Origin of the sequence: Streptomyces asoensis (assembly GCF_016860545.1) — a bacterium.
In the GTDB taxonomy this organism is placed as follows: Bacteria; Actinomycetota; Actinomycetes; order Streptomycetales; family Streptomycetaceae; genus Streptomyces; species Streptomyces asoensis.
This window is the reverse complement of record NZ_BNEB01000005.1, coordinates 2,247,497-2,362,839: the sequence shown is the minus strand read 5'-3', so window position 1 is coordinate 2,362,839 and position 115,343 is coordinate 2,247,497. Positions and strand designations below refer to the sequence as shown.

At 71.6% G+C, this 115,343-nt stretch carries 87 protein-coding genes, 1 tRNA gene, 3 rRNA genes and 1 pseudogene (2 of these 92 running past the window's edge); 65 read left to right on the top strand and 27 right to left on the bottom strand.

The features are described 5' to 3' along the window. Positions 1–745, top strand: the 3' portion of a protein-coding gene (locus Saso_RS33030) for an aldehyde dehydrogenase family protein (protein WP_372442525.1). The gene continues 719 nt to the left of window position 1, outside the view; 745 of the gene's 1,464 nt are visible here — the last part of the coding sequence; the start codon falls outside the window, past its left edge; the stop codon is at positions 743–745. A gap of 120 nt (positions 746–865) precedes the next feature. Here the strand turns inward: Saso_RS33030 and Saso_RS33025 are convergent, their stop codons facing one another. Continuing rightward, positions 866–3,739, bottom strand: coding sequence for a glycoside hydrolase family 3 C-terminal domain-containing protein (locus Saso_RS33025; protein WP_189926500.1), 2,874 nt, complete (start codon positions 3,737–3,739; stop codon positions 866–868). 328 nt (positions 3,740–4,067) lie between these two features. Here Saso_RS33025 and Saso_RS33020 point away from each other — a divergent pair, with 328 nt between their 5' ends. The 5 genes from Saso_RS33020 to Saso_RS33000 all read left to right on the top strand — a co-directional run bounded on the left by Saso_RS33020 (position 4,068) and on the right by Saso_RS33000 (position 10,893). Further along, the gene (locus tag Saso_RS33020; RefSeq protein ID WP_189926499.1) at positions 4,068–5,771 is read left to right on the top strand and encodes a type 2 periplasmic-binding domain-containing protein; all 1,704 of its coding nucleotides are present in this window, start codon (positions 4,068–4,070) and stop codon (positions 5,769–5,771) included. 26 nt (positions 5,772–5,797) lie between these two features. Further along, the gene (locus tag Saso_RS33015; RefSeq protein ID WP_189926498.1) at positions 5,798–6,832 is read left to right on the top strand and encodes an ABC transporter permease; all 1,035 of its coding nucleotides are present in this window, start codon (positions 5,798–5,800) and stop codon (positions 6,830–6,832) included. Further along, the gene (locus Saso_RS33010) at positions 6,829–7,764 is read left to right on the top strand and encodes a carbohydrate ABC transporter permease (RefSeq protein WP_189926497.1); all 936 of its coding nucleotides are present in this window, start codon (positions 6,829–6,831) and stop codon (positions 7,762–7,764) included. Before Saso_RS33015 ends, Saso_RS33010 begins: the two co-directional genes overlap by 4 nt. 228 nt (positions 7,765–7,992) lie before the next feature. Beyond that, entirely contained in the window at positions 7,993–9,975 is a 1,983-nt protein-coding gene (locus Saso_RS33005) for a beta-galactosidase (RefSeq protein ID WP_189926496.1), read from the top strand. 204 nt (positions 9,976–10,179) lie between these two features. Then, positions 10,180–10,893, top strand: coding sequence for a glycoside hydrolase family 12 protein (locus Saso_RS33000; RefSeq protein WP_189926494.1), 714 nt, complete (start codon positions 10,180–10,182; stop codon positions 10,891–10,893). 71 nt (positions 10,894–10,964) lie between these two features. Here Saso_RS33000 and Saso_RS32995 read toward each other — a convergent pair whose 3' ends face one another. Both Saso_RS32995 and Saso_RS32990 read right to left on the bottom strand, forming a co-directional pair. Further along, positions 10,965–13,007 carry a glycoside hydrolase family 31 protein gene (locus Saso_RS32995; RefSeq protein WP_189926492.1) on the bottom strand — a complete coding sequence of 681 codons (2,043 nt, stop codon included), beginning with the start codon at positions 13,005–13,007 and terminating at the stop codon, positions 10,965–10,967. A 196-nt stretch (positions 13,008–13,203) separates the two neighbouring features. Beyond that, positions 13,204–14,217, bottom strand: coding sequence for a LacI family DNA-binding transcriptional regulator (locus Saso_RS32990; RefSeq protein ID WP_189926490.1), 1,014 nt, complete (start codon positions 14,215–14,217; stop codon positions 13,204–13,206). Positions 14,218–14,631: 414 nt separating this feature from the next. Here Saso_RS32990 and Saso_RS32985 point away from each other — a divergent pair, with 414 nt between their 5' ends. From Saso_RS32985 to Saso_RS32930, 12 genes are all read left to right on the top strand, one after another. Next, complete coding sequence (locus tag Saso_RS32985) at positions 14,632–16,566, top strand: acyl-CoA dehydrogenase family protein (protein WP_189926488.1); 1,935 nt, start codon at positions 14,632–14,634, stop codon at positions 16,564–16,566. Positions 16,567–16,675: 109 nt separating this feature from the next. Further along, positions 16,676–17,929, top strand: a complete 1,254-nt coding sequence (gene dxr, locus Saso_RS32980; RefSeq protein WP_189926486.1) for a 1-deoxy-D-xylulose-5-phosphate reductoisomerase — start codon at positions 16,676–16,678, stop codon at positions 17,927–17,929. Beyond that, entirely contained in the window at positions 17,926–19,230 is a 1,305-nt protein-coding gene (locus Saso_RS32975) for a M50 family metallopeptidase (RefSeq protein WP_189926484.1), read from the top strand. Before dxr ends, Saso_RS32975 begins: the two co-directional genes overlap by 4 nt. Before the next feature lie 243 nt (positions 19,231–19,473). After that, positions 19,474–20,631 (top strand): flavodoxin-dependent (E)-4-hydroxy-3-methylbut-2-enyl-diphosphate synthase, encoded by a 1,158-nt coding sequence (gene ispG / locus Saso_RS32970; RefSeq protein ID WP_203833573.1) that lies wholly within the window; start codon positions 19,474–19,476, stop codon positions 20,629–20,631. A gap of 235 nt (positions 20,632–20,866) precedes the next feature. Further along, a complete protein-coding gene (locus Saso_RS32965) occupies positions 20,867–21,715 on the top strand; it encodes a GNAT family N-acetyltransferase (RefSeq protein WP_189928651.1) in 849 nt (282 codons plus the stop codon). A gap of 21 nt (positions 21,716–21,736) precedes the next feature. Further along, the gene (locus tag Saso_RS38990) at positions 21,737–22,267 is read left to right on the top strand and encodes a GNAT family N-acetyltransferase (RefSeq protein WP_189928650.1); all 531 of its coding nucleotides are present in this window, start codon (positions 21,737–21,739) and stop codon (positions 22,265–22,267) included. A 106-nt stretch (positions 22,268–22,373) separates the two neighbouring features. Continuing rightward, a complete protein-coding gene (locus Saso_RS32955; protein WP_189928649.1) occupies positions 22,374–24,074 on the top strand; it encodes a proline--tRNA ligase in 1,701 nt (566 codons plus the stop codon). Between the two features lie 155 nt (positions 24,075–24,229). Next, positions 24,230–24,604 carry a hypothetical protein gene (locus Saso_RS32950; RefSeq protein WP_189928648.1) on the top strand — a complete coding sequence of 125 codons (375 nt, stop codon included), beginning with the start codon at positions 24,230–24,232 and terminating at the stop codon, positions 24,602–24,604. After that, positions 24,604–25,578 carry an FAD:protein FMN transferase gene (locus Saso_RS32945; protein ID WP_189928647.1) on the top strand — a complete coding sequence of 325 codons (975 nt, stop codon included), beginning with the start codon at positions 24,604–24,606 and terminating at the stop codon, positions 25,576–25,578. Before Saso_RS32950 ends, Saso_RS32945 begins: the two co-directional genes overlap by 1 nt. Continuing rightward, entirely contained in the window at positions 25,575–26,156 is a 582-nt protein-coding gene (locus Saso_RS32940; protein WP_189928646.1) for a ferric reductase-like transmembrane domain-containing protein, read from the top strand. Before Saso_RS32945 ends, Saso_RS32940 begins: the two co-directional genes overlap by 4 nt. Next, the gene (locus Saso_RS32935; protein ID WP_189928645.1) at positions 26,153–27,373 is read left to right on the top strand and encodes an NADH-ubiquinone oxidoreductase-F iron-sulfur binding region domain-containing protein; all 1,221 of its coding nucleotides are present in this window, start codon (positions 26,153–26,155) and stop codon (positions 27,371–27,373) included. Before Saso_RS32940 ends, Saso_RS32935 begins: the two co-directional genes overlap by 4 nt. Before the next feature lies 1 nt (position 27,374). Continuing rightward, positions 27,375–27,608, top strand: a complete 234-nt coding sequence (locus Saso_RS32930; RefSeq protein ID WP_189928644.1) for a ferredoxin — start codon at positions 27,375–27,377, stop codon at positions 27,606–27,608. Here the strand turns inward: Saso_RS32930 and Saso_RS38550 are convergent, their stop codons facing one another. Then, positions 27,609–27,755 carry a hypothetical protein gene (locus Saso_RS38550; protein WP_229901624.1) on the bottom strand — a complete coding sequence of 49 codons (147 nt, stop codon included), beginning with the start codon at positions 27,753–27,755 and terminating at the stop codon, positions 27,609–27,611. It abuts the gene before it with no gap. A 291-nt stretch (positions 27,756–28,046) separates the two neighbouring features. Then, the gene (locus Saso_RS32920) at positions 28,047–28,469 is read right to left on the bottom strand and encodes a helix-turn-helix domain-containing protein (protein WP_189928642.1); all 423 of its coding nucleotides are present in this window, start codon (positions 28,467–28,469) and stop codon (positions 28,047–28,049) included. 377 nt (positions 28,470–28,846) lie between these two features. Here Saso_RS32920 and Saso_RS32915 point away from each other — a divergent pair, with 377 nt between their 5' ends. The 4 genes from Saso_RS32915 to Saso_RS32900 are packed head-to-tail and all read left to right on the top strand — an operon-like array spanning position 28,847 to position 32,146. Next, on the top strand, positions 28,847–29,437 hold the full coding sequence (locus tag Saso_RS32915; protein ID WP_189928641.1) for an RNA polymerase sigma factor: 591 nt from the start codon (positions 28,847–28,849) through the stop codon (positions 29,435–29,437). Continuing rightward, positions 29,434–30,804, top strand: coding sequence for a BN159_2729 family protein (locus Saso_RS32910; RefSeq protein WP_229901623.1), 1,371 nt, complete (start codon positions 29,434–29,436; stop codon positions 30,802–30,804). Before Saso_RS32915 ends, Saso_RS32910 begins: the two co-directional genes overlap by 4 nt. Next, on the top strand, positions 30,801–31,532 hold the full coding sequence (locus Saso_RS32905; protein WP_189928640.1) for a WhiB family transcriptional regulator: 732 nt from the start codon (positions 30,801–30,803) through the stop codon (positions 31,530–31,532). Before Saso_RS32910 ends, Saso_RS32905 begins: the two co-directional genes overlap by 4 nt. A gap of 29 nt (positions 31,533–31,561) precedes the next feature. Continuing rightward, a complete protein-coding gene (locus Saso_RS32900) occupies positions 31,562–32,146 on the top strand; it encodes a hypothetical protein (protein WP_229901622.1) in 585 nt (194 codons plus the stop codon). A 132-nt stretch (positions 32,147–32,278) separates the two neighbouring features. Here Saso_RS32900 and Saso_RS32895 read toward each other — a convergent pair whose 3' ends face one another. The 3 genes from Saso_RS32895 to Saso_RS32885 are packed head-to-tail and all read right to left on the bottom strand — an operon-like array spanning position 32,279 to position 34,351. After that, complete coding sequence (locus Saso_RS32895) at positions 32,279–33,178, bottom strand: aminoglycoside phosphotransferase family protein (protein ID WP_189928639.1); 900 nt, start codon at positions 33,176–33,178, stop codon at positions 32,279–32,281. A 28-nt stretch (positions 33,179–33,206) separates the two neighbouring features. Next, positions 33,207–33,740, bottom strand: coding sequence for a ferritin-like domain-containing protein (locus tag Saso_RS32890; RefSeq protein ID WP_189928638.1), 534 nt, complete (start codon positions 33,738–33,740; stop codon positions 33,207–33,209). Next, positions 33,740–34,351 (bottom strand): hypothetical protein, encoded by a 612-nt coding sequence (locus Saso_RS32885; protein WP_189928637.1) that lies wholly within the window; start codon positions 34,349–34,351, stop codon positions 33,740–33,742. The genes Saso_RS32890 and Saso_RS32885 overlap by 1 nt, the downstream gene beginning before the upstream one ends. Before the next feature lie 234 nt (positions 34,352–34,585). Between Saso_RS32885 and rimP the strand changes: the two genes are divergently transcribed. The 9 genes from rimP to Saso_RS32840 all read left to right on the top strand — a co-directional run bounded on the left by rimP (position 34,586) and on the right by Saso_RS32840 (position 46,909). Further along, entirely contained in the window at positions 34,586–35,113 is a 528-nt protein-coding gene (gene rimP, locus Saso_RS32880) for a ribosome maturation factor RimP (protein WP_189928636.1), read from the top strand. A gap of 2 nt (positions 35,114–35,115) precedes the next feature. Further along, entirely contained in the window at positions 35,116–36,123 is a 1,008-nt protein-coding gene (gene nusA, locus Saso_RS32875; RefSeq protein ID WP_189928635.1) for a transcription termination factor NusA, read from the top strand. 101 nt (positions 36,124–36,224) lie between these two features. Then, entirely contained in the window at positions 36,225–36,521 is a 297-nt protein-coding gene (locus Saso_RS32870; protein WP_189928634.1) for a YlxR family protein, read from the top strand. Positions 36,522–36,668: 147 nt separating this feature from the next. Next, complete coding sequence (gene infB, locus Saso_RS32865) at positions 36,669–39,779, top strand: translation initiation factor IF-2 (RefSeq protein WP_189928633.1); 3,111 nt, start codon at positions 36,669–36,671, stop codon at positions 39,777–39,779. 251 nt (positions 39,780–40,030) lie between these two features. After that, complete coding sequence (locus tag Saso_RS32860) at positions 40,031–40,324, top strand: DUF503 domain-containing protein (RefSeq protein WP_189928632.1); 294 nt, start codon at positions 40,031–40,033, stop codon at positions 40,322–40,324. Between the two features lie 50 nt (positions 40,325–40,374). Then, positions 40,375–40,824, top strand: a complete 450-nt coding sequence (gene rbfA / locus Saso_RS32855; RefSeq protein WP_054239652.1) for a 30S ribosome-binding factor RbfA — start codon at positions 40,375–40,377, stop codon at positions 40,822–40,824. Next, on the top strand, positions 40,824–41,732 hold the full coding sequence (gene truB, locus Saso_RS32850; protein ID WP_189928631.1) for a tRNA pseudouridine(55) synthase TruB: 909 nt from the start codon (positions 40,824–40,826) through the stop codon (positions 41,730–41,732). Before rbfA ends, truB begins: the two co-directional genes overlap by 1 nt. 321 nt (positions 41,733–42,053) lie before the next feature. After that, positions 42,054–45,806 (top strand): serine protease, encoded by a 3,753-nt coding sequence (locus Saso_RS32845; RefSeq protein WP_229901621.1) that lies wholly within the window; start codon positions 42,054–42,056, stop codon positions 45,804–45,806. A gap of 155 nt (positions 45,807–45,961) precedes the next feature. After that, positions 45,962–46,909 carry a bifunctional riboflavin kinase/FAD synthetase gene (locus Saso_RS32840; RefSeq protein WP_189928630.1) on the top strand — a complete coding sequence of 316 codons (948 nt, stop codon included), beginning with the start codon at positions 45,962–45,964 and terminating at the stop codon, positions 46,907–46,909. Between the two features lie 76 nt (positions 46,910–46,985). Here Saso_RS32840 and Saso_RS32835 read toward each other — a convergent pair whose 3' ends face one another. Then, positions 46,986–50,381, bottom strand: coding sequence for an SCO5717 family growth-regulating ATPase (locus Saso_RS32835; protein ID WP_203833572.1), 3,396 nt, complete (start codon positions 50,379–50,381; stop codon positions 46,986–46,988). 901 nt (positions 50,382–51,282) lie between these two features. Further along, positions 51,283–51,576, bottom strand: a complete 294-nt coding sequence (locus Saso_RS32830) for a DUF397 domain-containing protein (RefSeq protein ID WP_189928628.1) — start codon at positions 51,574–51,576, stop codon at positions 51,283–51,285. A gap of 335 nt (positions 51,577–51,911) precedes the next feature. On the opposite strand from Saso_RS32830, the gene rpsO reads away from it, so the two are divergent. The 5 genes from rpsO (at position 51,912) to Saso_RS32805 (ending at position 57,520) form a co-directional block, all read left to right on the top strand. After that, positions 51,912–52,199: a 30S ribosomal protein S15 gene (rpsO, locus tag Saso_RS32825; RefSeq protein WP_020128575.1), complete on the top strand. Its 288-nt coding sequence runs from the start codon at positions 51,912–51,914 to the stop codon at positions 52,197–52,199. Between the two features lie 458 nt (positions 52,200–52,657). Next, a complete protein-coding gene (locus tag Saso_RS32820) occupies positions 52,658–54,877 on the top strand; it encodes a polyribonucleotide nucleotidyltransferase (RefSeq protein WP_189928627.1) in 2,220 nt (739 codons plus the stop codon). Next, a complete protein-coding gene (locus Saso_RS32815) occupies positions 54,874–56,253 on the top strand; it encodes a M16 family metallopeptidase (RefSeq protein ID WP_189928626.1) in 1,380 nt (459 codons plus the stop codon). The genes Saso_RS32820 and Saso_RS32815 overlap by 4 nt, the downstream gene beginning before the upstream one ends. A gap of 45 nt (positions 56,254–56,298) precedes the next feature. Continuing rightward, on the top strand, positions 56,299–57,057 hold the full coding sequence (dapB, locus tag Saso_RS32810; protein ID WP_189928625.1) for a 4-hydroxy-tetrahydrodipicolinate reductase: 759 nt from the start codon (positions 56,299–56,301) through the stop codon (positions 57,055–57,057). A gap of 7 nt (positions 57,058–57,064) precedes the next feature. Beyond that, complete coding sequence (locus Saso_RS32805; protein WP_189928624.1) at positions 57,065–57,520, top strand: tetratricopeptide repeat protein; 456 nt, start codon at positions 57,065–57,067, stop codon at positions 57,518–57,520. 85 nt (positions 57,521–57,605) lie between these two features. Here Saso_RS32805 and Saso_RS32800 read toward each other — a convergent pair whose 3' ends face one another. After that, a complete protein-coding gene (locus Saso_RS32800) occupies positions 57,606–58,157 on the bottom strand; it encodes a hypothetical protein (protein WP_189928623.1) in 552 nt (183 codons plus the stop codon). A gap of 90 nt (positions 58,158–58,247) precedes the next feature. After that, the gene (locus tag Saso_RS32795) at positions 58,248–58,484 is read right to left on the bottom strand and encodes a hypothetical protein (RefSeq protein WP_189928622.1); all 237 of its coding nucleotides are present in this window, start codon (positions 58,482–58,484) and stop codon (positions 58,248–58,250) included. Between the two features lie 202 nt (positions 58,485–58,686). Here Saso_RS32795 and thyX point away from each other — a divergent pair, with 202 nt between their 5' ends. The 8 genes from thyX to Saso_RS32755 all read left to right on the top strand — a co-directional run bounded on the left by thyX (position 58,687) and on the right by Saso_RS32755 (position 68,980). Continuing rightward, on the top strand, positions 58,687–59,427 hold the full coding sequence (gene thyX / locus Saso_RS32790; protein WP_189928621.1) for an FAD-dependent thymidylate synthase: 741 nt from the start codon (positions 58,687–58,689) through the stop codon (positions 59,425–59,427). Positions 59,428–59,655: 228 nt separating this feature from the next. Next, positions 59,656–60,555, top strand: coding sequence for a 4-hydroxy-tetrahydrodipicolinate synthase (gene dapA, locus Saso_RS32785; protein ID WP_189928620.1), 900 nt, complete (start codon positions 59,656–59,658; stop codon positions 60,553–60,555). A gap of 127 nt (positions 60,556–60,682) precedes the next feature. Beyond that, positions 60,683–62,368 carry a ribonuclease J gene (locus Saso_RS32780; protein WP_189928619.1) on the top strand — a complete coding sequence of 562 codons (1,686 nt, stop codon included), beginning with the start codon at positions 60,683–60,685 and terminating at the stop codon, positions 62,366–62,368. 518 nt (positions 62,369–62,886) lie between these two features. Continuing rightward, positions 62,887–64,412, top strand: a 16S ribosomal RNA gene (locus tag Saso_RS32775). A 314-nt stretch (positions 64,413–64,726) separates the two neighbouring features. Then, positions 64,727–67,850, top strand: a 23S ribosomal RNA gene (locus tag Saso_RS32770). An 85-nt stretch (positions 67,851–67,935) separates the two neighbouring features. After that, positions 67,936–68,052, top strand: a 5S ribosomal RNA gene (rrf, locus tag Saso_RS32765). Together the 16S, 23S and 5S rRNA genes form the textbook arrangement of a ribosomal RNA operon. Positions 68,053–68,166: 114 nt before the next feature. After that, positions 68,167–68,829, top strand: a complete 663-nt coding sequence (locus Saso_RS32760) for a DegT/DnrJ/EryC1/StrS family aminotransferase (protein ID WP_189927787.1) — start codon at positions 68,167–68,169, stop codon at positions 68,827–68,829. 75 nt (positions 68,830–68,904) lie between these two features. Next, positions 68,905–68,980: transfer RNA gene (locus tag Saso_RS32755), tRNA-Thr, on the top strand. 61 nt (positions 68,981–69,041) lie between these two features. Here Saso_RS32755 and Saso_RS32750 read toward each other — a convergent pair. After that, entirely contained in the window at positions 69,042–71,783 is a 2,742-nt protein-coding gene (locus tag Saso_RS32750) for a SpoIIE family protein phosphatase (protein WP_189927776.1), read from the bottom strand. Between the two features lie 376 nt (positions 71,784–72,159). Here Saso_RS32750 and Saso_RS32745 point away from each other — a divergent pair, with 376 nt between their 5' ends. The 10 genes from Saso_RS32745 to Saso_RS32700 all read left to right on the top strand — a co-directional run bounded on the left by Saso_RS32745 (position 72,160) and on the right by Saso_RS32700 (position 87,044). After that, positions 72,160–77,625 (top strand): HAMP domain-containing protein, encoded by a 5,466-nt coding sequence (locus Saso_RS32745; protein WP_189927775.1) that lies wholly within the window; start codon positions 72,160–72,162, stop codon positions 77,623–77,625. Positions 77,626–77,886: 261 nt separating this feature from the next. Beyond that, positions 77,887–78,576 (top strand): response regulator, encoded by a 690-nt coding sequence (locus Saso_RS32740; RefSeq protein ID WP_189927774.1) that lies wholly within the window; start codon positions 77,887–77,889, stop codon positions 78,574–78,576. Between the two features lie 164 nt (positions 78,577–78,740). After that, positions 78,741–81,461, top strand: coding sequence for a DNA translocase FtsK (locus Saso_RS32735; protein ID WP_189927773.1), 2,721 nt, complete (start codon positions 78,741–78,743; stop codon positions 81,459–81,461). Positions 81,462–81,715: 254 nt separating this feature from the next. Then, a complete protein-coding gene (locus Saso_RS32730) occupies positions 81,716–82,561 on the top strand; it encodes a helix-turn-helix domain-containing protein (protein ID WP_189927772.1) in 846 nt (281 codons plus the stop codon). A gap of 91 nt (positions 82,562–82,652) precedes the next feature. Then, positions 82,653–84,122, top strand: coding sequence for a 30S ribosomal protein S12 methylthiotransferase RimO (gene rimO, locus Saso_RS32725; RefSeq protein ID WP_189927771.1), 1,470 nt, complete (start codon positions 82,653–82,655; stop codon positions 84,120–84,122). Further along, positions 84,119–84,949, top strand: coding sequence for a CDP-diacylglycerol--glycerol-3-phosphate 3-phosphatidyltransferase (pgsA, locus tag Saso_RS32720; protein ID WP_189927770.1), 831 nt, complete (start codon positions 84,119–84,121; stop codon positions 84,947–84,949). Before rimO ends, pgsA begins: the two co-directional genes overlap by 4 nt. Further along, a complete protein-coding gene (locus Saso_RS32715) occupies positions 84,946–85,491 on the top strand; it encodes a CinA family protein (RefSeq protein ID WP_189927769.1) in 546 nt (181 codons plus the stop codon). The genes pgsA and Saso_RS32715 overlap by 4 nt, the downstream gene beginning before the upstream one ends. 109 nt (positions 85,492–85,600) lie before the next feature. After that, a complete protein-coding gene (locus tag Saso_RS32710; protein WP_062650917.1) occupies positions 85,601–85,981 on the top strand; it encodes a helix-turn-helix domain-containing protein in 381 nt (126 codons plus the stop codon). Positions 85,982–86,200: 219 nt separating this feature from the next. After that, positions 86,201–86,671: a Dps family protein gene (locus Saso_RS32705; RefSeq protein WP_189927768.1), complete on the top strand. Its 471-nt coding sequence runs from the start codon at positions 86,201–86,203 to the stop codon at positions 86,669–86,671. A gap of 82 nt (positions 86,672–86,753) precedes the next feature. After that, positions 86,754–87,044, top strand: a complete 291-nt coding sequence (locus tag Saso_RS32700) for a hypothetical protein (RefSeq protein ID WP_229901562.1) — start codon at positions 86,754–86,756, stop codon at positions 87,042–87,044. A gap of 200 nt (positions 87,045–87,244) precedes the next feature. Here Saso_RS32700 and Saso_RS32695 read toward each other — a convergent pair whose 3' ends face one another. From Saso_RS32695 to Saso_RS32685, 3 genes are all read right to left on the bottom strand, one after another. After that, entirely contained in the window at positions 87,245–88,009 is a 765-nt protein-coding gene (locus tag Saso_RS32695) for an SDR family NAD(P)-dependent oxidoreductase (RefSeq protein WP_189927767.1), read from the bottom strand. A gap of 183 nt (positions 88,010–88,192) precedes the next feature. After that, a complete protein-coding gene (locus Saso_RS32690; protein WP_189927766.1) occupies positions 88,193–89,035 on the bottom strand; it encodes an Fpg/Nei family DNA glycosylase in 843 nt (280 codons plus the stop codon). 50 nt (positions 89,036–89,085) lie between these two features. Next, a complete protein-coding gene (locus Saso_RS32685; RefSeq protein WP_189927765.1) occupies positions 89,086–94,044 on the bottom strand; it encodes an ATP-dependent helicase in 4,959 nt (1,652 codons plus the stop codon). Between the two features lie 126 nt (positions 94,045–94,170). Between Saso_RS32685 and Saso_RS32680 the strand changes: the two are divergent. The 3 genes and pseudogenes from Saso_RS32680 to Saso_RS32670 all read left to right on the top strand — a co-directional run. Beyond that, positions 94,171–94,974, top strand: a pseudogene (locus tag Saso_RS32680) (AraC family transcriptional regulator); the annotation flags it as partial. Positions 94,975–95,039: 65 nt separating this feature from the next. Further along, positions 95,040–95,915: an AzlC family ABC transporter permease gene (locus Saso_RS32675; RefSeq protein WP_229901561.1), complete on the top strand. Its 876-nt coding sequence runs from the start codon at positions 95,040–95,042 to the stop codon at positions 95,913–95,915. Further along, entirely contained in the window at positions 95,912–96,220 is a 309-nt protein-coding gene (locus Saso_RS32670) for an AzlD domain-containing protein (protein WP_189927764.1), read from the top strand. Before Saso_RS32675 ends, Saso_RS32670 begins: the two co-directional genes overlap by 4 nt. Positions 96,221–96,269: 49 nt before the next feature. Here the strand turns inward: Saso_RS32670 and Saso_RS32665 are convergent, their stop codons facing one another. Then, positions 96,270–97,214, bottom strand: coding sequence for a hypothetical protein (locus tag Saso_RS32665; RefSeq protein ID WP_189927763.1), 945 nt, complete (start codon positions 97,212–97,214; stop codon positions 96,270–96,272). 79 nt (positions 97,215–97,293) lie between these two features. Here Saso_RS32665 and Saso_RS32660 point away from each other — a divergent pair, with 79 nt between their 5' ends. Both Saso_RS32660 and Saso_RS32655 read left to right on the top strand, forming a co-directional pair. Next, entirely contained in the window at positions 97,294–97,488 is a 195-nt protein-coding gene (locus tag Saso_RS32660) for a DUF3046 domain-containing protein (RefSeq protein ID WP_189927762.1), read from the top strand. A gap of 60 nt (positions 97,489–97,548) precedes the next feature. After that, a complete protein-coding gene (locus Saso_RS32655; protein WP_189927761.1) occupies positions 97,549–98,823 on the top strand; it encodes an AI-2E family transporter in 1,275 nt (424 codons plus the stop codon). A gap of 175 nt (positions 98,824–98,998) precedes the next feature. Here Saso_RS32655 and Saso_RS32650 read toward each other — a convergent pair whose 3' ends face one another. Further along, positions 98,999–99,853, bottom strand: coding sequence for a hypothetical protein (locus Saso_RS32650; RefSeq protein ID WP_229901560.1), 855 nt, complete (start codon positions 99,851–99,853; stop codon positions 98,999–99,001). 367 nt (positions 99,854–100,220) lie between these two features. Between Saso_RS32650 and recA the strand changes: the two genes are divergently transcribed. The 4 genes from recA (at position 100,221) to Saso_RS32630 (ending at position 105,584) form a co-directional block, all read left to right on the top strand. After that, positions 100,221–101,351 (top strand): recombinase RecA, encoded by a 1,131-nt coding sequence (gene recA, locus Saso_RS32645; RefSeq protein WP_189927760.1) that lies wholly within the window; start codon positions 100,221–100,223, stop codon positions 101,349–101,351. Between the two features lie 2 nt (positions 101,352–101,353). After that, entirely contained in the window at positions 101,354–102,148 is a 795-nt protein-coding gene (recX, locus tag Saso_RS32640; RefSeq protein ID WP_189927759.1) for a recombination regulator RecX, read from the top strand. A gap of 110 nt (positions 102,149–102,258) precedes the next feature. Next, positions 102,259–103,050: an ArsR/SmtB family transcription factor gene (locus Saso_RS32635; RefSeq protein ID WP_189927758.1), complete on the top strand. Its 792-nt coding sequence runs from the start codon at positions 102,259–102,261 to the stop codon at positions 103,048–103,050. Continuing rightward, positions 103,047–105,584: an ABC transporter permease gene (locus Saso_RS32630; RefSeq protein ID WP_189927757.1), complete on the top strand. Its 2,538-nt coding sequence runs from the start codon at positions 103,047–103,049 to the stop codon at positions 105,582–105,584. The genes Saso_RS32635 and Saso_RS32630 overlap by 4 nt, the downstream gene beginning before the upstream one ends. 260 nt (positions 105,585–105,844) lie before the next feature. On the opposite strand, the gene Saso_RS32625 is transcribed toward Saso_RS32630, so the two are convergent. The 8 genes from Saso_RS32625 to Saso_RS32595 form a co-directional block, all read right to left on the bottom strand. After that, the gene (locus Saso_RS32625; RefSeq protein WP_189927756.1) at positions 105,845–106,273 is read right to left on the bottom strand and encodes a rhodanese-like domain-containing protein; all 429 of its coding nucleotides are present in this window, start codon (positions 106,271–106,273) and stop codon (positions 105,845–105,847) included. Beyond that, complete coding sequence (locus tag Saso_RS32620; protein WP_189927755.1) at positions 106,270–106,797, bottom strand: cupin domain-containing protein; 528 nt, start codon at positions 106,795–106,797, stop codon at positions 106,270–106,272. The genes Saso_RS32625 and Saso_RS32620 overlap by 4 nt, the downstream gene beginning before the upstream one ends. A 107-nt stretch (positions 106,798–106,904) precedes the next feature. Then, positions 106,905–106,976, bottom strand: coding sequence for a putative leader peptide (locus tag Saso_RS39195; protein WP_309544753.1), 72 nt, complete (start codon positions 106,974–106,976; stop codon positions 106,905–106,907). A gap of 680 nt (positions 106,977–107,656) precedes the next feature. Continuing rightward, positions 107,657–109,279 (bottom strand): FAD-dependent monooxygenase, encoded by a 1,623-nt coding sequence (locus tag Saso_RS32615; RefSeq protein ID WP_189927784.1) that lies wholly within the window; start codon positions 109,277–109,279, stop codon positions 107,657–107,659. 177 nt (positions 109,280–109,456) lie between these two features. Continuing rightward, a complete protein-coding gene (locus Saso_RS32610; protein WP_189927754.1) occupies positions 109,457–110,368 on the bottom strand; it encodes an amino acid ABC transporter permease in 912 nt (303 codons plus the stop codon). Then, complete coding sequence (locus Saso_RS32605) at positions 110,365–111,030, bottom strand: amino acid ABC transporter permease (protein ID WP_189927753.1); 666 nt, start codon at positions 111,028–111,030, stop codon at positions 110,365–110,367. Before Saso_RS32605 ends, Saso_RS32610 begins: the two co-directional genes overlap by 4 nt. Positions 111,031–111,140: 110 nt before the next feature. After that, a complete protein-coding gene (locus Saso_RS32600) occupies positions 111,141–112,001 on the bottom strand; it encodes a glutamate ABC transporter substrate-binding protein (protein WP_189927752.1) in 861 nt (286 codons plus the stop codon). An 89-nt stretch (positions 112,002–112,090) separates the two neighbouring features. Next, positions 112,091–112,867, bottom strand: a complete 777-nt coding sequence (locus Saso_RS32595) for an amino acid ABC transporter ATP-binding protein (protein ID WP_189927751.1) — start codon at positions 112,865–112,867, stop codon at positions 112,091–112,093. 326 nt (positions 112,868–113,193) lie between these two features. Between Saso_RS32595 and Saso_RS32590 the strand changes: the two genes are divergently transcribed. Together Saso_RS32590 and Saso_RS32585 are read left to right on the top strand one after the other, a co-directional pair. Beyond that, entirely contained in the window at positions 113,194–113,880 is a 687-nt protein-coding gene (locus Saso_RS32590; RefSeq protein WP_189927750.1) for a response regulator transcription factor, read from the top strand. Positions 113,881–113,893: 13 nt separating this feature from the next. Beyond that, positions 113,894–115,339, top strand: a complete 1,446-nt coding sequence (locus Saso_RS32585; RefSeq protein ID WP_189927749.1) for a sensor histidine kinase — start codon at positions 113,894–113,896, stop codon at positions 115,337–115,339. Here Saso_RS32585 and Saso_RS32580 read toward each other — a convergent pair. Further along, positions 115,329–115,343, bottom strand: partial view of a TAXI family TRAP transporter solute-binding subunit gene (locus Saso_RS32580; RefSeq protein WP_189927748.1) — the 3' end only. Its footprint extends 984 nt past the window's final position; the window shows 15 of its 999 coding nt (coding positions 985–999); its start codon lies off the right edge, out of view; it ends in the stop codon at positions 115,329–115,331. The two genes, Saso_RS32585 and Saso_RS32580, sit on opposite strands and share 11 nt — an antisense overlap.

The window sequence follows — 115,343 nt, the reverse complement described above, 5'->3', positions numbered from 1 at the left end:
TTACGCGATCATGGACTCGGTGCCGCGCAAGCACTGCACCCTGGAGCTGGGCGGCAACGGCGCGGCCGTCGTCCTCGGCGACTTCGCGAGCGACGCCGACCTCGACTGGGCGGCCACCCGCATCGCGACCTTCTCCAACTACCAGGGCGGCCAGTCCTGCATCTCGGTGCAGCGGGTCGTCGTGGACGCCTCCGTCCACGACCGGCTCCTCCCGCGGATCGTCGCCGCCGTCGAGGCCCAGGTCACCGGCGACCCCGCCGACGACCGCACCGACGTCGGCCCGCTGGTCAGCGAGGACGCGGCCAAGCGCGTCGAGACCTGGGTGGACGAGGCCGTCGCGGCGGGCGCCTCCCTCCTCGCCGGCGGCAAGCGCGACGGCGCCTCCTACGCGCCCACCGTCCTCACCGATGTGCCGGCCGACACCACCCTGGCCCGCGAGGAGGTCTTCGGACCGGTCCTCACGGTGACGAAGGTGGACGGCGAGGCCGAGGCCTTCGCCGCCGTCAACTCCTCCAAGTACGGCCTCCAGGCGGGTGTCTTCACGCATGACCTCCAGGTCGCCTTCCGCGCCCACCGCGCGCTGGAGGTCGGCGGAGTCATCATCGGCGACGTGCCCTCCTACCGGGCCGACCAGATGCCGTACGGCGGCGCCAAGCAGTCCGGCGTGGGCCGCGAGGGTGTGCGGTTCGCGATGGAGGACTACACCTACGAGCGGGTGCTGGTCCTGACGGGGCTCGCCCTCTAGTAAACGGTAACCGTTTTCATATAGCCTGGGATCCGGCGTTCGAACGCCGTCCCCGAAGGGGTCCGGCACCGATGCCTTCCGGTGCCGGACCCCTTCTTCGTGCCGGTCTCCTCCGGACCCTCAACCGGAGAAGCCGACGTGCGCGAGCCGCAGCGGGCCGCGCAGTCCGACGCGCAGGTCGCGGACGCCCTCGGCGGTCAGGGCGGCCCCGACGGTGACGTGGTCGTACGGCCCCGCGGTGGCGGCCACCGTCAGTTCGGCCAGGACCGGACCGCCGTCCAGGGACAGCCGTACCGTGCCCGCTCCGGACGCCGTCACCGTGACGCCCGTCGTGCCGCCGTCCGTCCCGAAGTCGCAGGCCCGGTAGAGCAGTTCGCCCGCCCCGCCGCCGACGGGCGTCACCGCGTCGCCCGCCCGCTTCGTACGGTCGACGATCTCGACGCCGCTCTGCTCGTCGAAGTCGGCGGCGTCCAGGCCCCGTTCGCGGACCGGGCGCGGGGCGGCCGCCTCGCCCTCCAGCGCGACCGTCGTCCGCAGCCTGACGTCCTCGCTGGACGCGCCGACCAGGACGTCGTACGGGCCGGACTCCAGGCGCCACCGGCCCTGCGACACGTCCCAGAACGCGAACGCGGACAGCGGGACGTCGAAGGAGAGTGCCGCGCTCGCGCCCGGGGCCAGCGCCACCCGGCGGTGGCCGAGCAGCTCGCGCCGCGGTCGGGTGACCGAGGGGGCCACGGCACGGGTGTAGAGCTGGACGACCTCGTCGGCCGTCATGTCCCCGGTGTTGGTCACCGTGCAGGAGACCCGCACCCCGCCTTCCCCGGTCCGCACGGCCAGGTCCGCGTAGGAGAACGACGCGTACGACAGGCCGTGCCCGAACGGGAACAGCGGAGTGCCCTCGTAGTAGAGGTACGTCTGCCGGGAGCCGATGACGTCGTAGTCGAGGAGGTCGGGCAGATCGGCGTCGTCGGCGTACCAGGTCTGCGGGAGGCGCCCGCCCGGGCAGACGTCGCCGGCCAGCACCCGCGCGAGGGCGGTGCCGGCGGCCTGGCCGCCGTGCGCCGTCCAGAGCACCGCGGCCGGGCCGTCCGCCTCGATCGCGTACGGGTACGCCGACACCAGGGCCAGCACCGTGCGCGGGTTGGCCGCCCGGGCGGCCGCGAGCAGCCGCTCCTGGTGGGCCGGCAGCCGCAGCGTGGTGCGGTCCTCGGTCTCCCTGCCGTGGATGTGCGGGTCGTTGCCCGCCACGACCACGACGACCTCCGCGCCCGCCGCCGCCCGGGCCACCGCGTCCTCGCCGGACTCGAGAAGGACCAGCGCGACCGTCTCGGCGTCCTCCTCGTCCGGCCCGGCAACCCGGACGCCGTCGGCGGCGACACAGACGGGGCGACCCGTGCCCAGATGCCGCAGGAGGTGACCGCTGCCGTGGGTGTTCCCGTCGGCGTCCGCGCGCGGTTCCAGGCGGAACGTCTCCTGGACGACCCAGCCGCCGGGCTGGTCGGCGGAGGCGCGCAGATACCCGTCCTCGGCGACGGACAGGTAGCGGCCGTCGGGCGCCCGCAGCGTCAGCACCCCCTCGCCCCAGTCGACGAGCGCGAACTCCGTGCCGGTCGCGTCCGTCGTCAGGGGCGGCAGGTCGGTGCGGCCCGCGAGCAGCGCCGGATCGAGCGCGCCCCCGGCGCCGCGCACCTCGTCCGTCGCCGCGGGGGCGTGGGGGACCTTGAGGAACGTGCCCGCGGACGTCCGGACCAGGACCCGGTCCACGCCCTCCGCGAACTCCACGCGCTCCGCGCCGAACCGTTCGTACAGGCCCTCCAGGGGAGTCGAACGGTGCAGCAGTGTGCCGCTGTACCAGTCGAGCTTGCACTCGTCGGCGAGCAGGCCGACCACCGCGATCCGGGTGCCGTCGGCCAGTGGCAGCACACCGTCGTTGCGCAGCAGGACGATCGCCCGCTCGGCCGCCTCCCGGGCCAGCGAGCGGTGGGCCGGCGTGTCGAACTCACCGGTGGCCGCGTGCGGGTCGTCCTGCGGGTCGAACTCGCCCAGCCGGAAGCGGACCGAGAGCTGACGGCGGACCGCCGCGTCGATGTCGGCCTCGGTCAGCAGCCCCTGCCGGAGGGCCCCCTCGACCCGGGCGACGATCGGCGAAGCGTCCGTGCCGTGGTCGGTGAAGCTGTCCACGCCGGCGACGAGCGCGGCCGCCGTCGCCTCCTCGTGGGTGTCGAAGTAGTGCTCGGAGTCCACCAGGTTGGACGGCGCCCCGGCGTCCGAGCAGACCAGCAGCTCCTCCTCGGTCCAGGCGCGCAGCTGCTCGCGCAGATACGGCGAGACATGGTTGGGGCGGCCGTTGACCAGGTTGTACGCCGGCATCACCCCGGCCACGGCGCCCGCTTCGACGGCCGCGCGGAAGGCCCGCAGGTCGTACTCGTGCAGCACCCGGGGACGGACCGAGGACGAGGTGACGTCCCGGCCGGTCTCGTTGTTGTGGGCCAGCCAGTGCTTGAGGACGGGGGCGGTGCGCCAGTACGTCGGATGGTCGCCGCGCAGCCCGTGCGTGTAGGCGGTGGCGATGGCCGAGGTGAGCCGCGGGTCCTCGGAGTAGCCCTCCTCGTTGCGCCCCCACAGGGGGTGGCGCAGCAGGTTGACGGTGGGGGACCAGACGTTCAGGCCGACCCGGTCGTCGAGCGCACGCATCGCCCGGACCTCCCGCGACACCGCCTCACCGACGCGCCGCACGAGATCGGTGTCCCAGGTCGCGCCCAGGCCGACGGCCTGCGGGAACACCGTCGCCGGGCCCATCCACGCGACACCGTGCAGCGCCTCCTGCCCGGTGCGGAACGCGCCGATGCCGAGCCGCTCCACGGCGGGCACGAACTGGTGCAGGAAGGAGACCTTCTCCTCGGCGGTCAGCCGGGACAGCAGGTCGTCGATGCGCTTCGCGAACGGCAGTCGAGGATCGCGGAAAGGCGGCGTGGGCGGCGTGTGTGCGGTCACGTGGGGATCCCTTTGCGATGGAGCGGAGAGCTCTTTCGAAGCGCTTCGATGCTGGTTCGACCGGGGGCGGGGTGTCAAGAGGACCCGGCCGCAATTTCAAGCAGCGCTTACGCACAGGTCGCCCCCGCCGCCGCGGAGGAATGTTGGGAACGACCCTTGTGCACCCCAGGGTGTTCACTTAACCTCGCAGCAACATCGAAGCGCTTCGACTGCGAGCACCGCACCGCACCTGCGTCGAAGGATCGCTTCAGCTCAGCCAGTTCCACTCGAGACACCGCAGCCGACGGCCACCGCCGGGTGTCCTGGTGTGCCATGAAGGGTTGACGCAATGACGCCGAACGCCGCTTCCCCCTCTTCCGGTCCTTCCGGAACCAGCCGGAGAAGCTTCCTCGCCTCCACGGCGGTCGCCACCGCAGCGGTGGCGGGAGGGATGCCGCTGCTGGCCGCCTGCGGCGGCGCGGACAAGGGTTCGCGCGAGGGCACCACGTCGGGCAAGGGCGCCAAGAAGATCCTGCCCGCCTACGTCGCCAGCAACGTCGTGAGCCCGGACTTCCCGTCCAAGGACGGCTCGGCGATGGGCTTCACCGCCAAGCTCGACGTCGCGACGCTGAAGACCTCGGTGCCCAAGAAGCTCGGCAGCGGCGGCAAGGTCAGCATCATGTCGCCGTTCTGGGGCTCCCCGCCGAAGGGCGACAACGCCTACTACACGTCGATGAACGCCCTGATCGGCGCCGACGTCCAGTGGCGCAACCAGGACGGCAACACCTACGACCAGAAGCTCGGCGCGGTCCTCGCCTCCAGCGACGTGCCGGACGTGGTGGTCGTCCCCGGCTGGAACATGATGGGCAAGATACCCAGCGCCATCATCAGCAAGTTCGCCGACCTCGGCCCGTACCTGTCCGGCGACAAGGTCAAGGAGTACCCGAACCTCGCGGCGATCCCCAGCGACGCCTGGCAGCGCTCCATCTTCGGCGGCAAGCTGATGGGCCTGCCGATGCCGGCCTCGTACGTGCAGAACATCGTGCCCCTCTACCGCAAGGACCTCTTCGACAAGCAGGGCTGGGAAGTCCCGCGCTCCGCCGACGAGTTCATGGCCCTGTGCAAGGACATCACCGACCCCCGGGCCAAGCGGTGGGCCTGCGGCGACATGAAGTGGACCGCCTTCAACACCTTCGGCGTGATCAGCGGCGGCGAGAAGGCGCTCGCCTGGACCGTGGTCGACGGCAAGCTGATCCACCGCATGGAGACCCCGGAGTACCTCGAGGCGCTGGAGTGGACGCGCAAGCTGTTCGCCGCCGGCTACGTGCACCCCGACTTCAAGCTGGGCAAGAGCCAGGCCACCGACCCCGCCCCCAAGTTCGCCGCAGGCGAGTTCCTGATCTGGAACAACGACATCTCCAACTGGTACGGGCAGCAGGCCTCCCAGGCCACCCAGAACCCGGACTTCAAGGTCTGGGGCATGGACATCTGGAACCACGACGGGGGCGACCCGACACTGTGGGCCGCGAACCCGGCCGGCATCTTCGCCTTCGTCAACAGGAAGGCCTCCGAGTCCGTGATCCGGGACGCGCTCGCGGTCGCCAACGTCACCGCGGCGCCGTACGGCACCAAGGAGTGGATGATGACCAACTACGGCGTCGAGGGCACGCACTACACCCTCAAGGACGGCGTGCCGGTCAAGAACGACAAGGGCAACAACGAGGTCATCAACGCCTACGTCATGGTCGCGAGCCCGGCCGCGACCATCGCCCACCCCGACCTGCCCGACTACACCAAGGGCATGGTCGAGTGGCAGCAGCGGATGGGCTCCTTCACCAAGAAGTCCTCCTTCTGGGGCCTCCAGATCACCGAGCCGTCCCGCTACACCAACCTCTCCAACGACTTCGAGCAGTTGGAGGACGACATCGCCCGCGGCCACAAGAAGATCGCCGACATGCAGCAGGCCATCTCCGAGTGGAAGAAGAAGGGCGGGGACCAGCTGCGCGACTGGTACCAGAAGATCCTCGACGACAACGGCCCGGCGGCGAGCTGACGAGGCTCTGAGGCGAGGAGAACGCCGTGTCCCACAGCACGGTGCCCCGGAGCACCACCGAGGAAGGCACGCCGGAGCAGCTCCCGGTGACGTCCCACGACACCACCGGGCCCCGGGAGGGGCGACGCGCGGGACGGCTGAGCCCGCGCCTCAGGTTCCGCCGCGACCGCGTCCTGATCCTGATGACCCTGCCGGCCGTCCTGCTGGTCCTGGTCTTCAACTACCTGCCGATCCTGGGCAACATCGTCGCCTTCCAGGACTACGACCCCTACATCAGCGACAACGGCATCGTCTCGATCCTGAACAGCCCCTTCGTGGGCCTGGAGAACTTCCAGCGGATCTTCGAGGCGTCGGCCTTCTGGCAGGCCGTGCAGAACACCCTGGTGCTGTTCTTCATCCAGATCGTGGTGTTCTTCCCGGTCACCATCCTGCTCGCGCTGCTCATCAACAGCGTGGTCAGGCCGCGGGTGCGGGCGGTCGCGCAGGCCGTGCTCTACCTGCCGCACTTCTTCTCCTGGGTGCTGGTCATCGCCGTCTTCCAGCAGATGTTCGGCGGCGCGGGCATGCTCTCCCAGCTGCTGCGTCAGCACGGGCACGACGGGCTCGACATCATGACCGACCCCCACACCTTCGCCTTCCTGATCACCGCCCAGAGCGTCTGGAAGGACGCCGGCTGGGGGATCATCGTCTTCCTCGCCGCGCTCGCCTCGGTCCCGCAGGACCACTACGAGGCCGCCGCGATGGACGGCGCCGGACGCTGGGGCCGGATGTGGCACGTCACGCTCCCCGCCCTGCGGCCGGTGATCGCGCTGCTCCTGGTGCTGCGCGTCGGGGACGCGCTGACCGTCGGTTTCGAACAGATCCTGCTCCAGCGGGACGCCGTCGGACCGGACGCGGGCGAGGTCCTCGACACCTTCGTGTGGTGGAACGGCGTGCGCAACCAGGACTTCGGCTACGCGGCCGCCGCCGGACTGATCAAGGGTGTGGTCAGCATCGGCCTGGTCCTCACCGCGAACAAGGTGGCCCATCTCATGGGCGAGCAGGGGGTGTACAAGAAGTGACCGCCGTCATCGACGAACCCGTGGCGACACCGCACCGGTGGGCGGCGCCCGCGCGCCCGGCGTGGGAGGAGGAGCCGTCCAGGGCGGGGCTCGCGGGCAAGGGGCTCGTCCTGCTCTTCGCCTGCCTCGCGGTCCTCTTCCCGCTGTGGATCATCGTCGTCACCAGTCTGTCCTCGCGGAAGACCATCGACGAGGCGGGCGGCCTGGTGATCGTGCCCAAGGGCGTCACGTTCATCGCTTACCAGGAACTGCTCGGCGGCGGCCAGGTGACCCGCGCCGCGGTCATCAGCGTCCTCGTGACCGTGGCCGGCACCCTGTTCTCGATGGCCGTGTCCGTCCTGTGCGCCTACGGCCTGTCCCGCACCGGGTCCCTCGGCCACCGCGGCATCCTGATGACCCTGCTGGCGACCATGTTCTTCAGCGCCGGCCTCATCCCCACCTACCTGCTGGTGCAGTCCCTCGGCCTCACGGACAGCTACCTGGCGCTGATCCTGCCGAGCGCCGTGAGCGTCTTCAACATCCTGGTGCTGCGCGGTTTCTTCATGGGGATCTCGCCGGAACTCATCGACAGCGCGCGCATCGACGGCGCCGGGGACTTCCGCATCCTCTGGCAGATCGTCATGCCGCTGTCGCGGGCGGTCCTCGCGGTGATCACCCTCTTCTACGCCGTCGGGTACTGGAGCGCGTGGTTCAACGCGTCGCTCTACCTCAACGACCAGGACATGATGCCGCTCCAGAACGTCATGATCCAGCTGGTGCAGAAGCAGGAGGCGCCGGTCGGCCTGGGACAGGCCATCAGGACCGGCCAGCTGTCGGGACTGGCCATCCAGATGGCGGTGATGGTGATGGCGCTGCTGCCGGTCGCGGTCCTCTCACCGTTCGTCCAGAAGCACTTCAAGAAGGGAATGCTGACCGGCGCGGTCAAGGGCTAGCCCGTCCGCCCCCCCAGCCGCGAGACCGGCCCTGGCCCCCGGCCGCAGACCCGTCGTGTGCCGCGCGCGGAGTCCGTGCGCGTGCGTCCGCCGTCGGCCGCCCGTCGCCCGCCCGTCGCCCGTCGCCGGGCGGCGGACGGCACTCCGTGAACGCCCATCCACCGAGGTACCCCGCATGCACCCCACCCGCCGCACACCGCCCGCGCCGCCCGTTCGCAGGGCCGCCCGGTGACCGCCGCGGACCGGCCCGGTCTCGCCGACGCCACCCGCGGCCGGATCCTCTTCGGCGGCGACTACAACCCCGAGCAGTGGCCCGAGGAGACCTGGCACGAGGACGTCAGGCTGATGCGGGAGGCCGGCGTCAACTCGGTCACGCTCGGCGTCTTCTCCTGGTCCAGGCTCGAACCCGAGCCCGGAGCAAGGGAGTTCGGCTGGCTCGACACCGTGATGGACCTGATGCACGCGAACGGCGTCGGCGTCGTCCTCGCCACCCCGACGGCCGCCCCGCCCCCCTGGCTGGGCCGGCTGCACCCGGACACCCTGCCCCGCGACGAGAACGGCGACGTCGAGTGGTGGGGCGGACGCCAGCACTTCTCGCACTCCAGCGCCACCTACCGCCGGCACGCCGCCGCCATCACCGAGGACCTGGCCGCCCGCTACGGCGCCCACCCCGCCCTCACCATGTGGCACATCAACAACGAGTACTGCACGGCCGACCACGGCGACGAGGCGGCGGCCGCGTTCCGCCGCTGGCTGCGCGCGAGGTACGGCACCCTGGACGCCCTCAACAGGGCCTGGGGCACGGCCTTCTGGAGCCAGGGCTACGACAGCTGGGACGCCGTCCTGCCCGCCCGCCGCCCCCACTACCTGAAGAACCCCGCCCAGGTGCTGGACTTCCGGCGCTTCACCTCCGACGCGCTCCTGGAGTGCTACCTCGCGGAGCGCGACATCGTCACCCGGCACACCCCGCACATCCCGGTCACCACCAACTTCATGCCGCTCTTCCTCGGCCAGGACGGCTGGCGCTGGGCCGAGGAGGAGGACGTCGTCTCCGTCGACCTCTACCCGGACCCCCGTGACCCGCTGGCCGCGCAGCACGGCGCGCTGGTCCAGGACCTGACCCGGTCCCAGGCGCGCGGGCCCTGGATGCTGATGGAGCAGGCGGCCGGACCGGTCGACTGGCGCGCGGTCAACCACCCCAAGCCGCGCGGCCTCAACCGGCTCTGGTCCCTCCAGGCGGTGGCCCGCGGCGCGGACGCCGTCTGCTACTTCCAGTGGCGCCAGTCCCGGCAGGGCGCCGAGAAGTTCCACTCCGGGATGATCGGTCACGCGGGGGAGCGGGGCCGCACCTTCCAGGAGATCAAGGTCATCGGGTCCGAACTCGCCCGGATCGGCCCTGAGGTGACGGGCCGTCGCATACAAGCGGACATCGCTGTCCTGCACGACTGGCACGCCTGGTGGGCCGGCGCCCAGGGCGGCCTTCCCTCCCTGCACGTGGACCACCCGACCGTCCTGCACGCCTGGCACCGGGCCCTGTGGGAGTCGCACCTGACCACCGACTTCGCCCACCCCGAGCAGGACCTGTCCGGCTACCGGCTCGTCGTCGTCCCCCAGCTCTACGCGATGACGGACGCGGCGGTCGACAACCTCGTCGCCCACGTCCGCGGCGGCGGCACTCTCGTGGCGGGTTTCCTGACCGGTACGGCCGACGAGGACGACCGCGTCCGGCCCGGCGGGATGGACGCCCGCCTGCGCGAGCTGTTCGGCATCGACGTGCTGCACGAGCGGTGGCCGCTGGAGCCCGGGGAGAGCGCCGCGGCCGGCGCCTTCCGCGGGATCCTGTGGTCGGAGGAGCTGGAGAAGGCCGACGACGCCACGACCGAGGCCGCCTACCGGGGCGGCGAACTCGACGGACTGCCCGCCGTCCTGCGCCGGGACCGCGCCTGGTACCTGTCCACCCTCCCCGAACCCGACGCCCTGCGCGCGCTGCTGGCCCGCGTCGCGGCGGACGCGGGCGTCCGCCCGGTCGTCGAGCGACTCCCGCCGCAGGTGGAGGCCGTACGCCGGGGCGAGCTGCTCTTCCTGCTCCACCACGGCCGCGAGCCGGTGACCGTCGACCTCCCCGGCACCCAGCACGACCTGCTCACCGGGCGGACCCACACCGACCGGATCACCCTGGGCCGCCACGGCGCGGCGGTGCTGCGCCCGTGACGGCCGGCCGGACCCGCCGCCCGCGCCCGGCCGGGGACCCCCAGCGGGCGCACCGCACACACCGCACCGGAGCACCGACTTCCGCCGGCGTCGGGGGCACGACCCCGCTCGGCCCCGCCGCCGGAGAAGACCACGTCCTCACCCCGGGGACGTGGTGATCCCCCTCGACAAGACGCACTTCCCCCCACCCATGGAAGGGACACCATGGCAACACGCACCCTGAGCAGGATCGGCAAGGCCCTGCTGGCCCCCGCGCTCGCGCTCGGCGCCACCGTCGCGCTGGCCTCCGCCCCCGCCTCGGCCGCCGTATGGAGCACCTGCGACCAGTGGGGCAACACCAGCCTCAACGGCTACACGCTCTACAACAACATCTGGGGCTCCGGCGCCGGCAGCCAGTGCGTCTGGGCCAACTCCGGCACCAACTGGGGAGTCTGGGCCAACCACCCCAACACCGGAGGGATCAAGTCCTACCCGAACGCGAAGAAGGTGATCAACAAGTCGATCACCTCGCTGGGCTCCCTCTCCAGCAGCTACAACGTCACGGTCCCGTCGTCCGGCGCGTACAACACGTCGTACGACATCTGGGACACCGACTACGACTACGAGATCATGCTCTGGGTCAACAAGACCGGAGCCGTCGGCCCCCTGGGCACCTCGCAGGGGACCGTGACGCTCGGCGGCCACACCTGGACGGTCTACAAGGGAAGCAACGGCGCGAACGAGGTCTTCTCCTTCGTCCGCACCTCCAACTCGTCCTCCGGCACCGTCAACGTCCTGCCGATCCTCAAATGGATCAAGGACACCAAGGGCTGGTTCGGCAACGAGACCATCGGTGACGTGCAGTTCGGCTACGAGATCACCTCGTCCTCGGGCGGCCTGGACTTCACCACCAACAACCTGACCGTCAGCAGCAGCTGACCGTCACGCCCCTCGGGGACGGCCGCTCCCGCCCGGTGGCGGGAGCGGCCGTCCCCGGTCCGCGTCCGGGGCTACTCCGCCACCGGCAGCCGTGCCCCGTCCCGCAGGAACAGCGGCAGACGGTCCAGCGGGGCGTCCACGGTCACCACCGCGCCCCCCTCGTACGTCTCACCGGTCCAGGCGTCCGTCCAGGCGGCGCCCGCCGGGAGGTAGGCCGTGCGGGACGTGGCGCCCGCCGTCAGCACCGGGGCGACGAGCACGTCGGGGCCGAACAGGTAGGAGTCGTCCACCGACCAGGCCGCCGGGTCGTCGGGGAACTCCAGGAACAGCGGCCGCATCGGCGGCAGCCCCTCCTCGTGCGCCTCCCGCATCACCCTCAGCACGTACGGCTTGAGCCGCTCGCGCAGCCGCAGGTACTTCTCCAGGACGGCGCCCGCCTCCTCGCCGTACGACCACACCTCGTTCGGGCCGCCGGTCATGTCCGGACCGAGCGGCTTCCCCGGGTCCCGGAAGCCGTGCAGCCGCATCAGCGGGGACAGCGCGCCGAACTGGAACCAGCGCACCATCACCTCCCGGTACGCCGGGTCGTCCGGGTCGCCTCCGTGGAACCCGCCGATGTCCGTGTTCCACCACGGGATGCCCGACAGCGCGGTGTTCAGACCGGCCGCGATCTGACGGCGCAGGGTCGCGAAGTCGGTGCCGATGTCCCCCGACCACAGGGCGGCGCCGTAGCGCTGACTGCCCGCCCAGGCCGACCGGTTGAGGGTGATGATCTCCTCCTCGCCGGCCGCGCGCAGACCCTCGTGGAAGGCGCGGGAGTTGTCGGCCGGGTAGATGTTGCCGACCTCCAGACCCGGACCCGCCCAGTAGCGCAGGTTCTCCGGGAAGCCGGGCTTCAGCTCGGGCTCGCAGGCGTCCAGCCAGAACGCCGTGATGCCGTACGGCGTCACGTAGTTGTCGCGGATCCTCGACCACACGAATTCCCGCGCCTCGGGGTTGGTCGCGTCGTAGAACGCCACCTGGACGGTCGACGCCACGCCCTTGTCCGGCCAGTCGGCGTGCGCCATCGGACCGTACTGGGTGCCGATGAGGTAACCGCGCTGCTCCATCACCGGATGGTTCTCGCTCAGCGGCGACACCGACGGCCAGACGCTGACCACCAGCTTGACCCCCAGCTCCTCGAGCTCGCGGACCATGGCGGCGGGGTCGGGCCACTGCGCCGGGTCGAACTTCCACTCGCCCAGGTGCGTCCAGTGGAAGAAGTCGCAGACGATGGCGTCCAGGGGCAGTCCCCGGCGCTTGTACTCCCGTGCCACGCCCAGGAGTTCGTCCTGGGTGCGGTAGCGCAGCTTGCACTGCCAGAAGCCGGCCGCCCACTCCGGCAGCATCGGGGTACGGCCGGTCGCCGCGCTGTAGTTGCGCTGGGCCTCGGCCGGCCGGCCCGCGGTGATCCAGTAGTCGATCTGCCGGGCCGAGTCGGCGACCCAGCGGGTGCCGTTGCCGGCCAGTTCGACCCGGCCGATCGCCGGGTTGTTCCACAGCAGCGTGTAGCCCCGGCTGGAGGTGAGCACCGGGATGCCGACCTCGGCGTTGCGCTGGACCAGGTCCACCACCAGGCCCTTCTGGTCCAGCCGGCCGTGCTGGTGCTGGCCGAGGCCGTACAGCTTCTCGTCGTCGTAGGCCGCGAAGCGCTGTTCCAGACGGTGGTGGCCGTTGCCGACGGCGGTGTAGAGCCGCGGCCCCGGCCACCAGAAGTGGGCGCGCTGTTCGGCCAGGAGCTCCGAGCCGTCGTCGGTCCGCAGGAAGCGGACCATGCCCTCGGCGTCCACCTCGACGGTGAGCGCGCCGACGGTCAGCCGGCCCTCGGTGTCGGAGGTCTTGACGCTGCTGTCGGTGGCCGGCGGTTCGTCGAGCAGGGCGCCCGGAAGCCCTTCGAGGACCGGCCCGCCGAGCCGGGCGCGCACCCGGACGGCGTCGGGTCCCCACGGCTCGATCCGCAGGGTCTCCTGGCGGCCGCTCCACTCCAGGGCGCCGTCGCGCTCACGGAAGGTGCCGACCGTGGGCGACGACTGCGCGAGACTGACCTGAGGCTGGTTCTCGGCGGGCTGGTTCATGCGGAGTGCTCCTTGAAGGAGTGCAGACATGGCGGTGCCCTGGCGTCGGGCACGACAGCGGTGGAGCGGGGTGCGCGGTGCGGCGGGGGACGGAGCGGGGCGGTGCCGCGCTCCGTCCGGGGCGAGCGTCGGGGGACGGAGCGGGGCGGGGGCCGGGCTTCGTCCGGGGTGGGCGGCGGTCGGGGGCGTGTCGGGGTCAGGAGACGGTGGGCGCCGGTCCCGTGCTCGCCCGGACCGTCAACTCGGGCGCGAGCAGCACGACTTCGTCGCCGCCGTGGCCGTCGAGCTTGGCGACGAGGCGCTCCACGGCGTGCCGGCCCATGTCCTGCGCGGGGATGGCGACCGACGTCAGCCGCACCGAGGCCTGGACGGCGACCTGGTCGGGGCAGACGGCCACCACGGACACGTCCTCCGGTACCGCCCTGCCCTGCTGGCGCAGCAGCGCGAGCAGCGGCTCGACCGCCGACTCGTTCTGCACCACGAACCCGGTGGTGCCCGGGCGTTCGTCCAGGATCCGGGCGAGGGTCACGGCCATCGCGTCGTACCCGCCCTCGCACGGGCGGTGCAGCAGCCGCAGTCCCAGTTCCTTCGCCCGGGAACGCAGTCCGTCGAGGGTGCGCTCGGCGAAGCCGGTGTGCCGTTCGTAGACCGCCGGTGCCTCGCCGACGACGGCGATGTCACGGTGCCCCAGGGTCGCCAGGTGCTCCACGCAGAGCGCGCCGGTCGCCGCGAAGTCCAGGTCGACGCAGGTCAGGCCGGAGGTGTCGGCCGGCAGGCCGATCAGCACGGACGGCCGGTCGGTGGAGCGCAGCAGCGGCAGCCGCTCGTCGTCGAGTTCGACGTCCATCAGGATCATCGCGTCGGCGAGTCCGCTGCCCGTGACGCGGCGGACCGCGTCGGGCCCCTCCTCGCCGGTGAGCAGCAGGACGTCGTAGCCGTGGGTGCGGGCGGTGGTCGCCACCGCGATGGCGATCTCCATCATCACCGGCACGTAGATGTCGGTGCGCAGCGGGATCATCAGCGCGATGATGTTGGACCTGCTGCTGGCCAGCGCGCGGGCGCCCGCGTTGGGGTGGTAGCCGAGCTGCCGGATGCTCTGCTCGACCCGCTGCCGGGTGGTCGTGGAGATGGACCGCTTGCCACTGAGGACATAGCTCACCGTGCTCGCCGAGACTCCGGCGTGCTGGGCGACCTCGGCGAGGGTGACCATCCAGCTCTCCAAGTTTTGTGAAGCGCTTCGACAGTGCGCGGAACGGACAGGGGCGGGTGAGGGTGGTTCGACAGTAGCCCTAGCGGGGGTGGGTGTCCATAGGTTGTCGAAGCGCTTCGACAGGGAGTTGCGGGGGAGCCGGTGCAGAACAGTACGGCACCCGGATCCGGCCCCCGCGCCCACCACTCGTTCGGCGCAGACCGCACGGCGACGGCGGACGGCGCCCCGGCCCCGGAGCGGACGCCCGGCCCCGGCGTGAACCGGCCGTCGCGGCCGCGACGGGGCCCGGCCGGCGATGGCCGGACGCCCGCGCGTGGGGTGGCCACCTCGGCCCGGATCGGGTACCAACGATCGGGTAGCACCCATCGGTAACCAATGTGGCCCGGTATCCCGATTCGCGGCGAGGTGAGCCTCATGTCCGCACCACCCCTCAAGAAACCCACCGTCACCGAACGTGAGGCCCGCCAGGTCGCCGAGGCGGCGCGCGAGCAGGACTGGCGCAAGCCGAGCTTCGGCAAGGAACTCTTCCTCGGCCGCTTCCGGCTGGACCTCATCCATCCCCACCCGCTCCCCACCGACGAGGCCGTCCGGCGCGGTGAGCAGTTCCTGACGAAACTCCGCGACTTCTGCGAGACGAAGATCGACGCGGCCCTCATCGAGCGTGAGGCCCGGATTCCCGACGACGTCGTACGCGGGCTCAAGGAGCTCGGCGCCCTCGGCATGAAGATCGACCCCAAGTACGGCGGCCTGGGCCTCACCCAGGTGTACTACAACAAGGCCCTGGCGCTGGTGGGCTCGGCCAGCCCCGCGGTCGGCGTCCTGCTGTCGGCGCACCAGTCGATCGGCGCCCCGCAGCCGCTGAAGCTGTTCGGCACCCCCGAGCAGAAGCAGCGCTTCCTGCCGCGCTGCGCGAGCACGGACATCAGCGCCTTCCTCCTCACCGAACCGGACGTCGGCTCCGACCCGGCGCGCCTGGCCACCAGCGCGGTGCCCGACGGGGACGACTACGTGCTCGACGGGGTGAAGCTGTGGACGACCAACGGCGTCGTCGCCGACCTGCTGGTCGTGATGGCCCGGGTGCCCAAGAGCGAGGGCCACAAGGGCGGCATCACGGCGTTCGTCGTGGAGGCCGGCTCGCCCGGCATCACCGTCGAGAACCGCAACGCCTTCATGGGCCTGCGCGGCATCGAGAACGGCGTCACCCGCTTCCACCAGGTGCGGGTCCCGGCCGCGAACCGGGTCGGCCCCGAGGGCGCCGGTCTGAAGATCGCCCTGACCACCCTGAACACGGGACGCCTCTCGCTGCCCGCGTCCTGCGTGGCGGCCGGCAAGTGGTCCCTGAAGATCGCCCGCGAGTGGTCGGCGGCGCGTGAGCAGTGGGGCCGGCCGATCGCCCACCACGAGGCGGTCGGCGCGAAGATCAGCTTCATCGCGGCCACCACCTTCGCGCTGGAGGCGGTGCTGGACCTCTCCTCGCAGATGGCGGACGAGGACCGCAACGACATCCGCATCGAGGGTGCGCTCGCCAAGCTCATCGCCTCCGAGCTGGGCTGGCGCATGGCCGACGAGCTGGTCCAGATCCGCGGCGGCCGCGGCTTCGAGACGGCGGCCTCGCTGGCCGCCCGCGGGGAGAAGGCGGTCCCCGCCGAGCAGGTCCTGCGCGACCTGCGGATCAACCGCATCTTCGAGGGCTCGACGGAGATCATGCACCTCCTGATCGCCCGCGAGGCCGTGGACGCCCACCTCACGGTCGCCGGCGACCTCATCGACCCCGACAAGTCCCTCCAGGACAAGGCGAGGGCGGGCGCCAACGCGGGCGTCTTCTACGCCAAGTGGCTGCCGAAACTCGTCGCCGGACCGGGCCAGCTGCCCTCGTCGTACACCGAGTTCAAGCGGGGCGTCGACCTCTCCCCGCATCTGCGGTTCGTCGAGCGGCACTCGCGCAAGCTCGCCCGCTCCACGTTCTACGCCATGTCCCGCTGGCAGGGCCGGATGGAGACCAAGCAGGCCTTCCTCGGCCGGATCGTCGACATCGGCGCGGAGCTGTTCGCGATGAGCGCGGCCTGTGTGCGGGCCGAGCTGCTGCGGGCGCGCGGTGAGAACGGCCGGGAGGCCTACCAGCTCGCCGACGCCTTCTGCCGCCAGTCCCGCCTGCGCGTCGACGAGCTCTTCACACGGCTGTGGAGCAACACCGACGACGTGGACCGCAAGGTCGTCAAGGGGGTGATGTCCGGCACCTACGAGTGGCTGGAGCAGGGCATCGTCGACCCGTCGGGCGACGGCCCCTGGATCGCCGACACCACCCCGGGACCGAGCGAGCGCGAGAACGTCCACCGCCCGATCAGGTGAGGCCTCGCACGCCTGTCCACCGGGTGCCCCCCGCCCCGAACCCCTCATGAGGGGGACGAGCGGGGGGCACCCTGTCCTGCCAGGCCCCCGGTACCGCAACAATGGGGGGATGAGCGACAGTCCAGCCCCCCTCGCCGACCCGCACCTCGTCCACGATCCGGTCGCGGGCGACGGCCCGAAGGACGTGGTGATCCTCGGCTCCACCGGTTCGATCGGCACCCAGGCCATCGACCTCGTGCTGCGCAACCCGGACCGTTTCCGGGTGACCGGCCTGTCCGCCAACGGCGGCCGGGTCGCCCTTCTCGCCGAACAGGCCCGCAGGCTGAGGGTGCGGACCGTCGCGGTCGCCCGCGAGGACGTGGTGCCCGCGCTGCGCGAGGCTCTCGCCACCGAGTACGGCACGGGGGAGCCGCTCCCCGAGATCCTCGCGGGACCCGAGGCCGCCACCGAGCTCGCCGCCTCCGACTGCCACACCGTCCTGAACGGCATCACGGGCTCCATCGGCCTCGCGCCGACCCTCGCCGCCCTGGAGGCGGGCCGCGCCCTCGCGCTCGCCAACAAGGAGTCGCTCATCGTCGGCGGTCCGCTCGTGAAGGCGCTCGCCGGGCCCGGACAGATCATCCCGGTCGACTCCGAGCACGCGGCGCTCTTCCAGGCCCTCGCCGCGGGCACGCGCGCGGAGGTCCGCAAGCTGGTCGTCACCGCCTCCGGCGGTCCGTTCCGGGGCCGCACCAAGCAGCAGCTGGCCGACGTGACGGTCGAGGACGCCCTCGCCCACCCGACCTGGTCCATGGGCCCGGTGATCACCATCAACTCCGCGACCCTGGTCAACAAGGGCCTGGAGGTGATCGAGGCGCACCTGCTCTACGACATTCCCTTCGACCGCATTGAGGTGGTCGTGCATCCCCAGTCGTATGTCCACTCGATGGTGGAGTTCACGGACGGATCGACGCTGGCCCAGGCGACGCCCCCCGACATGCGGGGGCCGATCGCCATAGGTCTCGGCTGGCCGCGGCGCGTCCCCGACGCGGCGCCCGCCTTCGACTGGAGCACGGCGTCGACCTGGGAGTTCTTCCCGCTCGACAACGAGGCCTTCCCCTCGGTGAACCTCGCGCGGCACGTGGGCGAGCTCGCGGGCACAGCCCCGGCGGTGTTCAATGCCGCCAACGAGGAGTGCGTGGAGGCGTTCCGCAAGGGCGCGCTGCCGTTCAACGGGATCATGGAGACCGTCACCCGGGTCGTGCGCGAGCACGGCACGCCGGCGACGGGAACTTCACTCACCGTGTCGGACGTCCTCGAAGCGGAGACCTGGGCACGGGCCCGGTCCCGGGAACTGACGGCTACCGCGGAGGCGCGTGCATGACAGCCCTGATGATGATCCTCGGCATAGTCGTCTTCGCGGTCGGCCTGCTCTTCTCGATCGCCTGGCACGAGCTGGGGCACCTCTCCACGGCCAAGATGTTCGGCATCCGCGTCCCGCAGTACATGGTGGGCTTCGGCCCGACCGTGTTCTCCCGCAGGAAGGGCGAGACCGAGTACGGCTTCAAGGCGATCCCCTTCGGCGGCTACATCCGCATGATCGGCATGTTCCCGCCCGGCGACGACGGCCGGATCAGCGCCCGCTCCACCTCCCCCTGGCGCGGCATGATCGAGGACGCCCGCTCGGCCGCCTACGAGGAGCTCCAGCCGGGCGACGAGTCGCGCATGTTCTACACGCGCAAGCCGTGGAAGCGCGTCATCGTGATGTTCGCGGGCCCCTTCATGAACCTGGTGCTCGCGGTGGGTCTGTTCCTCACGGTGCTGATGGGCTTCGGCATCCAGCAGCAGACCACCACCGTCAGCTCCGTCTCCCCGTGCGTCATCGCGCAGAGCCAGAACCGCGACGCGTGCAAGCCGACCGACCCGGCCTCCCCGGCCGCGGCCGCCGGCATGAAGCCGGGCGACGAGATCGTCTCCTTCGCGGGCCGGCGCACCGACGACTGGAACACGCTCTCGGACCTGATCCGGGTCAGCGCGGGCAAGGAGGTCGCCATCGTCGTCGACCGCGGCGGCAAGGAAGTGACCCTGCACGCGAAGATCGCCACCAACCAGGTCGCCAAGAAGGACTCCGACGGGACCTACGTCCAGGGCGAGTACATCAAGGCCGGCTTCCTCGGCTTCAGCGCGGCCACCGGCGTCGTCAAGCAGGACTTCGGCGACTCCGTGTCCTGGATGACCGACCGGGTGGGCGAGGCCGTCGACTCCATCGCCGCCCTGCCCGGCAAGATCCCGGCCCTGTGGAACGCGGCCTTCGACGGCGCCCCCCGCGAGCCCGACTCGCCCATGGGCGTGGTCGGCGCGGCCCGGGTCGGCGGCGAGATCTTCACCCTGGACATCCCGGCCTCGCAGCAGCTCGCCATGGCCGTGATGCTGGTCGCGGGCTTCAACCTCTCGCTGTTCCTCTTCAACATGCTCCCGCTGCTGCCGCTCGACGGCGGACACATCGCGGGCGCCCTGTGGGAGTCGCTGCGCCGCAATCTCGCCAAGGTCCTGCGCCGGCCCGACCCGGGTCCGTTCGACGTGGCGAAGCTGATGCCGGTGGCGTACGTGGTCGCGGGCATCTTCATCTGCTTCACGGTGCTCGTCCTGATCGCCGACGTGGTGAACCCGGTGAAGATCTCCTAGGCGGTCCGGCCGGCCCCCGGTCCGCGCGGTCCCCGACGGCCCGGCACCTCCCTGGTGCCGGGCCGTTCCGCGTCCCGGCACGGCCGCCGTCCGGCGCGCGGGTTTACGGCGGTGGAGGTCCCCCCGCCGAGTGGTTCGAGGCGGGGGAGTGCTCGGGCCGGTGGCGGTGCCGTAATCTCGAAGTCTGGAACCCGCCTCCGACGGGACCTGGGCCTTGATCCACGACTTGGGGTTGCACAGCAGATGACTGCGATTTCTCTCGGCATGCCGTCCGTTCCGACCAAGCTCGCCGAGCGCCGCAAGAGCCGGCAGATCCAGGTGGGGTCCGTCGCGGTCGGTGGGGACGCCCCGGTGTCGGTGCAGTCGATGACGACGACGCGTACGTCGGACATCGGTGCCACGTTGCAGCAGATCGCTGAGCTGACGGCGTCGGGCTGCCAGATCGTGCGGGTGGCGTGTCCGACGCAGGACGACGCGGACGCGTTGGCGACGATCGCCCGTAAGTCGCAGATCCCGGTGATCGCGGACATCCACTTCCAGCCGAAGTACGTGTTCGCGGCGATCGAGGCGGGGTGTGCCGCGGTGCGGGTGAACCCGGGCAACATCAAGCAGTTCGACGACAAGGTCAAGGAGATCGCGCAGGCGGCGAGGGAGCACGGCACGCCGATCCGGATCGGGGTGAACGCCGGTTCGCTGGACCGGCGCCTTCTCCAGAAGTACGGCAGGGCGACTCCGGAGGCTCTGGTGGAGAGCGCGCTGTGGGAGGCGTCGCTGTTCGAGGAGCACGGTTTCCGTGACATCAAGATCTCGGTGAAGCACAACGATCCGGTGATCATGATCGAGGCGTACCGTCAGCTGGCGGCGCAGAGCGATTATCCGCTGCACCTGGGGGTGACGGAGGCGGGGCCTGCGTTCCAGGGGACGATCAAGTCGGCGGTGGCGTTCGGTGCGCTGCTCTCGCAGGGGATCGGTGACACGATCCGGGTCTCACTGTCGGCTCCTCCGGTGGAGGAGGTCAAGGTCGGCAACCAGATCCTGGAGTCGTTGAATCTGAGGCAGCGGGGTCTGGAGATCGTGTCGTGTCCGTCGTGCGGGCGGGCGCAGGTGGATGTGTACAAGCTGGCCGAGGAGGTCACGGCGGGTCTGACGGGGATGGAGGTCCCGTTGCGGGTCGCGGTGATGGGCTGTGTCGTCAACGGGCCGGGTGAGGCGCGTGAGGCGGACCTGGGTGTGGCTTCCGGCAACGGCAAGGGGCAGATCTTCGTGAAGGGCGAGGTCATCAAGACCGTTCCCGAGTCGAAGATCGTCGAGACCCTCATCGAGGAAGCCATGAAACTGGCCGAACAGATGGAAGAGGCGGGCATCGCCTCGGGCGAACCGTCCGTCTCCGTCGCGGGCTGACCCACCCCGGACGCGACGTCCGTAGCGGACGGGCCGGCTGCCCCCGGCCCGTCCGGCGTGCAAGGACGAGGCCGTTCAGGCCGACAGCGGGGGGCCGGGGGGCGGCAGCCCCCGGTGGACGGCACGACAAGCCCACGGTCACCGCCGACGAACGCAGCCTGAACACGGGTCGGCACGCCAAAGCTTCCGCAGGTACAGTGCGGGGACCAGCAGACCTGAGTGTGAGGCCCCGCGCGTGTTGACCCAGACCACCTCCCGGGTCCTCGAACCGAGCGACCTGGACGCCGCGCTCGCCGTCCTCGACCGCGAGCCGGTCGCCAACGCCTTCGTCACGTCCCGCGTCCAGGTCGCCGGCCTGGACCCCTGGCGTCTCGGCGGCGAGATGTGGGGCTGGTACGAGGACGGCATGCTGACGTCCCTGTGCTACGCGGGCGCCAACCTCGTCCCGATCTGCGCCACCCCCCGCGCCGTACGCGCCTTCGCCGACCGCGCCCGCCGCGCGGGGCGCCGCTGCTCCTCGATCGTGGGCCCGGCCGAACCGACGACCCAGCTCTGGCGCCTCCTCGAACCCCACTGGGGCCCGGCCCGCGAGGTCCGCGCCCGCCAGCCCCTGATGGTCACCGACCGCATGCCGGCGGACATCGCCCCGGACCCCTACGTCCGCCGCATCCGCAAGGACGAGATGGACACGATCATGCCGGCGTGCGTGGCGATGTTCACCGAGGAGGTCGGCGTCTCCCCGATGGCCGGCGACGGCGGCCTGCTCTACCAGGCCCGGGTCGCCGAACTCGTCGGCTCCGGCCGCTCGTTCGCCCGCCTCGACGAACACGGCAGGGTCGTCTTCAAGGCGGAGATCGGCGCGGCGACCTCCGACGCCTGCCAGATCCAGGGCGTGTGGGTGGCCCCCGAGTACCGGGGTCAGGGACTGGCGGCCCCCGGCATGGCCGCGGTCCTGCGCTACGCCCTGGCCGACGTGGCCCCGGTGGTCAGCCTCTACGTGAACGACTTCAACACCGCGGCCCGGCGCACCTACGGCAGGGTGGGCTTCCAGGAGGTCGGCGCCTTCACCAGCGTGCTCTTCTGACGCACCTGTAGGCTCCCCGCCATGGACCTCGTGATCGGCCCCTTGGACCTCCCCGCCCATGTGGACGAGGCCCTGGCCGTCCAAGCGACCGCCTTCGGACTGGGCCCCGACGAGGTGGCCGTGCGCAGGCAGATCGTCCTGCGGCACATGACCCACCCGGGGGCGCGGGCCTTCGGCGCGACCGTCGGGGAACGGCTCGTCGGCTTCGTCTACGGGATGCCCAACGACCGCACCCACTGGTGGTCGACCGTCGTCCAGCCCTACCTGCGGGCCCAGGGCAACGAACAGTGGCTGGACGACTCCTTCGTGATCACCGAACTGCACGTCCACCCCGCGTACCAGAACCGCGGCGGCGGCCGGGCCCTGATCACCACGATCACCGACACCGCCACCGAGCCGCGCTCGATCCTCTCCGCGATCGACACCGAGAGCCCCGCCCGCGCCCTCTACCGCTCCCTGGGCTACCAGGACCTGGCCCGCAGAGTGCTGTTCCCCAGCGCGCCCCGCCCGTACGCGGTGATGGGCGCCCCGCTGCCGCTCCTTCGCGCATAACGGATTTCCGGCCCGCCGCGTCCCCGGCTAACCTCCTAGCCATTACCCTCCCCACGCCCGGCTCCGCGCGGGCGGGGGGACCCCCATCGGCAGGAGTACGAGAACCATGGCGAACGCACCGGTCCAGCGCATGTCCCAGTTGATGGCGAAGACGCTGCGCGACGACCCGGCGGACGCGGAGGTCCTCAGCCACAAGCTCCTCGTCCGGGCCGGCTACGTCCGCCGTACCGCCGCCGGCATCTGGTCCTGGCTGCCGCTCGGCAAGAAGGTCCTCGCCAACGTGGAGCGCATCGTCCGCGAGGAGATGGACGCCATCGGCGCCCAGGAGGTCAGCCTCCCCGCCCTGCTGCCCCGCGAGCCCTACGAGGCGACCGGCCGCTGGGAGGAGTACGGCCCGGAGCTGTTCCGCCTCCAGGACCGCAGGGGCGGCGACTACCTGCTCGGCCCGACGCACGAGGAGATCTTCACGCTGATCGTGAAGGACCAGGCGTCCTCCTACAAGGACCTGCCGGTCATCCTCTACCAGATCCAGACGAAGTTCCGCGACGAGGCCCGTCCCCGGGCCGGCATCCTGCGCGGCCGTGAGTTCCTCATGAAGGACTCGTACTCCTTCGACACCGAGGACGAGGGCCTGGCCCGCTCGTACGCCCTGCACCGCCAGGCCTACCAGAAGGTGTTCGAGCGCCTCGGCCTCGACTACCGCATCTGCGCCGCCACCGCGGGCGCGATGGGCGGCTCGAAGTCGGAGGAGTTCCTCGCGCCGGCCGGCGCCGGCGAGGACACCTTCGCCGACTGTCCCCACTGCGACTTCGCGGCCAACACCGAGGCGATCACCTACGAGCTGAAGCCGGTGGACGCCGACGGCGTGCCCGCGCTCGAGGAGATCCCCACCCCGGACACCCCGACCATCGAGACCCTCGCCGCCCACCTCGGCGTCCCGGCCTCGGCCACCCTGAAGAACCTGCTCGTCAAGGTCGACGGCGAGATCGTCGCCGTGGGCGTTCCCGGCGACCGCGAGGTCGACCTGGACAAGGTCGAGGCGCACTTCGCCCCGGCCGCCGTCGAACTGGTCACCGCCGAGGACTTCGTCGGCCGCCCCGACCTGGTGCGCGGCTACGTCGGCCCGCAGGGCCTGGAGAAGGTCACCTACATCGCCGACCCGCGCGTGGCCCCCGGCACCGCCTGGATCACCGGCGCCAACAAGGAGGGCCTGCACGCGAAGAACGTCGTCGCGGGCCGTGACTTCGAGGTCGGCGCGTACGTCGACGTCGTGGTCGTCCAGGAGGGCGACCCCTGCCCGAAGTGCGGCACCGGCCTCCACCTCGACCGCGCCATCGAGATCGGCCACATCTTCCAGCTGGGCCGCAAGTACGCCGACGCCCTCAAGCTCGACGTCCTCGGCCAGAACGGCAAGCCGGTCCGCGTGACCATGGGCTCCTACGGCATCGGCGTCTCCCGCGCCGTCGCCGCCCTCGCCGAGCAGACCGCCGACGAGAAGGGCCTGTGCTGGCCCGCCGAGGTCGCCCCCGCCGACGTGCACGTCGTCGCCGCGGGCAAGGCCCTCCAGACGGAGCTGGCGCTGGACGTCTCCGAGCGGCTGCGCGAGGCCGGTCTGCGCGTCCTGGTCGACGACCGGGCCGGTGTCTCCCCGGGCGTGAAGTTCACCGACTCCGAGCTGATGGGCGTGCCGAAGATCCTGGTGGCGGGCCGCCGTGCCGCGGAGGGCGTCCTGGAGCTGAAGGACCGCAGGACCGGTGAGCGCGAGGAGCTCACCGTCGACGAGGCGATCGCCCGCCTGACCGCGTGACCGCGTGACCGCGTGACCGCGTGACCGCCTGACCGCGTGACGTAAAGCGACGTCTCAGAGAGTTCTACCGCGGCTCACAGCCGTCTCGCAGACCGCTCTCAGACCGTTCCCCGACCGTAGGACGTGACAGCACGTCACTGCGGAGGGGAACGGTCATGGCGATCAGGGAAGAGGAACGGGGGGCCGCGGCAGCGGTCCGCAGAGGTGCGCGCCGGACGGCCGCCCTCGCGGCGGCGGTGACGCTGGCCGCCGCGGCCGGGGTGTTCGCCCTGATCGGCTCCTTTCAGGCCGACGCCGGCACGACGGCGAGCGGCACCGACACCAGCAGCGTCTCCGGCCCGGACACCGGCGCGGGTTCCGCCGCGGCGGACGGCGACAGCACGGACTCCACCACGGCCGGCACCACCGGTGGCGGCACGGACTCCTCGTCGAGCGGCTCGTCCTCCTCGGACGGCGCGGCCTCCTCCTCGGGCGGCGGGCTCACGGCCTCCTCCGGCGGTTCCGCCGACGCCACCTCGGGGGCGTCGTGATGAGCGCCCGCACAGGATCCCGCACCGCGGCCGCCGCGCAGTGGCGGGCGCTCGGCACCACCGTCCGCCTGGTCGTCACCGACCCGGCCCTGCTGGGGTCGTGCGACCTCCTGCTCGCCCGCTATCTCGCCGAGGTCGACGCGGCATGCAGCCGCGTCCGCGACGACTCCGAACTGGCCGCCCTCGACGCCGCCGCCGGCCGTCCCGTCCGGGTCAGCCCGCTGCTCGCCGAGGCCCTCGACGTGGCCCTGCGCGCGGCCCGGACGACCGACGGGGCGGTGGATCCCACCGTCGGCTCCGCCCTCGACGCCCTCGGCTACGACCGGGACTTCACCCTCGTCCGCGAGGACGACCGCCCGGTCCGGCTCACCGTCCGGCGTGCCGCGGGCTGGCGCACCGTGCATCTGGACCGCGCGACCCGCACGGTCACCGTCCCCGAGGGCGTCCGTCTCGATCTGGGCGCCACCGCCAAGGCCTGGGCCGCCGACCGGGCCGCGCGGACCCTGGCCGCGGCCGCGGGCTGCGGAGTCCTGGTGAGCCTGGGAGGCGACACGGCCGTCGCCGGGGAACCCCCGGCGGACGGCTGGCGGATCCGCGTCCAGGACGTCACCGGCTCCGTCGACGGGACACCCCCCGACGGCCCCCACGCCCTGGTCGGCCTGCGCGGCGGCGGCCTCGCCACGTCGGGCACGACCGCCCGGCGCTGGCGGCGGGGCGGCCACGACCTGCACCACATCGTCGACCCGCGCACCGGCCTGCCGGTCAGGTCCCCCTGGCGCACAGTGTCGGTGGCCGCCGCGACCTGCGCCGACGCCAACGCGCAGAGCACGGCCGCCCTGGTGAGGGGCGCGGGCGCGGAACGCCGGCTGGCGCGCAGGGGACTGCCCGCCCGGCTGGTGGCGCAGGACGGCACCGTGGTCACCACCCCGGGCTGGCCCGCCTCGCCCGTCCTGACGCGGGGAGCGGCCGCGTGACCTCCGAGACCCTCTGGTACGCCGGCCGGGCCACCGGCGCCGTCTGCCTCGTCCTGTTCACGGTCGTCGTGCTGCTCGGTGTCGCGGTGCGGCTGAAGGCCCGGCTGCCCGGCCTGCCACGGTTCGGCACGCTGGGCCTGCACCGCGCGCTGTCCCTCTCCGCGACAGGCTTCCTGGCCCTGCACGTCGCCACCGCGGTCGTGGACGGCTACGTCGCCATCGCGGCCGTGGACGTGCTCGTCCCCTTCGCCGGCGCCTACCGGCCCCTGTGGCTCGGCCTCGGCACGGTCGCCCTGGACCTCCTGCTCGCCGTCCTGGTCACCAGCCTCCTCAGACGACGTCTCGGCCGCCGCGCCTGGCGGGCCGTCCACCTGCTCGCCTACGCCTGCTGGCCGGTCGCGCTCGTGCACGGGATCGGCATCGGCACGGACACCGGTGCCGACTGGATGACCTGGCTGACCGCCGGGTGCGTGGCCGCGGCGCTCGCCGCCTTCGCCGCCCGCCTCGCCCACGCCCTCCGAGCCGGCCGCCGCACCCCGGCCGCCCTGCTGCGCACCGCCGAAGGAGCCCGACCGTGACCGAGACCCTCCCGGACCTCTTCATGCCCCCGCGGCTGTTCGCGCCCGGCGCCGCCCCGGCCGGGCTCGCCGCCCACCACCGGCGCCACGGCGCCCTGCCCGCCGACGACCCGGAGAGCCTGCTGCGGGCGGTCACCGGGTCCGGCCTCACCGGGCGCGGCGGCGCCGGGTTCCCGACCTGGCGCAAGCTCGTCGCCGTCACCGAGGCCGGCCGGCGCACCGGCCGCGCGCCCGTCGTCGTGGCCAACGGCGCCGAGGGCGAACCGGCGAGCCGCAAGGACCGGACCCTGCTGCGCCTGTCGCCGCACCTGGTCCTGGACGGGCTCCAGCTGGCGGCTCGCACGGTCGGCGCGGGGGAGGCGTACCTCGCCGTGGCGGACGGGGCCACCTGGCTGGAAACCGCTGTCGCCGAGCGGACCGGGGACCAGCTGCCGGTGAAGGTCGTGCGGGTGCCCGGGTCGTTCCTCGCGGGCCAGTCCTCGGCCCTGGCCCGCCTCCTGTCCGGCGGCGCCGCCCTGCCCACCCACCAGCGGCCGCCGGTCCGTGAGCGGGGGACCCACGGGGCCCCGACCCTCGTGCAGAACGTCGAGACCCTGGCCCACCTGGCACTGGTCGCCCGCTACGGCGCCGACTGGTACCGCACGGCCGGCACGGCGGCCCAGCCCGGCAGCGTGCTGTGCACGGTCCACGCGGGAGGCGGTGAACCACGGGTCGTGGAGGCGCCCTACGGACTGTCCCTCGCCCGGCTGCTGCCCCTGGAGGGCGTCCGGGCGGTGCTGGTGGGCGGCTACCACGGCACCTGGGTCCCGGCTCGTGAGGCCGCCCAACTCACCCTGGAAGCAAGCTACTTGGGCGCGGGTGTCGTCGCCGCGCTGCCCATGGACCGCTGTGGGCCCGCCGAGACCGCCCGCGTCCTGCGCTACCTCGCCCTGAGATCGGCCGGCCAGTGCGGCCCCTGTCTCAACGGGCTGCCGCGCATCGCCGCGGCCTTCCGCGTCCTCGCCGCTCCCGGCCCCCAGGGAACGGTCCGCGCCGACCTGGCCCGCTGGTCGGGTCTCGTCGAGGGGCGGGGCGCCTGCCACCACCCCGACGGCACCGTCCGGCTGGTCCGCAGTGCCCTGACGACCTTCGCGGACGAGATCGACGCACACGCCCGGGGCCGGTGCACCGGCACCGCCCCGACCCCCCTGCTGCCCGTCCCCGAGGAGCGGAACTGACATGGACCGGCCCGAGCAGCACCTCGAGATCGACTGGACCGCCTGCCGGGGCCACGGCCTCTGCGCGGACTTCCTCCCCGAGCACATCACCCTCGACGTGTGGGGATATCCCCTGGTCGGCGGCGCCCCGGTCCCCGCGGGCACCGTGCGACGGGCCCGGCGGGCAGCCGCCGACTGCCCGGCCCTCGCCCTGACGCTCACTCAGGGAGGGGCGGACCGACGGGGGGTGGAGTGATCAGCAGACCTCGGCCGCGAGGACGCCGTGGGGTGCGAGTTCGCGGGGGAGTTCGACCCGCATACCGCAGAAGCACCAGAGCAGGCTGCCCCGTGAGGCGGGGGCGCCGAGGTCGACCATCAGAATGTCGCGAACTTCCCGGAGCACGTCACTCAGCTGGAAGCCTCTGGCTACGCGGATACTGACCTCATCCGGATCCCAGACCGCAATGTTGGGCAGGTTGTCCGTTAATGAAATGTGGATGCACACAACTGTCTCCCCAGGGATGCACAACGACACGAGTGATCCGCTCCGGGAGGCCAGCGGCTGACTGATGGTAGCCCTGGCGGCTGTGACTAGGGGGAGATTCGGTCATATTCATTCGTACGGTGCGGACCGCCTTGTGTGCCCACCGGGAGAGGGCCTCGCGGTCCCCGGTCCGCGGCGGCACCGCTGACCTCAGGTGATGCGGCTGACCTGCAACATCGCCTCGGCGTCCTTCAGCAGAGCCCGCTGACGTGCCTCCGGCAATTGCCGGTACAGCTTCAGGAGCCGCGCCTCCCGCTCGTCGCCGCTCGGCCCGGGAGCGGGGCGGCCGACCGCCTCGAAGAACTCCCGCGGGGTCGTGGTCACGCCCCACTGCCGAAATACGTCCACCATGGCCCGCAGCTTCTCCGGGTCGATGCGCGACGTGCCGCGCGTGCGGTTCATCCAGGCGTTCAGCGTCGGATACGAGATGCCGGCCGCCGAGGCGAGGTCCTTCTGGGTCTTTCCGGGGGCCTGCGCCAGCAGGCGTTCCAGCAGAACCGCCAGGTCCACGCCCTGGCGTGCCTCGTCGTCGGCGGGTGCTGGGTCTCCTGGGGGGCTCTGCTGCTTCGTCACGACTCAGAGGATCGGTCATCGCTATCTACAAGCGCAAGTAGATCGCAGACCGCCGGTCAGGCCTTTCGGTGCACGCCGGAGCATTGTGCGGGTGGTGGCTCGAACCTGCGCCCCCGTGCTCCCCTGCGGCGAACCCCACCCGCATCTTGCGCTCCGTGCATAACTTGACACTGTATGCATCTACGTGAAGACTGTAGATAGGCCCGGCGCCCCGCACCTCGGGGCCGTGGTGCCCCAGCCCCCGGTATGGATCACCCTGCTCCGCCATGGAGCGGGGCGGCTGTTCGTTCACCGCGGGAATCTACATCTACAAGCATATTGAAGATGCGGAAGCCCTTCGCTCCGCACCCCGCACGACGTCGACGGGAGTACCCACCGTGTCCGCACCGAACAACGTCACGTCCGCTCCGGACGGCCCGGAACCCGAGCTGATCACCCGGGCCCGCGCGGGCGACAGGGAGGCGTTCGCCACCCTCTATTACGAGCACTACCGCCTCGTGTACAGCTTCCTGCTCGTCCGTACCCGCAACAGACACCTGGCCGAGGACCTGACCCAGGAGGTGTTCACCCGCGCGCTGCGCCGCATCGAGGGCTACGTCTGGCAGGGCACGGCGTTCGCCGCCTGGCTGATCACCATCGCGAAGAACCTCCACCTGGACGAACTCGGCCGCGGACGCACCCGGCTGGAGACCCCCGTGGCCGAGTTCCTCGACCCGCAGTCCTGCGGCCGAGGCCCGGAGTCGCTCACCCTGCGCGAGCTGGAGGCCGTCGAGGCGCACGAAACGGTCCGCACCGTCCTGCACACGCTCAGCGCCGAACAGCGCCACTGCGTCCAGCTGCGCTACCTCGACGAACTCACCCCGCAGGAGACGGCCCGGGCCATGGGCCGCAGCGTCGGCGCGGTCAAGGCGCTGACCCACCGGGCCCTCCAGAAGCTGCGCTGGACGGCCGGGGCGGTGGCGGTGTGAACGGCAACGTCCCGCATGCCGCGCGCGTGATCCGCACCGTGCTGGCGACCGTCCGCTCCGAACAGGCGGCGGCCGTCGCGCACGCCCTGGACTCGGCCCGGCTCCTCGTCGATCCCGAGCGTTCCTTCGGCGTGGTGCTGTACCGGACACCGGACGGCGGCTGGTCCCGCACCGCACGGCCGGTCACCGAACTCGAGCGGCAGGCCCTCGGCTGGGACGCCTCCTGCGCACGGGCCCGCCATGTCGCGAGTGCCGTCGAACGGCACCTGGACACCCACCCGGGACCGCACGCCGTACGCGTCGAGGGCGACCGGGTGCGGGTCGTGCTCCGCGTCGACGGCCCCGGCCAATGGGCGCGCTGGCGCTCCTACTTCGGCGTCACGAGTGTCGGCGAGCGCACCGAGCCGCACACCCTGACGGGCGAGGGGGAACGCGACGGCGTCCGCGTGACGGTGGTGGCCCGCACCGCCGTCGCACCGCCCCCGCCCCCGGACCCGGCCGACCCGGCGGGCTCGGCGCACACGGAAGCGGCGGACCACCGGCGCTACCGGATCGGCGAGACGCTGTACGACCTGGCCGCGCCGATGCGCGACGTCTACGGCGGCATCTGGTACTTCGAGGGCCGCCGCAACGGTGACGGCATGCCGCTGATGGCCCTCGACGGCCGGCCCGAGCGGTGCTCCCTCGCCAACGTGGCCGTCTACCTGGGGCCGTTGTCACCGGTGCGGCCCGGCCACGACGTCACGGCGAGCGGGCCGACGGGTGTCCCCGCAGCTTCACCGGCGCCGTCGGATGCGGTGACGCCGTCGGACGCGGTCACGCCGTCGGACGTGGTGGTGCCCTGGACCCGGCGGGCCGGCCCGGTGCCGCACGTCCTGCCGTCCGCGGTCCCGCCGCTGTCGGCGGCCGCCCCGGGCGCGTGGGCGCCGGCGCAGGATCCGCACACCGCCGTCGCGTCGGACGGCCCCGGACCGTGGGCGAACCTGGACGTGTCGGAGACGGGCGGACCGCTGACGTACGGGCCGCGGACGGGCGGGTCGCCCGACCTGCCGCGACCGCGGGCGACACAGGACCCGCGCGACCTGCGGACGGTTCCGGAACCGCCGGAACCGGAGCACGCGCGGGCGCCCGAGCCGATGCCGGAGCAGGCACGGGACCACCGTCGGGCGCGGGAGCCTGAACCGGTGGCGGCCTGGGGACCGGCCGAGGCGCCGGGAGCGCCGGGAGCGCCGGGACCGGTGGGACCGGCGGCCCCGACGGAGCCGGCCCTGCCGGTGGAGCCGTCGTACCGGCCGGACCGTGGCGAGCCGTTCGGGCCGCTCGTACCGGCGGTGCCGACGGCCGGTCCCGCGGGGCCCGTCCGATGAGCGCCGGTCGGTCGAGGGGGCCGACCGGCGCCGCGGGAGCGGGGGACGGGGGGAGCAGGGCATGGGAGGCGAGCGCCGCCTGCCGGCTCCAGGACGCGGACCTGTGGTTCTCCCGCCGGTCCTCGTCCCGCGCCGTGGCCGTCTGCGCGGCCTGTCCGGTCCTGGCCCAGTGCAGGGCCGCCGTCCTCACCCGCGAGAAGGGACTGCCCGAGTGTCACCGGGACGGTGTCATCGCCGGTCTGACCGGCCCTCAGCGATACGCCCTGGAACACCAGGCCGACGGGGCATGGGCAGAGCCCGCCGCCGTGCCCGGTCCGCCCCGCGCCCCGGCCCCCGCACCCCGGGGACGGCCCGCGCCGTGCGGCACACGGGCGGCCTACCAGCGGCACCTGCGCCTGCGGGAGCCCGTCGACGAGGCCTGCCGGCTCGCCAACGCGCGCAGCGCCGGCCGGTATCGCCGCACCGGCACCACCCGGGCCCTGGACGCCACCGCCGGGGACCCGGCCGCCGGGGGCACCACGGTCCCGCCGCCGAGCCGCATGCCCCCGGTCGCCGAGGACCCACCGCCACCGCGGCCGCCCGCGGACCGCGGCACCGCGCACGCCCCGCCCGGCTCGACGGGCGAACCGAGGCCGTCCCTCGTCCGGGCGGGGGCGGCAGCAGGGGCGCAGGCCCGCGACCGGCTGTGGAGCACCGCCGGCAGACCTGCCCGTCAGCCCCGGACGTGACCGCCCGCCCACCGCCACCGGAGGACCCCATGTCCGCACCCCCCACGGGCGGCCCGCCCGAAGAGAGCGCGTCCGACGGCCCGCGCGCCCGCCGCGCCCGAGCCGCCCGCACGGGCGTCCTGCGCCGCCTCCTGCGGCCGCGCGACCGCACCGTCCGGCCGCAGACCGCCCCACGGCACGACACCGCCCCGGACCTGGACGACTGCCGCCGGGAACTGGCCCGCTGGCAGCGCCACGCCGACTCCTTCGAACGGGAACTGACCCGCGTCTCCTTCGAACGCGCGCACCTCCTGGCCTGGCTGGCGGCGCTGCACCCGTCGAGCGCGGTCGTCGCCCCGGCCGCCGGCGCCGGACCGGACGGCACGCACCTGCTCCGACTGGTCGCGGGGGGACGGCAGTTGTCCTGGCGCCTCCCGCCCCGGGACATCCCGCTGTTCGCCCACGTCCCGTACACGGAACGGGCGACCGGACACCTCTCGCGCGACGGCCCCGCGGCCGCGGAGCAGGCCGCCCACATCCGCAGCCACACCCGTCTGCTCGCGCTCGAGGGAACCCTGTTCGCCGCCCCCGCTCCCGCCCGCGGACGGCCGCAGGCGGGGCCGGCCGAGCACTGACACCGGTCGGGGCGGGCTCCGCGGCCCGTCCCGCGAGACTCCGGCCGGCAGGCTCGGGAGGCACGTCGGCCGGATCCACAGCGCTCCCCTGCGGGGGGATCACGAGCAGGGGAGCGCTGTCCCGCCGGCCCGCTACAGCCAGGAGGCGAACTCCAGCAGCAGTTCCGCGTCACGGGTCCGGCCTACCCGGTGGGCGCGCACTCCCGACTCCACGGCGCGGAAGAGCGTCCAGGCGCCCAACCGCTCCTGGTCCAGTTCCAGCGACTCCGCGAGCCGCTTCACCCGGCGCCGGACCGTCGCCGCCCCGGACGGCGAGGCGATCAGGTCCTCCACCCGGTCGCGGACCAGCCGGGCGAGGTCGAAGGCGCACTCGCCGACCACCGGATCCGGTCCCACCGCCAGCCACGGCATCCGCTCACCGGCCAGCACCTTGCTCTGGCGGAACGTGCCGTGCAGCAGCCGGTGCTCGGGCGGCGCCGTCAGCAGCTGCGCACGGGCGGCGAGCGCCGCGTCCACCAGACCGGCCACCTCGGGCCGCGCCCCGGCGCCGGCCCGCATCGCCGCCGCCTGCCGCTCCGTCCTGTCGGCCACCGACTCGAAGGAGTGGCCCGCAGGCGGCTCCACCCACAGCCGCCTCAGCGTCCCGGCCGCCTCCAGCAGGGCCTTCGCCTCCGCCAGCGACCGCACCGACACGTCGGGGTGCAGCCGCTCCAGCAGCAGCGCCCCCTCGGTCCGCGGCCCTTCCAGCAACTGGACGGCGCCCAGGCCGCCCCAGTGCGCCAGCGCGGCCCGCTCGGCCTCGGGCCGGAACCGCGGCGGCGCCAGTTTCAGCACGGCCGGCGTCCCGTCCGCCCGGCGCACGAGCACGACCAGACTGCTGCGGCCACCCGGCACCTGGACCCGGTCGACCGTCGACTCGCTCAGCGCCACGGCCTGCCGGGCCGCCTCCGGCAGCTTCTCCAGCCAGCCGTCACCGTCCGGTGCCGTCTCGCCGAGCGCCCTGACCAGACGCTGCGGCGGTTCGAAAGCCATGCGCGAGTCGTTCCCTTCGATCATCGGGTCAGGCGGCCGGTGTCCCCGCGGGGGCTGCCGCCGCCGTCGGCGTGGCCTGCGCCGGCGCGGACGCCGCACCCGTGGCCGGATCCGTACCGGCCCGCTCGGCGAGACCAGGGAAGGCTACGCTCCCGCCGCGCCAGCGCACCGCACGGACCGCGGCCTCCCGCAGCGCGGCCGCGGCCTCCCGCCGCCGTGCGCCCCCGGCTGCCCGCACCAGGTCGGAGTACACCCCCGCCACGCGTTCCTCCAGCTCGGCGGCGAGCCCGACCGCCGTCACCGGGTCCGTCACCGGGAACGGCAGCGCGTAACCGGCGCTCGCCGCGACCGGTTCGGCCCCGAGGTCGCGCACACCGCGCGCCAGCGCGTCCCGGCGGGCCCGGTGCGCGTCGTACGCGGAGCGGGCCTCGGCGCGCCGCGCCTCGCCGATCCGCCCGCCGACCACCCCGTACCCGTACACGGCGGCGTGCTCGGCGGCCAGCGCCGCCTGGAGCGCCGTCACCTCGGCGTCGTCCGTGGCCCGGGTCGTCGCCCCGCTCATCACGAGCCCTCCGTCAGCAGATAGGCGTGGGCCGCGCCGGCCGCCGCCACCGAGGCCAGCAGCCGGGCCAGTTCACCGGGCACGTCCAGCAGCTCCGCCGCCCGGCGGTCGGCGAGGGCCCGCTCGGCGGCGGCCAGTTCGGTGAGGGCGGCGGTGTCGGTCACGGGCACGGCGGCCGCCCCGGCCGAGGCCGTGGCCGAAGCGCCGACGGACGTCGGGTCGGCCGGGGGAGGCACGGCGGAGGCCGTGGAAGAGGATGGGGGAGATCCCGTGGTGGAACCGGGACCGGAACCGGAGGCCGAGGGGGACGCCTTGCCCGTGCCCCCGAACGCCTCGACGTGCCGTAGGACCTCCGCCCGCAGCGGCTCCAGCCGCCCCGCCAGCGCCGGACGGGCGGCGAGGACGGCGTCGTAGCGCGCCACCAGCGCGCCGCTGTCCCGTGCCGCACGCGCGCGTGCCCGCTCGGTGACCGACGGACTGCCGCTCGCACGCTCCTCGCCCTCCCGCGGGCCGGACGAGCAGCCCACGAGCAGCGCGGCCCCCGCGGCCGACGCGAGCAGGGATCTTCTGCGCGGCCCCGCAGGGGCGCGCGAGGAAAGGGGCAACGGCACGGCAGACGTCCTCGGGGAACTCGTACGGAATTGGCGTCACTGGCGTCCTGGTGGGCGGCGGGCCCGTGATCACCGTACCCGCGCGTCCGGCCCGCACCACTCAGCGGCACCGCCCCGCGAGGGACCGCCACCCTCCGTGCACAGGTGGACGGCAACACACCCTGCGACCGGATACCCTTTGACGAGACACACGCACCGTCCCACAACAGCACACGCGGCCGAGGAGTCACCCGGATGAGCACCACCCAGAGCGAGAGGCTGCGAGAGCTCCTGGAACCGCTCGTCGCCTCCCAGGGACTGGATCTGGAAGAGATCGCCGTGGACTCCGTCGGACGCAAGCGGGTGCTGAGCGTCGTCGTCGACTCCGACACCGGAGCGGACCTGGACCGGATCGCCGATGTGAGCCGCGCGCTCTCGGCGAAGCTCGACGAGACGGACGCGATGGGCGAGGGCGAGTACACCCTCGAGGTCGGCACCCCGGGCGCGGAGCGCGCCCTCACCGAGCACCGGCACTACGTGCGCGCCGTCGACCGGCTGGTGCGGTTCCGGCTGACCGGGGGCGGCGAGCTGGTCGCCCGGATCCTGACGGTGGACGACGAGGGCCTCGACCTGGAGGTGCCGGGCGTGAAGGGCCGCAAGGCCACCGCCCGCAGACTCCCCTTCGGTGAGATCGACACGGCACGCGTGCAGGTCGAGTTCAACCGCAAGGACAAGAGCGACAAGCACGACAACGACGAGAACGAGACGGAAGAGGAGGCGTAGCCGTGGACATCGACATGAGCGCCCTGCGGGGTTTGGTACGGGAGAAGGAGATCTCCTTCGACCTGCTGGTCGAGGCGATCGAGTCGGCCCTCCTCATCGCCTACCACCGCACCGAGGGAAGCCGCCGTCACGCGCGCGTGGAGCTCAACCGGGAGACCGGACATGTGACCGTGTGGGCGAAGGAGGACCCCGAGGACCTCGAGGAGGGGCAGGAGCCCCGCCCGTTCGACGACACCCCGTCCGACTTCGGCCGGATCGCCGCCACCACCGCCAAGCAGGTGATCCTCCAGCGCCTGCGCGACGCCGAGGACGACGCGACGCTCGGCGAGTACGCCGGCCGTGAGGGCGACATCGTCACCGGTGTGGTCCAGCAGGGCCGCGACCCGAAGAACGTGCTGGTGGACATCGGCAGGCTCGAGGCCATCCTCCCGGTGCAGGAGCAGGTCCCCGGCGAGACGTATCCACACGGCATGCGCCTGCGCTCGTACGTCGTCCGGGTGGCCAAGGGCGTGCGCGGCCCGTCCGTGACGCTCTCGCGCACCCACCCCAACCTGGTGAAGAAGCTCTTCGCCCTGGAGGTGCCGGAGATCGCCGACGGTTCGGTGGAGATCGCCGCCATCGCCCGTGAGGCCGGTCACCGCACGAAGATCGCCGTCAGGTCCACCCGTTCGGGTCTGAACGCCAAGGGCGCCTGCATCGGCCCGATGGGCGGCCGGGTCCGCAACGTGATGGGCGAGCTGAACGGCGAGAAGATCGACATCGTCGACTGGTCGGACGACCCCGCCGAGATGGTGGCCAACGCCCTCTCCCCGGCCCGGGTCTCCAAGGTCGAGGTCGTCGACCTCGCGGCCCGCTCCGCGCGCGTGACGGTGCCCGACTACCAGCTCTCCCTGGCGATCGGCAAGGAAGGGCAGAACGCCCGGCTCGCCGCCCGGCTGACCGGCTGGCGCATCGACATCCGTCCGGACGTCGAACAGCCCGCCGAGCAGCGTCCGGCGGCGGGGGAATAGATCTCGGCCTGTCGAGGCTCAGATCACGACAGATGTAACGCGGCATGTGTGCGAAGCCTGGCCCGAAGGGGTGAGGTGGCCGCGGGGAGGTAGACTTAACTGTGTCTGGCCGGACGCACGCCGGAGCATGCCCTGAACGCACCTGTGTGGGGTGCCGGGAGCGGGCGGCCAAGACGGAGCTGCTGCGCATCGTGGCGATCAAGGACGCGTGCGTCCCCGATCCACGCGGTACGCTGCCCGGCCGGGGTGCGTATGTGCATCCCGCCCCGGTCTGTCTCGACCAGGCGGTACGCCGCCGGGCGTTCACGAGGGCGTTGCGAGCCCCGGGAGCGCTCGACACAAAGGTGTTGCGCCAGTACGTCGAGCAGACGACCGTTGCCGAGCAGGCAACACCGTAAGAAGGCGTCGCACGGAACCCCCGTGCGGCTCTGGTACCCCGCGAGTTGGAAGTAGGTCGAGATTGCGATGAGCACTCGATGAGCACGCGATGAGTACGCCCATGAAGTAGCGACGGTCCGGACACACCCGGACCTAAAAGGAGCGAAGTGGCTAAGGTCCGGGTATACGAACTCGCCAAGGAGTTCGGGGTGGAGAGCAAGGTCGTCATGGCCAAGCTCCAGGAACTCGGTGAATTCGTCCGTTCGGCGTCTTCGACCATCGAAGCGCCCGTTGTCCGCAAACTGACTGACGCCTTCCAGGGCGGCGGCAAGCCCGCCCCCCGCAAGGCAGCCCCCAGGCCCGGCGCGCCGTCCCCGGCGCAGGGTGCCCGTCCGGGCCCGGCCGCCCCGCGGCCCGCCGCCCCCAGGCCCCCCGCGGCGCAGACGCCCGCGGCTCCGGCGGCCCCCGCGGCCCCGGCCGCCTCGTCGGCCCCCGCGCCGTCGGCCTCCGGCCCGCGTCCGGTGCCGGGCCCCAAGCCCGCGCCGCGTCCGGCGCCGGCCGCCCCCGAGTTCACCGCCCCGCCGGCGGCTCCGGCCGCCCCGGCGGCTCCGGCCCAGTCCTCCGGTCCGCGTCCGGCCTCGCAGGGACCGCGCCCCGGCGCGCCTCGTCCCGGTGGCCGTCCCGCGCCCGGTCAGGGCCAGGACCGCGGTGACCGCGGCCAGGGCCAGCGCCCGGCCGCCGCGCAGGGTCCGCGCCCCGGTGGCGCAGGCGCCCCGCGTCCGGGCGGTGCCCGTCCCTCGGGCCCGCGTCCGGGCAACAACCCCTTCACGTCCGGCGGCAACGCCGGCATGGCGCGCCCGCAGGCGCCCCGTCCGCAGGGCGCCCCGCGTCCCGGCGGCCCCGGTGGCGCTCCCGGCGCCGGTCCCCGTCCGCAGGGCCCCGGCGGCCAGGGCGGCGGTCCCCGTCCGCAGTCCCCGGGCGGCGCGCGTCCGTCCCCGGGCGGCATGCCCCGCCCGCAGGGCGCAGGCCCCGGCGGCCCGCGTCCCGGTGGTCCGCGTCCCAACCCCGGCATGATGCCGCAGCGTCCGGCTGCCGGCCCGCGTCCCGGCGGTGGCCCCGGCGGCCGCGGTCCGGGTGGCGGCGGTGCCGGTCGTCCCGGCGGCGGTCGTCCCGGCGGCGGCGGCTTCGCCGGCCGTCCGGCCGGTCCCGGCGGCGGTGCGCGTCCGGGCGGCGGCGGCGGTTTCGCCGGTCGTCCCGGTGGCGGCGGCCCCGGTGGTGGCGGCGGCTTCGGCGGCGGCGGTGGCCGTCCCGGATTCGGCGGTCGTCCCGGCGGTCCCGGTGGCCGTGGTGGCACGCAGGGCGCCTTCGGCCGTCCCGGCGGTCCCGCGCGTCGCGGTCGCAAGTCGAAGCGGCAGAGGCGCCAGGAGTACGAGGCCATGCAGGCCCCGTCGGTCGGCGGCGTGATGCTGCCTCGCGGCAACGGCGAGACCATTCGCCTGTCGCGCGGTGCGTCCCTCACCGACTTCGCCGAGAAGATCAACGCCAACCCGGCGTCGCTCGTCGCGGTGATGATGAACCTCGGCGAGATGGTCACGGCCACGCAGTCCGTCTCCGACGAGACGCTGCACCTGCTCGCGGGCGAGATGAACTACGAGGTTCAGATCGTCAGCCCCGAGGAGGAGGACCGCGAGCTGCTCGAGTCCTTCGACATCGAGTTCGGCGAGGACGAGGGCGACGACGAGGACCTCGTGGTCCGTCCGCCGGTCGTCACCGTCATGGGTCACGTCGACCACGGAAAGACCCGACTGCTCGACGCCATCCGCAAGACGAACGTCATCGCGGGCGAGGCCGGCGGCATCACCCAGCACATCGGTGCCTACCAGGTCGCCACCGAGGTCAACGAAGAAGAGCGCAAGATCACCTTCATCGACACCCCGGGTCACGAGGCGTTCACCGCCATGCGTGCCCGTGGTGCGAAGTCGACCGACATCGCGATCCTGGTCGTCGCGGCCAACGACGGCGTCATGCCGCAGACGGTCGAGGCGCTCAACCACGCCAAGGCGGCCGAGGTCCCGATCGTCGTCGCGGTCAACAAGATCGACGTCGAGGGTGCCGACCCGACCAAGGTGCGCGGTCAGCTCACCGAGTTCGGTCTGGTGGCCGAGGAGTACGGCGGCGACACGATGTTCGTCGACATCTCCGCCAAGCAGGGTCTGAACATCGACTCGCTGCTCGAGGCCGTCATCCTCACCGCCGACGCCTCGCTCGACCTGCGGGCCAACCCGAGCCAGGACGCCCAGGGCATCTCGATCGAGTCCCGTCTCGACCGCGGCCGCGGTGCCGTGGCGACGGTCCTCGTCCAGCGAGGCACCCTGCGGGTCGGCGACACGATGGTCGTGGGCGACGCCTACGGTCGCGTCCGCGCCATGCTCGACGACAACGGCAACAACGTCGCCGAGGCCGGCCCGTCGACGCCGGTCCAGGTCCTGGGCCTGACCAACGTCCCGGGTGCGGGCGACAACTTCCTCGTCGTCGACGAGGACCGCACCGCCCGCCAGATCGCCGAGAAGCGTGCCGCCCGCGAGCGGAACGCCGCCTTCGCCAAGCGCACGCGCAGGTTCTCCCTGGAGAACCTGGACGCCGCCCTGAAGGCCGGCGAGGTCCAGCAGCTGAACCTGATCATCAAGGGTGACGCTTCCGGTTCGGTGGAGGCCCTCGAGTCCTCCCTGCTCCAGCTGGACGTCGGCGAGGAGGTCGACATCCGCGTCCTGCACCGCGGCGTCGGTGCGGTCACGGAGTCGGACATCGACCTGGCCATGGGCTCGGACGCCATCGTCATCGGCTTCAACGTCCGCGCGGCGGGCCGCGCGGCGCAGATGGCCGAGCGCGAGGGCGTGGACGTCCGGTACTACTCGGTCATCTACCAGGCGATCGAGGAGATCGAGGCGGCCCTGAAGGGCATGCTCAAGCCGGAGTACGAGGAGGTCGAGCTCGGCACGGCGGAGATCCGCGAGATCTTCAAGTCGTCCAAGCTGGGCAACATCGCCGGTGTCCTGGTCCGCTCCGGCGAGGTCAAGCGCAACACCAAGGCGCGCCTCATCCGCGACGGCAAGGTCATCGCCGAGAACCTCAACATCGAGGGCCTGCGCCGCTTCAAGGACGACGTCACCGAGATCCGCGAAGGCTACGAGGGCGGTATCAACCTCGGAAACTTCAACGACATCAAGATCGACGACGTCATCGCGACGTACGAGATGCGGGAGAAGCCGCGGGTGTGAGCCCACGGTCCGTACCGGCCGGCGGGACCTGGTCCCGCCGGCCGGCGTGTCGTCCGGGGGTCTTCGGGCCCCCGGACCCGTTCCGGCCTCGTCACCGAGCGCCGGACGGACCCGGACACCTGATCCGCGTCGGCGGCCCGGCGGGGAAAACCCCGTCGAGCCGCCGGCCGGATCGTTGTACCGTTCTTGATGTCCCTGCCCCTGGAGGCAGGGCCATCGATCCCGTACCGGCGGGTGAACCGGTTACACACATGTACGTGGGGACTCTGTCCTTCGACCTCCTCCTCGGCGACGTACATTCGCTGAAGGAGAAGCGCTCCGTCGTCCGCCCGATCGTCGCCGAGCTCCAGCGCAGGTTCGCGGTGAGCGCGGCCGAGGTGGACCACCAGGACCTCCATCGCAGGGCCGTCATCGGCCTGGCCATGGTCTCCGGTGACGCGGAGCACCTGACCGACGTCCTGGACCGGTGCGAACGGCTGGTCGCCGGGCGCCCGGAAGTGGAGCTGCTGTCGGTCAGACGCCGCTTCCACGGCGAAGACGACTGACCGACCGACCACGCAACGCAAGAGAAGAAGAAAGAACGGGAGACGGACCAGTGGCCGACAACGCGCGCGCCAAGAGGCTGGCGGACCTCATCCAGCAGGTGGTGGCCCAGAAGCTGCAGCGCGGGATCAAGGACCCGCGGCTCGGCTCCCACGTCACCATCACGGACACCCGGGTGACGGGTGACCTCAGGGAGGCGACGGTCTTCTACACGGTGTACGGGGACGACGAGGAGCGCGCGGCCGCGGCCGCCGGTCTGGAGAGCGCCAAGGGCGTCCTGCGCTCCGAGGTGGGCCGGGCCGCGGGCGTGAAGTTCACGCCGACGCTGGCCTTCGTCGCCGACGCCCTGCCGGACAACGCCCGCACCATCGACGACCTCCTCGACAAGGCGCGGGCCGCCGACGAGAAGGTCCGCGAGGTCTCCGCCGGCGCCGGGTACGCGGGCGACGCCGACCCGTACAAGAAGCCCGGTGACGAGGACGAGACGGACGACTCCGCCTGATGAACCGCAAGCCCACCCCGCCCGACGGCCTTGTCATCGTCGACAAGCCGTCGGGCTTCACCTCGCACGACGTCGTGGCCAAGATGCGGGGGATCGCGGGGACCCGCCGCGTCGGCCACGCCGGCACGCTCGACCCGATGGCGACGGGCGTCCTCGTCCTCGGCGTCGAACGGGCGACCAAGCTCCTCGGGCACCTCGCGCTCACCGAGAAGGAGTACCTGGGCACGATCCGGCTCGGCCAGACGACCCTGACCGACGACGCGGAGGGCGAGATCACGGGGTCCACGGACGCCTCGAAGGTCACCCGGGACGCGATCGACGCGGGCATCGCCGAACTCAGCGGCGCCATCATGCAGGTGCCGTCCAAGGTCAGCGCCATCAAGATCAACGGTGTCCGCTCCTACAAGCGGGCGCGGGACGGCGAGGACTTCGAGATCCCGGCCCGCCCGGTCACCGTCTCCTCCTTCTCGGTGTACGACGTCCGTGACGCCGTCGCCGAGGACGGCACCCCGGTCCTCGACCTGGTCGTGTCCGTCGTCTGCTCCTCCGGCACCTACATCCGGGCCCTCGCCCGCGACCTGGGTGCCGGACTCGGCGTCGGCGGCCACCTCACCGCCCTGCGCCGCACGCGCGTCGGCCCCTACAAGCTGGATTCGGCGAAGACGCTCGACCAGCTCCAGCAGGAGCTGAGCGTGATGCCGATCGCCGAGGCGGCCACCGCCGCGTTCCGCCGCTGGAACGTGGACGCCAAGCGCGCCCAGCTGCTCACCAACGGCGTCCGCCTCGAGATGCCCGACGAGTACGCCGGGGCGGGCGCCGTGGCCGTCTTCGGTCCCGAGGGCCGTCTCCTGGCCCTGGTCGAGGAACAGAAGGGCAAGGCCAAGAGCCTGGCCGTCTTCACCGGCTGACCGGCCCGGGCAGGCCCGGACCGGCGCCCTGTGGCGTGTCCGGGGCGGGCCTGCCGAGGTGCCCGTGGTCCGATGTGCCCGCGGCCCGAGGTGCCCGTGGAGCGGCGGACACGGGGTTGTGCTGCGCCGCTCCACGGTCCCCCCTCGGTTCCCCCACCTCTAGGGTGTATCCAACGGCCGCGCGTCATTCACCCGTCCGGGCAGGCGCTCGGAGTGAACCGAGGGAGTGCAGGGGGGCGCGTTCGCACCGCGTTCTGTCCCGCTGATCACCCCGCCCCTACCGTCGTAGACCGGACAGGCGGGTGGGGCGGGAGGTGCGCGATGGCGGGACGAGGCCCGCGGACACCGGGGTACGGATCTCCGGGACACGCGTCCCCGGAATACCTGTCCCTGCACGACGTGTCCCCGGGGGACGCGGACGCTCCCCGTCCGACTCCCGACGCGTCCTTCGACACCCTGGGCGACACCGGCCTCGTCCGTGTCCGCGACCTCGCCGGCCGGCCGCGCGGCACCGGCTTCGTCGCCGACCACCACGGCACGGTGATCACCAGCCACGAGGCGGTCGACGGCCTGGCCCGGCTCGTCCTGTGCGCCGACGGCGACGGCGGTGACCGCGGCTGCGTGGTGACCGCCGCCGCGGTGACCCCCCTCCCCGGACTCGACCTTGCGCTCGTCCGCACCGAGGGCCTCGACGTGGACCCTCTCCCGGTGACCGTGCGCGACGGCGTCGAGGCCGGCAGGTACGTCCGGCTGCTCGCCGGCTGCTGGCGCGAGGCCCGGGTGCTCGCCGGTACCCCCGTGACGTACGCGGCCCGGGACCGCTTCCACCCCCTCGGCAACGCCCTGGAGCTGGCGATCGGCACGGCGGGCCGGGACGCGCTGCGGCCGGGCGGGGGCGCGGCGGGAGGTCCGGTCCTCGACGCCGGGACGGGCGCGGTCGTCGCCGTCCTCGGCACGGCGCTCCGCTCCGGCCACCGCGACGCCGGCTTCGCGGTCCCCTTGCGTCCCGGCGGCCCCTGCGACGAGTGGACCGATCACGGCGGGGCGGCCGGGGTGGCGGCGGGCGCCTGTGCCGACGGGCCGCTCGCCGAGCTGCTCGCCCGCAACGCGGCCACCGTGCCCGCGTACGGAGCCGATCTGAACCTCGCGGGCCTCCTGGCACTGACGGCCACCTCGGTCGCTTCGGACGGCCCGCCCGAGGCGCTCCCGGGACACCCCGGCCGTACCGGGCCCGGCTGGTGCCCCGCCGCCGTCGAGCCGGTCGAACGGCACGATCTCACCCGGGAGTTCGAGGCGTTCGCCGCAGGCCCGGCGACCGTCCTCGCCCTCGTGGGAGCCCCCGGAAGCGGCCGTACGACGGCCCTGGCGGCGCTCGCCGCGCGCCGCGCCCGAGGAGCCCGGCCGGCCCCCACCCTGTGGCTGCGCGGCGCCGACCTGAGGGACGGGGACGGCTCCCTCGCCGACGCGGCCCGCCGTGCCCTGGACCGCGCGGCCCGCATCGTGGCGGCCTCCCGCCCGGCGCCGTCCGGCGCCCACGGCCCGGTGCCGGCCGCAGCGGGCATCCCCGAGGAACCGGCCCCGGGACCCCACTCCGGCTGGGCATCCGCCTCGGCGGAGGCGCCAGGACCGGGGGCGGGCGGCGCCGGGCGGGGCCGTGGGCTCGGTGACGTCACGCCCGAGCGGCTCGCCCGCCTCGCGCAGGCCGCCGGGCGCCCCCTGCTGCTCCTCCTCGACGGGCCCGAGGAGATGCCCCCGGTACTCGCCCACCGGCTCGCCGAATGGACCGAGGGCACGGCCGACTGGCTCCGGGAGACGGGGATCCGGCTGGTGGTGGCCTGCCGGGACGAGTACTGGGAGCGGGCGGGCGCCGAGTTCCCGCCCGAGCTGCTGTACGGCGCCGCCCCGGCCGGGGACACGCTGCCGCCCTGCGTCCGCGTCGGCGACCTCGGCCCCGACGAGGCCCGCGAGGCCCGCGCCCGCTACTCCCTGCCGGAAGCCGCCCTGGCCGCCCCCGACGACCGGCACCCCCTGACCCTCCGGCTGCTCTCCGAGGTCCGTGCCGCCCTCCCCGGCCCGCCGAGCCCGGTCCCCGTGGACCGGGACGACGTCTTCTCCGCGTACCTCGACCTGATGTGCCTGCGCGTGGCCGTCCGCCTGGCCGCGGGGAACGGGCTGCGCGGCGCCGCCGTACGACGCCTCGCGGCGAAGGTCTCCGGCCAGGTGCACGAGGCCGCCCGCCGCAGCCTCGGGCCGGGACAGGGCGAACTGGACCGGGCCTCCTTCGAGGCGGTGTTCCCCTGGGGACAGGCGCCGGCCCGGCTCGGCGGCGGCACCGGCTGGGCGTCCGCCGTCCTCGCCGAAGGCCTCCTCGTCCCCGCGGGCCGCGGCTACCGCTTCGCGCACGAGGAACTCGCCGACTGGATCCAGGGCATCCACCTGGACCTCGACGAGGCGCTGCGCGCCCTGGTCCACCGCCGCCGCCCGCGCGACGGCCGGCGCCCACTGCCCGTCCCGCACCACCGGATCGGCCCCGTCACACAGGCGCTGCTGCTCCTCGCCCGCCACCAGGGGCCACATCAACTCGCTTTGCGGCTGCGCGAGTTGATGCATGCCCTGGACGCCGACCCGGACTGCTGGTGGGCGGCCCGGCTGCTCACCGGGACCCTGCTGCGCGTCCCGGACGCCACGCCGTACACGGGTGTCCTGCGCCTCCTGGCGGACCTGATCGGCGGAGGCGCGGGCACGCACGGCCGGTTCGTGGACTTCGGCCCCGCGTTCTGGACGCGACTGGCGCTGCCGCCCGACGCCCGCCTCGACCTCCTGCGCCGCCTGGTCCTCGCCGACGGCGGCCCGTACGACGGGCGGACACCCCGCTACCTGGACACCGTCGCCCGGCTGCTCGCCGCCGACGCCCCCGCCGTACAGCCGTACCTCACCGACTGGTTCGACGACGAGCGGCCGCTGCCCGCCACCCCGCACGCCACCGTGGCGACGGCCGCGCAGGCCCTGCTGCACACCCACCGGCACCGGGCCCCGGACGACCTCACGGAGGCCCTCGTGGACTGCGCGCATCCCCGCGCCGACGAGCTGCTCGCCGTCCTGGCGGAGGAGGAGACGTCCGCGGTCTGCCGGGCCGCCGACCGCTGGTCGCACGACGGGCGTCCGGCCCGCCGGGCCGCGGCGGTGACCCACGCCCTGCGCGCCGCCCCGCACGCGGGGACGGAGGGCGACCGCCGGCTGCTGCGCCGGGCGGCCCTGGCCCTGCTCGCCCGCCCCGACGACCATGCCCTGCACGGGGGCGCCCTCGCGCTCCTCGTCCGCGACCCCGAGACCCGCCCCCGGCACCTCCCGTACGCCCTCAGGCTGTTCACGGCCGGCGATCCGCAGCTGCCGCCGGGCGTTCTGCTCGGCGCGCTGGGCACCCACCCCGAGCAGGTCCTGGACGCCTTCCGCGCCCGGCTGTGCGGCCCCGGCCGCGCGGACACCGCCCCCGTCCTGCGCGCACTCGCCGACGTCACCACGCCCGCCCTGGCCGAACGGGTCGCCGCCCTGGTCCGGGAGACGGTGGAGCGGCGACCGGAGGCCGCCGGGCACGTGGCCGACCATGTCGACCGGCGTCTCGACCAGGGGCCCGCCGCCAGAGCCGTCCTCCTGCCGCTGGTGACGGGCATGCTCGACGCGGGCGGCCCGGAACAGGTGCGGGCCGCACTCGCCGGCGTCCTGGCCGCGCCCGGCCTTCCGGAGTCCCGCCTCCTGCGGGACGAACTGCTGGAGCACCTCCTCACCCACGAACGCGAGCCGGCCGTCCTGGACGCCGTCCTGCACGCGGCCGCCGGCCGTCGTGGCGAGGACCTGCGCGTCCTCGTCCACCGCATTGGCCTGCTCCTCGTCCGCACTCCCGACGGCGCGACCCGCCTCGACCGCGGCCTGGTCGAGCTGGCCCGGCACGTCCCGGGCTTCGCGGCCCGGGTGACGGAGTGGCTGACGGAGGCGCCGGGGGAGTGGGCGGCAGTGGTCGGCCCCGCCGCCCGCCGCACGATCGAGAACCTGGCGGGCGCACGGGTGCCCGTGTGAGCCACCGCGCGCGTGGGCCGGGTCACGTGGGCCGGCTCACGTGGGTCGGGTCACAGCCTCCATGCCGATGCGGGCCGGAAGCACCCGGCATGGCACCCTTAGTCCTGCGTAACAGGCAAGGACAGACACGGACACGGGTTCGAGGAGCGGTCACAGTGCAGCGCTGGCGTGGCTTGGAGGACATCCCCGAGGACTGGGGACGCAGCGTCGTCACCATCGGGTCCTACGACGGGGTCCACCGCGGGCACCAGCTGATCATCCGGCACGCCGTGGACCGCGCCCGGGAACTGGGCGTGCCCGCCGTCGTCGTCACCTTCGACCCGCACCCCAGCGAGGTCGTCCGTCCGGGCAGCCACCCGCCGCTGCTCGCCCCGCACCACCGCCGCGCCGAGCTGATGGCGGAACTGGGCGTCGACGCCTCGCTGATCCTGCCGTTCACCACGGAGTTCTCGAAGCTGTCCCCGGCGGACTTCGTGGTCAAGGTGCTGGTCGACAAGCTGCACGCCAAGGCGGTCGTCGAAGGCCCGAACTTCCGCTTCGGCCACAAGGCGGCGGGCGACGTCGAGTTCCTCGCCGAGCAGGGCAAGGTCTACGACTTCGACGTCGAGGTCGTCGACCTGGTGCTGTGCGGTGAGGCGGGCGGCGGTCAGCCGTTCTCCTCGACGCTGACCCGGCGTCTGGTCGCCGAGGGCGACCTCGCGGGCGCGGGGGAGATCCTCGGCCGTCCGCACCGGGTGGAGGGCGTCGTGGTGCGCGGGGCGCAGCGCGGGCGCGAGCTCGGCTTCCCCACCGCCAACGTCGAGACCCTGCCCCACACCGCGATCCCGGCGGACGGCGTCTACGCGGGCTGGCTGCACGCGAACGGCGAGGCCATGCCGGCCGCGATCTCCGTCGGCACGAACCCGCAGTTCGACGGCACCGAGCGCACGGTGGAGGCGTACGCCATCGACCGCGTCGGCCTCGACCTCTACGGCCTGCACGTCGCCGTCGACTTCCTCGCCTTCGTGCGCGGCCAGGCGAAGTTCGACTCGCTGGAGGGGCTGCTGGAGCAGATGGCGCTCGACGTGCGGCGCTGCAAGGAGCTGGTGGCGGCGCAGCGGTAGCCGCCGCGCACGGTCCATGGCGTGAACGCCGAAGGGCGGCCGGTGTCCTCGGACACCGGCCGCCCTTCGGCATTCGTCACTGCTGCGGAGGCTGCCCGGGCTGCGGCGCCTGGGGGTGCTGCGGATAGCCGTAACCGGGCTGGGGATATCCCGGCTGGGGCTGGGGCTGGGGCTGCGGCTGGGCGTACGGCTCCTGCCCCGGCTGCGGCTGCTGCTGCGGGTAGGCCTGGCCCGGCTGCGCCGGGTACGGCTGCCCCGGGGCGTACGGCTGACCGGGCCCCGGCTGGGGCGCCTGCGGGTACGGCTGGCCGGCCTGCGGCGGGTAAGGCTGCCCCGGTACCTGCTGGCCGGGCGTCTGCTGGCCCGGCATGGGCGGGGCGGCGACCGGCGGCGGGTTGCCGTCGCTGGTCCACAGTCCCTGGCGCTGCTGGTGGCGGATGAAGTCCTCCGCGACCAGTGCCGTGAGGTTGAAGTACGCCTCCCGGACCTTGGGCCGCATCATGTCGAGGTCGACCTCGGCGCCGGCCGCCAGGTGCTCGTCGAACGGCACGACGACGACACCCCGGCAGCGGGTCTCGAAGTGCGCCACGATGTCGTCCACCTTGATCATCTTGCCGGTCTCGCGCACACCGGAGATGACGGTGAGCGAGCGGGAGACCAGCTCGGCGTACCCGTGCGCGGACAGCCAGTCCAGCGTCGTACTGGCGCTGCTCGCGCCGTCCACGGACGGGGTGGAGATGATGATCAGCTGATCGGCGAGGTCGAGGACGCCCCGCATGGCGCTGTAGAGCAGACCGGTGCCGGAGTCGGTGAGGATGATCGGGTACTGGTTGCCGAGCACCTCGATCGCCCGGCGGTAGTCCTCGTCGTTGAAGGTCGTGGACACGGCCGGGTCGACGTCGTTGGCGATGATCTCCAGGCCGGACGGCGCCTGGGAGGTGAACCGCCGGATGTCCATGTACGAGTTGAGGTACGGGATCGCCTGGACGAGGTCACGGATCGTCGCCCCCGTCTCGCGGCGCACCCGGCGGCCGAGCGTACCGGCGTCCGGGTTCGCGTCGATCGCGAGGATCTTGTCCTGGCGCTCGGTGGCGAGGGTGGAGCCGAGGGCGGTGGTGGTCGTCGTCTTGCCCACACCGCCCTTGAGGCTGATGACGGCGATCCGGTAGCACGACAGCACCGGCGTCCGGATCAGCTCGAGCTTGCGCTGCCGCTCGGCCTCCTCCTTCTTGCCGCCGAGCTTGAAGCGGGAGGCGGCGGCCGCCGGCCGGCCGCTCTTCGCCTTCTGCCTCTTGTTGTTGAGCAGCCTGTCGGACGACAGCTCCACGGCGGCGGTGTAACCCAGCGGCGCGGCACCGGGGTTGACCGGCTGCCGCTGATCGTGCCGGATCGGCTGCGGCCAGGCGGCCCCGGCCCGGGGATCCACGGGCTGCTGGACCGGCGGCCCCTGCGCGGGGTCGGGCGCGGGAGCCGGCTGCGCGTACGGCGCCGACGGCTGGGGCTGCGGGACGTACGCCTCCGGCGGCTGGGGCTGCGCGGGGTGCGGCGCCTGCGGCTGGGGCTCGGCCTGCGGCTGCGCGCCGGCGGGAGGGAACTGCCCGGGGAAGCCCTGCGGCGCCCCGTGCGGGAAGCCCTGGGGGGCCGCCGCCGGGGACTGCCCGTCCGCCTGCTGCGGGACACCAGGCTGCGGGAAGCCGGGATGCGCCGGAACGACCGGAGGCTGTTCGCCCTGCGGCTGCGGCTGCGGCTGCGACTGCGGGGCCGGGGGCTGCGGAAAGCCGTAACCCGCGGGGGCGGGTGGGGCGTCGGCGTGCTGGGGGAAGCCGTAGCCGCCGGGCGCGTGGGCGTCGGCCTGGGGCTGGGCAGCCGGGGGCGTCTGCTGGGGCTGGGGCTGGTTGGCGGGGGAGGGGGCGGCTGCCGCCGGGCCGGTGTTCGGCTGCGGGAAGCCGTAACCCGCGGGGGCGGGTGGGGCGTCGGCGTGCTGGGGGAAGCCGTAGCCGCCGGGCGCGTGGGCGTTGGCGGGGGGCTGGGGGGCAGGGGGCGCCGGAGCGACACCGGGCTGCGGGAAGCCGTAGCCGGGCTGCGGGGCGGCGGGCTGCTGAGCGGCCGGTGCGGGAACGGGGGGCTGCGGGAAGCCGTAGCCCGGCTGCGGTGCGACCGGGGCGGGCTCCGGGACCGGCGGGTTCCAGGCGGCCGGCGCGGGCGGGGCCGCCTGCGGGGGCACCGGCTGCTGCGCGTGCGGTTGCTGGTGCTGCACGTGAGGCTGCTGGGCGGGCGGCTGCGCCGACGCGTCGACGGGCTGCGGCTGGGCCGGCCATTGGGCCGCCGGGGCGGGCGCCGCGGGCTGGTACGACGGCGGCAGCGGAGGCAGTTCGGCCTGCGGGGTCGGCGGGGGAGTCCAGGCCGGCGGCGCGGCGGGAACGGCGTCCGAAGGCACGTCGTCCTGGACCGGGCCGGCGGGCGGGACGGCGTCCTGCGTCACGCCGTCCTGGGATCCGGCGGCGCTCGTGGGGACGGCGTCCGAGGGCTCCTCCACGGCGGAGTCGCTGTGCGGGACCGCGTCCTCGACGACGTCGGGAGCGTCGGTCGCGCCGTCCGTCACGGCAGCGTCGCCGGGAACTGCCGACCGCTCGTCCGCGGATGCCTCGGCGGTGTGTTCAGCGGCCTCCGGCTCGGCCGCGGGGGGCTGCGGCACGAAAGGCTGGGCCACCGGGTGTCCGGGTTCGGTGCCGCTGTCGTTCACCGTCGCGTCGACCGCGGCTGCGGCTTCCTCTTCATGCGCCGCGGCTGCGGCGGGGGTTTCGCTTCCGGCGCTTCCGGCCGGTACGCCCGGGGCGTCGACCGGCGCCGGGGTGGGGACCGGTTCCGCGTCGCCGGGGACGGCCGCTTCGGCGGGCTGGGCGTGCTCGGCGGGCCGCTCGGCGTCGGCGGCCTGCGCCGCCGAGGCGTGCTCGGCGATCTCCCGCTTGAGCGCAGCCGCCGAGAAGCGCATGGTGGCGGGGCTCTCCAGATCCCCGCTGCCGGAACCGCCCTCCGAGGCGCCCTCGACGGGATGCTGCTGGGGCTGGGGCTGGGGCTCGAATCCGCTGCCCACCGGAAGGTCCGGCACGACGACGGAACCCGCGCCCGGAGGCACGGCGGGCGCCGCCGGAGCGGGATGGGCGGGCGGAGCGGCAGGCATCGCCGGAGGAGCGGGAGGCGCCACGGGCGCGAACGGCGCTTCCGGCAGGGGCACTCCGGGCGTTCCCGGCGTTCCGGGCGGGGCGTGCGGCGCGGCAGGCGCACCCGGGGTTCCCGGCCCGCCCGTCCCGGGAACCGGCCCCTGGCCGCCGCCCGCGTTCTGCGTGTACCAAGCCGGCGGCGCGTAGTCGATGGTGAACTCGCCCGGCGTCTCGACGGCGGACTCGGCGTCGGGCTGGTCATCGCCGGGTGTGGCCCAGCCCCCGCGGATCCCGTCCCGATCGCTGCTCACAATTCCTCCTGGTGTGGTGGTCGAGCACCCCCATGCCGTGCCGGGGCGACCATCTGCTCTGTCGTCCTGAGTGGTTCGAGGCCGTCCGACGTGGTCCGACGCCGCCTTCCCCCGGGAGACGCCGACGTCCGTCCGGCGGTTTCCGGCATCGCGCCCCGTACCAGCCTAATCATCGGACGCCCCGCCACGGCAGGCCCGCCCGCCCCTCGGCACCAGTCCACCACGCCACGGACCCCGCGCAAGGACCGCGTACGCCTCCAGGTCGCATGACAAAAGACCGATAGCGCCGTAAATGCCGCGCAGGTAAAGGAAGAAGACGCCCCGTCGGCCGCCCCGCCCCCTCCGTACCGGCGTCCGGCGGACCCGGCTCCGGCGTCCATGGGCGGAGCCGCCACACCCATCCACCCGTACTCGCCGAGGCGCCGCGGCGAGACACCCGGCCCGCCTCGTGGACCGCCGGGTCGCCGGACCCCCGGGCCGCCGGCCCCCGGGTCGCCGGACCGTTCCGCGTCGACGGCCGCCGCCCGCACCCTCGGTACTCAGGGCCCGCCGCAGGCCCGTCCCGACACTCCACCCTGACCGCCCCGGCAGCCCCGGCGACCCCGGCAGCCCCGGCCGTCCTGAGCCCGGACGCGAGCACTCGCAGGGTCCAGGGGCGGTCCACGGGCCGCTGCCCGGCACGACACCGCAGGGCGCGGACCCGGTCGCTCACCGGTCCGCGCCCTGCGACGCGAAGGGCCGCCTTCGCGATCGCCCCTCGCCACCGCGCTCAGGTACCGCTCTCAGACACCGGGCCCGTCGCCCACCCGGGCCCGTCGCCCACCCGGGCCCGTCGCCCACCCGGGCCCCGCCTGTACCCCGTCCCGCTGTACCCCGCGCCCCGCTCAAGCCCCGCCCCGGTCTACGCCCCCGCCCCACCGTCGGCGGGGGCCGGCTCCAGGTCGAACTCGCCGTCCCGCGCGCCGAGGACGAAGGCCCGCCACTCCGCCTCCGTGTAGCGCAGCACCGTCTCGGGGTCGAGCGACGACCGCATCGCGACCGCTCCCTCCGGGAGGTGGGCGATCTCGACGCGCTCCTCGTGCTCCTCCGTGCCCGGCGCGCACTGCCACTCGACGCCGGAGATGTCGAGCGCGTACAGCTCGTCCCGTTCCCGCTCCTTGCGCGCCCTGAGTTCCCTGTCCTCGGCATCGGCCATCTCGGCTCCGACCCTCTCCTCCGTGCCAACGAGCTGTCCCGTCAGCCTACTTGCCGTCGTTCTCCCAGCTCAGAGGTTCACCGTTCGGGTTCGGGCACGGCCTCGTCCCCGTACACTGCCCCCCGCGCGCAGGCACCGTCCGGGCAGGTCCGGCGTGCCGGCCTGCTACCCTGGCTCTCGGCCGTTTGTGTACGCACCCCCGGAAACACCCTCGGGCACCGCCCGAAGGCTCCGGAGGCCGCGCGCAGCGGATCCCGCCATACGAGTAACGGAAGCTCCCCCGAGACAAAGACCGGGGGCACTCGATGGCCACACCAAGACTACGAGGAGTACGCGTGCCGCTCGACGCCGCTACGAAGAAGCAGCTCATCACGGAGTTCGGCCAGAAGGAGGGCGACACCGGCTCCCCCGAGGTCCAGGTCGCCATGCTGTCGCGCCGGATCTCGGACCTGACCGAGCACCTCAAGACGCACAAGCACGACCACCACTCCCGTCGTGGTCTGCTGATCCTGGTCGGCCAGCGTCGCCGCCTGCTGCAGTACCTCGCCAAGAAGGACATCCAGCGCTTCCGTGCGCTGGTCGACCGCCTCGGCATCCGCCGCGGTGCGGCGGGCGCCAAGTAGGACGCCGTGAGGGGAGCGGTTCCCGGAACATCGGGGCCGCTCCCTTTGCTGTACACACCGTCCGCCGGCGAGCGCCGTCCCCTTCGGGAGCGGCCCGCGCAAGCGACGAGCGGCGCCGGCAGGAACCGGCCCGCACCGGGGCAGGGCCCGTCGTACGACCCTGCCGCCCCGCGGAAACGTGCGGAGTGTCGGGAACCCTTTGTAGTGTGGTAGCACAACGCAATACGTACGACACGGTGTGATGACGTGTACTCGCTGCGGGTAAACGTCACCACACACCCCGAACGAGGAGAAGCGCGCCCTGCCGCCGCCGGTCCTCGGTAGTGGCCCCCGGGAAAGAGATCCCCGGGTGCTTCGATCGAAGACCGGCCCGCACCGAACGGAGCGCTTCTCCGCACCGTCCCCCTGCCACACGGGCAGCGAGGGACGAAAGACGACAAGTAACGGAGAAAATGCTAGTGGAGAACGAGACCCACTACGCCGAGGCCGTCATCGACAACGGCTCCTTCGGCACCCGCACCATCCGCTTCGAGACGGGCCGCCTGGCCAAGCAGGCCGCCGGCTCCGCCGTGGCGTACCTGGACGACGACACCATGGTGCTGTCGGCCACCACCGCCTCCAAGAACCCCAAGGACCAGCTCGACTTCTTCCCCCTCACGGTGGACGTCGAGGAGCGGATGTACGCCGCCGGCAAGATCCCCGGCAGCTTCTTCCGCCGTGAGGGCCGTCCCTCCGAGGACGCCATCCTCACCTGCCGCCTGATCGACCGCCCGCTGCGCCCCTCCTTCAAGAAGGGCCTGCGCAACGAGATCCAGGTCGTCGCCACGATCATGGCGCTCAACCCCGACCACCTGTACGACGTCGTGGCGATCAACGCCGCGTCCGCGTCCACGCAGCTGGCCGGCCTGCCCTTCTCCGGCCCGATCGGCGGCGTCCGCGTCGCGCTGATCAACGGCCAGTGGGTCGCGTTCCCGACGCACACCGAGCTCGAGGACGCCGTCTTCGACATGGTCGTCGCCGGTCGCGTCCTGGAGGACGGCGACGTCGCGATCATGATGGTCGAGGCCGAGGCCACCGAGAAGACCATCCAGCTGGTCCAGGGCGGCGCCGAGGCGCCGACCGAGGAGGTCGTCGCCTCCGGTCTGGACGCCGCGAAGCCCTTCATCAAGGTGCTCTGCAAGGCGCAGGCCGACCTCGCCGCCAAGGCCGCCAAGCCGACCGGCGAGTTCCCCGTCTTCCTCGACTACCAGGACGACATCCTGGAGGCGCTGTCCGCCGCCGTCCGCCCGGAGCTCGCCTCCGCGCTGACCATCGCGGGCAAGCAGGACCGCGAGGCCGAGCTGGACCGCGTCAAGGCGCTCGCCGCCGAGAAGCTCCTGCCGGAGTTCGAGGGCCGCGAGAAGGAGATCTCCGCCGCGTACCGCTCGCTCACCAAGCAGCTGGTCCGTGAGCGCGTGATCAAGGAGAAGAAGCGCATCGACGGCCGCGGCGTCACGGACATCCGTACGCTCGCCGCCGAGGTCGAGGCCATCCCGCGCGTGCACGGATCGGCGCTGTTCGAGCGTGGCGAGACCCAGATCCTGGGCGTCACCACCCTCAACATGCTCCGGATGGAGCAGCAGCTGGACACCCTCTCCCCGGTGACCCGCAAGCGCTACATGCACAACTACAACTTCCCGCCGTACTCCGTCGGCGAGACCGGCCGCGTGGGCTCCCCCAAGCGCCGCGAGATCGGCCACGGCGCTCTCGCCGAGCGCGCCATCGTGCCGGTCCTGCCGACGCGCGAGGAGTTCCCCTACGCGATCCGTCAGGTGTCCGAGGCTCTCGGCTCCAACGGCTCGACGTCCATGGGCTCGGTCTGCGCCTCCACCATGTCGCTGCTGAACGCCGGTGTGCCGCTGAAGGCCCCCGTCGCCGGTATCGCCATGGGCCTGATCTCCCAGGAGATCAACGGCGAGACGCACTACGTCGCCCTCACCGACATCCTCGGTGCGGAGGACGCCTTCGGCGACATGGACTTCAAGGTCGCCGGCACCAAGGAGTTCGTCACCGCCCTCCAGCTCGACACCAAGCTGGACGGCATCCCGGCCTCCGTCCTGGCCGCGGCCCTCAAGCAGGCCCGCGACGCCCGCCTCCACATCCTCGACGTGATGATGGAAGCGATCGACACGCCGGACGAGATGTCCCCCAACGCCCCGCGGATCATCACGGTCAAGATCCCCGTGGACAAGATCGGTGAGGTCATCGGCCCGAAGGGCAAGATGATCAACCAGATCCAGGAGGACACCGGCGCCGAGATCACGATCGAGGACGACGGCACCATCTACATCGGTGCCCAGGTCGGCTCGCAGGCCGAGGCCGCCCGCGCCACGATCAACGGCATCGCCAACCCGACCATGCCGGAGGTCGGCGAGCGCTACCTGGGTACGGTCGTCAAGACCACCACCTTCGGTGCGTTCGTGTCGCTGCTCCCGGGCAAGGACGGTCTGCTGCACATCTCGCAGATCCGCAAGCTCGCCGGCGGCAAGCGCGTGGAGAACGTCGAGGACGTGCTCGGTGTGGGCTCCAAGGTCCAGGTCGAGATCGCCGAGATCGACTCCCGCGGCAAGCTCTCCCTGATCCCCGTGATCGAGGGCGAGGAAGCCGCCGAGGACGCGAAGGACGACTCCGACAAGTGACGTCGAGCAGCTCGCAGGCGACGGCCCGCACCTCTTCGGAGGCGCGGGCCGTCGCCCGTACCCAAACCCTGATCAAGGGCACGGCGGGCATCGGTGTCGTGCGCAAGACCACCCTCCCGGGCGGCCTGCGCATCGTCACCGAGACCCTCCCGTCGGTCCGCTCCGCCACCTTCGGCATCTGGGCGCACGTCGGCTCCCGCGACGAGACGCCCTCCCTGAACGGCGCCACGCACTACCTGGAGCACCTCCTCTTCAAGGGGACGCACCGCAGGTCGGCGCTGGACATCTCGTCCGCCATAGACGCCGTCGGCGGCGAGATGAACGCGTTCACGGCGAAGGAGTACACGTGCTACTACGCGCGCGTGCTCGACGCGGACCTGCCGCTCGCCATCGACGTCGTCTGCGACATGCTCACGGGCTCCCTCATCCTCGAGGAGGACGTGAACGTCGAGCGCGGCGCGATCCTCGAAGAGATCGCGATGACCGAGGACGACCCCGGTGACTGCGTGCACGACCTGTTCGCGCAGACCATGTTCGGCGACAACCCCCTCGGCCGGCCGGTCCTGGGCACCGTCGACACGGTCAACGCCCTCACCGCCGACCGCATCCGCCGCTTCTACAAGAAGCACTACGACCCGACCCACCTCGTGGTCGCGGCCGCCGGCAACATCGACCACAACAAGGTCGTACGCCAGGTCCGCGCGGCCTTCGAGAAGGCGGGCGCGCTCCGGAACACGGACGCCGCACCCATCGCCCCGCGCGACGGACGGCGCACGATCCGCGCCTCCGGCCGCGTCGAGCTGCTCGGCCGCAAGACGGAACAGGCCCATGTCGTCCTCGGCATGCCGGGCCTGGCCCGCACCGACGACCGGCGCTGGGCGCTCGGCGTGCTCAACACGGCCCTCGGCGGCGGCATGTCGTCCCGGCTGTTCCAGGAGGTCCGCGAGAAGCGCGGCCTGGCCTACAGCGTGTACTCGTACACCTCGGGCTTCGCCGACTGCGGCCTCTTCGGGGTGTACGCGGGCTGCCGCCCGAGCCAGGTGCACGACGTGCTCAAGATCTGCCGCGACGAACTCGACCAGGTCGCCGAGCACGGTCTGTCCGACGAGGAGATCGGCCGTGCCATCGGCCAGCTGAGGGGCTCCACGGTCCTCGGCCTCGAGGACACCGGCGCGCTCATGAACCGCATCGGCAAGAGCGAACTGTGCTGGGGCGAGCAGATGTCGGTCGACGACATGCTGACCCGGATAGCCGCGGTGACCCCGGACGAGGTCCGCTCCGTCGCCCGCGACATCCTGGGACGGCGCCCGTCGCTGTCGGTCATCGGCCCGCTCAAGGACAAGCAGGCCTCCCGGCTGCACGACGCGGTCGCCTGACCCCTTCGGCAGTCCTTCGGCAACTTCGGTAAGGAAGCACAAGAGATGAGCAAGCTGCGCGTGGCGGTCCTCGGCGCCAAGGGCCGGATCGGCTCCGAGGCGGTACGGGCGGTCGAGGCCGCCGAGGACATGGAGCTGGTGGCCGCCCTCGGCCGCGGCGACGACCTCGGGACGCTGACCGGGAGCGGCGCCCAGGTCGTGGTCGAACTGACCACGCCCGCCTCGGTGATGGACAACCTCGACTACTGCGTGCGCAACGGGATCCACGCCGTCGTCGGCACGACGGGCTGGACCGACGAGCGCCTCGCGCGGCTCGGGGACCTGCTGGCCGCCTCCCCGGGGACGGGCGTGCTCATCGCGCCGAACTTCTCCATCGGCGCCGTCCTCACCATGAAGTTCGCGCAGATCGCCGCGCCGTACTTCGAGTCCGTCGAGGTCGTCGAGCTCCACCACCCCAACAAGGTGGACGCCCCCTCCGGCACCGCCACGCGCACCGCCCAGCTCATCGCCGAAGCCCGTCGCGCGGCGGGCACGGCCCCGGCGCCGGACGCCACGGAGACCGGCCTCGACGGCGCGCGCGGCGCGAACGTCGACGGGATCCCGGTCCACGCCGTCCGGCTGCGCGGGCTGCTGGCCCACCAGGAGGTGCTGCTCGGCGGCGAGGGCGAGACCCTCACGGTCCGCCACGACTCGCTCCACCACAGCAGCTTCATGCCGGGCATCCTGCTGGGCGCCCGCCGGGTGGTGTCGACGCCGGGCCTCACCTTCGGCCTGGAACACTTCCTGGACCTCGGCCGGAACTGAGCCCGACATGCGCGCCAAGCTCTCCTACGCCGTCACGGCCGCCGTCCTGGTCTTCTACTTCGTCCTGGTCGGCAGCCGCGGCGTCATGCTCATCCAGACCGGCACCCTGCTGACCGTCACCTTCGGGGTGGCGGTGCTGATCCTGCCGGTCATCGGCGTCTGGTTCCTGTGGAAGAACACCCAGTTCGTCCGGCGGGCCAACGCCCTCGCCGCGGAACTCGACGCCGAGGGCGGGCTGCCCGTCGACGAACTGAAGCGCACCGCGGGCGGCCGCGTCGACCGTGACTCCGCCGACGAGGTCTTCGCCCGGCGCAGGACCGAGACGGAGGCGGCCCCCGACGACTGGCGCACCTGGTTCCGCCTCGCCGTCGCCTACCACGACGCCCGCGACACGCCCCGCGCCCGCAAGGCCATGCAACGGGCGATCAGACTGCACGACGGCAAACCGGCCGAGGCCGCCTGAGCCGTATGCCGAAGGGGCCGGCCCGCACTGCCGCGGGCCGGCCCCTTCGTCGCGTCGTCCCGGCAGTCCGAGGGCGCGTGACGGATCAGCCGCGCCGGTTCTCCGCGGCCCAGGCCTCGACGGCGTCCGCCGCCCGGTCGAACGCCGTGGGACGCGCCAGGAAGTCCGCCCCGTGCGTCGTCAGCAGCGCCGTGGCCTCCTCGGGCCGGTCCCGCCGCACGATCGTCAGGGCCTGCCCCTGGACCGTCCGCGGCAGCCCGAGCCAGCGCACCGGCTGCTGCACGGTCCGCACGGCCACGACCCGCTCCCAGGGAAGCGTGCGGGTGACGAGGAAGCTCACGTGCCGCAGCCCGCGGTCGCTCACCCACACCCCCACACGCAGCAGCCGCAGGGCGCTCGCGATCACGACCAGGGACAGACCGAAGACCGTACCGGCCTCGGACACCGAACCGGTCAGTCCGATGATGACGGCGGCGAACAGCACGAACGAGGCGAGCAGCAGGGTCAGCGCCGCCGCCCCGACCCGCCAGGGGCCGGGCCGGTACGGGCGCCGCCAGCGCTCACGGTCCTCGAAGGGCAACGCGACGTCGTCCGCCGCCTCGAATGCGCGGTCGGCCGTCAGGAAGGGCAGGGGCACGGCTGGTCCTCACTCGTCCATGCGTGGGCTGTGCCCGGTGAGGCTATCCGTCTGTGTCCCGGCTCACCACCATCGGGGGTCCGGATGGCGTCAGCGCCCCTGGGACGCCCGCGACTGCTGGGCCTGTGCGGAGTGGTCGAGGCTCAGCGCCGGCATCCCGACGACCACGGAGCCCACCAGCGCGGCCACGATGGTGAGCCCCAGCAGCCAGCGCCCGGCTATCTGCCCCGCGGAGGACCGCTGCCGGGGCGGGGGAGCGACGTTGCTGCGGAATCTCTCGGCCTCGGCGAGAAAGGCGAAGGGGACGGGCTCGCGCCGGCGGAACATGGGGGTCCTTCTTCCTGGGGAACTCTGATCGGGCGCTTCTTCGGTGGCGCTTCACTGATACAGACGAGCGGGTGCCCGAAAACGTGCCTCATATCGGCAGACGTCCCGCACGAATCGCGCGGCACGCCCGTGCGTGAGGCCGCCCGGCGGCCCCCGTAGAGTTGGCGCCGCTCCGAAGACGCGACGGAAGGACCCCCGCACAGTGACCGACAGCCCCGCCGACGACCTCCAGCCCGGCTTCCGCAGCGATGTCACCGTCGAACTGGTCAAGCACACCGCCTCCGACGCGGACGTGCTGTTCGCCGCCCGCGTCTCGACCGTCGGCGAGCAGTCCCTCGACGAGCTGGGCAAGGACCCGGAGCGCTCGAAGGGCCTGATCAACTACCTGATGCGGGACCGCCACGGCAGCCCCTTCGAGCACAACTCGATGACCTTCTTCATCAGCGCCCCGATCTTCGTGTTCCGCGAGTTCATGCGGCACCGGGTGGGCTGGTCGTACAACGAGGAGTCCGGCCGCTACCGGGAGCTCCAGCCGGTCTTCTACGTCCCGGGGGAGTCCCGCAAGCTCGTCCAGCAGGGCCGTCCCGGCAAGTACGTCTTCGTCGAGGGCACGCCGGAGCAGCAGAAGCTCGTCAACCACACCATGGAGCAGTCCTACCTCCAGGCCTACGAGGCCTATCAGGAGATGCTCGCCGCCGGTGTGGCCCGTGAGGTCGCCCGCGCGGTCCTCCCCGTCGGTCTCTTCTCCTCGATGTACGCCACCTGCAACGCCCGCTCGCTGATGCACTTCCTCGGCCTGCGCACCCAGCACGAACTGGCGAAGGTCCCGTCCTTCCCGCAGCGGGAGATCGAGATGGTGGGCGAGAAGATGGAGGCCGAGTGGGCCGCCCTCATGCCCCTCACCTACGCGGCCTTCAACGCCAACGGCCGCGTCGCCCCCTGACACGCCCGGCCGGCCCCCGGCGACGGGGACGGGCTACGGAGACGTATGTACGGATCATCCGAGCGAAGTGTCCGTATTGCGGCATTTAGAGAAGTTCATCTAGCCTGATCAAACGGACCCGGCACTGCTTGAACCCCCGAGCAGGCAGTGCCGGGTTCCATCTTTGTCATGACTTTTCGCACCCCCCGAGGGCAGACCCCACGGTGAGCAACGAGTAGCGTGTTACCCATGGCTCCGACCTCCACTCCGCAGACCCCCTTCGGGCGGGTCCTCACCGCCATGGTCACGCCCTTCACGGCGGACGGCGCACTCGACCTCGACGGCGCACAGCGGCTCGCCACCCACCTGGTGGACGCAGGCAACGACGGCCTGATCGTCAACGGCACCACCGGTGAGTCCCCGACCACCAGTGACGCGGAGAAATCGGACCTGGTACGAGCCGTCCTGGAAGCCGTGGGCGACCGTGCCCACGTCGTCGCCGGCGTCGGCACCAACGACACCCACCACAGCGTGGAGCTCGCCCGGGCGGCGGAGAAGGCGGGCGCGCACGGCCTGCTGGTCGTCACCCCGTACTACAACAAGCCCCCTCAGGAGGGCCTGTACCGGCACTTCACCACGGTCGCGGACGCCGCCGGCCTGCCGGTCATGCTCTACGACATCCCCGGCCGCAGCGGCGTCCCGATCAGCACCGAGACGCTGGTCCGCCTCGCCGCGCACCCGAGGATCGTCGCCAACAAGGACGCCAAGGGCGACCTGGGCCGCGCGAGCTGGGCCATCGCGCGCTCCGGGCTGGCCTGGTACTCCGGCGACGACATGCTGAACCTGCCGCTGCTCTCCGTGGGCGCGGTCGGCTTCGTCTCGGTCGTGGGCCACCTCGTCACGCCCGACCTGCGCGCGCTCGTCGATGCGTTCACCGCGGGGGACGTGCAGAAGGCGACCGAGATCCACCAGAAGCTGCTTCCCGTCTACACGGGGATGTTCCGCACCCAGGGCGTCATGACGACGAAGGCCGCCCTCGCCCTGCTGGGGCTGCCCGCCGGCCCGCTGCGGTCGCCCATGGTCGAGTGCTCGCCCGAAGAGACCGATCAGCTCAAGATCGATCTTGCCGCGGGCGGGGTACAGCTCTGACAACAGACTTCACAACTGAATAGCGGGCCACCGGTGCCCGCATCCGACAACGACAACTGCTACTGCACGAACGTCATGCGCGCCACGTGCCCACCGGTACGTGGCGTGCGTGGTTGAGGAGAGTCTTTTGAGTCATCCGCATCCCGAACTCGCCCCGCCGCCGCCGCTCCCGGCGGGCGGCCTCAGGGTCACCCCGCTCGGCGGTCTCGGCGAAATCGGCCGGAACATGACCGTCTTCGAGTACGGCGGCCGCCTGCTGATCGTCGACTGCGGCGTGCTCTTCCCGGAGGAGGAGCAGCCCGGCATCGACCTGATCCTGCCGGACTTCACGTCCATCCGGAACCGCCTCGACGACATCGAGGGCATCGTCCTCACCCACGGTCACGAGGACCACATCGGCGCCGTCCCCTACCTCCTGCGCGAGAAGCCGGACATCCCGCTGATCGGCTCCAAGCTCACCCTCGCGTTCATCGAGGCCAAGCTCCAGGAGCACCGGATCCGCCCGTACACCCTCGAGGTGGCGGAGGGACACCGTGAGCGCATCGGTCCCTTCGACTGCGAGTTCATCGCCGTCAACCACTCCATCCCGGACGCCCTCGCCGTGGCCATCCGCACCCCCGCGGGCATGGTCGTCCACACGGGCGACTTCAAGATGGACCAGCTCCCGCTGGACGGCCGGCTCACGGACCTGCACGCGTTCGCCCGGCTGAGCGAGGAGGGCATCGACCTCCTCCTCTCCGACTCCACGAACGCCGAGGTGCCCGGTTTCGTGGCGCCCGAGCGGGACATCACCAACGTCCTGCGCAACGTCTTCGCCAACGCCCGCAAGCGGATCATCGTGGCGAGTTTCGCGAGCCACATCCACCGCATCCAGCAGATCCTCGACACCGCGCACGAGTACGGGCGCCGGGTCGCCTTCGTGGGCCGCTCGATGGTCCGCAACATGGGCATCGCCCGGGATCTGGGCTACCTCAAGGTCCCGCCGGGCCTGGTCGTGGACGTCAAGACGCTGGACGACCTGCCGGACCACGAGGTGGTCCTGGTCTGTACGGGTTCCCAGGGCGAGCCCATGGCGGCCCTGTCCCGGATGGCCAACCGCGACCACCAGATCCGTATCGTCCACGGCGACACGGTGATCCTGGCGTCGTCGCTCATCCCCGGCAACGAGAACGCGGTGTACCGCGTGATCAACGGCCTGACCCGCTGGGGCGCGCACGTCGTCCACAAGGGCAACGCCAAGGTGCACGTCTCGGGCCACGCGTCCGCGGGCGAGCTCCTGTACTTCTACAACATCTGCCGCCCGAAGAACCTGATGCCGGTGCACGGCGAATGGCGCCACCTCCGGGCCAACGCCGAGCTGGGCGCCTCGACGGGTGTCCCGCACGACCGCATCGTGATCGCCGAGGACGGCGTGGTCGTCGACCTCGTCGAGGGCAAGGCGAAGATCTCGGGCAAGGTCCAGGCGGGATACGTCTACGTCGACGGCCTCTCGGTCGGGGACGTCGGCGAGCCGGCCCTCAAGGACCGGAAGATCCTGGGCGACGAAGGCATCATCTCGGTCTTCGTCGTCGTGGACTCCTCGACCGGCAAGATCACCGGTGGTCCGCACATCCAGGCCCGCGGCTCGGGCATCGAGGACTCGGCCTTCTCCGCGGTCACCCCGAAGATCGCCGAGGTCCTGGAACGCTCGGCACAGGACGGCGTCGTCGAGCCGCACCAGCTCCAGCAGCTCATCCGCCGCACGCTGGGCAAGTGGGTCTCCGACACCTATCGCCGCAGGCCGATGATCCTCCCGGTCGTGGTGGAGGTCTGAGGCACGCACGTTCCCGCGTACGCGTGAACCTGGAGCGGGGCTCCCCGATTTGCATCGGGGAGCCCCGCTCCAGTACGTTTACGGCTCCGCCTGAGCGGGAAGGCCGGACGCCTCGTGCGTCGGGACCGACCCGGGAGGGGCCGGGAAAACCGACTCAGAACTTCTGATAAAGTCGGAACCGCCGGAAAGGAAACCGCGAAACAAAAGCGGGAACCTGGAAAGCACCGAGGAAATCGGGTCGAGAAAAGATCTGATAGAGTCGGAAACGCAAGACCGAAGGGAAGCGCCCGGAGGAAAGCCCGAAGAAGTTCGGGTGAGTACAAAGGAAGCGTCCGTTCCTTGAGAACTCAACAGCGTGCCAAAAATCAACGCCAGATATGTTGATACCCCGTCCCCGGCAGTGATAGCCGAGGATGAGGTTCCTTTGAAATAAACACAGCGAGGACGCTGTGAACGGCCGGGCTCATTCCGCCTGGCTGTTCCGCTCTCGTGTGTGTGCACCGGATTACCGGTAAACATTCACGGAGAGTTTGATCCTGGCTCAGGACGAACGCTGGCGGCGTGCTTAACACATGCAAGTCGAACGATGAACCACTTCGGTGGGGATTAGTGGCGAACGGGTGAGTAACACGTGGGCAATCTGCCCTTCACTCTGGGACAAGCCCTGGAAACGGGGTCTAATACCGGATATCACTTCCACTCGCATGGGTGGGGGTCGAAAGCTCCGGCGGTGAAGGATGAGCCCGCGGCCTATCAGCTTGTTGGTGAGGTAATGGCTCACCAAGGCGACGACGGGTAGCCGGCCTGAGAGGGCGACCGGCCACACTGGGACTGAGACACGGCCCAGACTCCTACGGGAGGCAGCAGTGGGGAATATTGCACAATGGGCGAAAGCCTGATGCAGCGACGCCGCGTGAGGGATGACGGCCTTCGGGTTGTAAACCTCTTTCAGCAGGGAAGAAGCGAAAGTGACGGTACCTGCAGAAGAAGCGCCGGCTAACTACGTGCCAGCAGCCGCGGTAATACGTAGGGCGCAAGCGTTGTCCGGAATTATTGGGCGTAAAGAGCTCGTAGGCGGTCTGTCGCGTCGGATGTGAAAGCCCGGGGCTTAACCCCGGGTCTGCATTCGATACGGGCAGACTAGAGTGTGGTAGGGGAGATCGGAATTCCTGGTGTAGCGGTGAAATGCGCAGATATCAGGAGGAACACCGGTGGCGAAGGCGGATCTCTGGGCCATTACTGACGCTGAGGAGCGAAAGCGTGGGGAGCGAACAGGATTAGATACCCTGGTAGTCCACGCCGTAAACGGTGGGAACTAGGTGTTGGCGACATTCCACGTCGTCGGTGCCGCAGCTAACGCATTAAGTTCCCCGCCTGGGGAGTACGGCCGCAAGGCTAAAACTCAAAGGAATTGACGGGGGCCCGCACAAGCAGCGGAGCATGTGGCTTAATTCGACGCAACGCGAAGAACCTTACCAAGGCTTGACATACACCGGAAAGCATTAGAGATAGTGCCCCCCTTGTGGTCGGTGTACAGGTGGTGCATGGCTGTCGTCAGCTCGTGTCGTGAGATGTTGGGTTAAGTCCCGCAACGAGCGCAACCCTTGTTCTGTGTTGCCAGCATGCCCTTCGGGGTGATGGGGACTCACAGGAGACTGCCGGGGTCAACTCGGAGGAAGGTGGGGACGACGTCAAGTCATCATGCCCCTTATGTCTTGGGCTGCACACGTGCTACAATGGCCGGTACAAAGAGCTGCGAAACCGTGAGGTGGAGCGAATCTCAAAAAGCCGGTCTCAGTTCGGATTGGGGTCTGCAACTCGACCCCATGAAGTCGGAGTTGCTAGTAATCGCAGATCAGCATTGCTGCGGTGAATACGTTCCCGGGCCTTGTACACACCGCCCGTCACGTCACGAAAGTCGGTAACACCCGAAGCCGGTGGCCCAACCCCTTGTGGGAGGGAGCTGTCGAAGGTGGGACTGGCGATTGGGACGAAGTCGTAACAAGGTAGCCGTACCGGAAGGTGCGGCTGGATCACCTCCTTTCTAAGGAGCACTTCTAGGCAGCCGCAAGGTTGTCCAGAGGCCAGTACATCGGCGAATGTTCGATGCTGGTTGCTCATGGGTGGAACGTTGATTATTCGGCACTCTTGACTGTCTTCTCCTTCCAGTACTGCTCTTCGGGGCGTGGAACGAATGAGGGAAGCGGCAAGGGTGCCGGGCACGCTGTTGGGTATCTGAGGGTGCGGCCGTGAGGTCGTCCTTCTGATGCCGGCCCCAGTGCACTCGGACCGTAAGGGTTCGGGGTGATGGGTGGCTGGTCGTTGTTTGAGAACTGCACAGTGGACGCGAGCATCTGTGGCCAAGTTTTTAAGGGCGCACGGTGGATGCCTTGGCACCAGGAACCGATGAAGGACGTGGGAGGCCACGATAGTCCCCGGGGAGTCGTCAACCAGGCTTTGATCCGGGGGTTTCCGAATGGGGAAACCCGGCAGTCGTCATGGGCTGTCACCCGCTGCTGAACACATAGGCAGTGTGGAGGGAACGCGGGGAAGTGAAACATCTCAGTACCCGCAGGAAGAGAAAACAACCGTGATTCCGGGAGTAGTGGCGAGCGAAACCGGATGAGGCCAAACCGTATACGTGTGAGACCCGGCAGGGGTTGCGTGTACGGGGTTGTGGGATCTCTCTTTCACAGTCTGCCGGCTGTGAGACGAGTCAGAAACCGTTGATGTAGACGAAGGACATGCGAAAGGTCCGGCGTAGAGGGTAAGACCCCCGTAGTCGAAACGTCAGCGGCTCGTTTGAGAGACACCCAAGTAGCACGGGGCCCGAGAAATCCCGTGTGAATCTGGCGGGACCACCCGCTAAGCCTAAATATTCCCTGGTGACCGATAGCGGATAGTACCGTGAGGGAATGGTGAAAAGTACCGCGGGAGCGGAGTGAAATAGTACCTGAAACCGTGTGCCTACAAGCCGTGGGAGCGTCGGACATCAAGCTTGCTTGGTGTCTCGTGACTGCGTGCCTTTTGAAGAATGAGCCTGCGAGTTTGCGGTGTGTTGCGAGGTTAACCCGGGTGGGGTAGCCGTAGCGAAAGCGAGTCCGAACAGGGCGATTCAGTAGCACGCTCAAGACCCGAAGCGGAGTGATCTAGCCATGGGCAGGTTGAAGCGGAGGTAAGACTTCGTGGAGGACCGAACCCACCAGGGTTGAAAACCTGGGGGATGACCTGTGGTTAGGGGTGAAAGGCCAATCAAACTCCGTGATAGCTGGTTCTCCCCGAAATGCATTTAGGTGCAGCGTCGTGTGTTTCTTGCCGGAGGTAGAGCACTGGATAGGCGATGGGCCCTACCGGGTTACTGACCTTAGCCAAACTCCGAATGCCGGTAAGTGAGAGCGCGGCAGTGAGACTGTGGGGGATAAGCTCCATGGTCGAGAGGGAAACAGCCCAGAGCATCGACTAAGGCCCCTAAGCGTACGCTAAGTGGGAAAGGATGTGGAGTCGCAGAGACAACCAGGAGGTTGGCTTAGAAGCAGCCACCCTTGAAAGAGTGCGTAATAGCTCACTGGTCTAGTGATTCCGCGCCGACAATGTAGCGGGGCTCAAGCGTACCGCCGAAGTCGTGTCATTGCAGCAATACGCCCAACGGCGGCTGTGATGGGTAGGGGAGCGTCGTGTGCCGGGTGAAGCAGCACCGGAAGGTAGTTGTGGACGGTTCACGAGTGAGAATGCAGGCATGAGTAGCGATACACACGTGAGAAACGTGTGCGCCGATTGACTAAGGGTTCCTGGGTCAAGCTGATCTGCCCAGGGTAAGTCGGGACCTAAGGCGAGGCCGACAGGCGTAGTCGATGGATAACCGGTTGATATTCCGGTACCCGCTGTGAAGCGTCAAACATCGAACCAGGCGATGCTAAGTCCGTGAAGCCGTTCCGGACCCTTCGGGGAAAGGAAAGTGGTGGAGCCGACGAACCAGACTTGCAGTAGGTGAGTGATGGGGTGACGCAGGAAGGTAGTCCATCCCGGGCGGTGGTTGTCCCGGGGTAAGGGTGTAGGACGGTGTGTAGGCAAATCCGCACGCCATACAGTCTGAGACCTGATGCCGAGCCGATTGTGGCGAAGTGGATGATCCTATGCTGTCGAGAAAAGCCTCTAGCGAGTTTCATGGCGGCCCGTACCCTAAACCGACTCAGGTGGTCAGGTAGAGAATACCGAGGCGTTCGGGTGAACTATGGTTAAGGAACTCGGCAAAATGCCCCCGTAACTTCGGGAGAAGGGGGGCCATCACTGGTGATTGGATTTACTCCATGAGCTGGGGGTGGCCGCAGAGACCAGCGAGAAGCGACTGTTTACTAAAAACACAGGTCCGTGCGAAGCCGTAAGGCGATGTATACGGACTGACGCCTGCCCGGTGCTGGAACGTTAAGGGGACCGGTTAGTCACATTTCGGTGTGGCGAAGCTGAGAACTTAAGCGCCAGTAAACGGCGGTGGTAACTATAACCATCCTAAGGTAGCGAAATTCCTTGTCGGGTAAGTTCCGACCTGCACGAATGGCGTAACGACTTCTCGACTGTCTCAACCATAGGCCCGGTGAAATTGCACTACGAGTAAAGATGCTCGTTTCGCGCAGCAGGACGGAAAGACCCCGGGACCTTTACTACAGTTTGATATTGGTGTTCGGTTCGGCTTGTGTAGGATAGGTGGGAGACTTTGAAGCGGCCACGCCAGTGGTTGTGGAGTCGTCGTTGAAATACCACTCTGGTCGTGCTGGATGTCTAACCTGGGTCCGTGATCCGGATCAGGGACAGTGTCTGATGGGTAGTTTAACTGGGGCGGTTGCCTCCTAAAGAGTAACGGAGGCGCCCAAAGGTTCCCTCAGCCTGGTTGGCAATCAGGTGTTGAGTGTAAGTGCACAAGGGAGCTTGACTGTGAGACCGACGGGTCGAGCAGGGACGAAAGTCGGGACTAGTGATCCGGCGGTGGCTTGTGGAAGCGCCGTCGCTCAACGGATAAAAGGTACCCCGGGGATAACAGGCTGATCTTCCCCAAGAGTCCATATCGACGGGATGGTTTGGCACCTCGATGTCGGCTCGTCGCATCCTGGGGCTGGAGTCGGTCCCAAGGGTTGGGCTGTTCGCCCATTAAAGCGGTACGCGAGCTGGGTTTAGAACGTCGTGAGACAGTTCGGTCCCTATCCGCTGCGCGCGCAGGAATATTGAGAAGGGCTGTCCCTAGTACGAGAGGACCGGGACGGACGAACCTCTGGTGTGCCAGTTGTTCTGCCAAGGGCATGGCTGGTTGGCTACGTTCGGGAGGGATAACCGCTGAAAGCATCTAAGCGGGAAGCCTGCTTCGAGATGAGTATTCCCACCCCCTTTGAGGGGTTAAGGCTCCCAGTAGACGACTGGGTTGATAGGCCGGATGTGGAAGCCCAGTAATGGGTGAAGCTGACCGGTACTAATAGGCCGAGGGCTTGTCCTCAGTTGCTCGCGTCCACTGTGTTGGTTCTGAAACCACGAACAGCCCCATGTGCCACACATGGTGCGGCTGGACAGTTTCATAGTGTTTCGGTGGTCATAGCGTGAGGGAAACGCCCGGTTACATTCCGAACCCGGAAGCTAAGCCTTACAGCGCCGATGGTACTGCAGGGGGGACCCTGTGGGAGAGTAGGACACCGCCGAACAATCATTCAAAGGGTTGGTCTCTGAACTTCGGTTCAGGGACCAACCCTTTTTTGTTTTCGGCCACTTGACGTTCATGTTCCGACCTCAGCATCCACGGCATGGGTACTGCTGCAATGCTCAGGGCCGCCGGCATCGGAGTCGGTGACGAGGTCGTCGTACCGGCCTTCGGGAATGCGGAAGTTGCGGGGGCGGTCACCCTGGTGGGCGCTTCGCCGGTGTTCGCCGACGTGGATCCGGTGACGTACTGCCTGACTCCGGACACGGTCGAGGCGGTCGTAACTGCCCGTACCGCGGGCGTCGTTGTGGTGCATCGCTTCGGCCGGCCGGCGGACGTGCGCCGGTTGCACGAGAGGGGGCGGCGGCACGCACTGCTGGTCCTGGAGCACGGGGAGTCCGAGGCGCCGTACGAAGAGATCGCGCGGCGTCGGGAACGGGCGGCCTACCTGGACGGGCGGTTGCGGGGAGTGCGGATGCCGGACGGCGGCGACGGACACACGTATCAGCAGTACGTCGTGCGGGTGCCCGGGAACGGCCGGCCCGACCGGGACGCCTTCGCACGGGCCCTGCGGGCCAAGGGAGTCGAATGCCGGGTGCCGGTGAAGACGCCCCTGCACCGGCTGCCCGAGTTCCGGCGGTGCGTGGCGCTTCCGGAGACCGAGCTGGCCGCCGACGAGACGCTCGCTCTGCCGGTGGACGCGTCGTTGACCAAGCGGGACATGCAGCGGATCGTGTCCGCCTGCAACGCGCTCGGCGGACTGCTCCAGCCGGCCTTCTGAACGGGTTTGGGAACACCGGCCTGTTCGGGGTATGATCTATTCCGTTGCCGCGAGGGAAACCTCGAAAAGTGACTGGCCCCCTTAGCTCAGTCGGCAGAGCGTCTCCATGGTAAGGAGAAGGTCAACGGTTCGATTCCGTTAGGGGGCTCCACAAAAGAAAGCCCCCGCCCTTTCCGGGCGGGGGCTTTCTTCATGCCCTTTTGCCTCGCACCTCACGCCACGCGCATCGCCAGGATCGCCATGTCGTCCGAAGGGGCGTCCGAGGCGAAGCGTTCCACCGCACGCATGATGCGCGCGGCGACCGCGCCGGCCGTGAGACCCGTACACGTGGTGAGGACGTCGGCGAGACCGTCGTCGCCCAGCATGCGGGTGCCCTCACGGCGCTCGGTGACGCCGTCCGTGACGCAGAGCAGGACGTCGCCCGGGTCCAGGGTGACCGTCTCCTCGTAGAGCTCCAGGTCCTCCATGACGCCCAGGAGCGGCTGGGGTTCGGCGGCCGCCTCGACCGTGCCGTCCTGGCGCAGGCGCAGCGGCAGCGGGTGTCCGGCGCAGACCACCTTCAGCTCGGCGCTGCCGTCCTCCCGGGGGCGCATCTCGCCGTAGAGGAGGGTCAGGAAGCGGCTGCGGGCGCCCTCGTCGAGGATCGCCGAGTTGAGGCGTTCCAGGACCGCCGGGCCGCTGAGGCCCTCGCGGGCCAGCAGGCGCAGGGCGTGCCGGGCCAGGCCCGTCACCGCCGCCGCGTTGGGGCCGGTGCCGCACACGTCGCCGATGGCGAAGCCGTAGACACCCTCGCTGATGGGGAAGACGTCGTAGAAGTCGCCGCCGACCTCGTTGCCCTCGCCCGCCGCGCGGTAGATGACCTCGACCTCGACGCCGTCGATGTCGGGGGTCTCCGGGGGGAGGAGGCTGCGCTGGAGGGCCTGGCTGATGGCCGTGCGCTCGGAGTACAGACGGGCGTTGTCGAGGGCCAGGGCCGCCCGGCGGCTCAGGTCCTCGGCCAGTTCCAGGATCTCCTGGCGGAAGTGTTCGTCGGTGGGCTTGCCGAGGGTCAGCATGCCGATGACGCGGTTGCGGGCGACGAGGGGGAGGACGACCGTCTCGCCGCCCACGGCCGACGCGGTGGCGAGGGTGGGGCCGATGCCCGAGGAGACCTGGTGGGTCGGGCCGCCGGTGAGGCCGAGGCTGCGCATGGAGCTGCGCAGGGCGGCGTCGTGCGCGGCGGCCGCCGGGGCCGTCCAGACCCGGGCGCCGGGGGTGGGGACCGGGTCCGGCGGTGAGATCTTCGAGAGCAACGACTTGATGCCGTCGATGAGTTCCTCGTCCTCGTGCAGGACGTAGGAGAGGTATGGGTCGGAGGCCTGGTCGGCGATGGTGTAGACGGCGCACCACGTGGCCAGGGTGGGCACGGTCATCTGGGCCATCAGGGCCAGTGTCTGGTCGCGGTCCAGAGTTCCGGCGAGCAGGTCGGAGGCCTCGACGAGGAAGCTGAGCGAGCCCCTGCGCAGGCGCTCCAGCTCGCCGAGGCGGGCCGACTCCACGGCCAGCGCGATGCGGTCGGCCGCGAACTGAAGGCGCAGGGCCTCTTCGTTGGAGTAGCGGCCCGAAGCCTCCGCGGCGACGCCGAGGGAGCCGGTGAGGCGGCCCTCGACCTTCAGCGGGACGGTGACGACGGAGCGCATGCCCGTGCCGTTCAGCAGGGGCACGGCCCCGGGGACGGCCAGGAGGTCCTCGTGGACGGCCGGCATGCGGGCCGAGCCGTAGCGGCCCGGGCCCGCTTCGACGGGCACGCGTGCGAAGCGCTGGCGGGCGGAGGGCAGGCCGGTGGAGGCGCGGACCTCCAGCTCCGTCTCGTCGTCGGTCGCCAGGAGGAGGAAGGCGGAGTCGCCGTCCAGCATGTCGCGGGCGCGCTCGACCGTGCGTTGCAGCAGGCCGTCGAGGTCGTCCGGGGCCGGGGAGCCGATGAACACCTCGAAGGGGTCGGTGTTCGGCCCGTCGGAGGGGGAGCCGGGCTCGGCGGCCGGTACGCGCGCGGGGGTCTGGAGGACCGCGCGTTCGTGGTCGCGCACGAGCAGGCAGACGGTGGAAGGCTCGCCGTCGGTGTCGCGTACGCGCAGGTGGGAGGCGTACACGGGGGTGACGCGGCCGTTGGCGCCGCGGATGCCGTAGCTGCCCTCCCAGCGGGAGAGCTGAAGGGCCTCGACGATGCCGGTGCTGGTGCCGGGGGTGTGCGGCCAGGCGGCGAGGTCCGTGAGGGGTTTGCCGGTGACCTGGTCGGCCGCGTAGCCGAAGAGCTCCTCGGCGTCCTCGTTCCAGGCCGAGATGGCGCCCGTGCGGTCGATCTGGACGACGGCCACGCGGACGCGGCTGTCGGCGAGCGGGAGGAGGTCGGCCGGGAGGGACGGGCCCGCGGTGCGGGTGCCCACCGGGCGGTCGGGGAGGTCGAGCTGGAACCAGACCTGTTTGTGGGTGGGGGTGTACTCGACGCCCCAGCGGCCCGCGATGGCCGCGCAGAGCTGGAGGCCGCGGCCGCCTTCGCGGTCCGGGCTGCCCATGGTGGCGAGGGAGCCCTGGAGGGGGATCTCCCGTTCGGGATACCGGTCGGACACCTCGATGCGGACCCCGTCGGCGCTGCGCAGGCACAGGACGTCGGCGTGGGTGCCGGCGTGGACGACCGCGTTGGTCACCAGTTCGCTCGTGAGGACGACGGCGTCGTCGATGATGTCGGCGAATCCCCAGCCCTGGAGGGTGTCGCGGACGAAGGAGCGGGCGGTCGCTACCGATCGTCCGACGGGCTCGAAGCTGGCACCCGCGCGCGCGGTGATCACTGAACTCCTCGGCCGGTCGTCGACGTGCAGGGCTCCCCGGCCGGCCAGGTCGCCCCGCTGGTGGGGCGGGCGCGTGCCCGGAGTCCGGGGGTCCGGGGTCTGTCCCCCCGGGATCAGTCCGGTGGTCATGTGTGCGGCCGCCCCTCCGATGCCCGCTCGTGCTCGTGCCACCGCCCAGGCCGGTCGGACCGGCGTGGCTGGACAGCCGCATGCAAGGTTACTTACCTTCCGGGCCCCTACGGATGCCGGTCACCAGTGTTGTCGCCCGAGGGTGTGCGGACGATGTGCGAAGCTGCCGAACTGTTATGGCCTGGTTCGGCAAGGGTGAAACACTGGGCAAGCTTCTTGTGAAGGTCCGGGCAGACCGGGTGTCTTCTGAGTACAGGGGGCAGCAGCCCCGCGGGTCCGCCTGGTTTCATCGGGCGGAATCCGGGGTGGCGTATAGGTACGGCGAGCAGTGGCACCCAGGCACAGCGGTAACGGTCGAGTCCTGCGGGAGGGACAAGTGGAGTCTGGCGCAGCGACGCGGGGCACTAAGGCGCGCGCGAAAGGCGGACAGTCTCTGAGCAGGCCACGCACTCCGCGTGGCGGGACGACCGCTGTGGACACGGCGGCCCTGAACCGGCTGCTGGGCGCCCTGGTGTCCATGCGGGAGGGCAATTTCCGCAAGCGGCTCACGGTGTCCGGGGACGGCGTGATGTCGGAGATCGCGGCCGTGTTCAACGAGGTCGCGGACCGCAATCTGCACCTGACGGGTGAGCTGTCGCGGGTGCGGCGGATGGTGGGGCGTGAGGGGAAGCTCACGGAGCGTCTGGAGACGGGCGCCTGTGAGGGGTCCTGGGCGACGGCGGTCGACAACTCGAACGCGCTGGTGGACGACCTGGTCCGGCCGGTGTCGGAGGTCGGGCGGGTGCTGTCGGCGGTCGCCGAGGGTGATCTCTCGCCGCGGATGGAGCTCAGGACGCAGACCGCGGAGGGGGCTGCGGGGCAGCCGCTGCGCGGGGAGTTCCTGAAGGTCGGGCGGACCGTCAACAACCTGGTCGACCAGCTCTCGACGTTCACCGACGAGGTCACGCGGGTGGCCAGTGAGGTGGGGACCGAAGGCAAGCTGGGCGGTCAGGCGCAGGTGCGCGGCATGTCGGGTTCGTGGAAGGACCTGACGGAGTCCGTCAACACCATGGCGTACCGGCTGACGGCGCAGGTGCGCGACATCGCGCTGGTGACGACGGCGGTGGCCAAGGGTGATCTGTCACGGAAGGTGACGGTTCACGTCGAGGGCGAGATGCTGGAGCTGAAGAACACCGTCAACACGATGGTGGACCAGCTCTCCGCGTTCTCGGTGGAGGTGACGCGGGTCGCCCGTGAGGTGGGCACCGAGGGCATCCTCGGCGGCCAGGCGCAGGTGTCCGGCGTGGACGGGGTGTGGAAGGAACTCACCGATTCGGTGAACACCATGGCCGGGAACCTGACGGCCCAGGTGCGCGGGATCGCGGAGGTGACGACGGCGGTCGCCAACGGTGACCTGTCGCAGAAGGTGACGGTGTCGGCGCGCGGTGAGGTCGCGCAGCTCGCCGACACGATCAACCAGATGACCGAGACGCTGAGGACGTTCGCCGACGAGGTCACGCGCGTGGCCAACGAGGTGGGCGCGGCGGGGCAGCTGGGCGGTCAGGCGAACGTGCCGGGCGCGGCCGGTACGTGGAAGGACCTGACGGACTCCGTCAACACGGTGTTCCGCAACCTGACCACGCAGGTGCGCGACATCGCGGCGGTGACGACGGCCGTGGCCAGCGGTGATCTGTCGCAGAAGGTCACGGTGGACGTGGCCGGCGAGATGCTGGAGCTGAAGAACACCGTCAACGGGATGGTCGACCAGCTGTCGGCGTTCGGCGCCGAGGTGACGCGTGTGGCGCGGGAGATCGGGGTCGAGGGCGAGCTGGGCGGTCAGGCGCAGGTGTCGGGCGCGGCCGGTACGTGGAAGGACCTGACGGACTCCGTCAACACGGCGTTCAGGAATCTCACCGGACAGGTGAGGAACATCGCGCAGGTCACCACGGCCGTGGCCAACGGCGACCTGTCGCAGAAGGTCACCGTGGACGTCTCCGGTGAGATGGCGCAGCTGAAGAACACCGTGAACACGATGGTGGACCAGCTGTCGTCGTTCGCCGACCAGGTGACCCGGATGGCCCGGGACGTGGGCACGGAGGGCCGGCTGGGCGGGCAGGCCCGGGTGGACGGTGTGTCGGGCACCTGGAAGGAGCTGACGGACTCCGTCAACTCGATGGCCGGGAACCTGACCTCGCAGGTGCGCAACATCGCGCAGGTGACGACGGCGGTGGCCCGTGGTGATCTGTCGCAGAAGATCGACGTGGACGCGCGCGGCGAGATCCTGGAGCTGAAGAACACCATCAACACGATGGTCGACCAGCTCTCCGCGTTCGCCGACCAGGTGACGCGGGTCGCCCGGGACGTGGGCACCGAGGGGCGGCTGGGCGGTCAGGCGCAGGTGCCCGGTGTGGCCGGTGTGTGGCGGGACCTGACGGACTCGGTGAACGGCATGGCCGGCAACCTCACCGCGCAGGTGCGCAACATCGCGCAGGTCGCGACCGCCGTGGCCCGCGGTGACCTGTCGCAGAAGATCACCGTGGACGCGCGCGGCGAGATCCTGGAGCTGAAGAACACCCTCAACACGATGGTCGACCAGCTGTCGTCGTTCGCCCAGGAGGTCACCCGGGTGGCCCGTGAGGTGGGCACCGAGGGGCAGCTGGGCGGTCAGGCCGAGGTGCAGGGTGTCTCCGGCACCTGGAAGGACCTCACGCAGTCCGTGAACTTCATGGCGAACAACCTGACCATCCAGGTGCGTCAGATCGCCGAGGTCACGACCGCGGTGGCCAAGGGCGACCTGTCGAAGAAGATCACGGTCGACGCCAAGGGCGAGATCCTCGAGCTCGTGACGACCGTCAACACGATGGTGGACCAGCTGTCGTCGTTCGCGGAGCAGGTGACCCGGGTGGCCCGTGAGGTGGGCACCGAGGGCATCCTGGGCGGCCAGGCGCACGTGCCGGGTGTGACGGGCATCTGGAAGGACCTCAGCGGCAACGTCAACCTGATGGCCAAGAACCTGACCATGCAGGTGCGCAACATCTCCCAGGTCGCGGCGGCCGTCGCCAACGGCGACCTGACGCGCCAGGTGACGATCGAGGCGCGCGGCGAGGTCCAGCAGCTGGCCGACACCTTCAACACCATGGTGAAGACGCTGAGCTCGTTCGCCGAGCAGGTCACCAAGGTGGCCCGTGAGGTGGGCACGGACGGCATCCTGGGCGGTCAGGCGCATGTGCCGGGTGTGGCGGGCACGTGGAAGGACCTCACCGACTCGGTGAACGGGATGGCGTCCAACCTGACCGGTCAGGTGCGCAACATCGCGATGGTCACGACGGCCATCGCCAAGGGTGACCTGACGAAGAAGATCGACATCGACGCGCGCGGGGAGATCCTCGAGCTGAAGACGACCATCAACACGATGGTCGACCAGCTGTCGTCGTTCGCCGAGGAGGTCACCCGGGTCGCCCGTGAGGTGGGTACCGAGGGGCAGCTGGGCGGTCAGGCACGCGTGCGTGACGTCGACGGCACCTGGCGCGACCTCACGGAGTCCGTGAACGAGATGGCCGGGAACCTGACGCGGCAGGTGCGTGCCATCGCGCGCGTGGCGACCGCGGTGACCCGGGGCGACCTGAACCTGAAGATCGACGTGGACGCGTCCGGGGAGATCCAGGAGCTCCAGGACTACATCAACAAGATGATCGCGAACCTGCGGGACACCACGATCGCGAACAAGGAGCAGGACTGGCTCAAGGGCAACCTCGCGCGCGTGTCCGCCCTGATGCAGGGGCGGCGCGACCTCCAGGACGTGGCCTCGCTGATCATGAGCGAGCTGCCTCCGCTGGTGGCCGCGCAGCACGGCGCGTTCTTCCTGGCGATGCCGCCGGCGGACGGTGACGCGGACCAGTACGAGCTGCGGATGCTGGGTTCGTACGGCTACTCGATGGGGTCGATGCCGACGTCGTTCAGGCCGGGTGAGGCGCTCGTGGGGACGGCGGCCGAGGAGAAGCGGACGATCCTCGTCGCGAACGCCCCGACCGGCTATCTGAAGATCTCCTCGGGGCTCGGGGAGGCGCCGCCCGCGCAGGTGATCGTGCTGCCGGTGCTGTTCGAGGGCCAGGTGCTCGGGGTGATCGAGCTGGCGTCGTTCACGCCGTTCACGCAGATCCAGAAGGACTTCCTGAACCAGCTCGCCGAGATGATCGCGACCAGCGTCAACACGATCTCCGTCAACACCAAGACGGAGCAGCTGCTGAAGCAGTCGCAGGAGCTGACCGAGCAACTGCGGGAGCGGTCCGCAGAGTTGGAGCAGCGGCAGAAGGCCCTCCAGGCGTCCAACGCCGAACTGGAGGAGAAGGCCGAGCTGCTGGCCCAGCAGAACCGGGACATCGAGGTGAAGAACACCGAGATCGAGGAGGCGCGCCAGGTCCTGGAGGAGCGCGCCGAGCAGCTCGCGGTGTCGATGCGGTACAAGAGCGAGTTCCTCGCCAACATGTCGCACGAGCTGCGCACGCCGCTCAACTCGCTGCTGATCCTGGCCAAGCTGCTGGCGGACAACGCGGACACCAACCTGACGCCGAAGCAGGTGGAGTTCGCGGAGACGATCCACGGGGCGGGGTCCGACCTGCTCCAGCTGATCAACGACATCCTCGACCTGTCGAAGGTCGAGGCGGGCAAGATGGACGTCTCGCCGACGCGTATCGCGCTGGTGCAGCTGGTGGACTACGTGGAGGCCACGTTCCGTCCGCTGACGGCGGAGAAGGGCCTGGACCTGTCGGTGCGGGTGTCGCCGGAGCTTCCGGCGACGCTGCACACCGACGAGCAGCGGCTGCTCCAGGTGCTGCGCAACCTGCTGTCGAACGCGGTGAAGTTCACGGATTCCGGGTCGGTCGAGCTGGTCATCCGGCCGGCCGGGGCGGAGGTGCCGGTGGCGATCAGGGAGCAGCTGCTGGAGGCCGGTTCGCTGACGGACGCGGACGCGCCGCTGATCGCGTTCTCGGTGACCGACACCGGTATCGGGATCGCCGCGAGCAAGATGCGGGTGATCTTCGAGGCGTTCAAGCAGGCGGACGGCACCACCAGCCGCAAGTACGGCGGTACGGGACTCGGGCTGTCGATCTCGCGGGAGATCGCGCAGCTGCTCGGCGGTGAGATCCACGCGCAGAGCGAGACGGGCCGCGGTTCGACGTTCACGCTGTATCTGCCGCTGCACCCGAGCGAGCTGCCGCCCCAGGGCTATCAGCAGGTCGTGCCGGCGCTGGAGGCCGGTGACCTGGTGGCCTCGGAGAACGGGGCGCGTGAGCTGTCGGAGCTGTCCGAGGCGGAGATCGAGATGCCGGCCGAGGTGCGCTCCTACCAGGACGCGCAGCACGGACCCGCGGCGCTCTTCCGGCGGCGGCGCCGGCTGGTGGGCGGCGGGGAGCAGGTGGGGCGGCCGGAGCAGTGGCCGGCCCGTGAGCAGGAGACGGGGACGCACGCGCGCGGGGGCATCCGCTTCGGCGGTGAGAAGGTGCTGATCGTCGACGACGACATCCGCAACGTCTTCGCGCTGACCAGCGTGCTGGAGCAGCACGGGCTGTCGGTGCTTTACGCGGAGAACGGCCGTGAGGGCATCGAGGTCCTGGAGCAGCACGACGACGTGGCGGTCGTCCTGATGGACATCATGATGCCGGAGATGGACGGCTACGCGACGACCACCGCGATCCGCCGGATGCCGCAGTTCTCCGGGCTGCCGATCATCGCGCTGACCGCGAAGGCGATGAAGGGCGACCGGGAGAAGGCGATCGAGTCGGGTGCCTCCGACTACGTGACGAAGCCGGTCGACCCCGATCATCTGCTGACCGTGATGCGGCAGTGGATGCGGGACGAGTGAGGGGACCCGGGACGTGGCGGGAACCTTCGGTGGACGCCCGGAGTTGCTGACTCAGGGTGTCCGGTGCCGTGTAGCGGGGCGCGATCCGGGGAACCTTCTGGTCTCCTGCTGCGTTCCTGCTACGTGCACAGTGACATCACGGTGACAGGGTGTGGCGACGGTCGGGGTGCGGCTACCATGACCGGCACAAGGAAGGGCGGCGCAAAGGAGTCGTCCCCAGGGGCGGCGCCCGGTGCACTGCCTGGGCGAGGAGGGCGGGCCATGGTGCAGAAGGCCAAGATCCTCCTGGTCGATGACCGGCCGGAGAATCTGCTGGCGCTGGAGGCGATCCTCTCTGCGCTCGATCAGACGCTGGTACGGGCATCGTCCGGGGAAGAGGCGCTCAAGGCACTGCTGACGGACGATTTCGCGGTCATTCTGCTGGACGTCCAGATGCCGGGAATGGACGGCTTCGAGACGGCCGCGCACATCAAGCGGCGGGAGCGGACCCGGGACATCCCGATCATCTTCCTCACCGCGATCAACCACGGGCCGCACCACACCTTCCGGGGCTACGCGGCGGGTGCAGTGGACTACATCTCCAAGCCGTTCGACCCGTGGGTGCTGCGCGCGAAGGTCTCGGTGTTCGTCGAGCTGTACATGAAGAACTGCCAGCTGCGTGAGCAGGCGGCGCTGCTGCGGCTCCAGTTGGAGGGCGGTGGCGGCAAGGCCGTGACGGGCGGCGGCGCCAAGGAGGCGGCGGGGCTGCTCGCCGAGCTGTCGGCGCGGCTCGCGGCCGTCGAGGAGCAGGCGGAAGCCCTGTCCAAGCAGCTCGACGACGAGTCGGCGGACGCGGCTGCGGTCGCCACGGCGGCGCACCTGGAGCGCAAACTCACGGGTCTGCGCCGGGCGCTGGACGCTCTGGAGCCGGGGACCGGCGGCGGACCCGCCTCGGTGCCGTCACCGAACTGACCGGAACTGACGCGTGCGGCGCATCGAGTTGTGCGTGAGGGCGCGTCAGTTCCCGTCCCGCCCAGGGTGGCCGGGTCAGCTCCGCGCCCACGCGAGGGCGACACGAACGGGTGAAGCGGTGGGCACACGTGTCCGGCGTGGTCCGCACCGGTAACCTCACACCCATGGCCCCACGTCCTTCCGCAGCCAAGAAGCCCGCCAAGAAGGCGGCCGCTCCCGTGAAGGCCCCGGCGAAGAAGGCCGTCGCCAAGAAGGCCCCGGCGAAGAAGGCGCCCGCCAGGAAGGCCGCCGCCCGCAGGCCCGCACCCGCACCGGCTCCCAGTCCCACCGGGGGCGTCTACCGGCTGGTGCGCGCCATCTGGCTCGGACTGGCGCACGCCGTCGGCGCGGTGTTCCGCGGCATAGGGAACGGCGCGAAGAACCTCGACCCGGCGCACCGCAAGGACGGCGTGGCCCTTCTGCTGTTCGCCATCGCGCTGATCGTGGCCGCCGGTACCTGGGCCGACCTGCGCGGCCCGGTCGGCGATCTCGTCGAGATCCTGGTGACCGGCTCCTTCGGCCGGCTCGACCTGCTGGTGCCGATACTGGTGGCGGTCATCGCCGTGCGTTTCGTCCGGCACCCCGAGAAGCCCGAGGCCAACGGACGCATCGTCATCGGCCTGTCCGCGCTGGTGATCGGCGTGCTCGGGCAGGTCCACATCGCGTGCGGCGCCCCCGCGCGCAGCAACGGCATGCAGGCCATAAGGGACGCCGGCGGACTCATCGGCTGGGGTGCGGCGACCCCGCTGACGTACACCATGGGCGAGGTCCTCGCCGTACCGCTGCTGGTGCTGCTCACCGTCTTCGGCCTGCTGGTCGTCACCGCCACGCCGGTCAACGCCGTCCCGCAGCGGCTGCGGCAGCTCGGGGTGCGGCTCGGCGTCCTGCACGCCCCGGCGGCCGACGCGTACGACGACCTGGACGACGACGCGCGCTACGACGAGCAGTGGCGCGAGGCCCTGCCCGGCCGCCCCCGCCGGCGCTCGGGCGGCCCCCAGGCCTACGACCCCGAGGACGCCGAGCAGGAGGCGCTCTCCCAGCGACGCGGCCGCCCGCGGCGGTCCGCGGTGCCGCAGCCGGCCATGGACCGGCGGCTGGACGCGGTGGACATCGCGGCGGCCGCGGCGGCCGACCTCGACGGCGCCGTCCTGCACGGGATGCCGCCCTCGCGGATCGTCGCCGACCTCACCCAGGGGGTGAGTGTCGCGGACGGCGAGCCGACCACCCCGACGCCCGTCCCGGCGCCGGCCTCCCGGCCCGCGAAGGAGAAGACGAAGACCGGCGGGGGAGTGGTCCCCGATCTGACCAAGTCGGCTCCCGAGGAGCCGCGGGAGCTGCCGCCGCGCGCGGAGCAGCTCCAGCTGTCCGGCGACATCACCTACGCGCTGCCCTCGCTCGACCTCCTGGAGCGCGGCGGCCCCGGCAAGGTGCGCAGCGCGGCCAACGACGCCGTCGTCGCCTCCCTGACGAACGTCTTCACCGAGTTCAAGGTCGACGCCGCCGTCACCGGCTTCACCCGCGGTCCGACGGTCACGCGCTACGAGGTCGAGCTCGGCCCCGCCGTGAAGGTCGAACGGATCACCGCGCTCGCGAAGAACATCGCGTACGCCGTCGCCAGCCCCGATGTGCGGATCATCAGCCCGATCCCCGGCAAGTCCGCGGTCGGCATCGAGATCCCGAACACCGACCGGGAGATGGTCAACCTCGGTGACGTGCTGCGGCTCGCCGAGTCCGCCGAGGACGACGACCCGATGCTGGTCGCCTTCGGCAAGGACGTCGAGGGCGGCTACGTCATGCACTCGCTGGCGAAGATGCCGCACATGCTGGTCGCCGGCGCGACCGGCTCCGGCAAGTCGTCCTGCATCAACTGCCTGATCACGTCGGTGATGATAAGGGCGACCCCCGAGGACGTCCGGATGATCCTCGTCGACCCCAAGCGGGTGGAGCTGACCGCCTACGAGGGCATCCCGCACCTGATCACGCCGATCATCACCAACCCCAAGCGGGCCGCCGAGGCCCTCCAGTGGGTGGTGCGCGAGATGGACCTGCGCTACGACGACCTCGCCGCGTACGGCTACCGGCACATCGACGACTTCAACCGCGCGGTGCGCGAGGGGACCGTCAAGCCGCCCGAGGGCAGCGAGCGCGAGCTCCAGCCGTACCCGTACCTTCTGGTGATCGTCGACGAGCTCGCCGACCTGATGATGGTCGCGCCGCGGGACGTCGAGGACTCGATCGTGCGGATCACGCAGCTCGCGCGCGCGGCCGGCATCCACCTGGTGCTCGCCACCCAGCGCCCGTCGGTCGACGTGGTCACCGGTCTGATCAAGGCCAACGTGCCCTCGCGGCTCGCCTTCGCCACCTCCTCGCTCGCCGACTCCCGCGTCATCCTCGACCAGCCGGGCGCCGAGAAGCTGATCGGCAAGGGTGACGGACTGTTCCTGCCGATGGGCGCGAACAAGCCGACCCGTATGCAGGGCGCCTTCGTGACCGAGGCCGAGGTCGCGGCCGTCGTCCAGCACTGCAAGGACCAGATGGCGCCGGTCTTCCGGGACGACGTCACGGTGGGCAGCAAGCAGAAGAAGGAGATCGACGAGGACATCGGCGACGATCTCGACCTGCTGTGCCAGGCGGCCGAACTGGTCGTCTCCACCCAGTTCGGCTCGACGTCCATGCTCCAGCGCAAGCTGCGGGTCGGCTTCGCCAAGGCCGGACGGCTGATGGACCTCATGGAGTCGCGCAACATCGTCGGGCCCAGCGAGGGATCCAAGGCGCGGGACGTCCTAGTGAAGCCGGACGAGTTGGACGGGGTGCTTGCGGTCATCAGAGGGGAGTCCGCGGGGTAGACGTCGGACAGGGAAGCGGTCGCCGGCCGTGACTCACCCGTTAGAGAAGGGCGGGCAACCGTTTCCCTTCGGCAGACGTCAAGTTGAGCGAAAGGACAGGTGCGGCTCCCCGGCGGGGCCGTAACCGGCCCGCCATCGGTGTGTCCGGCCATACCGATGGCGTAAAGGTCCCACCGCCCGGTTGCCCCTCCCTTTGGCACCCCCCCTAGACTGAACCTCCAGCACAGGTGGCTACACGCTCGAAAGGCGCCCCCGTGTCCATCGGCAACTCCCCTGAAGACGAGCGTCCCTTCGAAGACCCGTCCGAGGAAGCCCCCTTCTCCATCGGCCGCGCCCTGCGCCAGGCGCGCATCGCGGCCGGGCTGACCGTCGACGACGTCAGCACCGCCACCCGGGTCCGTATCGCCATCGTCCACGCCATCGAGTCGGACGACTTCGCCCCCTGCGGCGGAGACGTCTACGCGCGCGGTCACATCCGGACCCTGGCCAGGGCCGTGCGCCTCGACCCGGCCCCGCTGATCGAGCGCTACGACGAGACCCACGGCGGCCGCCCCGCGCCGACCCCGGCCGCGCCGCTCTTCGAGGCGGAACGTATCCGCCCCGAGCGCCGCGGGCCGAACTGGACCGCGGCCATGGTCGCCGCGATCGTCGCCGTGGTCGGCTTCGTCGGCTTCACCGCGTTCACCGGCGGTGACGACGACGGGTCCAAGGAGGTCGCCGAGGGTCCGGCGCCTTCCACCGGCAAGACCGCCGCACCCACGACGAAGACCGACAAGACCGACAAGCCCGCCGACCCGAAGACGGAACCCTCCGACAGCGCCATCGCCGCGGCCCCCCAGGACAAGGTGACGGTCCAGGTCAGTGCCGCCGACGGCCGCAGCTGGGTCGCGGCCAAGGACCACAACGGCCGGCTGCTCTTCGACGGGCTGCTCAAGAAGGGCGACTCGAGGACCTTCCAGGACAGCGAGAAGATCAACCTGGTCCTCGGCGACGCCGGCGCGATCGATCTGTTCGTCAACGGCAAGAAGATCGACGACGACTTCCGGTCGGGGGCCGTCGAGCGGCTGACGTACACGAAGGGCGACCCACAGGTCGGCTGAGCCGGGGGCGGGCCTTCGGGTGTACGGGGTTGGCGAAGATCGCCAACCCCGTCGACGTTCGGTGCCGGCGGGACAAAGTAGTCTTGAGCCCATGCCTGAACGCCGTACCGTCGCACTCGTCACTCTTGGCTGCGCCCGCAACGAGGTGGACTCGGAGGAGCTCGCAGGCCGTTTGGAGGCGGACGGCTGGCACCTCGTGGAGGACGCCGAGGACGCGGACGTCGCCGTCGTCAACACCTGCGGCTTCGTCGACGCCGCCAAGAAGGACTCCGTCGACGCCCTGCTGGAGGCCAATGACCTCAAGGGTCACGGCAGAACCCAGGCCGTCGTCGCGGTGGGCTGCATGGCCGAGCGGTACGGCAAGGAACTCGCCGACGCCCTGCCCGAGGCCGACGGCGTGCTCGGCTTCGACGACTACGCCGACATCTCCGACCGCCTCCAGACCATCCTGAACGGCGGCATCCACGCCTCCCACACCCCCCGCGACCGGCGCAAACTGCTGCCGATCAGCCCGGCGGAGCGGCAGTCCGCGTCCGACGTGGCGCTGCCCGGGCACGGGGCGCCCACGGACCTGCCGGAGGGCCTCGCCCCGCAGTCCGGCCCCCGCGCGCCCCTGCGCCGCCGTCTCGACGGCGCCCCGGTCGCCTCGGTGAAGCTCGCCTCCGGCTGCGACCGGCGCTGCTCCTTCTGCGCCATCCCGTCCTTCCGCGGCTCCTTCATCTCGCGCCGCCCCAGCGACGTGCTGAACGAGACGCGGTGGCTCGCCGAGCAGGGTGTGAAGGAGGTCATGCTGGTCTCCGAGAACAACACCTCCTACGGCAAGGACCTCGGCGACATCCGTCTGCTGGAGTCGCTGCTGCCCGAGCTGGCCGAGGTCGACGGAATCGAGCGGGTGCGGGTCAGCTACCTCCAGCCCGCCGAGATGCGTCCCGGCCTGATCGACGTGCTGACCTCGACGCCGAAGATCGCGCCCTACTTCGACCTCTCCTTCCAGCACTCCGCGCCCGGTGTGCTGCGCGCGATGCGCCGCTTCGGTGACACCGACCGCTTCCTGGAGCTGCTCGACACCATCCGGAGCAAGGCGCCCCAGGCGGGCGTGCGCTCCAACTTCATCGTGGGCTTCCCCGGCGAGTCCGAGGCCGACCTGGCCGAGCTCGAGCGCTTCCTGAACGGCGCGCGGCTGGACGCGATCGGCGTCTTCGGCTACTCCGACGAGGACGGCACCGAGGCCGCGACGTACGACGGCAAGCTCGACACGGACGTCGTGGCCGAGCGGCTCGCCAGGGTCTCCAGGCTCGCCGAGGAACTCGTCTCGCAGCGGGCCGAGGAGCGCGTCGGCGAGACCGTGCACGTCCTGGTGGAGTCCGTTGACGAGGATGGTGTGCACGGCCGCGGCGAGCACCAGGCGCCCGAGACGGACGGCCAGGTGCTGCTCACGGCGGGCGAAAACTTGAGCGTCGGTCGTATGGTCGAGGCGAAGGTGGTCGGCACGGAAGGTGTCGACCTGGTCGCCGAGCCTCTGCCGGGCTCGGTCGGGTGTAGCGAGGAGGCGGGCAGATGACGGGTGTTCCGGCATCGGCTGCGGGCGGCTCCTCGCAGGCCTCACCGGTTTCGCAGGCCTCACCGGACCCCCGGGCTCCGCAGCACGCGCAGCCGTCGCCCCACGCGCAGGCCCCGACCCCGGTGCCGCTCGCGGGAACGGCCGCCACCGGACCGCAGACGGACCCGGAGACCGACGCCGGCCCCGAGGGTGCCGGCAGGCCGCCGCGGGGCGCGAAGCTGGCGGCCGCCGCCGTCAACCAGGCGAGCGTGTGGAACATCGCCAATCTGCTCACCATGCTCCGGCTGATCCTCGTGCCGGGATTCGTCGCGCTGATGCTGGCCGACGGCGGCTACGACCCCGCCTGGCGCGCCTTCGCCTGGGCGGCCTTCGCGATCGCCATGATCACCGACCTGTTCGACGGGCACCTCGCGCGGACGTACGACCTCGTCACCGACTTCGGGAAGATCGCCGACCCCATCGCCGACAAGGCGATCATGGGAGCGGCGCTGATCTGTCTCTCCTCGCTCGACGATCTGCCCTGGTGGGTGACGATCGTGATCCTCGGCCGGGAGCTCGGGATCACGCTCCTGCGCTTCGTGGTCATCCGCTACGGCGTCATCCCGGCGAGCCGGGGCGGCAAGCTCAAGACGCTCGTCCAGGGCGTCGCCGTCGGCATGTACGTCCTGCCGCTGACGGGGTGGCTGGCCACCCTGCGCTGGTGGGTGATGGCCGCGGCGGTCGTCCTGACCGTGATCACGGGACTCGACTACGTGCGGCAGGCCGTCGTGCTGCGCAGGCAGGGCATCGCCGAGCGCCGGGCCGCGTCCCGGGAGACGCCGGCGTGACCTCCCCGGCCACCGACGTGGTGCGACTACTCACGGTGAACGGCGAGACGCTCGCGGTCGCCGAGTCGCTGACCGGTGGCCTGGTCGCGGCGGAGATCACGGCGGTCCCCGGGGCGTCCAAGGTCTTCCGCGGCTCCGTCACCGCCTACGCCACCGAACTCAAACACGAACTGCTCGGTGTCGACGCCGGCCTGCTGGCCGCGCGCGGCGCCGTGGACGCGCAGGTCGCGGCCCAGATGGCCGCCGGAGCACGCAGGGCACTGGGTGCCGACTGGGGCGTCGCGACCACCGGCGTCGCCGGACCCGACCCGCAGGACGGGCAGCCCGTGGGCACCGTCTTCGTGGCGGTCGAGGGGCCGTCCGGAGCCGGTCGGGGTTCCGCCCCTCGCGGAAAAGTGGGGGCCCTGCGGTTGAACGGCGACCGGGCGGAAATTCGTAGAGAGAGTGTACGGAGCGTACTCGCACTGCTCCTGACAGAGTTGGTGGGCGAACAGACCGGGAATGAGCGGGCACAGGATACGGAACAGAACGGGGGGTTTTGATGTTTGCAGCCCTGAGTGAACACGACATCGCTCCCCGCACGGCCGCAGCGCAAGGCGGTACGGTGGGGCGTGAAGGATGCGGCTACGCGGTCCGAGGAGGGAGCCACCGATGATCCTGCTCCGTCGCCTGCTGGGTGACGTGCTGCGTCGGCAGCGCCAGCGCCAGGGCCGTACTCTGCGCGAAGTCTCCTCGTCCGCCCGAGTCTCACTCGGCTATCTCTCCGAGGTGGAGCGGGGGCAGAAGGAGGCCTCCTCCGAGCTGCTCTCCGCCATCTGCGACGCGCTGGACGTACGGATGTCCGAGCTCATGCGGGAAGTGAGCGACGAGCTCGCCCTCGCAGAGCTGGCCCAGTCTGCAGCGGCCACCCCAAGCGAGCCTGTCCCTGCGTCGGTCCGTCCGATGCTGGGTTCCGTGTCGGTGACCGGAGTGCCACCGGAGCGGGTGACCATCAAGGCGCCCGCCGAGGCGGTGGACGTGGTCGCCGCGTAGTGCGCGGGCGCGGGCGTCGGGCGCATCTGCGCGCGTGACCGTCCGGGCGTGCGACGCGACACAGGCACGCAGGCATGTGTGAGGCCCCGGCCGGGGTTTCTCCGGGAGGACCCGGAGAGGGTGCGGTCGGGGTTTTTCGCGTGCTGCCTGCGTTTGCCGGTGCCGGGCGGTGAGGTCATCGTGGAGGGGCACCACGGGGGCCGATCACCGGAGGTACGGATGTACGTCGTGAAAAGTCCCCTGTCCGACGCCGATCTGAAGACGGTCTCGCAGGCGTTGCAGGGCGCCCTCGTCGATCTGGTCGACCTCGCGCTCGTCGCCAAACAGGTCCACTGGAATGTCGTCGGGCCCCGCTTCCGGTCCGTCCACCTCCAGCTCGACGAGGTCGTGGACGTGGCCCGCGCGCACTCCGACACCGTGGCGGAGCGCGCCTCGGCACTCGGTGTCTCCCCCGACGGACGTGCCACGACGGTCGCGGCCGGCAGCGGTATCGGGGCGGTGCAGGCGGGCTGGGTCAAGGACACCGACGCCGTGGGGTCCCTGGTCACCGCCCTGGGGGCGGCGATCACCCGGATGCGGGAACGGGTGTCGGCCACGGGGGACGCGGATCCCGTGACCCAGGACATCTTCATCGGCATCACCGCGGACCTGGAGAAGCACCACTGGATGTTCCAGGCGGAGAACGTGTGAGTCGCGGGGGCGGTGCCGGGGGCGGGGTGGGGCGCGGCGTGCGCCGAGGCGCCGGCGCGGGTCCGGGCGGGAGGGGGCGGCTGTGGTGGGACGAATAGCGACGCACGGGGTCGCGCTGGCGCCTGCGGGGCTCGGTCTGGTGCTGGGCGCCCTGTGGTGGTGGGCCGTGGTGAGGCTCGTCATGGCGCCGGGCGCCGGGGCTCTGGAGGGCACGGTCGCCGCCGGGGGCTGGGGACTGAGCCTCCTGCCGGTGCACTGCGTGGCGAAGGCGCGTGCGGCGGGCGTGGTCCGGGACGGGCGCTGGAAGGCCGCGTGGCGGGGCGTGGGGGAGGCCCGTGAGCAACGTGGCGGCGAGGGCGCCGGGGCGGGGTGAGGGTGCCGGGCGGGGTGACGGTGCCGACGGGCGGGGCGTCGAGAGGTGTGAGGGGGGCTGCTGGGCTTGAGGTGCGGCGGGTCTTGTGGGGAGGGCGCGTCGAGGGCTGGGAGAAGGGTGCCGGGGGCCGGGACGAGGGGCGCTGGGGACCGGGACGAATGGTGCTGGACACCTGGGGGTGGGGCGGTGGAGGGGCGTGATCACCAGGGCATGGCGACGCCGCCGTTCGGGCGGAGGATCTGGCCCGTCGTGAACGCCGACGCGTCCGAGGCCAGATGGAGCACGGCGTGCGCGATGTCCTCGGCCTCACCGACCCGGCCGAGCGGCGACATGCGCGCCATCCGCGCCTCGGTGTGCGCCTGCGCCTCCTCGTCGTGACGGTCGGTCATCGGCGTGCGGATCCATCCCGGGGCGACGGCGTTGACGCGGATGCCGTGCCGTCCGACCTCCGTCGCGAGCGTCTTCGTCAGCTGGACCACGGCGGCCTTCGCGGCGCCGTAGCAGAGCAGGCCGGGGCCGCCGGTGTCCACGGCGCCCGAGGCCATGGTGACGATGCTGCCGCCGGTCCCGCGGGCCAGCATCAGGCGGGCCGCCTCCTGGCAGGCGTACAGCACACCCTTGAAGTTGACGGCCAGGACCCGGTCGAGGTCTTCGTCCCTGGTCTCCAGGACCGGGCTGCTGTGCATGATCCCGGCGACGGCCGCCATGACGTCCAGCCGGCCGCAGGACTCGACCGCCCGGCGGACCTGGGCGCGGTCGGTGACGTCCAGGTGGTGGGTGCGTGCCGTGCCGCCCCCGTCCTTGATCAGCGTCACCGTCTCGTGCAGACCCTGCGCGTCGCGGTCCGCGCCGTGTACGGTCGCGCCCGCCTCGGCGAGCAGGACGGCGCAGGCGCGGCCGATTCCGCTCGCGGCGCCGGTGACGAACGCGGTGCGTCCGGTGAGGTCGTACGCCTTCACGGCCATGCAAGCGACGGTACGAGGCTTTCTGACGGTCCGTCAATTGTGCTGCTGTGGATGGGAGGAGGCAGTGGGTGGGGGAGGTCGCGGGTGGGAGATGGGGGCGACGGTGCGCGTACGGGCCGCGGGGCGCGTGGGGAGGCGGGGCGGGGGCGGTCGGTGGTGCGGGGGCGGTGGGTGGTGCGGGTGTCAGGGGAGGGTGCGTGGATGGAGGCGGCGCGTCGGTGGGGAGCCCGGGGCCGGGGCCGGTCCGGTCTGGCAGGTGGGGCACCAGTAGGTCGGGCGCTCGCGTGAGCCGTCGCCCTGGTCGGCGAGCCGGATGCGTGTGCCGCAGCGCAGACAGGGGCGGCGCGCACGGCCGTAGACGAACAGGTCCTGGCCGCGGCGGCCCGTGGTGTTGCGGTTCGGCCGCTCGCGGTTGGCCTCCAGGAGCTTCTTCGCGAGGGCGGGCAGCTTCGCGGCACGGTCGGCGGGGAGCACACCGACCGGGAGCCACGGGGTGACGCCCAGCAGGAAGCAGAGCTCGCACTTGTAGACATTGCCGATGCCGGCCAGGTTGCGCTGGTCGAGGAGGGCCTCGCCGAGGGCGCGGTCCGGGTCAGTGAGGAGGTTGGCGAGCGCCTGTTCCGGATCCCAGTCGGGGCCCAGCAGGTCGGGTCCGAGATGGCCCACGGCTTGTTCCTCGTCGGCGGTGCGCAGCAGTTCGAGGACGGGGAGGCGGTAGCCGACGGCGGTGCGGTCGTGGGTGCCGAGGATCGCCCGGATCTGGTGGGCGGGGCCGCCGGTCCAGCGCTGGTCGTTCGTGAACACCTTCCAGGAGCCGTCCATGCGCAGGTGGGAGTGGAGCGTCAGGCCGCCCCCGACGCGGGTGAGGAGGTGTTTGCCGCGCGCGGTGACGTCCAGGACGGCACGGCCGGTGAGGTCCGCGGTGGCGAACTTCGGCACCCGCAGGTCGGAGCGGGTCAGCACCTTGCCCGCGAGGGCTTCGTGCAGTCGCCTCGCGGCCTGGAGGACCGTGTCACCTTCGGGCACGGCTCAAGCGTGACACGGGAGCGGCGCCGGCCGGGGTGCGGTGCTCACGCTCATGCGCGCAGTCGCAGGCCCCGCGGGGTCGCGATGAATCCCGCTCCTTCCAGGAGGGTGCCGATGGGGGAGGTGAGGGCCGAGGCGCCGTTGACGCGCTCGACCGTGATCGTGCCGAGCGAACCCGCGCGCGCGGCCTCCGCGAGGGCCTCGGCGGCGGCGTGCAGGCGCGGGTCGTCGCCCGGGGTGTCCTCGGTGTCCGGGCCGGAGGGCCAGGCGAGCAGCGTCTTGCCGCCGCGCTCCATGTAGAGCGTCAGCTCGCCGTCCACCAGCACCACCAGGGAGCCGGCCTTGCGACCGGGTTTGTGCCCGGCGCCGGTCGGGGGCTCGGGCCAGCCCAGTGCGGCGCCGTAGGCGTTCGCCGGGTCGGCGGCGGCGAGGACGACGGCGCGGGAGGCGGGGGACGGGGCGCCGTAAGGGTTGCGGTTGGGTGCGCCCCGGGAGGTGTGCCGGCGGGGCGCACCCGCGCCGTTCGGGCCGCCCCCGCCGTTCGGGAAGCCGCCCCCTCCCCGGGGACCGCCGGCGGCCGGGGAGGCGAAGTCCAGGGGTGACACGTACTCGTCCCGAGAGGCGGGGACCGCCGGGGTGCCGAAGGGGGAGGCCGGGCGGCCGTCCGGGCCCGGTACGTCCCAGGCGTCGTCGGCCGGGAACCCGCCGGAGAAGTCGTAGCCGTCCGAGGGGTCCGCCGGCTGCTGCGGGCCGGGCAGCGGCTCCTCGCGGTCGCGGGCGTTGGCCACGGCCCGCAGTCGGTCCACCGCGCCGTCCATGGCGAACTGCGCCGCGCCGAGGCCTTCGACGACGTAGCCGCGACGGGCCTGGCCGCTCTCCTCGAAGACGGACAGGATCCGGTAGGTCGCCGAGAAGCCGCCTTCGACGCCCTCGGCGGCGACCGCGCCCCGGGTCACCACGCCGTGCCGGTCGAGGAGAGTGCGGGCCAGGGCGTGCGCGCGGACCGTGGGATCGGGTTCCAGGACCGGCAGGAGGGACCAGCGTCCGGCGGCGGTGGGCGGTCCGCTGCGGGAGACGGGCCGGGCGGCGCCCGTCAGCGAGCCGTAGCGCCCGCGCGGGACCGAGCGTTTGGCGCGATGAGCGGTCGAACCGGCCGTGCGGCCCGAGCCCAGCAGGGCGCGAAGAGGAGTGAGTGTGTCGTTGGTGAGCCGCCCGGACCAGGCGAGGTCCCAGACGGTGTCGGCGAGCTGCGGGTCGGTGGCCTCGGGGTGCGTCGTGGCACGGACCTGATCGGCGATCTGGCGGAAGAACAGCCCGTAGCCCCCGGAGAGGGCGTCCAGCACCGACTGGTGCAGGGCCGTCAGCTCCAGGGGATGGGGAGGCGGCAGGAGCAGCGGCGCCGCGTCCGCCAGGTAGAGCGAGATCCAGCCGTCCTTGCCGGGCAGGGCACCCGCCCCCGCCCAGACGACCTCTCCGGCCGCGGTGAGTTCGTCGAGCATGGCCGGGGTGTAGTCCCGCACGCGGGAGGGCAGGACGAGCTTCTCCAGGGCGGAGGCGGGCACCGACGCGCCCTGGAGCTGTTCGAGGGCGCGCACCAGCCCGTCGGTGCCGCGCAGAGCATGGCCCCGGCCGATGTGCTGCCACTGGGGGAGGAACTGGGCCAGCGCGGGCGGCGAGACCGGTTCCAGTTCGTGGCGCAGGGCGGCCAGGGACCGGCGGCGCAGTCGGCGCAGCACCGTCGCGTCGCACCACTCCTGACCGATGCCGGCCGGGTGGAACTCGCCCTGGACGACGCGCCCTGCGGCCGCGAGCCGCTGGAGCGCGCCCTCGGTCACCGCGACACCGAGGCCGAAGCGGGCGGCCGCGCCTGCGGAGGTGAACGGGCCGTGGGTGCGGGCATGACGTGCGAGGAGGTCGCCGAGCGGATCCTTGACCGGCTCGGTGAAGGCCTCCGGCACGCCCACCGGCAGCGCGGTGCCCAGCGCGTCGCGCAGCCGGCCCGCGTCCTCGATGGCCGCCCAGTGCGCGGCGCCGGCGATACGCACCTCGATGGCACGGCGGGCGGCGCCCAGCTCCCGCGCCCACTGCGGTTCGGCGCCCCGCTCGGCCAGCTCCGCCTCGGTGAGCGGACCGAGCAGGCGCAGCAGGTCCGCCACACCCTCGGGGTCCTTCACCCGGCGGTCCTCGGTGAGCCACCGGAGCTCCCGTTCCAGTTCCGTGAGGACCTCGGCGTCGAGCAGTTCGCGCAGCTCCGCCTGGCCGAGCAGCTCGGCCAGCAGGCGTGAGTCCAGCGAGAGCGCGGCGGCGCGCCGCTCGGCGAGCGGGGAGTCGCCCTCGTAGAGGAACTGGGCGACGTAGCCGAAGAGGAGGGAGCGGGCGAAGGGGGACGGCTCCGGCGTGGTGACCTCGACCAGGCGCACCTTGCGGGACTCCAGGTCGCCCATCAGCTCCACGAGTCCGGGAACGTCGAAGACGTCCTGGAGACACTCGCGGACCGCTTCCAGGACGATCGGGAACGAGCCGAACTCGCTCGCCACCTGGAGCAGTTGCGCGGCGCGCTGACGCTGCTGCCACAGCGGGGTGCGCTTGCCGGGGTTGCGGCGCGGCAGCAGCAGCGCGCGGGCGGCGCACTCGCGGAAGCGGGCCGCGAACAGGGCCGAACCGCCGACCTGGTCGGTGACCACCTGGTCGACCTCGCCCTTGTCGAAGACGACGTCGGCCGCGCCCACCGGTGCCTGCTCCGCGTCGTACTCCGTGCCCGCCCTCGACGGTTCCCGGTCCAGGAGGTCCAGGCTCATGAGGTCGGCGTCCGGCAGACGCAGCACGATGCCGTCGTCGGCGTGCATGACCTGGGCGTCCATGCCGTAGCGCTCGGAGAGCTTGGCACCCAGGGCGAGTGCCCACGGGGCGTGCACCTGTGCGCCGAAGGGGGAGTGCACGACGACCCGCCAGTCACCCAGCTCGTCCCGGAAGCGCTCCACGACGATCGTGCGGTCGTCCGGGATGTGGCCGCAGGCCTGGCGCTGTTCGTCCAGGTAGGAGAGCACGTTGTCGGCCGCCCAGGCGTCCAGGCCCGCGGTGAGCAGCCGGAGCCGGGCGTCGTCCTTGGGCAGGGAGCCGACCTCGCGCAGGAACGCGCCCACCGCCCGCCCCAGTTCCAGCGGACGGCCCAGCTGGTCGCCCTTCCAGAAGGGCAGCCGGCCCGGGACACCGGGAGCGGGCGAGACCAGGACGCGGTCGCGGGTGATGTCCTCGATGCGCCACGAACTGGTGCCGAGGGTGAAGACGTCCCCCACACGGGACTCGTAGACCATCTCCTCGTCGAGTTCGCCGACCCGGCCGCCGCCCTTCTTGGGGTCGGACCCCGCGAGGAAGACGCCGAACAGGCCGCGGTCCGGGATCGTGCCGCCGGAGGTGACGGCCAGGCGCTGGGCCCCGGGACGGCCGGTGACGGTACCGGTCACGCGGTCCCACACCACGCGTGGCCGCAGCTCGGCGAAGGCGTCGGACGGATAGCGGCCGGCCAGCATGTCCAGGACGGCGGTGAACGCGGACTCCGGGAGCGACGCGAACGGGGCGGCGCGGCGGACCGTGGTCAGCAGGTCGTCCACCTGCCAGGTGTCGAGCGCGGTCATGGCGACGAGCTGCTGCGCCAGGACGTCCAGGGGATTGGCGGGGACCTTCAGGGACTCGATCGAGCCCGTACGCATCCGCTCGGTGACCACCGCCGCCTGGACGAGGTCGCCGCGGTACTTCGGGAACACCACGCCCGTGGACACGGCGCCCACCTGGTGTCCCGCCCGGCCGACGCGCTGGAGGCCGGAGGCGACCGAGGGCGGGGACTCCACCTGGACGACGAGGTCCACGGCCCCCATGTCGATGCCGAGTTCGAGGCTGGAGGTCGCCACGACGGCGGGCAGCCGGCCGGCCTTGAGGTCCTCCTCGACGAGCGCCCGCTGCTCCTTGGACACGGAGCCGTGGTGGGCACGCGCGATCACGTGCGGTGCGCCCTGGGACGCGCCCGAGCCGCCCATGAGTTCGGCGGGCGAGTGGTGCTCGTCCAACGGCTCGCCGGTGGCCCGCTCGTAAGCGATCTCGTTCAGCCGGTTGCACAGCCGCTCGGCGAGCCGACGGGAGTTGGCGAACACGATCGTGGAGCGGTGGGACTGGACGAGGTCGGTGATCCGCTCCTCCACATGCGGCCAGATCGACGGGCGCTCCGCCCCCTCGGAGCCCTCGGCCACCGGGGAACCGCCCAGCTCGCCCAGGTCCTCCACGGGGACGACGACCGAGAGGTCGAACTCCTTGCCGGACGCAGGCTGGACGATCTCCACCTTGCGGTGCGGGGAGAGGTAGCGCGCCACCTCGTCGACCGGGCGGACCGTGGCCGAGAGGCCGATGCGGCGGGCCGGCTTCGGCAGCAGCTCGTCGAGCCGCTCGAGCGAGAGCGCGAGGTGCGCGCCGCGCTTGGTGCCCGCCACCGCGTGCACCTCGTCCAGGATCACCGTCTCGATGCCCGTCAGCGCGTCGCGGGTGGCCGACGTCAGCATCAGGAACAGGGACTCGGGTGTCGTGATCAGGATGTCCGGCGGGCGGGTGGACAGCGCGCGGCGCTCCGCGGGCGGTGTGTCGCCGGAGCGGATGCCGACCTTGACCTCCGGCTCGGGCAGGCCGAGACGCACGGACTCCTGGCGGATGCCGGTCAGGGGGCTGCGCAGGTTGCGCTCCACGTCGACGGCGAGGGCCTTGAGGGGGGAGACGTACAGGACCCGGCAGCGCTTCTTGGGATCGGCGGGCGGGGGTGTCGAGGCGAGCTGGTCCAGGGCGGCGAGGAAGGCGGCCAGCGTCTTTCCCGAACCGGTCGGGGCCACCACCAGCACGTCCGAGCCGGCGCCGATGGCCTGCCACGCGCCCGCCTGGGCCGCGGTGGGCGCGGAGAACGCCCCCGTGAACCAGCCGCGGGTCGCGGGGGAGAAGCCGCCGAGGGCTCGGTGTGCGGAGCTGACCATGCGTCCATCCTGCACCCGGCCACTGACAATCGCCCTGACCTGCGGGGATGTGACGCCGTCCGGGTGGCTGCGCTCAGTGGCCGGCGGAGTGCGGCAGCGCCGTGACGGGTCGCGGAGAATGGGTGGGTGGTGACTTCGGGCTCGGGTGAACTGGCGCGGCACTGGCGGTACGCGGAGCTGTCCGACGTCGACCTGCTGAAGGCCCGGTACGTCCGCAAGACCTTCGTCCGGCACACCCACGAACATTTCGTGATCGCCGCCGTCTCCGAGGGCGTGGAGGTCTTCCACCACAGCGGCGCCGACCAGTACGCGGGGGCGGGGACCCTCGCCCTGGTCAACCCGGACACCCCGCACACCGGACGGGCCGGGGTGCCGGAGGGCTGGCGGTACGGGGCCGTGTACCCGTCGCCCGGCGTGGTGGCCGAGATCGCGGCCGAGACGACGACCCTGCGCGGCACCCCCGGCTTCGTCCTCCCGGTCCTCGACGACCCCTATGCCGTCGGGCTGGTGCATCAGGTGCTCCGCGCCGCCGAGGAGGGCAACGCGCTGGCCGCCGACACCCTGCTGAGGGTGGTCGTGACCCGGCTGCTGCGGCTCAACGGCGGTCCGCTGCCGCAACGCGAGGTGCGGTCGGCCGGAGGGCGGATCGCCGCACGCGCGCGTGCCGTGCTGGAGGAGCGGCTGGCCGATCCGCCGACATTGGAGCAGCTGGCCGGGGAGCTGGGGACGAGTCCGTTCGCGCTGCTGCGGGCCTTCCGGGACGTGTACGGTCTGCCGCCCCACGCCTGGCTGACGGACGCCCGCGTGCGGCGGGCCCGGCACCTGCTGGACGCGGGGACCACGCCCGCGCAGGCGGCCGTCGCGGTGGGGTTCACCGACCAGCCGCACCTCAACCGCCACTTCGCCCGGATCGTCGGGGTCCCTCCGGGGGCGTACCAGCGTGAGCGCAAGAACGTACAAGACGCACCCGGGGGACTGTTCCTACCGTCGTGGGCGTGGCAGAACAGACAGCTCTCACGGACCGACGCACGGACGGCGGGGGACGGCCCGACGCCGCCGTCGTACGGGACGCCCTCGGGGTCGGGATCGCCGTCGGCCTCTCCGGGTTCGCCTTCGGGGTGACCTCGGCGGGCAGCGGACTCTCGGTGTGGCAGACCTGTGCGCTCAGTCTCCTGGTCTTCACCGGCGCGTCCCAGTTCGCGCTGGTCGGAGCGCTGGCGGCGGGCGGCAGCCCGCTGACCGCGGCCGCGGGCGCGTTCTTCCTGGGCGTGCGCAACGCGTTCTACGGCCTGCGTCTGTCCCAGTCGCTGTCGCTCCCGCGCGCGGTGCGCCCGTTCGCGGCCCAGTGGGTGATCGACGAGACGGCCGCGGTCTCGCTCGCCCAGCCCGGGCGGCGTGCCGCCCGCCTGGGCTTCGCCGTCACCGGTCTGACGCTCTACGTGCTGTGGAACCTCACCACGCTGCTGGGCGCGCTGGGTGCCGAGGCCATCGGCGACACGGACGCGTGGGGACTGGACGCGGCCGGGCCCGCGGTCTTCCTGGCGCTGCTCGCGCCCATGCTCAGGACCACGGCCGAGCGGGCCGTCGCCGGGCTCGCCGTGCTCCTGGGGCTCGGCCTGCTGCCCGTGCTGCCCGCCGGGGTGCCCGTCCTGATGGCTGCACTCGCCGCACCGGCCGTCCTGTACGTCGAGGGCCGGCGCAGGAGTCACGCCGAGGGCTTGCGCGGGAGCTGCCGCGACGGACGGAGCGACGGGACACGTCAGAGTGACCGGACACGGCCGGACGACCAGTCCCGGTCGGGCGGCCCGGCTGGGCAGAACGACCGTGCCGGGCGGGCCGGCCGGGTCGACACGGAGGAGGAGCGGCGTTGAACACCTGGATCGCGATCGGCGCGACCGCCGCCGGCTGCTCCCTCGTCAAGCTGGCGGGGCTGCTCGTACCCGCGGGAGTGCTCGAGCGGCCTCTGGTCAGGCGGTTCGCGGCCCTGCTTCCCGTCGCCCTGCTGGCCGCCCTCACCGCCCAGCAGACCTTCGCCGACGGCCACGCGCTCGTGCTGGACGCGAGGGCCGCGGGGCTCACCGCGGCCGCCGTCGCCCTTCTGCTGCGGGCGCCCTTCCTGCTGATCGTCGGCGCCGCCGTGGTGGTCACGGCGGGGGTGCGCGCCCTATGCGGATGACCGCCGAGGAGCCCGGGCGCGGGGTGGGGGCCGGTGACCCGGGACGGGATCAGCCGATGGCGCGGCCGTAGGCCCGCAGGGTGCGCAGGGCCTCGATCGTCACCATGGAGCGCGCTTCGAGGGCGGGTCCCGGCGACCAGTGGCGCCAGCGGACCGGCCAGCCGCCGTCCTCCCGCTGGTCGTCGGCGAGGTGGTCCAGCGCGCGTGCCATCTCGTCGTCGGTGAACCAGGCCCGCGCCAGGGAGTGCGGGGTACGCGCGAAGTCGTACGGGAAGTGGTGCTCACCCGGGGCGTATCCGGGTGCGACCGGGTACGCGTCCAGATCGTCCGGGTCGAGCGCGACGAGCCGTTGCGCGCGCACCAGGCGGCCCAGCCGGTCGGCGGCGGCCTCCGCGCGCGGGCGGTCGGTGGCGGAGTCCAGGAAGGCAACTGCCGCTTCGATCTCGTACGGGTGGGACCGCTCGAGGGTGTCCACCGCCTGCCAGCAGAAGTCCGTGGCCCTGAAGAGCCAGGCATGCCACACGTCGTTGCGGTGCAGCAGACCGACCACCGGCCCGGTGGCCAGGAGTTCGCTGGGCGGGTCGTCGACGATCGGGACGAAGGGGGCCGCCGGATAGCCGCGCTGACTGGGATGGATCGCGGGCAGGGCGCCGTCGCCGGTGGAGACCGACGTCAGATAGCGGCACACCCCCTCCACGCGCCGCCCGCCGAGACGCCCGATCGAGTCCAGCACGCGCAGCGCGCGCACGGTGTGCAGGGGCTGGCTCACGGGACCGCGCAGATCGGGTTCCAGGGCGTGGCCGTATCCGCCGTCCTCGTTGCGGTAGGCGTCGAGCGCGGTCTCGACGGGATCGGCGGCGCCGTGCAGGAAGTCGTGCGCGAAGACGCGCTGCTCCAGCACGCGCGCGGTGAGCCAGACGAAGTGCTCGGCGCGGAAGAGCGGGGAGTGCGCCGGGGGCGTCGGGGGGAGTGGGGATGCTCCGATTTCGGCCATGCGTCAGACCGTAGGGCGGAAAGCGGTCTCGGCAGGCGGCCACGGCGAGGGGCACCCCCGCGCGCGGGATACTGATGTCATGCGGTTGACGGTCTTCTGGCAGCGAATGGACGAGCACTTCGGCACGGGGTACGCCGAGACCTTCGCGCGCGATCACGTGATGGCGGAACTCGGCGGACGCACGGTGCACGAGGCGCTGGCGGCCGGCTGGGAGGCCAAGGACGTGTGGCGCGTGGTGTGCGCGGTGATGAACGTTCCGCAGGAGCTGCGCTGATCCGTCACGAAGATCGCAGGCGCCTGTCCGGCTGTCGGTGCCGTAGGCGAGACTTGGTCCGTGGCACCCACTGACGAGACCGGGCCGACCGTCCGGCACACACCCCCGCCCGGCGCGACACCGCCGCCCACCGGGCCGCCCGCGGCCGAGGGCGGCGCCGGGCAGGGCGCGCGCATGCCGCGCTGGCTTCCGCGCGCCATGGTGCTCGCGCTCGCCCTCGTCGGTGCGTTCCAGCTGGGCACCTGGGCCTTCCACCAGCTCATCGGCCTGCTGCTCAACGTCCTGATCGCGTTCTTCCTGGCCCTCGCCGTGGAGCCGGCGGTCAGCCGGATGGCAGCCCGCGGGATGCGCAGGGGATTCGCCACCTTCCTGGTCTTCTTCGGTCTGCTGATCGTGGTCGCCGGCTTCTTCACGCTGCTCGGCTCGATGCTCGCGGGCCAGATCATCAAGATGATCGAGGGCTTCCCGGAGTATCTGGACTCCGTGATCAACTGGGTCAACACCACCTTCCACACCGATCTGCGGAGGGTGGACATCCAGGAGGGCCTGCTCCACTCCGCCTGGCTGAAGAAGTACGCCCAGAACAGCGCCGCGGGGGTGCTGGACGTCTCCACGCAGGTCCTCGGCGGCCTCTTCCAACTGCTCACCATCGCCCTGTTCTCGTTCTACTTCGCCGCCGACGGACCGCGGCTGCGCCGCGCGCTGTGCTCGGTCCTGCCGCCCGCCAGACAGGCGGAGGTGCTGCGGGCCTGGGAGATCGCCGTCGACAAGACCGGCGGCTACCTCTACTCGCGCGGCCTGATGGCGCTGATCTCCGGAGTCGCGCACTACGTGCTGCTCCAGGCTCTCGGCATCCCGTACGCGCCCGTGCTGGCCGTCTGGGTGGGTGTGGTCTCGCAGTTCGTCCCCACCATCGGCACGTATCTCGCGGGCGCCCTGCCGATGCTGATCGCCTTCACGGTCTCGCCGCTGTACGCGCTGTGGGTGCTCATCTTCGTCGTGGTCTACCAGCAGTTCGAGAACTACATGCTGCAACCCAAGCTCACCTCGAAGACGGTGGACATCCACCCGGCCGTCGCCTTCGGCTCCGTCATCGCCGGCACCGCCCTCCTCGGGGCCGTCGGCGCGCTGATCTCCATCCCGGCGGTCGCGACGCTCCAGGCGTTCCTGGGCGCCTACGTGAAGCGCTACGACGTCACGGACGACCCCCGCGTGCACGGGCACCGGGGCCGCGGCGAAGGACCGGGGCCGTTCACGAGCGCCCGGCGCCTCTGGGAGCGGGCCCGGGACCGGCGCAGGGGACCCCGGGAGGGATCCGGCGGAGAGGGAACCTGAGGCGTCGGCACCACCAGCATCACCGTCCGCGCCCGCCGCGCTCGCCGCACAGGCCTCACCGTCCGCGCCCGCCGCGTCGGCACCAGCGGCACCAGCGGCATCACCGGCATCACCGGGCGGGAGCCGGTCCTCGAGGGCCGCCCGCACGAGCGGTTCCTGATGGCCGCGCGCACGATCAGTACCTGAGGACCGCCCACACGGCGGCCGCCGCGACCGCCACCGCGTAACACCCCGCCGCGGCGGCCACGGTCCGCCACCGCGCACGCTCGCTCCAGGAGGTGCGGGACAGCAGCCAGGCCAGGGCGGGCAGCACCAGGACGGCGTGCAGGCTCACCCCGTGCAGGGGCTTGAGCGAGGCCGTGGAGCGGTAGGCCGCCTCCTGGTGCCCGGTGCGGGTGAGCACCACACCGCGCGCGATCATCGCCGCTCCCGAGGCGAGCCCGACGAGCAGGACGGCGAAACCGGAGCGCACCGCGAGGGCCATCCCGGCCGGGCCCGTCGGAGGGTGCCGGAAGGACGCCACGGCGAACACGGTGAGCAGCACCACGAGAACCCCGCCGCCCACCGCCAGTGTCATGGACACCGCCGTGTCGAAGGGTGTCTCCATGTCCAGGTGCGAGGGAACCCTCCGCCACGCCTGGACGGTGATGCCCGCCACCTCCACCACGCAGTCGACGGCGAAGATCCCGAGCAGCGCGGCGCGCAGCCGGGAACCGATCCGCACGTACGACGTGACCCCGACGACCGCGAGGAGTGTCACCCCGAAGGAGAGTCCGAAGGTCACCGGCTTGCGCCAGGACACCGGTCCGTCCCAGGGGCCGCCGTCGACGGCGAACACCACGAGGTGGACGAGGCCGGAGAGGACCAGCAGGAGGGCCGTCGCGGTGTATAGGCGGTGGGGAAGGGGCGGACGGGGCAGACGGTACCCGGTGTCCCGGACGTGCGGGGGCGCCGGAAGGGGGGCCGGGTGCCGGGTCGGACGCCTCGGTCCGGCGTCGCCGCGGGCAGGTCGGGTCTGCTGCTCGTCCATGCACCGAGCGTCCCGGCTGCGTCGTGCGCCGTCGTCCTGCGGCCGGAGACACCTGCCGTACGCCCTCGGGAGCAGCCGGCAGGGGGCGGGTGACGGGCCGGTGGAGGTGCGGACCGGCGGTGGATCAAGGGGGCCGCGCAGGCGTCGACGCGGCCTCGGAAGGGCTGCGTGGCGCGCTTGACACGAAAATCGAACATCCATTCTTATAGAGACTCCGGTGAGACTCTGGTCGGGTGTTACGTGCCGTTATGGACGGATAGGCACCCGAGTTATCCACAGGCCCGACCGGCGTCGGGGCGCATTGTCAGTGGCAGGCGTTAGCGTCTTTGACGTGAAGCGATCGACTCAAGCAAACCGGGTGGAACCCATGGCAGGAACCGACCGCGAGAAGGCACTGGATGCCGCCCTCGCACAGATTGAACGGCAGTTCGGCAAGGGCGCCGTGATGCGTCTCGGCGAGCGGCCGAACGAGCCCATCGAGGTCATCCCCACCGGGTCGACCGCACTCGACGTCGCCCTCGGGGTCGGCGGACTGCCGCGCGGCCGCGTGGTGGAGGTGTACGGCCCGGAGTCCTCCGGCAAGACGACGCTGACGCTGCACGCCGTGGCGAACGCGCAGAAGGCCGGCGGTCAGGTCGCCTTCGTGGACGCCGAGCACGCGCTCGACCCCGAGTACGCCAAGAAGCTCGGCGTCGACATCGACAACCTGATCCTCTCGCAGCCGGACAACGGCGAGCAGGCCCTCGAGATCGTGGACATGCTGGTCCGCTCCGGAGCCCTCGACCTCATCGTCATCGACTCCGTCGCCGCGCTCGTCCCGCGTGCGGAGATCGAGGGCGAGATGGGCGACAGCCACGTCGGTCTCCAGGCCCGTCTGATGAGCCAGGCGCTGCGGAAGATCACCAGCGCGCTCAACCAGTCCAAGACCACCGCGATCTTCATCAACCAGCTCCGCGAGAAGATCGGCGTGATGTTCGGCTCCCCGGAGACCACGACCGGTGGCCGCGCGCTGAAGTTCTACGCTTCGGTGCGCCTCGACATCCGCCGCATCGAGACCCTGAAGGACGGCACGGACGCGGTCGGCAACCGCACCCGCGTCAAGGTCGTCAAGAACAAGGTCGCGCCGCCCTTCAAGCAGGCCGAGTTCGACATCCTCTACGGCCAGGGCATCAGCCGCGAGGGCGGTCTGATCGACATGGGCGTGGAGAACGGCTTCGTCCGCAAGGCCGGCGCCTGGTACACGTACGAGGGCGACCAGCTGGGACAGGGCAAGGAGAACGCCCGTAACTTCCTGAAGGACAACCCCGACCTCGCCAACGAGATCGAGAAGAAGATCAAGGAGAAGCTGGGCGTCGGCGTGCGTCCGGAGGAGGCCGCCACCGAGCCGGGCACGGCAGCCGCCTCAGCCGCGGGCGCGCCCGCGGACGACGCCGCCAAGGCGGTTCCGGCCTCTGCGGCCAAGACCGCCAAGACCAAGGCCACGGCTGCCAAGAGCTGACCGTGACACGACGAACGGACTGGGCCGAGTACGTCCGCCCCGAGACCCCCCGAGGAGCAGCGGGGGGCGGGGGCGACGACGGCCCCGCCCAGGTCGATCACGACCTGGCGGAGAGCGGCTCGTACCGGAGCGAGGGGACGGACGGCGACGGCCGGCCCCGTGGCGGTCGGACGCGACGCGACGCCGAAGGAGGCCCACGCGGCAGACGTGGGCGCCGACGGCGTGGCTTCGGAGAACCGTCCACCGAGGACGAAGGCACCTCTTCCTCGTCGAGGGCCGAGCAGGGGGAGTCTTCAGGGGACCCGGCTGAGCGGGCACGGGCGATCTGCCTGCGCCTGCTCACCGGGACCCCGCGCACCCGTAAACAACTCGCCGACGCCCTGCGCAAGCGCGAGATCCCGGACGACGTGGCCGAGGAGGTGCTCTCGCGGTTCGAGGAGGTAGGCCTGATCAACGACGGGGCGTTCGCGGACGCCTGGGTGGAGTCCCGCCACCACGGACGCGGACTCGCCCGGCGCGCGCTCGCCCAGGAACTGCGCACCAAGGGCGTCGACCCGGCGCTCATCGGCGAGGCCGTCGCCCAGCTCGACTCCGAGCAGGAGGAGCAGACGGCACGGGAACTCGTCGCCCGCAAGCTGCGCGCGACCCGCGGCCTCGACCGCGACAAGCGGCTGCGCCGCCTCGCCGGCATGCTCGCCCGCAAGGGCTACTCCGAGGGCATGGCCCTGCGCGTGGTCCGGCAGGCGCTGGAGGAGGAGGGCGAGAACACGGAGTTCCTGGAGGACCAGGGGTACTGAACGAGGGGCGAGACGCCCTCCTCGTCCCCGGCCAGGGTAGGGAAAACCCCCGTTGAGGACACCGGGCCACCGCAGTGCACACGTGTCTGTGCACAGACGAGTGTGTACCCATGTCCCAGGAACCCGGCACCCATGAGCCCCAGGAGACGGAGCCCGCCCACGCGGCCCCCGTCGAACCGGGCGACTTGGCCGCGCTCAAGGCGCTTGCCCAGCCCCGCCGTCAGCGCATGCTCGAACACCTCGCGCTGCACGGTCCGGCCACATCGGCGACCCTCGCGCGTGCCCTCGGCCTGAACACCGGATCCACCAGCTATCACCTGCGCGAGCTCGCCAGATACGGCTTCGTCGAGGAGACCGACGCGGCGGACACGTCTCCGGTGCGCGGCGAGGACCCGTCCCCCGTGAGGCGCGCGGAGCCGTCCGCGCACCGGGAGCGCTGGTGGCGTGCGGTCCCCGGCGACCGCCGGTTCCCCCCGCGCAGCCGGCAGAGTCCCGAGATGCGTCTCGTCATGGACGAGCTGAACCATCACGCCTACGCGGCCGACCTGGACCTCTTCGAGCGGCTCCAGCGCAACGCGCCGGAAGACGACCCGTGGGCGGACGCCTTCCCCTGTTCGCGCGGCACCATCCGGCTGACGCTGCCCGAACTCCGGGACTTCTTCGAGGAGTACATCGCCCTCCTCAACCGCTACAAGCGATCCGAAGCCGAGACCCCGTCGGACGCGCGCACCCTGCTCACCCGCTTCCTCGCCTTCCCCGCCCCTTCCCCCGCCCCGTCCACTGGTGACGGTGCGGACGTCGGCGCCGCCGAAGACGACGACACCAGGGACGCCGACACCGGCGACGACGAAAGCGACCGCCGCGGCTGCGGTCACCCCGGACGAGAGGCCGACCGGTCATGATGCTGCGCTACGCCCTGAGGACCGTCCGTGCCCGCAAGGCAGGCTTCCTGGGTGCCTTCCTCGCGCTGCTGTGCGCGGCCGCCCTGATCAGCGCATGCGGCACCCTCCTGGAAACGGGACTGCGGGGCACCATCCGCGCCGAGCGTTACGCGGCCGCGCCGGTCGTGGTCTCCGCCGACCAGAACGTCCACCGGACCACCGTGAAGCACAAGAAGGGCAAGACCAAGGTCAAACACAAGGCGAAACCCATAGCGGAACGGGCCTGGCTCCCGGCCGCCCTCGAGCGCAGACTCGCCACCACACCCGGCGTCGACCGGGTGATCCCCGAACTCACCTTCCTCGCCGAACCGTTGACCCCCGCGGGTGTCCCGTACGGCGACGACAGGCCCGCCTACGGCCACTCCTGGGACTCCGCCGCGCTGACGCCGTACCGGCTCACCGCGGGCGCCGCTCCCACAGCCGCCACCGATGTGGTCGTCGACCACGACTTCGCCGCTTCGGCCCGACTGACACCCGGGGACCGGCTCACCGTCCAGTCGACGCAGGCCGCGCGTACCTACCGGGTCTCCGGTGTCGCCGCCCCCGCCACCTCCGTCCGCCACCAGGCGTCCCTCTTCTTCGCCCCCGCCGAGGCCCGCCGTCTCGCCGCGCGTCCGGGACAGGTCACCGCGTTCGGCGTGCTGCCCGAGCCCGGCACCGCACCGGGGACGCTCCGCGACGCCCTGGCCGAGGCGCTGCGCGGGACCGGTGCCCAGGTCAGTGCCGGTGACGCCCGGGGGCCCGTCGAGTTCCTGGACGCCGCCGCGGCCCGGATCAAACTGGTCAGCATGGGCGGGGCGATGGGCGGCACCTCCCTGCTCGTGGCCGTCCTGGTGGTCGTCGGGACCTTCGCGCTGTCCGTCCAGCAGCGCCACCGCGAACTCGCCCTGCTGCGCGCGGTCGCCGCCACCTCGGGGCAGATCCGCGGGCTCCTCGGACGCGAAGCCCTGATCGTCGGCCTCGCCGCGGGAACGACCGGCGCGCTGCTGGGCCTTCCCCTCGGGGGCCTGCTGTACGACAGGTTCGTGGACCTGGGCGCCATGCCCGCCACGCTCGAGCACAGCGTGAGTGTCCTTCCACTGTTCGCCGCCGTCGCCGCCACCCTCTTCGGCGCCTGGGCCTCCGCGCGGATCGCCTCCCGCCGGGTGACCCGGATCCGGCCGGCGGAGGCACTGGCCGAAGCCCGGACCGAGCCCACCCGCCCCGCCTGGGGGCGCCTGCTCGCCGGTCTGCTGCTGCTCGCGGGCGGCGCTACGCTCGTCGTCCTGCTCGGCTTCCTGCGCACCGAGCCCGCCTCGACACCCGTCACCCTCCTGGCCGTCGTCGTGCTCGCCACCTCCGTCGCCCTGCTCGGGCCGCTGCTGGTCGAGGCGGCCGCCTTCCTCCTCGCCGGTCCGCTGCGCCTGACCGGTCCCGGAGGCAGGCTGGCCACCGCCAACCTCCGTGGCAACGCCGTCCGCATGGCCTCCGTCGTCACCCCCCTCACCCTGCTCATCGGCATGACCTGCACCGTGCTGTTCGTGCAGCCCACCCTGGGCGACGCGGCCCGTGCCCAGGTCCGTGAGGGAGTGCGCGCCGACTGGGTCGTCGCCTCCCGGGGACCCGGCGTCCCGGCGGAGGCGGCCCGCCGGCTGCGTACGGGACACGACGTCGTCACCGAAGTGGTCCGTACGACCGTCCGGGTCGGACTCGACAAGTACCCGGCCCAGGGCGTCACTCCGGCCGCCCTCGGCCGTACCTGGGACCCGGACGTCACCGCCGGCTCCCTCGACGGGCTCTCCGCACGTACCGCCGCCGTCAGTGAACTGGCCGCGGACCAGCTCCACCTGACGCCCGGAAGCCCCCTGAAGCTCACGCTCGGCGACGGCACACCCACCACGCTCACCGTCGTCGCCGTATACGCCAGGGGTCTCGGGTTCGGAGACCTCACCCTCGCGCACGACCTGGTCGCCCACCATGTCGACAACCCCCTCGCCTCCTCCCTCCTCGTCAGCACGACCCGTACACAGACACAACTCGCGACTACCCTGCGTGAGTTCCCAGGACTCGCGGTGATCTCCCCCGCCGCGGCCGACGCGGCGCAGGCCGAGCGGCAGCGGGCCGGCGCCGAGGTGAACCTCCTGGCCATGGGACTGGTCCTGGCGTTCACGGCCATCGCCGTGGTCAACACGCTCGCCATGTCGGTCTCCGAACGCGTCCGCGAGTTCGCGCTGCTGCGCCTCGCGGGGGCGACCCGCCGTCAGGTGCTGCGCATGCTGCGCACCGAGGCCCTGTCGGTCCTGCTGCTGGCCGCCGCTCTCGGAAGCGCCGTCGCCCTCTCGGTCCTGACCGCGTTCAGCATCGGCATGACCGGGCGGGCGGCCCCGGCGCTCGAACCGCTCGTCCACGCCACGGTCATCGCCGGTGCCGGACTGCTCGCACTGGTCGCCACCGCCGTCCCGGGGCGGGTGGCCCTCAGGGTCCGCGCGGTGACGGTGGCGACCGCGAAGGAATGAGCGAGGCGCCAACTCCCCGCCACCTCCTGGCCCGAGGCCCTTCCGGGAACGCAGGATTGCCTTGCGCTCGCGGAAGGATGCGCTCGCTCCACCCGCCGGTACCGTCTGCCGCCGCCGCGAACCCCCCTCCCTGCGACGGGGGTTCGCCTCCCCGTACCTCCCGAAAGGCGGCCCTCCCGTCCGGCTGGTCACCAGGGGCAACACGGACACCGCCGCCGCTGTACCGCCCGTCGCGGAACTGAGCGGGTTCACCCGTCCCGCTACGGCGTGACCGGGAGCCCCGCCGCCTTCCAGGCCTGGAAGCCGCCGACGAGGTCGGTGCTCCGGTGCAGCCCCAGCTGGTGCAGGGACGCGGCGGCCAGGCTCGAGGCGTACCCCTCGTTGCAGATCACGATCGCCCGCACCTCGTGGCTCGTGGCCTCGGGGAGGCGGTGGCTGCCCTGGGGGTCGAGCCGCCACTCCAGCTCGTTGCGCTCGACGACCAGGGCTCCCGGGATCAACCCGTCCCGCTCGCGCAGGGCCTCGTACCGGATGTCGACCAGGAGCGCCTCACCCGCGCGTGCCGCCTCGTACGCCTCGCGGGGCTCCACGCGCGTGTACCCGGCGCGTACCCGCTCGAGCAGCTCGTCCACGCCCGTCGGCCGGTCGCCGTCCGGCCGTCCGTCCCGAGACGTGCCCTGGGCGCTCACTGCCAGTCCTCCGGGCGCTCGACCTGCTCCAGCCGCAGGACGTGTCCCGTACGGCTGTAGCGGCGGATGCGCGGCAGCGGGGGGTAGTAGGCGTGGACGGAGACGGCGTGCTCCTCGGTGGACTCGTTGAGGACCTCGTGGACGTGGTGCCGTCCGAAGGAGCGGCCCCGGCCGGCCGACAGGGCGCGTTCCCGGTCCACGCCGTCCGTCAGCTCCAGGGTCTTCCAGCCGTCGGTGGGCAGACGCGCGGCGAGCGAGTACTCCTTCAGCTCGCCCCGGGCGGTCAGGAAGGCGCCGACCGAGTCCGCGTGGTCGTGCCATCCGGTCCCGGAGCCGGGCGGCCAGCCGATCAGCCAGGCCTCGCTGCCGCCCGGGCCCTCCAGGCGCACCCAGGTGCGGCCCTCCGGGTCGAGGGGGAGCGAGGCGATCAGCCCGGCGTCGGCGGCCGTGCGCCGGACGAAGTCGAGGAGCTCCGCCTGCGTGGGCGCGGCGGTGGCCGGCGGTGCGGAGGGGGTGACAGACACGGGAACAGACACGGGAACCGTCCTGAAAACATTCGCGGGGGAGCGCGACCGCGCGCGAGGCGGGTGCGCGTCGGCGGCGCGCGCCGGTGGGAAAGGGGGGTGCGAATTCAGCAGGACGGGCGACACACGCAGCCCGCATAGCGGACGAGGTCCATATGGACCCTCCGCCACAGGCGCACATCGGTGTCGGTCACGATCCGGAGTACACCATGCCGGTGTACCCGGGTCAACTGACTGTCACCATGTGGACCGCACGGTCACAGCGCGTGCGGTTCCTCCCCTTGCTACGGCGGTCTCGCCATCGGCGCCCGGTGCGCACAGCCGACGGCGGCAGCCGTTCCGATGCCCGACCTGGTGGGACCAGGCGGAACCTGGCGGACCTGCCCGGGCCGGGGCGAGGCTGATGCGGCGGCCCGGGCGGGAACCTGCCCGGCATGTACGGGACCTTCCCGAGCTGGGGCGAGGCGGGATCAAGCCCGGCCCGAGCGAGACCCTGCCGGTCCTCGAGCGGGACCCTGCCTGTCCCGGGCGCTGTCCAGGAGGACTGATCAGCGATGAGCCGAGGCAAACCGGCGCGCTCCGCCGCCGACGGCGGAAGCCGAGGGAAACGCAGCGCCGTCCGCTGGCGACGGGGGGAGCCGAGGGAGACGCGTAGGCCTCCGCCGCTCACGGCCGGCCGTCTCACCGACTCCGTGCCGCAGCCGGACGCGGGCCGCAGCCGTCCGCCCCTCACCACGCCCGCCACGCCCGCCACGCCCGTCATGCCCGCCACGCCGGTGTCGCGTCTCGCCACGCCGTTGCCCCGCCCGGCGGCCGGAGGCGGCCGTCGTGGAGGCGAGCCCCGGGGCCGGGGCTCGCGTCACTTGGTCGCGGAGCCCGCTGTCGCCTCCGCTCCGGACGGCTCCCGTGACCCGTCCGGTCCGCCCACCGCCGCCTCCGCCGCCGCGTACAGATCGGCCGCGCGTACGCCGTTGAGCGCGGTGACCAGATGGCCGTCGGGCCGGATCAGCAGCACGGTGTGGGCGGCCGCGCCCGGATAGCTCTCGGCCACCAGCAGCTCGGCCGGGCACGGCAGCGCCGTGACCGCCGCGGCGAGCCGGGGCATGATCCCGGCGCCCACCCAGTGCCTGCGTTCCCACACGCCCGTGCCCGGTGCGATCAGCAGGACGAGCAGGGCGCCGCGGCCCAGCCGGTCCCGCAGCCGCACGAACGAGCCGTCCTCCGCCGTCACGCGCACGTCCTCGACCGGCGCGCCCGGCGGGGTGTCCACCGGGACCTCCGCCTCCAGATGCCGGGGCGCGAGCGGCGAGCCGTCGTAGGCGCCGGGCGCGCCCAGCGGACCGCGGCCCAGGTGGCCGTCGGTGAGCAGCACGTCGTGGCCGCGGGCCGCGCCGGGGACGTACGCCCTTATGCCCGCACCGCCCCGCAGCAGCGGCAGCGCCTGGTCGGCGGCGCGCAGCCGGGCCGCGACGGCCGCGCGCCGCTCCTCCTGGTAGCTGTCGAGCAGCGCCTCGTGGGAGCCGTGGTGCCAGGCCAGGGCCAGCTTCCAGGCCAGGTTGTCGGCGTCCCGCAGGCCCTCGTCGAGCCCCTGGGTGCCGAACGCGCCGAGCAGGTGCGCCGCGTCCCCGGCGACGAAGACCCGGCCCACGCGCCAGCGGCGGGCCAGCCGGTGGTGCACGGTGTGGACGCCGGTGTCGAGCAGTTCGTACGGCGGTGTGGAGCCGCCGCTCCAGCCCGCCAGGGTCTCGCGGATCCGGCCCACCAGCAGTTCGGGCGTGACGAGGTCCTTGCCGGGCGGCAGCAGCCAGTCCAGGCGCCAGACACCGTCGGGCAGCGGGCGCCCGGTGACCTCACCGGCGGAGGGGCCCGACACCCGCCACGGCGGGTTCCGATGGAGCAACGCCTCGTCGTCCCAGGGAAGTTCCGTGCGCAGCGCCGCGACGGCGTGTCGTTCCACCGCCGTACGGCCGGGGAAGCGGATGTCGAGGAGCTTGCGGACCGTGGAGCGGGGGCCGTCGCAGCCGACCAGGTGGCTGCCGCGCCACCAGGTGCCCCGGGGACCGCGCGTGTGGGCCGTGACGCCGGACGGCTCCTGCTCGATGCCGTCCAGGCGGCTGTCCACGGCGATCTTCACCAGGCGCTGGCCGGCGAGGGCGGCGCGCAGGGTCCCCGTCAGCACGTGCTGGGCGATGTGCAGGGGGGCCGGGTCCGTCACGTCGTCGAACCGGACCTCCTGCGTCACCTGCTTGCGACGCATCGACCGCCATCCGGCCCAGTGGAGCCCGGCCCCGTCGAGGGAGGTGCCGGTGAGCCGCTCGACGAGCGCGGTGGTGTCCGCACGCAGGACGACGGTGCGCGCGAGCCGCGGCTCGTCCTTGCCGGGGCCCTCGTCGAGCACCACGGAAGGCACCTGCTGACGCGCCAGCGCCAGGGCGAGCGTGAGCCCCACGGGCCCCGCCCCGACGATGATCACCGGGTCCACGGCGTGCCGCCCCCTGCCCGCGACGGTGTCCTCAGGGACGTAAGTGAACAAGAGGCAGGAGCAGGGTGCACGATCACAGAACGTATGCAACCCACTGGCGCTGTTTGCGTCAAGCGACGGAGGGCAGTGGCGCGCACGCCACTGCCCTCCGTACCGGTCGCAACCCTTGATTGCGCGTCAGATACCGCCGCCACCAGCGCCGGTGCCGTAGCTGCCGCCGACCTCGGCCGCGTTCAGGTCGTCCACCTTCTCGACGCCGAGGACCGCGCCCGTGCTGCGCTTGCTGCGCCGGAGGTAGCGCTCCAGCCAGCTCGCGAAGCTGGTGAGGATGAAGTTCAGCACGATGAACATCACCGCGACCACGATGAAGCTGGGGATGACGTTGGCGTAGTTGGCCGCCAGCGTGCCGCGCGAGTTGAGCAGCTCGGGGAACCCGAGCATCACACCGCCGAGCGCGGTGTCCTTCACGATGACCACCAGCTGGCTGACGATCGCCGGGAGCATCGCGGTGACCGCCTGCGGAAGCAGGATGCTGGTCATCGTCTGGCCCTTGCGCAGGCCGATCGCGTACGCGGCCTCCGTCTGCCCCTTGGGCAGCGAGAGGATGCCGGCCCGGACGACCTCGGCGAGGACCGAGGCGTTGTAGAGCACCAGGCCGGTGACGACCGCGTAGAGCGGCCGGTCCTCGCTGGTGACGTCCGTGGAGCGGGCGTAGAACTCGTTGGCGAACAGCATCAGCAGCAGGACCGGGATCGCCCGGAAGAACTCGACCACCGTGCCGGCCGCGCCGCGCACCCAACGGTGGTCGGACAGGCGCGCGATACCGAAGACCGCGCCCAGCGGAAGCGCGATCACCATGGAGAGCGCGGCCGCCTTCAGCGTGTTCTCGAGACCGGGCAGCAGGTACGTCGTCCAGGCCTCGGACTCGGTGAACGGCTTCCACAGCGCGGAGGTGAGCTGGTCCTTCTCGTCCATCTTCTGCCACACCCACCACACGAGCAGGGCGAGCAGGACGGTGAAGACCACCGAGAGGAGGACGTTGCGCCGCTTGGCGCGGGGGCCGGGAGTGTCGTACAGGACCGAGCTCATCGCTTCACCGCCAGTCGCTTGCTGACCCAGCCGAGGAAGAGGCCCGTGGGCAGGGTCAGCACCACGAAGCCGAACGCGAAGACCGCGCCGATGAGCAGCGTCTGCGCCTCGTTCTCGATCATCGTCTTCATCAGGTAGGCCGCCTCGGCGACACCGATCGCGGCCGCCACGGTGGTGTTCTTGGTCAGCGCGATGAGGACGTTGGCCAGCGGGCCGATGACCGAGCGGAACGCCTGCGGGAGGACGATGAGCGTCAGGGTCTGGCTGAAGCTCAGACCGATCGCCCGGGCGGCTTCCGCCTGCCCCATGGGCACGGTGTTGATGCCGGAGCGGATCGCCTCGCAGACGAAGGCCGCGGTGTAGCCGACCAGGCTGAGCACGGCCAGCCGGAAGCCCTGCACCGCGAAGTCGTCGCTGCCCATGGTCATGCCGAAGATGTCGGCGAGGCCGAGCGAGCTGAAGAGGATGATGACCGTCAGGGGGATGTTCCGGACGACGTTGACGTAGACGGTGCCGAACCCGCGCATCAGCGGAACCGGGCTCACCCGCATCGCGGCCAGCAGGGTGCCCCAGATCAGGGAGCCCACGGCGGAGAGGGCGGTGAGCTTCACCGTCATCCAGAACGCCCCTAGGACGTCGTAACCATCAAGAAAGTCGAACACGATCTCCCGCGCTTCCGGGTGGGTGGCGTATGAGGAGGGCGGGGCGCGCCGCCGCCGTGATCGCGACGGACGGCGGCGCACCGCGGGGACCCAGCTTGGTCAAGCGGTCGTCACGAGGCGTTCGGGACGATGACGCCGATCTTCGGGGCGGGCTCGTTCTTGTAGTTCGCCGGGCCGAAGTTGGCGTCGACGGCCTTCTGCCACGAACCGTCGCTGACCATCTGCTCCAGCGCCTTGTTGATCTTGTCCACGGTCGCGGAGTCGCCCTTCTTGACGCCGACGCCGTAGTTCTCGTTGCTCAGCTTCAGGCCCGCGAGCTTGAACTTGCCCTTGTACTGGTCCTGCGAGGCGAAGCCGGCGAGGATCGAGTCGTCGGTGGTCACCGCGTCCACGGCGCCGCTCTGGAGGCCGGCGATGCACTCCGAGTAGGAGCTCACCTCCTTGAGCTTCGCGTCCGGGGCGATCGACTTCTGGACGTTCTGCGCCGACGTCGAACCGGTCACGGAACACAGCTTCTTGCCGTTGAGGTCCGTGCCCTTGGAGATGTCCGAGTCGGACTTGATCAGCAGGTCCTGGTGGGCGAGCAGGTACGGGCCGGCGAAGTCGACCTTCTTCTTGCGCTCGTCGTTGATCGAGTAGGTCGCCGTGATGAACTTGACGTCACCGCGCGAGAGGGCGTTCTCGCGGTCGGCGCTCTTGGTCTCGACGAACTCGATCTGGTCCGGCGAGTAGCCGAGCTGCTTGGCGACGTACGTGGCGACGTCCACGTCGAAGCCGGCGAAGGACCCGTCGGGCTTCTTCAGACCGAGGCCCGGCTGGTCGAACTTGATGCCGACCTTGATCTTTCCGCCGCCGCCGCTGGAGCTGCCGCTGCCCGCGTCGTCCTTGCTGTCGTCGCCGCCGCACGCGGTGGCGGTCAGGGCGAGGACGAGGACTGCGGCGGAGGCGGCGGTGACCTTGCGAAGCTTCATGAGGAACATCCTTTGAAGAGTGGTGAGGTACTGCGTGCGGTGCGGGTTCCGTCAGTGCTGCAGGTCGGTGCTGCAGTCCGGTGCGCGGGTCAGTGGTGCAGGATCTTCGACAGGAAGTCCTTGGCACGGTCGCTGCGCGGGTTGCTGAAGAACTGGTCGGGCGCAGCCTCTTCGACGATCCGCCCGTCCGCCATGAACACCACGCGGTTTGCAGCCGATCGTGCGAAACCCATCTCGTGGGTGACGACGATCATGGTCATGCCGTCCCGGGCCAGCTGCTGCATGACCTCGAGGACCTCGTTGATCATCTCGGGGTCCAGGGCCGAGGTCGGCTCGTCGAAGAGCATGACCTTCGGGTCCATGGCGAGCGCGCGGGCGATCGCGACGCGCTGCTGCTGACCGCCGGAGAGCTGCGCGGGGTACTTGTCCGCCTGGGTGCCGACGCCGACCCGGTCGAGGAGGGCGCGCGCCTTCTCCTCGGCCTTCGCCTTGTCGACCTTGCGGACCTTGATCTGGCCGAGCATCACGTTCTCGAGAACGGTCTTGTGCGCGAACAGGTTGAACGACTGGAACACCATGCCGACGTCGGCGCGCAGCCGGGCCAGCGCCTTGCCCTCCTGGGGCAGCGGCTTCCCGTCGATCGTGATCGTGCCCTCGTCGACCGTCTCCAGACGGTTGATGGTGCGGCACAGGGTCGATTTGCCGGACCCGGAGGGTCCGATGACCACGACAACCTCGCCGCGGTCGATCGTGAGGTCGATGTCCTGGAGAACGTGCAACGCGCCGAAGTGCTTGTTGACGCTCTTCAGGACGACCAGTTCACCGCTCGCGACCGCGTCTTCCTTGGTCACCGATACATCGGTCATCGCTCTCGGGCTCCGTCCTCCTCGGTTTCGGAGGACAGTAGTGACCTGCCGCGACCAGCGTCATTACATCTGAGGGGAATCTGAGCATCACGATCCGATAGCAATCGGACACGTGTCGTAGCACTTGTGACCTGCGGGCGTATCGGGCGGATAACGGAAGCCCGGCGCAACCGGAACGCGCTTGACGGCGTCCTCGTCCATCAGCGTGACTGCCATGATGCACACACGCGTGTGCCGCGTTCTTCCCGACGGATTTCCCCACCGGAGAACCGAACGCCTGTTTTAGTGAGTCGGACCGTATGCACGATGAACCGGAGGAGGCCGGCATGAGACTGCTGCTCGTCGAGGACGACAACCACGTCGCCGCCGCCCTGTCCGCGGTGCTCAAGCGGCACGGTTTCGACGTCACCCACGCGCGCAGCGGCGAGGAGGCGCTCCAGGCGCTCGTCCCCGAGGGGCCCGGCTTCGGGGTCGTCCTGCTCGACCTCGGCCTTCCCGACCAGGACGGCTACGAGGTCTGCGGCAAGATCCGCAAGCGCACCGCGACACCGGTGATCATGGTGACGGCCCGTTCCGACGTGCGTTCCCGCATCCACGGCCTCAATCTCGGGGCCGACGACTACGTGGTGAAGCCGTACGACACGGGAGAGCTGCTCGCCCGTATCCACGCCGTCAGCCGGCGCACCGTCCACGAGGACGCGGCCGCCGAAGGGGAGAACGCGCTGCGTCTGGGCCCCGTGCACATCGAACTGCCGACCCGGCGGGTCACCGTGGACGGTTCGGTCGTCCAGCTGACCCGCAAGGAGTTCGACCTGCTGGCGCTCCTCGCCCAGCGCCCCGGTGTCGTCTTCCGCCGGGAGCAGATCATCAGCGAGGTGTGGCGCACCAGCTGGGAGGGGACCGGACGGACCCTGGAGGTGCACGTGGCCTCCCTGCGCGCCAAGCTGCGCATGCCCGCGCTGATCGAGACCGTACGCGGCGTGGGTTACCGCCTCGTCGCCCCGGCCGCGTAGCGGGGACCACGCTTTGCGCACCCGTCTCCTGCCGCTGCTCATCGTGCTGATGGCGGCCGTCCTGCTCGCCCTGGGCGTGCCGCTGGCCGTCAGCGTGGCGGGCGCCCAGCAGCAGAAGGTGGTCGTCGACCGCATCGACGACACCGCCCGGTTCGCGGCGCTCGCCCAGTTCGTCACCGTCTCGTCGGACACCGGCGACTCCGCCTCGGCGTCCACGAACGAGCGGCGCCAGACCCTCGGCCGCGAGCTCGAGAGCTACTACGACGTCTACGGCATCCGCGCCGGTGTCTTCTACGGCACCGACACCCCCATGGCTCATGCCCCCAGGGACTGGTTCCTCCCCGAAACGGGGGAGGTGCGGGAGGCCTTCGAGGAGGCGAAGCTCAGCCGTCGCAGCCACGACCCCCGGCAGGTGTGGCCGTGGCAGCGCAACCGGCTCGTCGTGGCGTCACCCGTCATCCGTGACGGTGACGTCGTCGCCGTCGTCGTCACCGACTCGCCCACCGGGCCGATGCGGTCGCGCATCCTGCACGGCTGGCTGATCGTCGGCGCCGGGGAGGTCGCCGCGATGCTGCTCGCCATCGGGGCCGCGCTGCGGCTGACCGGCTGGGTGCTGCGGCCGGTGCGCGTTCTGGACGCCACCACCCACGAGATCGCGAGCGGCCGTCTGAAGTCCCGGGTCGCGGTGGCCGGCGGCCCGCCGGAACTCAGACGGCTGGCCGGCGCGTTCAACGAGATGGCGGACAACGTCGAGGACGTGCTGGAGCAGCAGCGCGCCTTCGTCGCGGACGCCTCTCACCAGCTGCGCAACCCGCTGGCCGCCCTGCTGCTGCGCATCGAACTGCTCGGCTACGAACTCCCCGAGGGCAACGAGGAGATCGCCTCCGTCCAGAACGAGGGCAAACGCCTGGCCCAGGTCCTGGACGACCTGCTCGACCTGGCCCTGGCCGAGCACGCCGAGGCGGACCTGCGGGTCACCGACATCGGCGCGCTGGCCGCCGAGCGCGTCGCCGCCTGGGCGCCCACCGCCGAGGCGAAGGGCGTGCGGCTGGTCGGCGACTGCCCTGCCACCACGGCCTGGGCCGACCCGGTGACGCTGTCCAGTGCGCTGGACGCCGTCATCGACAACGCCGTGAAGTTCACCCCCGAGGGCGAGAGCGTCGAGGTCACGGTCGCGGCCGACGGCGACACCACGACCGTCGTCGTCACCGACAACGGGCCGGGACTGACCGACGAGGAGCTCACGCGCGTGGGCGACCGCTTCTGGCGCAGCGGCCGCCACCAGAACGTCAAGGGCTCCGGTCTCGGGCTGTCCATCTCCCGCGCCCTGCTCGCGGCGGGCGGCGGCTCCCTCGCGTACGACCATCACGAGCCCCGCGGGCTGCGGGCGACGGTCACGGTGCCCCGGTCGCCGAATTCCTGGCCTCCCGGCGGACCGGAAAACCCGCCTAGGGCTTGACGGA

Excerpts from the sequence above, each read along its gene's own strand:
- Saso_RS33020 (WP_189926499.1), top strand. The coding sequence starts at position 4,068 with ATGACGCCGAACGCCGCTTCCCCCTCTTCCGGTCCTTCCGGAACCAGC.
- Saso_RS33000 (WP_189926494.1), top strand. The coding sequence starts at position 10,180 with ATGGCAACACGCACCCTGAGCAGGATCGGCAAGGCCCTGCTGGCCCCC.
- Saso_RS32995 (WP_189926492.1), bottom strand. The coding sequence starts at position 13,007 with ATGAACCAGCCCGCCGAGAACCAGCCTCAGGTCAGTCTCGCGCAGTCG.
- Saso_RS32990 (WP_189926490.1), bottom strand. The coding sequence starts at position 14,217 with ATGGTCACCCTCGCCGAGGTCGCCCAGCACGCCGGAGTCTCGGCGAGC.
- Saso_RS32985 (WP_189926488.1), top strand. The coding sequence starts at position 14,632 with ATGTCCGCACCACCCCTCAAGAAACCCACCGTCACCGAACGTGAGGCC.
- dxr (WP_189926486.1), top strand. The coding sequence starts at position 16,676 with ATGAGCGACAGTCCAGCCCCCCTCGCCGACCCGCACCTCGTCCACGAT.
- Saso_RS32975 (WP_189926484.1), top strand. The coding sequence starts at position 17,926 with ATGACAGCCCTGATGATGATCCTCGGCATAGTCGTCTTCGCGGTCGGC.
- ispG (WP_203833573.1), top strand. The coding sequence starts at position 19,474 with ATGACTGCGATTTCTCTCGGCATGCCGTCCGTTCCGACCAAGCTCGCC.
- Saso_RS38990 (WP_189928650.1), top strand. The coding sequence starts at position 21,737 with ATGGACCTCGTGATCGGCCCCTTGGACCTCCCCGCCCATGTGGACGAG.
- Saso_RS32955 (WP_189928649.1), top strand. The coding sequence starts at position 22,374 with ATGGCGAACGCACCGGTCCAGCGCATGTCCCAGTTGATGGCGAAGACG.
- Saso_RS32950 (WP_189928648.1), top strand. The coding sequence starts at position 24,230 with ATGGCGATCAGGGAAGAGGAACGGGGGGCCGCGGCAGCGGTCCGCAGA.
- Saso_RS32945 (WP_189928647.1), top strand. The coding sequence starts at position 24,604 with ATGAGCGCCCGCACAGGATCCCGCACCGCGGCCGCCGCGCAGTGGCGG.
- Saso_RS32930 (WP_189928644.1), top strand. The coding sequence starts at position 27,375 with ATGGACCGGCCCGAGCAGCACCTCGAGATCGACTGGACCGCCTGCCGG.
- Saso_RS32905 (WP_189928640.1), top strand. The coding sequence starts at position 30,801 with ATGAGCGCCGGTCGGTCGAGGGGGCCGACCGGCGCCGCGGGAGCGGGG.
- Saso_RS32900 (WP_229901622.1), top strand. The coding sequence starts at position 31,562 with ATGTCCGCACCCCCCACGGGCGGCCCGCCCGAAGAGAGCGCGTCCGAC.
- Saso_RS32895 (WP_189928639.1), bottom strand. The coding sequence starts at position 33,178 with ATGGCTTTCGAACCGCCGCAGCGTCTGGTCAGGGCGCTCGGCGAGACG.
- Saso_RS32890 (WP_189928638.1), bottom strand. The coding sequence starts at position 33,740 with ATGAGCGGGGCGACGACCCGGGCCACGGACGACGCCGAGGTGACGGCG.
- rimP (WP_189928636.1), top strand. The coding sequence starts at position 34,586 with ATGAGCACCACCCAGAGCGAGAGGCTGCGAGAGCTCCTGGAACCGCTC.
- Saso_RS32860 (WP_189928632.1), top strand. The coding sequence starts at position 40,031 with ATGTACGTGGGGACTCTGTCCTTCGACCTCCTCCTCGGCGACGTACAT.
- truB (WP_189928631.1), top strand. The coding sequence starts at position 40,824 with ATGAACCGCAAGCCCACCCCGCCCGACGGCCTTGTCATCGTCGACAAG.
- Saso_RS32845 (WP_229901621.1), top strand. The coding sequence starts at position 42,054 with ATGGCGGGACGAGGCCCGCGGACACCGGGGTACGGATCTCCGGGACAC.
- Saso_RS32830 (WP_189928628.1), bottom strand. The coding sequence starts at position 51,576 with ATGGCCGATGCCGAGGACAGGGAACTCAGGGCGCGCAAGGAGCGGGAA.
- dapB (WP_189928625.1), top strand. The coding sequence starts at position 56,299 with ATGAGCAAGCTGCGCGTGGCGGTCCTCGGCGCCAAGGGCCGGATCGGC.
- Saso_RS32805 (WP_189928624.1), top strand. The coding sequence starts at position 57,065 with ATGCGCGCCAAGCTCTCCTACGCCGTCACGGCCGCCGTCCTGGTCTTC.
- Saso_RS32795 (WP_189928622.1), bottom strand. The coding sequence starts at position 58,484 with ATGTTCCGCCGGCGCGAGCCCGTCCCCTTCGCCTTTCTCGCCGAGGCC.
- dapA (WP_189928620.1), top strand. The coding sequence starts at position 59,656 with ATGGCTCCGACCTCCACTCCGCAGACCCCCTTCGGGCGGGTCCTCACC.
- Saso_RS32760 (WP_189927787.1), top strand. The coding sequence starts at position 68,167 with ATGCTCAGGGCCGCCGGCATCGGAGTCGGTGACGAGGTCGTCGTACCG.
- Saso_RS32750 (WP_189927776.1), bottom strand. The coding sequence starts at position 71,783 with ATGACCACCGGACTGATCCCGGGGGGACAGACCCCGGACCCCCGGACT.
- Saso_RS32740 (WP_189927774.1), top strand. The coding sequence starts at position 77,887 with ATGGTGCAGAAGGCCAAGATCCTCCTGGTCGATGACCGGCCGGAGAAT.
- Saso_RS32735 (WP_189927773.1), top strand. The coding sequence starts at position 78,741 with ATGGCCCCACGTCCTTCCGCAGCCAAGAAGCCCGCCAAGAAGGCGGCC.
- rimO (WP_189927771.1), top strand. The coding sequence starts at position 82,653 with ATGCCTGAACGCCGTACCGTCGCACTCGTCACTCTTGGCTGCGCCCGC.
- pgsA (WP_189927770.1), top strand. The coding sequence starts at position 84,119 with ATGACGGGTGTTCCGGCATCGGCTGCGGGCGGCTCCTCGCAGGCCTCA.
- Saso_RS32710 (WP_062650917.1), top strand. The coding sequence starts at position 85,601 with ATGATCCTGCTCCGTCGCCTGCTGGGTGACGTGCTGCGTCGGCAGCGC.
- Saso_RS32705 (WP_189927768.1), top strand. The coding sequence starts at position 86,201 with ATGTACGTCGTGAAAAGTCCCCTGTCCGACGCCGATCTGAAGACGGTC.
- Saso_RS32695 (WP_189927767.1), bottom strand. The coding sequence starts at position 88,009 with ATGGCCGTGAAGGCGTACGACCTCACCGGACGCACCGCGTTCGTCACC.
- Saso_RS32685 (WP_189927765.1), bottom strand. The coding sequence starts at position 94,044 with ATGGTCAGCTCCGCACACCGAGCCCTCGGCGGCTTCTCCCCCGCGACC.
- Saso_RS32665 (WP_189927763.1), bottom strand. The coding sequence starts at position 97,214 with ATGGCCGAAATCGGAGCATCCCCACTCCCCCCGACGCCCCCGGCGCAC.
- Saso_RS32660 (WP_189927762.1), top strand. The coding sequence starts at position 97,294 with ATGCGGTTGACGGTCTTCTGGCAGCGAATGGACGAGCACTTCGGCACG.
- Saso_RS32650 (WP_229901560.1), bottom strand. The coding sequence starts at position 99,853 with ATGGACGAGCAGCAGACCCGACCTGCCCGCGGCGACGCCGGACCGAGG.
- recA (WP_189927760.1), top strand. The coding sequence starts at position 100,221 with ATGGCAGGAACCGACCGCGAGAAGGCACTGGATGCCGCCCTCGCACAG.
- Saso_RS32635 (WP_189927758.1), top strand. The coding sequence starts at position 102,259 with ATGTCCCAGGAACCCGGCACCCATGAGCCCCAGGAGACGGAGCCCGCC.
- Saso_RS32630 (WP_189927757.1), top strand. The coding sequence starts at position 103,047 with ATGATGCTGCGCTACGCCCTGAGGACCGTCCGTGCCCGCAAGGCAGGC.
- Saso_RS32610 (WP_189927754.1), bottom strand. The coding sequence starts at position 110,368 with ATGAGCTCGGTCCTGTACGACACTCCCGGCCCCCGCGCCAAGCGGCGC.
- Saso_RS32600 (WP_189927752.1), bottom strand. The coding sequence starts at position 112,001 with ATGAAGCTTCGCAAGGTCACCGCCGCCTCCGCCGCAGTCCTCGTCCTC.
- Saso_RS32595 (WP_189927751.1), bottom strand. The coding sequence starts at position 112,867 with ATGACCGATGTATCGGTGACCAAGGAAGACGCGGTCGCGAGCGGTGAA.
- Saso_RS32590 (WP_189927750.1), top strand. The coding sequence starts at position 113,194 with ATGAGACTGCTGCTCGTCGAGGACGACAACCACGTCGCCGCCGCCCTG.